Here is a 114,107-nt window from a genome sequence, read left to right as displayed (position 1 = left end):
CTTCGTCGAGCGGGGCGACGGCCATCACCCCGCGCAGCCGCAGGGTCGACAGGCCCGCCACGTGGGCGGCCAGTTCTTCGACGGCGTCGGGGACGACTCCCCCGCGACCGGGGTCGTCGGTGAGGTTCACCTGCACGAGCACGTCGAGAAGATCGCCCTCGGCGCCGGCGGCGTGCAGCGCGTCCGCGATGCGGGTGCGGTCGACCGAGTGGACGGCATCCGCTCCGGCTCGCACCGCGCGCGCCTTGTTGGTTTGCGCCTGGCCGATGAAGTGCCAGGTCAGATCCGGGATGCCGTCGAGCTCCGCGCGTTTGGCCGTGAGCTCCTGCTGCCGGTTCTCTCCCACGTGCCGGACTCCCAGCGCGTGCAGTTCGGTGACGAGGGATGCCGGGTGGAACTTCGTGACCACGACGCGGGTGATCTCGCCGGGGTCGCGGTTCGCGGCGCGGGCGGCGTCTCGGATGCGCTCGTCGACGGCGGCGAGTCGCTCGGCAAGGGCGGTGTCCATGCTGCTCCTTCGACGACGAGAGCGGGCCCGGTGGACACCGGACCCGCTCGTCGTACCGTTGGTTCTTACTTCAGGAAGTCGGGCACGTCGAGGTCGTCGTCGGCGTAGCCGCCGTCGTACGAGGTCTCGGGCACGCGGGCCGTGACGGGTGCCGGCTCGGGCCGACGCTCGGGAGCGCGCTCGGTCGCCGCCTTCTGCTCCTCGGCCGCGTCGAGGTCGCGGGCGACGTCGTCGGCGGGGATGACGGGCACGACGGGCGCCGAGACCGGGCGCTGGGCGCCGACCGCGTCGATCCGCAACGAGGGCTCTCCCCCGTCGAAACCGGCGGCGATGACGGTGACCCGCACCTCGTCGCCGAGCGTGTCGTCGATGACCGTTCCGAAGATGATGTTGGCCTCGGGGTGCGCGGCCTCTTTCACCAGCTGAGCGGCGTCGTTGATCTCGAAGATGCCGAGGTTCGAGCCGCCCTGGATCGACAGCAGCACGCCGTGCGCGCCCTCGATCGAGGCCTCGAGGAGCGGGGACTCGACGGCGAGCTCGGCGGCCTTGATCGCACGGTCGGCGCCGCGGGACGAGCCGATGCCCATGAGCGCGGAACCGGCCCCCTGCATGACCGACTTGACGTCGGCGAAGTCGAGGTTGATGAGACCGGGGGTCGTGATGAGGTCGGTGATGCCCTGGACACCGGCGAGCAGCACCTGGTCGGCCGTGGCGAACGCCTCGATCATCGAGATGCCGCGGTCGCTGATCTCGAGCAGGCGGTCGTTCGGGACGACGATGAGGGTGTCGACCTCTTCTTTCAGTCGCCCCACACCCGCCTCGGCCTGGCTCTGGCGGCGACGCCCCTCGAACGAGAACGGCTTGGTGACGACACCGATGGTCAGGGCGCCGATCGACTTGGCGATCTTGGCGACGACGGGGGCACCGCCGGTGCCGGTTCCGCCGCCCTCACCCGCGGTGACGAAGACCATGTCGGCGCCGCGGAGCGCCTCTTCGATCTCTTCGGCGTGGTCCTCGGCGGCGCGTCGGCCGACCTCGGGGTCGGCGCCGGCGCCGAGGCCGCGGGTGAGCTCACGACCGACGTCGAGCTTGACGTCGGCGTCGCTCATCAGCAGCGCCTGCGCGTCGGTGTTGATCGCGATGAACTCCACGCCGCGAAGGCCGAGCTCGATCATGCGGTTGACGGCGTTGACGCCGCCCCCGCCCACACCGACGACCTTGATCACGGCGAGGTAGTTCTGGTTGTGGCTCATGCCGGCCTCCGTTTGTCCCCGAACCCGAAACTTTAAACCTCATGTTGAGGGTTAAAGAATTGCCCGGTATGCAATTCCTTAGCTCGAAGGTAGGCGGCGGATCCGACCCCGCCCGCCCGACACGCGGCGTGTTGGAACATCGCCTCGAAGATCAGCGGACGACGCCCGCCTCGGGCGACGTCACGTCGTACTCCTTGGCCTTGTCCGGCGGGCTCTTCTGCATCAGGCGATCGAGCACCACGGCCTTCTCGGCCGAGCGGTCGGCGCTCCCCCACACGACCTTCGACCCCGACGCACCGAGCGTCAGCGTCACATCGTCGGGCGTCGAGGCCGACACGGCCGTGACCTGCGCCCGCACGGCATCCGGCAGGGAACGCACCACGCGCCCGGCCGCGCGGAAGGCCGCCGAATCCGTCCCGCCGACGATGTCGAGCACGGGCTGACCGGCCGGGGCATCGGGCGTCGTCGACAGCGCCACCCCCGCCGCGTCCACCACCGTGAAACCCGCCGCGGACTGCATGGCGCCGATGGGGGTCCGCTCGACGATGCGCACCACGAGGTCATGGGGCGGGCGCGCCTCGAGGGTGTACGACTCCACGAGCGGGAAGCGCACGAGCGCCGCCTTCACGGCGCTGTCGTCGACCATCGCGAGCGGGACGCCGACTTGATCGCCCAGGGCGGCGGACACCGCCGCCGGGTCGAGCTGCGAGGTGCCGACCACGTCGATCTTCTCGACGGCGAAAAGCGGGCTGTACGCCACGCCCGCCGTACCGAGGCCCATGACGAGGAAAGCCGAGATCACACCGATCCAGATGTTCCGACGACGCCGCTGGCGCACCGTGAAGCGGCGCACCTCCGCGGAGAGCGCCCGCCGCCGGGCCCGCGAGGCCCGCCACACATCGCGCAGCCCCGCTCCCCCGGCATCCGGATCCTCCGCGGCGAAGCCGCCGTCGAGCGGACGCTCGCGGGTGTCGACCACGGAGTTCTCGTCGACGGATGCCGTCTGCCGGGGCGTCGAAGCCCGAGCGGCCTTCGCGCGGCGAGCGGACTCCGGCGAGGACGGCAGGGGCGACGGCCGCTCCACGGTCAGACCGCCGCGGCCTCGGTGCGGGACAGCGCCTCGAGCACCTGGGGGATGATCTGGTAGACGTTGCCGCACCCGAGGGTGATGACGTAGTCACCCGGTCGGGCGATCCGAGCCGTGTAATCGGCCGCCGCCTGCCAGTCGGGGACGTAGTGCACGTGGGACGGATCGGCGAACGCGCCGCTGACGAGCTCTCCCGTGACCCCGGGCACCGGGTCTTCACGGGCCCCGTACACGTCGAGCATGACGGTGTGGTCGGCGTGCGACTCGAGCACCTCGGCGAACTCGCGGTACATCTCCTGCGTGCGCGAGTACGTGTGGGGCTGCTGGATCGCGATGATGCGGCCCTCACCCACGACCGTTCGCGCCGCGGACAGCGCCGCGGCGACCTCGGTCGGGTGGTGCGCGTAGTCGTCGTAGACGCTGACGCCCTGCTGCACGCCGTGCAGCTCGAAACGGCGGACCGTGCCGCCGAAGCCCTCGACCGCGCGTGCCGCATCGGACAGCGAGTGCCCGAGCACGCGCAGCACGGCGACCGCGCCGGCGGCGTTGACCGCGTTGTGGGCGCCCGGCACCCGCAGTTGCACGTCGACGCTCTCGCCGTCGGCGGAGAGGGTGAAGGCGACGGGTCCGTCGGTGCGGATGCCGCTGAGGCGGAGATCGGCCGCGTTGTCCTCGCCGAACGTGACGACGTTCGCGTGGGTGATGCGCTCGCGCACGGAACGCGCGCCGGGGTCGTCGGCCGAGATCACGACGGCCTCGCGGGCGGCGTTCGCGAAGCGGGCGAAGGCCGCGTCGAAGGCGTCGCGCGAGCCGTAATGGTCGAGGTGGTCGGGGTCGACGTTGGTGATGAGCGCGACCGAGGTGTCGTAGAGCTCGAACGTGCCGTCGGACTCGTCGGCCTCGATCACGACGAGGTCGTCGGAGCCGGTGCCGCTGGACGCACCGAGGTCGGCGATGACGCCGCCGTTGACGAACGTCGGGTCGACCTCGAGGGCGCGCAGGGCGGTCACGATCATGCCCGTCGAAGTGGTCTTGCCGTGGGCACCCGCGACCGAGACGAGGCGACGACCGCCGATGAGCCAGTGCAGCGCCTGCGAGCGGTGGATCACGTGCAGTCCGCGCTCTTTGGCGGTGACGAACTCGGGGTTCTCGGGCCAGATCGCGCCCGTGTGGACGACGGTGTCGGCGTCGCCGAGGTGGGCGGCGTCGTGCCCGACGTGCACGGTCGCGCCGCGGGCGGCGAGGTCGCGCAGGGCGGCACTGTCGGAACGGTCGGAGCCGGAGACCCGGATACCGCGGTCGAGGAACATGCGGGCGAGTCCGGACATGCCCGATCCCCCCACGCCGATGAAGTGCGCGGAGGTGATGGTCTCGGGGATGGGGAGGCTCAGGTCGGGTCTGATCATGGCGTCTGCGAGTTTACGTCGCCGATCCTGCGCGTCGGCCCCGGCGCGCTGAGCGCGGGGCCCACGGGACCTCGGCGGGCGGACGCGCCGCGGCGGCCCGGCTGTCACCAGAACAGGCCATGTCACGGGAACAGGAGGACATCCTGTCGGACGCCCTGTTCTGGTGGCTTCGCCCCGTTCTCGCGACGACCGGGCCGCGCGTCGGCGGGGCCGGGCCCGGCTCAGCGGGCGAGAGCCTGGTCGACGAGGGCGATCACGTTCTCGGTCCCGGTCCGGATGCCGGTGCGCGCCGCCGCATCGCGCATCGCGGTCCGCCGGCCCTCGTCGGCGAGCAGCGGAACGATCTCGGCGCGGACCCGGTCGGGCGTGAGATCGGCGTCGGCGATGAGCAGCGCGGCCCCCGCGCGGACGGCCGCGGCGGCGTTGAGGCTCTGCTCGCCGTTGCCGACCGCGTAAGGCACGTACACGGCGGGGATGCCGAGGGCGTTGATCTCGCTGACGGTCGCGGCACCCGAGCGCGACACCACGAAGTCGGCGAGGGCGAAGGCGAGATCCATGCGGTCCACGTACCGGACGACGGCATAGCCCTCGACGCCCGGATCGGGCAGGTCGGAGTTCTGTCCCGTCACGTGCAGCAGCTGCCAACCGGCGTCGAGGACGTCGCGCCAGGCCCCGCCGAACGCGGTGTTCAACCGCAGCGCACCGAGCGAGCCCCCGAACACCAGCAGCGTCGGCTTCTGCGCGTCGAGCCCGAAGTGCGCGGCGGCCTCCGCACGCAGAGCGGGAGCGTCGAGCTCGACGATCTCGCGGCGAAGCGGCATCCCGACCTCTCTCGCACCGCGCAGCGGGGTGCCCTCGAAGGCGACGCCGACGCCCGCGGCGCCCCGCGCCCCGAGCACGTTCGCGAGCCCCGGCTTGGCATTGGCCTCGTGCACCACGAAGGGGACGCGCTCGCGGCGGGCGGCGACGTAGGCGGGCGCCGCCGCGTACCCCCCGAAACCGACGACGACGTCGACCCCGCGCGAGCGGATGAGTCGGCGCACGTGCGCGACGGCGCGCAGGAAGCGCACCGGGAACGCCGCGGCGGCCCCGTTGGGGCGGCGTGGGAAGGGAACCTTCGCGACGGTGAGCAGTTCGTACCCGCGCAACGGGACGAGACGCGACTCGAGGCCCTCTCTCGTCCCGAGCACGAGCACGTCGGCTGAGGCGTCGCGGGTGCGCAAACCGTCGGCGACCGCGAGCAGGGGGTTCACATGCCCGGCGGTGCCGCCGCCGGCGAGGAGGTAAGTCGTCACCGTACGACCCTAACCAGGTCGCGCGGGCGATCCCGCCCGGGGCGCGTCAGCCGCGCGGTCGACGGGCGGAGGCCGCAGCCCGCCGCGCCGCCCGCGGAGGCGTCTCGCCCGCCGCGCGACGGTCGGGAAGCGTCCGCGCGCACGACAGCAGCACACCGCACCCGATCAGCACCGACAGCAGCGAGGTTCCGCCTTGCGACATGAACGGCAGCGGCACACCGAGAACCGGGAACACGCGGAGGACGACCGCGACGTTGATCATGGCCTGACCGACGATCCAGATGGTCACGCCGCCCGCGACGATCCGGACGAAGGGGTCGTCGGTGCGGCGGATGATGTGGAAGGCGCCGACCGCGAACAGACCGAAGAGGGCGAGGACGACGATGCAGCCGATCAGCCCCATCTCCTCCCCCACGATCGCGAAGATGTAGTCGTTCGCCGCGGCGGGAAGCCAGTCGTACTTCTCGGCCGAGTTGCCCAGGCCCACACCGAAGATCCCGCCCGCGGCGAGCCCCCAGATGCCGTGCAGCGGCTGGTAGCAGTCGCCGAGGTAGTTGGCGATGCAGTCCTGGTCGAGGAAGCTCATGATGCGGCGCATGCGGTCGGCGCTCGTGATGGCGAACAACGCGATCGCGCCGAGGGCCGCGAGGGCCGGCAGCACGAAGATGCGCAGCTTCACCCCCGAGAAGAACAGCGCCCCGAGCAGGACGAGCACGAGGATCATCGTCGTACCCAGGTCTTTTCCGCCCATGACGGTGGCGACCACGAGGGCGAAGACCGGAACGATCGGGATGAACACGTGTCGCCAATCGCCCAGCAGCGTCTGCTTGCGATAGAGGACGTAGCCCAGCCACAACGCGAGAGCGAGCTTGAGGAACTCGGCCGGCTGCGCCTGGATGCCCGCGATGCTGATCCAGTTGCGGTTACCGTTCGCCGAGATGCCCAGCGGAGTGAACACCAGCAACTGGAACAGCGTCGCCAGGATCAGCGCCGGCCACGCCATGCGCTTCCAGAAGCGCAGCGGAGCACGGCTGAGCACGAACATCAGCGGGATGCCGATGACGGCGAAGACGGCCTGCTTGAGGACGTGGTCGAAGGGGCTCTGCGCTCCGTCGAGCGCCGAGGTGGCCGACAGCACCATGACCAGGCCGAACCCGGTGAGAAGGAGCGCCGCCGAGGTGATGAGCAGGAACTCGCTGGGCACGGGCCGGAAGGCCCTGCCGAGAGAGACGCGGGCCGCGAGGCCGGCGCGCGCGGGCTCGTCGGGGCTCTGCCGCGGACGAGGTGCCGTCGTGGTCACGCGAGTCCCCTCAGTCGTGCGGTCGAGTTTCTCCGTCTCGGCCCGCGATCCACGCCCGCACCGCCTCGGCGAAGCGGTCGCCGCGGTCGGAGTAGGACGAGAACTGATCGAAGGACGCCGCCGCGGGAGCGAGGAGAACGGTGTCTCCCTCCCGGGCCACACCCGCCGCCAGTTCGACGACCTGGGCCATGACGTCTTCAGTCTCAGCGTGGTCGACCTCGAACAGCGGCACCGCCGGGGCGTGTCGCCCGAACGCCGCCACGATCTCGTCACGCTCGGTGCCGATCACGATCGCGGCCCGCACAGACGCGCCCCGAGCGCGCACGAGGTCGCTCAGGTCGACGCCCTTGAGCAGACCGCCGACCACCCACACCGCGCCGGGGTACGCCGCGAGCGACGAGGCCGCCGCGTGCGGGTTCGTCGCCTTCGAGTCGTCGACCCAGGTGACCCCGAGGTGCGCCCCGACGACCTGGATGCGGTGCGGGTCGAGCCGGAAGCGCTCGAGCGTGTCGTGGATGTGCGCGGGCGTGGCCCCGAGCGAGCGCGCGAGGGCGGAGGCCGCGAGGATGTTGGCGACCATGTGGGGAGCCGCGAGGCCGCGCTGGGCGAGGTCCGCCACCGTCGTCAGTTCGAGGGCCGAGGTGGCGCGCTCTTCGAGGAAGGCCCGATCGACGAGGATGCCGTCGACCACACCAAGGTCGCTCGGACCGGGCACCCCCAGATCGAAGCCGATGGCGCGCGCGCCCTCGACGACCTCGGCGTCTTCGACCATCTCGCGGGTCGCGACGTCGGCCTTGTTGTACACGCAGGCCACGCGCGTGCGGGCGTAGACGCCGGCCTTCGCCGCGCGGTACGCGTCCGCGCCGCCGTGCCACTCGAGGTGGTCGTCGGCGAGGTTGAGGCAGACGGCCGCGTGCGGCGAGAGGGCGTCGGGTCCGGACTGCTGATTCAGGTACCAGAGCTGGTGGCTCGAGAGCTCGACGACGAACACGTCGAACCCGCCCGGGTCGCGCACGGCGTCGAGGACGGGGGTGCCGATGTTGCCGACGGGAACGGCCCGCTGACCCGCCGTCATGAGCATCTCGGCGGTCAGACGCGTGGTGGTCGTCTTCCCGTTCGTGCCGGTGATGAGCACCCAGTCGGCGGGGAGCCCGTCCGGACGCACCACCTTGTCGCGCACGCGCCAGGCGAGCTCGACGTCGCCCCACAGCGCGATGCCACGCTCCTGCGTCCACGCGATCACGGGGTGGTGCGGGGGGAAGCCGGGGGATGCCACGACCACCTCGGGCGCGAAGTCCGCCATCTCGGCGGGCACGGTGTCGAGCGGACCCTCGTGCAGGCGCACGCCCAGAACCGGGAGCAGGCGCGAGTACTCGGCATCCGCTCTCTCTGTTACCACGAGCACCTCGGCGCCGAGCTCGGCGAGGGTGTCGGCGACCGAGAAGCCGGTGACCGACAGGCCGAGGACGACGACGCGCAGGCCCTTCCAGTCGGCGTGCCAGCTGGTCAGGGTGGAGAGGTCGGTCATACGCGGGACAGCCATTCGACGTAGAAGAATCCGATGCCCGAGACGGCGAGGAGACCGGCGATGATCCACATGCGCACGACGATGGTGACCTCGGGCCACCCGCGCATCTCGAGGTGGTGGTGCAGGGGGCTCATGAGGAACAGGCGCTTGCCGCGGGTCACCTTGAAGTAGGCCCGCTGAAGGATGACCGATCCCGAGGCGATCACGTAGACGCCGGCGATGAGGATGAGGAGGAGCTCGGTGCGGGTGAAGATCGCGAGGGCGGCGATCACCCCACCGATCGCCATCGACCCGCAGTCGCCCATGAAGACCTTCGCCTTGGGGGCGTTCCACCAGAGGAATCCGACGAGGGCGCCGACGAACGACGCTCCCACGATCGCCAGGTCGAACGGGTCGCGCACGGCGTAGCAGCCGGCTTGCACGGTCGGGTCGAGGACGTCGGCGCAGACCTGCTTGTTCTGCCAGAACGCCATCAGGCTGTAGGCGCCGACGACGAAGATGCCCGAGCCCGCGGCGAGGCCGTCGAGGCCGTCGGCCACGTTGACGGAGTTCGAGGTGGCCGTTCCGATCAGCGAGATCCACGCCAGGTACAGCAGCCACCCGAGGATCGGGCCGAGCGCGAAGAACGACAGCAGCTGGATGTCACGGAACACCGAGACGTACCCCGAGGCGGCGGTCTGCCCGACGGTGTTGGGGAAGTTCAGGGCGACGATGGCGAACGGCACCGCGACGATCACCTGACCGGCGATCTTGCGCCATCCCGACAGCCCCAGGCTGCGCTGCTGGCGGATCTTCATGTAGTCGTCGATGAAGCCGACGACACCGAAACCGAGCATGAGCCAGAGGACGAGGAGGCCCGACACGGTCGGGGGGTTGTTCCCGGCATACGAGCCGATGAAGTACCCGACCATCGTGCCGAGGATGAAGATCGTTCCGCCCATGGTGGGCGTGCCGCGCTTCGCACCGTGCGAGGGGTTGTGCACGTTCTCGGGGGTGCGGATGACCTGCCCCCAGCCCCACTTCCGGAACCAGCGGAGGAAGACCGGGGTGAGGAAAAGGGTGAAGGCGAGCGAGATCGCAGCCGATGTCAGAAGTGATCTCACGCGAACAAGTCTCCCAGACGGTCGCCGAGGTGCCGGAGCCCCGCCGAGTTGGACGACTTCACCAGCACGCGATCACCGTCGCGCAGTTCGGTCGAAAGGTAGTCGTAGGCTGCGTCGGCGTCGGCGAAGAAGACCGCCTCGCCGTCCCACGAGCCCTGGGCGATCGCCTCGAGATACATACGGCGCGCCTCGGGGCCGATCACGACGATGCGCTGGATGCGCAGGCGCACGGCCAGGAGACCGACCCGGTCGTGCTCCTCGTCGGCGTACTCCCCCAGCTCGCTCATCGCACCCAGCACGGCGACGGTGCGCTCGTCGGGGCCGGTGATCTGCGCGAGGGTGCGGAGAGCTGCGGCCATCGAGTCGGGGCTGGCGTTGTACGCGTCGTTGATGATGCGCACGCGATCGGAGCCGAGGGGCTGCATGCGCCAGCGCTCGGCGATCTCGACGGTCTCGAGGCGCGCGATCGCGTCGGCCGCGGGCACGCCGAGGGCGGTGGCGGCGGCCAGGGCCGCGAGGGCGTTCATCACGTGGTGCTCGCCGAGCACCCGCAGGGTGAGGGTGAAGGGTTCTCCGTCGACCAGCAGATCGGCGCGGGTGCCGGATGCCGACACCTCGACGTCGACGGCCCGGACCTCGGCCCGCTCGCCCCGACCGAACCACCGCACGTCCTGCCCGCGCTCGCGCGCGATCGGCTCCATCGCGGCGACGCGGGGGTCGTCGGCGTTGAGCACCGCGAGGCCGCCCTCGCGGGTCGCCTTCACCAGCTCGCTCTTGGCGTGGAACGTCGACTCGATGCCGCCGAAGCCGCCGGCGTGGGCCATGCCCACCATGAGGACGACGCCGATGTCGGGGGTGACGAGCCCGGCGAGGTGGGCGATGGCCCCGGGGGCGCTCGCCCCGAACTCGCTCACCAGGAAGCGGGTGCCCTCGGTGACGCGCAGCATCGTGAGAGGGGCGCCCACCTCGTTGTTGAACGAGGCGCGCGGCGCCACCGTCTCGCCCTCGTCCTCGAGGATGCGGGCGAGGAGGTTCTTGGTGGTCGTCTTGCCGTTGGATCCGGTGATGCCGACGATCTTGAGCTCGCCGGCCTCGCGAACCCGAGCCACCACGTCGCGGGCCAGGTCGCTGAGGGCGGCCACGGCATCCGGAACGACGATCTGGCTCACGGCGTCGTCGAGCTCGCGTTCGACGATCGCGAGGGCGGCTCCCCGCTCGACGGCGGTGTTGACAAAGAGATGACCGTCGGTGGTCTCACCGGGCTTGGCGACGAAGATCCCGCCGGGTTCGATCAGGCGCGAGTCGGTGTCGACGAGGCCCGAGACCCGGGTGTCGGGGGTGTCGTCGCCGCGGACGACGAGGCGCCCGCCGAGCACGTCGGCGAGGTGGGAGAGGCTGAGGGAGATCATTGCTGTGGGACGCCCTTTCCGGTCGCATTCGTTACCGAGACGAGACCGAGACGGGCTCTTTCTCAGCCGAACTTGGGCAGTTCGGGGGTCGTGGTTCCGGAGGGGATCACCCGGTAGGACTTGAGAACCTGGGTGAGGGCCTTCTGGAACGCGGGGGCGGTGGCCGCCGACGATTTTACCGTCCGCGGCTCGTCCAGGTTGACCGCGACCACGTACTGCGGGTCGTCGGCGGGGGCGAAACCGATCATCGTCGTGAAGTACGCGTCGGGCTTGTAGGCGCCCGTGTTCTCGTCGACCTTCTCACCGGTACCGGTCTTGATCGCGATGCGGTAACCCGGGATCGCGATCTTCGAGGCCAGCTCACCCTGCGTGGCGACGTTCTCGAGCATGAGCGAGACCTCCTTCGCCGTGTCGGGCGAGACGACCTGTGTGCCGTCGGTGGGCGGGACGTCGGTGACCGTGCCGTCGGCCGCGGTGCAGCCCTCGACGATCGACAGCGGCTTCTTGAGTCCCCCGTTGGCGATGGTCTGGTACGCGCCCACGAGCTGCGGCACGGTAACCGACAGGCCCTGGCCGAAGGCGGTGTTGTAGAAGGTCTGCTTGTCCCAGTCCTGCACCGGGTGCAGGATGCCGCCGGACTCGCCGGGGAACCCGATCGAGCTGACCGAGCCCATGCCGAACTTCTGCAGGTAGTCGAAGCGCGTCTGGGCGGGGATCATCTCGGCGAACTTCGAGATGCCCACGTTCGAGGAGTCGATGAGCACGCCGGTGGGCGTGTACACGTTCGGGCCGTGCGAGAACGCGTCCGAGACCCGTGCGTCACCGCCGAGGACCTCTCGCCCCGAGGCGGTCACGGTGGTCTGCGGCGTGTACGAGCCGCTGTCGAGGCCGATCGCCGTCGTGAGCGCCTTGAACGTCGACCCGGGCTCGAAGGGGCTCGAGAACGCGCGGCTGCCGCGGTCGTCGGGCGAGGTGGCGGTCGGGTCGTTGGGGTCGACCGTGGGGTACTCGGCGAGGGCGCGGATTTTGCCCGTCTTCGCCTCGACGACCGTGATCGTGCCGCGGAGCGAACCGGTGTTCTGCACCTGCTCCGCGATGAGCTGCTGGAGGTACCACTGCAGGTCGCGGTCGATCGTGAGCTTGAGGGTGCCGCCGTCGACCGCCGGCTGCGTCACGACCTCGGTGCCGGGGAGCACCACGCCGTCGCGGCTCTGCTGGAAGACGACCTTGCCGTTGGTCGAGGCGAGGCAGTCGTTGTCGGCCGACTCGAGGCCCGCGAGGGCCTGCCCGTCGCTGCCGACGAAACCGAGCAGGTTTCCCGCCACCGCGCCGTCGGGATACATCCGGCCGGCTTGCGGCGGGAAGCTGAGGAACGGCAGCCCCAGGGCCACGAGGGCCCGGTACTGCTCGGTCGAGACGCTCTTCGCGATCATGGCGTAGCGCGAGTCGGGGTTGTCGGCCACGGCATCCTGGACGATCTTCTGCACGTCCGCGGCGCTCTGGCCGGTGACGGCGGCGATCCGGGCGGCGAGCTCGGGCCACGCGGTCGTGGTCTCGTTGCCGTCGTCGTCGCGTGTGGTCACGCCCTTGGCCGCGAGCATCGGGTCGATCTGCACGTCGTAGCGGTTGACGCTCGTGGCGAGGGGGACGCCGTTGTCGTCGACGATGGAGCCGCGGGAGGCGTACTCGACGCGGGAGTTCTGCAGGCCCATCGAGAGCGAGTCGTCCACGTGATCGCGGGCGTTGACGACCTGGATGTCGACCAGTCGGACGACGAAGGCGAGGATCACGATCAGAACGACCGCGAGGGCGACGACGGTGCGACGCCGCGGGGACCGGGAGGTTGTCGTCGTCATGGCTCTCATCGTGTCGCGGGAGTCGGCAGACCGTCGCTGATCGGCGGGGGTGTCGCCGATTGGGTGGTGGGGGCGGCGGCCTCGGTCGGTGCGGCCGCTCCGGGCGCCGCGGGTGCGGGGGTCGCCGCGCCGTTCTCGGTGGTGGATGCCGCCGGGTCGGTGACCAGCGGCACGCCCGAGATCAGCGCGTTGCCGACCGAGCCGCGGCCCTTCGCATCGACGGACGAGGCCGCGTCGGCGGGCTTGTCGGAGCCGATGACGGCACCGTCGCTGAGGCGGAGGTAGGTGGGCGACTCGTCGATCACCATGCCCAGGGCTGCGGCGTTCGCCGCGAGGTACTGGGGCGAGCTGAGTCCCGCGCTCTCGTCGGAGAGGATCTGCTTCTGGTAGGTCAGGTCGCGCTGCTGCTGGGTCAGCGACGAGATCTCGAACGAGCTCTGCGTCGTGAGGATGCCGAGGCTCATCTGGACCACGACGATGGTCAGCGCCCCGAGCACGGCGACGACGCCGAAGAGGCGTCGCGGTGCCCGACGACGCGCGGTCGCGGGGACGACGGTGAGTCGACGCTCGCGGACCGGCGTGGGGAAGTCGGGAAGGAAGGCTGCATCGATGGCCTGGGGCGCGCTCATGCGTCCTCCCGGATTCTCTCGGCCGCGCGCAGTCGCACGGGGGTGGCGCGGGGGTTGATCTCGCGCTCTTCGTCGCTCGCGAGCTCGGCCCCTCGGACGAGCAGCGTGAACGTCGGCGCGTGCTCGGGCAGTTCGACGGGCAGGCCGCGGGGTGCGGTCGAGGTCGAAGCGTCGGCGAACACGCGCTTGACCAGTCGGTCCTCCAGCGACTGGTAGGACAGCACGACGATGCGGCCGCCGACTCCCAGCACCTCGAGGGCGGCGGGGATCGTGCGCTCGAGCACCGACAGCTCGGCGTTGACCTCGATGCGCAGGGCCTGGAAGACGCGCTTGGCGGGGTGCCGCTCGCGCAGCACCGCGGCCGGGGTCGCGGCCTGCAGCACGTCGACGAGCTGGCCCGAGCGCTCGAGCGGAGCCTGGGCGCGGGCGGCGATGATGGCGCGGGCGTAGCGGCCCGCGAGCTTCTCCTCGCCGTAGCGCTCGAAGATGCGTCGCAGGTCGCCCTCGCCGTAGGTGGCGAGCACCTCGGCGGCGGTGACGCCGGTGGTCTGGTCCATGCGCATGTCGAGCGGGGCGTCCTGCGCGTAGGCGAAGCCGCGGGCGGCCTCGTCGAGCTGGAGAGACGAGACACCCAGGTCGAACAGGATGCCGTCGACCTTGTCGACACCGGCGGATGCCACGGCCTCGGCGATGCCGTCGTAGACGGTGTGCACGAGGGTCACGCGGTCGCCGAAGCGTTTCAGCCGCTCCCCCGCGATGCGCAGAGCGTCGGTGTCGCGATCGAGGCCGATGAGCCGGGCCTGCGGGAACCGCTCGAGGAACGCCTCGGAGTGCCCGCCCATGCCGAGCGTGCCGTCGACGAAGACGGAGCCCGGCTTCTGCAGGGCGGGTCCGAGCAGCTCGACGCAGCGCTCGAGCAGGACCGGAGTGTGGATGTCGCGGATATCCATGATGTGTCGGGCCGAACCTTCGAACTCTGATCCCCATCCGCTTCGACCTGGCGCCGGGGAAGTGCGTCAGGGCGAGCGGCTGGGCATCACAGCCGAAGGGTCAGAAGAGTCCCGGGATCACCTCCTGCTCCATCTCGGCGTACGTCTCTTCGTTGCTCTCCGCGTAGGAGTTCCAGGCCTCGGCGTCCCAGATCTCGGCGTGCGCGCCGACGCCGGTGACGACGAGTTCGCGCCCGAGTCCGGCGTAGGTGCGCAGGGCGGGCGGGACGGTGATGCGGTTCTGACTGTCGGGCTTCTCGGCGCTCGCCCCCGAGAGGAACATGCGCAGGAAGTCGCGGGCCTGCTTGTTGCTGAGCGGGGCCTCGCGGATCCGCTCGTGAACGCGTTCGAACTCCTCGGTGCTGAACACGTAGAGGCAGCGGTCCTGCCCGCGCGTGATCACCACTCCGGCGCCGAGATCGTCACGGAACTTCGCCGGCAGGATGACCCGACCCTTGTCGTCGAGCTTGGGTGTGTGCGTTCCGAGCAGCATTCGGGCGTCCACCCCCTTCGTCCGGCCTGCGAAGTTTCCCCCACTTTACTCCACCACCCTCCACTTCGCTATCTAAAGCAGGACTCTTCTGCGGAGAACCGCGGCCGTGTACAGTGGTCGACCACCCCGGCGCAGCACCGCACTTTCCGCGTCTTTCCGCGGCGCGACGGCACCTCGCACTCCCCGCGGACGCCCCGGTGGAGCAAAAGGGAGGGATTCGAGCCCGGATGCCGACTCCTCACCCCCTCCACTTCGTCACTCACCCGTCGACAAGGGCGCCGGGCGCACGAAAAAGCACCGGCTCCGAAGAGCCGGTGCTGAGGTGGTACGAGGGCGAAGCTTAGGAACCGTCGTGGCGGCGGTCCCAGCGCTCGTTCATGCGGTCCATGAACGAGGAGCCGGAGGCGCGAGCCGGTCGCGGCTTGGCGGCGGCGGGCGCGGTCGGAGCGGCACCCCGCGTCGGGGTGACGGCGAAGATCACGCCGCCGACCATGAGGAGGAAGCCGAGCACGCCGACCGCGATGCCGACGAAACCGGTGTTGAAGCCGATCGACACGCCCGCGACGAGGGCGCCGAGACCGGCGAGCACCAGGATCGAGCCGAGGACGATGTTGCGGTAGCTGAGGGCACGACTGGGGGCGGACACCACATCCGTGTCGTTGCTCATGAGATGGCGCTCCATCTCATCCAGTAGACGCTGCTCCTGCTCTGACAGTGGCATGCATCCCCCTCTGTTGTTCGTTGCGGACGATTCTACGCGCGGCGTGGATCACTAGGCTAGGCCCGTGCCGACCTCCCCGGAACCGATCGAAGCTGTTTCCCAGCGACTCGACAAGTTCCTCTCCGAACAGCTATCGTACGCCTCCGCGCTCGGCCCCGAGGCCGAGTCCCTCACCCGCGCGGGGGCCTCCGCCCTCCGCGGTGGCAAGCGCCTGCGGGCGCGCTTCTGCCTCGCGGGGTGGCGGGCCGTGGACGCCCTCGACGCGCCGCCCGCCGCGGCGTTCGACGAGGCCGCCCTGGCCGTGGCCACCTCGCTCGAGATCTTCCACGCGGCGGCCCTCGTCCACGACGACCTCGTCGACAACAGCGACACGCGCCGGGGCCAGCCCGCCGCGCACCGCGCTCTGCAGAAGGCCCATCAGGATGCCGAGTGGGCGGGTGACTCCGACGCGTTCGGTCGCTCGGGCGCGATCCTGCTCGGCGACCTCCTGGTGGCGTGGAGCGACGACCTCCTCGAAGAAGGCCTCGAGGGCCACCCCTCCGCCGCCGCCACGCGCCGGGCCTACTCCCGCATGCGCCGCGACGTGACGATCGGTCAGTTCCTCGACGTCGCGGAGGAGTCCGCGTACACCGTCTACTCGGATGACACCCACGCCGAGCGGGCGCTGCGGATCGCCTCGTACAAGTCGGCGCGCTACAGCATCCAGCAGCCCCTGCAGATCGGTGCGGCGCTGGCCGGTGCCGACGACGAGCAGCTCGACGCCCTCGGGCGGTTCGGTCACGACGTCGGCATGGCCTTCCAACTGCGCGACGACGTGCTGGGCGTCTTCGGCGACAGCGCCGTCACGGGAAAACCCGTCGGCGACGACCTGCGCGAGGGCAAGCGCACCGTCCTGGTGGCCTACGCCCGCGAGATGCTCGAGTCCGCGGAGCGCGACCGCTTCGATGCCCTCCTGGGCGACCCCGCTCTCGACGCGGAACAGATCGCGGCCCTGCAGCAGACGATCGTCGACACCCGCGCCCTCGAGCGCACCGAGACCCTGATCGCCGAGTACGCCGAGCGCGCCGATGCGGCCCTCGCCGACGCGCACGTCGACACCGGAGCGCTCACCGATCTGCGCACTCTCGCACGCGCTGCCACGGAGCGCACGGCCTGAGGCCGGGCGGCCTCAGGCGAGGGTCGCGGCGACCCGTCGGACCTCGCTCTTGCGCCCGGCGAGGAGCGCCTCGATGGGCGCGAGACCGATGGTCTCCTCGGGCGTGAGCAGCCAGTCGATGGTCTCGTCGGGGTCGAACCCCGCGTCGTGCAGGACGATGATCGTGCCGCGCAGCGACGGCAGCGGGCGCCCGTCGACGAGGAAGACCGCCGGCACCTTGAACACGCCGTCGCGGCGCGAGCCGACGAGGTAGTGCTCGTCGAAGAGGCGGCGCACGCGCCCGAGCGACTCGTCGAGCATCTCGACCAGGTCGGGAATGGTCAGCCACGCGGTCTCGTAACGGGAAGTCTCACTCACCCCTTCATCCTCTCACTGCCGTCGCCTCGGCCCGTCCCCGATCGTCGTCTTCACTCGAGTCACACCTGTCACAGGGGTCACTTTCGTTGACATCCGCCCCGAGGCATGCCACCGTGTCGGGCAGTCGGAAGAACGGAATCCCCCCACCATGAGACGACTCACGCTGTCCCCCCTGCCCTCGCGCCGTCGCACCGCAGTCATCTGGCCCGCCGCCGTGGCGGGCACGATCGCCCTGACCCTCACCGCCGAGCACGCCGCGCACGCCGCACCCCCGGAACCCGCGCTCACCTCTCTCCCGCCCGCTCCCCGCAGTCTCGGAATGCCGGTGCTCGCCGCCGTCACCGTGCCCACCACGTACACGGTCAAGGCGGGAGACACGGTGTGGGGCATCGCCCGCGCGCACGGTCTCGACACCGCCGCGGTCCTCGCGGCCAACGGCTTGGCATCCGATGCCGTCATCCGCCCCGGACAAGTCCTCGCCCTCACGTCCGCGGCCGCGCCCGCTCCCCCGGCTCCCGCGGCCCCCGAGGCCGCGCCCCGCACGCACGAGGTGCGTCCCGGCGACACCGTCTCGGCGATCGCCCGCGCCAACGGCGTCTCGCTCGACGCCGTGCTGAGCGCGAACGGGCTCACGCGCGCCTCGATCATCTACCCCGGCGACGTCCTGCGCATCCCGGCGGACTCCCCCGCCCCCGCCGCCGTCGCCCCGGCGACCGCCCCGGGCCTCGACGCCGAGCAGTCCGACAACGCGCGCATGATCATCCGCGTCGGACGCGAACTGGGCGTCTCGGATCGCGGCATCCTGATCGCCCTCGGCACCGCGATGCAGGAGTCGTGGCTGCGCAACCTCGACGGGGGTGACCGCGATTCGCTGGGCCTCTTCCAGCAGCGGCCCAGTACCGGGTGGGGCACTCCGGAGCAGATCCTCGACCGCGAACGCTCGACGCGCGTGTTCTACGGCGGCGCGGCCGACCCCAACGGCACCGCCACCCGCGGACTTCTCGACATCCCCGGCTGGGACCAGCTCCCCTACGCCGATGCCGCCCAGGCCGTGCAGATCTCGGCCTACCCCGACCGATACGCCCAGTGGGAGCAGCCGGCCACCACGTGGCTCGCCGTTCTGGGGTGAGGTGAGGGTGAGCCGCTCCCCGGGCTCACAGGGGGCGCTCCGTAGACTCGACCTGTGAGCACGAGTCAGCAGGCAGACCCGCTGATCGGCCGTCTCGTCGACGGCCGATACCGGGTTCGCGCGCGCATCGCGCGTGGCGGCATGGCGACCGTGTACGTGGCGACCGACCTCCGCCTCGAACGCCGGGTGGCGCTGAAGGTCATGCACGGCCACCTCAGCGACGACACCGTGTTCCAGAGTCGGTTCATCCAAGAGGCCCGTTCGGCTGCGCGTCTGAGCGATCCGCACGTGGTGAACGTGTTCGACCAGGGCCAGGACGGCGAGATGGCCTACCTGGTCATGGAGTACCTCCCGGGCATCACGCTGCGCGAGCTGCTGCGCGAGCACCGGCGCCTCACGGTCGATCAGACCCTCACGATCATGGATGCCATCCTCTCGGGGCTCGCCGCCGCGCACCGGGCCGGCATCGTCCACCGCGACGTGAAGCCCGAGAACGTCCTGCTCGCCGAGGACGGCCGCATCAAGATCGGCGACTTCGGCCTCGCCCGTGCGACGACGGCGAATACCGCGAGCGGGGCGCAGCTCATGGGCACGATCGCCTACCTCGCCCCCGAGCTGGTCACGCGCGGCACCGCCGACGCGCGCAGCGACATCTATTCGCTCGGCATCATGCTCTACGAGATGCTCGTCGGCGAGCAGCCCTACAAGGGCGAGCAGCCGATGCAGATCGCCTATCAGCACGCCACCGACTCCGTGCCCCGCCCGAGCGCGAAGAACCCCGGTGTCCCCGAGCAGCTCGACGAGCTCGTGCTCTGGTCGACCGAACGGGAGCCGGGCGACCGCCCGCTCGACGCGGCCGCGATGCTCGAGCGCCTCCGCGAGATCGAGAAAGAACTCGGTCTCGCCCCCCAGGTCGCGCGCGCCGTGGCCGTGGGCACCACGAGTCCCGCGACGGCCGCCGAGTCGCGCGAGCTGACGAAGGTGCTGCCGCAGACGGCATCCCTCCCCTCCGCCACCATCGATGAGCCCGACAATGCGGCGCGACTGCGCACCCGCACGCGGCGACGGACGACCAGGGGCGCGTGGCTCCTCGTGCTCGTGCTGCTGCTCGCCGGCGGAGCCGGGTTCACCGGCTGGTACTTCGGCTCCGGCCCGGGTTCGCTCGTCGCGGTCCCCGACGTGTCGGGCCGCAGCTTCGCCGACGCCGAGGCACTGCTCACGCAGCAGCAGCTGCAGGCTCAGGCGCAAGAGGTCAACGACCGTGAGATCCCCTCCGGCACGACCGTGGGCTCCGACCCCGCGCCCGGCGAGCGTCTTGACAAAGAGACGGTGGTGACCGTCTTCGTCTCGATCGGGCCGGCCACCCATCAGATCCCCGCTCTCGCGGGCAAGAGCGCCGACGAGGTGCGCGCGATCCTCGAGCAGGTCTTCGTCGGGGTCGCGGGCGACCCCGAGCGGCAATTCGCGGACCCGACCAACGGCACGGTACTGGGCGCCTCGGTGATCCCCCGCTCCGGCGGCAACGCCATCGACTGCACCCAGGGCTGCACGGTGTACGAGGGCGACGCCGCGTCGCTCGTCGTCTCGCTCGGACCCATCCCCGACGTCACCGGCGACTCGCGTTCGCAGGCCGAACGCGCCCTCGACGGGGTCGGACTCAAGACCGCCGTGACCGAGGAGTACAGCAACTCCGTGGCATCCGGCAACGTGATCGCCATGGGCCAGCGCGACGGGGGCGGCAACTGGCGCCCCGGCGATACCGTGCCCCTGCGCGTGTCGATCGGCCCGAAGCCCGTCGAGATCCCCGGCAACGTCGTGGGGATGTCGATTCGGGATGCCGTGAAGACCCTCGAAGCGCTCGGCTTCGAGGTGAACGCGGGTATCGACGACGGCACCCTACCCCTCGGGTTCAAGTACTGGGACATCTACAAGGTGCGCGCCACGAACCCCAAGGCCGGCACGACGGCCCCGCAGGGCTCGACCATCACGCTGACGCCGACGCTGTAGCGCGAGATCGCGGAGCAGAGAGGGCTTCCCCGACCGCGCCGACGGCATCCTGAAACGACGACGCCCCCGACCGCAGCGGTCGGGGGCGTCGATCTGTCGAGAGGGGTCAGCGGTTCTCGAGCTCCTCGGCCACGAGGAACGCCAGCTCGAGGCTCTGACGGTGGTTCAGACGCGGGTCGCACAGGCTCTCGTAGCGGGTCGCGAGGGTGGCCTCGTCGATCATCTCGGAGCCGCCCAGGCACTCGGTGACGTCGTCGCCGGTGAGTTCGACGTGGATACCGCCGGGGTGCGTTCCCACCGATCGGTGCGCCTCGAAGAAGCCGCGCACCTCGTCGACCACGTCGTCGAAGCGACGGGTCTTGTAGCCGGTGGGCGTGGTGATGCCGTTGCCGTGCATCGGGTCGGTAACCCAGAGCGGCGTGGCACCCGAGTCACGGACGGCCTCGAGCAGCGGGGGCAGAGCGTCGCGGATCTTGCCCGCACCCATGCGCGTGATGAAGGTCAGTCGACCCGGCTCGCGCTCGGGGTCGAGCTTGTCGATGAGGGCGAGGGCCGTCTCGGCCGTCGTGGTGGGGCCGAGCTTCACGCCGATGGGGTTGCGGATCTTCGAGAAATAGTCGACGTGCGCGCCGTCGAGCTCGCGCGTGCGCTCACCGATCCACTGGAAGTGCGAGGACGTGTTGTACGGCTGTCCCGTGCGCGAGTCGATCCGCGTCATGGGGCGCTCGTAGTCCATGAGCAGACCCTCGTGGCCCGTGTAGAACTCGACGCGCGTCAGCTCGTCGAAGTCGGCGCCGGCGGCCTCCATGAACTTGATGGCGCGGTCGATCTCGGTCGCCATCGACTCGTACGCCTGGTTCGCGGGCGTGCTCGCGAAGCCCTTGTTCCAGCTGTGCACCTCGCGCAGGTCGGCGAAACCCCCCTGCGTGAAGGCGCGGATGAGGTTCAGGGTCGACGCGGCCGTGTGGTAGCCCTTGAGCAGACGCGCGGGGTCGGCCTTGCGCGACTCCTCGGTGAAGTCGTAGCCGTTGACGATGTCGCCGCGGTACGCCGGGAGCGTCACGTCGCCGCGCGTCTCGACGTCGCTCGAGCGGGGCTTGGCGAACTGGCCCGCCATGCGGCCCATCTTGACCACCGGCATCGAGGCGCCGTAGGTGAGGACGACGGCCATCTGCAGGACCGTCTTGATGCGGTTGCGGATCTGCTCGGCGGTCGCGCCGGCGAACGTCTCGGCGCAGTCACCGCCCTGCAGGAGGAACGCCTGGCCGGCGGCGGCACGCGCGAGGCGGTCGCGGAGGATGTCGACCTCACCGGCGAACACCAGCGGAGGAAGGGTCGCCAATTCTGCGGATGCCGCCGCCACAGCGGCCTCGTCATACCACTGGGGCTGCTGCTTGATGGGCAGGGTTCGCCAGTGGTCGAGGTCGTGGAGCTGCTGATTCACCCCTGAAGTCTAGTGGCGGGACACCGGCGCCTTCGCCGCCTGTGACGTGGCGAGGCGGTCCTTCACGGTCGAGGCGTAGACGTCTTCGTAGCGCTGCTCACCGAGACGCTGGAGTGCCACCATGATCTCGTCGGTCACCGAGCGGAGCACGTAGCGGTCGCCCTCCATGCCCTCGAACCGCGAGAAGTCGAGGGGCTCGCCGATGACGATGCCCACGCGCCCCACTCGGGGCAGACGCTGGCCGATCGGCATGACGGCGCCCGTGTCGACCATGACCACCGGCACGACCGGAACGCGCGCCTCGAGCGCCATGCGCGCGATACCCGTGCGGCCCCGGTAGAGGGTGCCGTCGGGGCTGCGGGTCCCCTCGGGGTAGATGCCGAGCAGTTCTCCGCGACCGAGCACACCGAGGCCGGTGTTCAGCGAAGCCTCGGAGGCCTTGCCGCCCGACCGGTCGATGGGCAGCTGACCCGTCGCCGTGAAGAACATGCGGGTGGCCCAGCCTTTGAGGCCCTTGCCGGTGAAGTAATCGCTCTTGGCGAGGAACGCCATGCGGCGGTCGATCATGAGCGGGAGGAAGATCGAGTCCGAGAACGACAGGTGGTTGCTCGCCAGGATCGCCGCCCCCTCGACGGGGATGTTGCGACGGCCCACCATCCACGGACGGAACACGGCCTTGATGACCGGTCCGATGACCACGTATTTCATGAGCCAGTAGAACAACGTCAGCGCTCCTTCCCGGCGAGGTCAGCAACCCCGATGAGACCGGCGTCGTTGCCCAGACGTGCGATCGCGAATTCGGCGACCGGACGTTCACCGTACCCCGGGAGCGAGGTCTCGTACGCGAGCTTCACCGGCTCCAGCAGGTCGGCGCCGAGCTGCGCCACTCCCCCGCCGATCACGAAGACCTCGGGGTCGAGCACGGCCTGGAAGCCGCCGCACGCCTCGCCGAGGGCCGTGGCCACGCGACGCAGGGCCTCGACGGCGCCCGGGTCGCCCGCGAGCACGAGGCGCGACACGGCCGGTCCGGGGATCGCACCGCGCTCCTCGCGCACCGCGGCCAGGGCCGCACCGATGCCGCCCTCGTCGGCGATGGCGTTCGCCTCGCGCTGCAGGGCACGACCCGAGGCGTACTGCTCGAGGCATCCGTTCTGTCCGCACCCGCACGGGTGCCCGCCGCGCACGAAGCGCATATGTCCCAGTTCGGCGCCGATCCCGTGACCCCCGCGGAAGAGCTCGCCGTCGGTGACGACCGCGCCGCCGACGCCCGTGCCCATCGTCAGCATGACCATGTCGCGCACGCCCTGGCCCGCACCGAAGCGGTACTCGCCCCACCCGGCGGCGTTCGCGTCGTTCTCGATCGTGACCGGGGCGTTCAAGCGCTGCTCGAGGCGGGCGCGCAGGGGCTCGTCGCGCCAGTCGATGTTGGGGGCGTAGATGACGGTGCTGCGGTCGCGGCTGATGAAGCCGGCCGCGGCCACCCCGATCGCGTGGATCTCGTGCGCACGGCGCAGGTGATCGGCCATGTCGACCACGGCGTCCACCAGGGCTGCGGGGTCGATGGGGGTGTCGACGCGGAGCTTCTCGATGATGGTGCCGTCGTCGTCGACGACGCCCCCCGCGATCTTCGTGCCCCCGATGTCGATGCCGACGTTGCGCACCGCGCTCCCTTCCGGGCCGACCGTGCGGCTCGGCCCGGAGAAGTCTAGCCATGCCGCGCGACCGGCGCCGGAGAGCGGTGATCCCCGGGGGCCCGGCATCCATGCTTATAGACTCGACGGACCCGCTCGACGTTCTTCCGGTGCCAAAGGAGTTGCCGTGATCCAGTTCGATCAACCCGCCCTCGTCCCCGCAGACCCCGACGCGAATGCGTCGGACCTGCTCGCCGACCGCGTCCGCGCCACCCCCGACCGTCCGCTGTTCGCGGTGCCCGACCGCGACGGATGGCGCGACATCACCGCCGCCGCGTTCGAGAAGCAGGTCATCGCCCTCGCGAAGGGCTTCGTCGCGGCCGGCATCCAGCCCGGCGAGAAGGTCGGGTTCATCGCCCGCACCACCTACGACTGGACCCTGGTGGACTTCGCCCTCTTCTATGTCGGCGCGGTCATGGTCCCGGTGTACGAGACGAGCTCGGCCTCGCAGATCTCGTGGATCCTCTCGGACTCCGGCGCGATCGCCGTGGTCGTGGAATCGCCGGAGCACGGCGAGCGTCTCGACGAGGTCCGCAGCGACCTCCCCCTCGTCCGCGAGGTCTGGGCGATGCACTCCGGCGCCCTCGACACCCTCGTCGCCAACGGCACGCACATCACCGACGAAGAGATCGAGCGCCGTCGTCACCTCGCCAAGGCCTCGGACATCGCGACGCTCATCTACACCTCGGGCTCGACGGGTCGCCCGAAGGGTTGCGTCCTCGTCCACAGCAACTTCGTCGAGCTGGCCCGCAACTCCGCCAAGTCGCTGCACGAGGTCGTCGAGACCCCGGGCGCCTCCACCCTTCTCTTCATCACCACGGCGCACGTGTTCGCCCGCTTCATCTCGCTGCTCAACGTCCACGCGGGCGTGAAGACGGGCCACCAGCCCGACACGAAGCAGCTCCTTCCCGCGCTCGGGAGCTTCCGCCCCACCTTCCTCCTCGCGGTCCCCCGCGTCTTCGAGAAGGTCTACAACTCGGCCGAGCAGAAGGCCGAGGCCGGCGGTAAAGGCAAGATCTTCCGCGCCGCCGCCGACGCCGCAATCGAGCACTCGCAGCGCCTGCAGGACGGCAAATCGATCCCCCTGCTGCTGAAGATCAAGTTCGCCCTCTTCGACAAGTTGGTGTACTCCAAGCTCCGGGATGCCATGGGCGGGAACATCGTCTACGCGGTGTCGGGATCGGCCCCTCTCGGCCCCCGCCTGGGTCACTTCTTCCGCAGCCTCGGCGTCGTGATCCTCGAGGGCTACGGCCTCACCGAGACCACAGCCCCGGCCACGGTCAACCTCGCCACGAAGTCGAAGATCGGCACCGTCGGTCCGGTTCTGCCGGGTGTCGGCATCCGTCTCGCGGATGACGGCGAGATCCAGGTGCGCGGCATCAACGTGTTCCGCGAGTACTGGCAGAACCCCGAGGCCACCGCCGAGGCGTTCGACGGCGAGTGGTTCAAGACCGGCGACATCGGCGCCTTCGACGGCGACGGCTTCCTCGCGATCACCGGCCGCAAGAAGGAGATCATCGTGACCGCGGGCGGCAAGAACGTCGCCCCCGCGGCCCTCGAGGACCCGATCCGCGCCAACCCGATCGTCGGTCAGGTCGTCGTGGTGGGTGACCACAAGCCGTTCATCGCGGCCCTCGTCACCCTCGACTCCGAGATGCTGCCGACCTGGCTGGCCAACAACGGCCTGCCCGCCGACATGCCGCTCGCCGAGGCGGCCGAGAACGAGAAGGTGCGGGCCGAGGTGCAGGGCGCGATCGACCGCGCGAACACGCGGGTCTCTCGCGCGGAGTCCATCCGCAAGTTCACGATCCTGCCGACCGAGTGGACCGAGGCCAGCGGCCACCTCACCCCGAAGATGAGCATCAAGCGCAACGTGATCGTGGCGGACTTCGCCGACGCGATCGAGGACATCTACGCGGTGCCCGTCAACACGACCAACGTGTCGCTTCCCTGAGGCGGGCGACGATGACGGCCCGGTCCCCTCACGGGGCCGGGCCGTTTCGCGTCGGGAACAGGAGATGTCACGGAGACAGGACGATCCGCCTCGAATCGACCTGTCCTCGTCGGCCCGGCCTGTTCTCGTGACCAGCGCGGGCAGACGAAAGGCCCGGATGCCGGCATCCGGGCCCTCCTGCAGGGATCAGGTCAGAACCAGTCGCTCTCGCGGACCTGGCGCATGGCCTCGCGACGCGTTTCGGCGGGCAGCCGCGAGAGGTACAGCATGCCGTCGAGGTGATCGGTCTCGTGCTGGAGCGCCTGGGCGAGCAGCCCCTCGCCCTCGAGCACGACCTCTTCACCGTCGAGGTCGATGCCGACGACCTTCGCCCACGGGTAGCGAATCGCGTCGTGCCAGAGACCGGGCACCGAGAGGCAGCCCTCGCCCACGGGCTCCGGCTCGCCGCGCGTCTCGACCAGCACGGGGTTCAGCACGTAACCGATGTCGCCGTCGATGTTGTAGCTGAAGGCACGCAGGCCCACGCCGATCTGGGGAGCGGCGACCCCGGCGCGACCGGGCAGCTCGACCGTGTCGATCAGATCCTGCACGAGGGCACGAATGCCGTCGTCGATCTGCTCGATGGGGGCGCTCGTCGCGCGCAGGACGGGGTCTCCGAACAAACGGATCGGGCGGACGGTCATGCGGCGGCCGCCGGGGTGCGCAGGCCTTCGACGACCGCGGCGGCGAGTTCGCGAGCCGCCTGCCGGGTCGAAGGCTGAAGCTCACGGAAGGTGATTGCGCTGCCCGCGGCGATACGCGCGTCGTAGGGCATGCGGATCACGGTGCGCACCCGCGAGCGGAAGTGCGCCTCGAGCTCGCTCTCGCGCACGAGAGGCGTGCCCGGCCGCGAGTTGTTCAGCACCACGACCGCGTCGCGCACACGGGCGGAGTAGCCGTTCGTCTCGAGCCACGTCAGCGTCTCGGACGCGAGGCGCGCCTCGTCGACCGACAGTCCCGCGACGATGACCAGGGTGTCGGCGAGCTCGAGTGTCGCCCCCATGACCGAGTGCACGATGCCCGTGCCCGTGTCGGTGAGGACGATGGAGTAGTAGTGCGCCGCGACGTCGGCGACCTGACGGTAGTCGTCGTCGCTGAAGGCCTCGGACACCCGCGGGTCGGAATCGGATGCCAGGACGTCGAGGCGAGTGGCATCCCGGGCCACGATCGACGAGACGTCGTTGTACCCGGACATCTCGTCGTGGGAGCGGACGAGGTCGCGGACGGTGCGCCCGTTGGGACGACCCACGCGATCGGCGAGCGTTCCGCGGTCGGGGTTGGCGTCGACGGCGATGACGCGGTCGTCACGGGCGTCGGCCAGAGCCATGCCCAGCAACGAGGTGACCGTCGTCTTTCCCACCCCACCCTTGCGGGACAGCACCGGCACGAAGCGGGCCCCACCCGAGAGGGGGGCGGAGATGCGCCGGTCGAGGTCCTTGCGCTGTCGCGCGCGCCGACCGTCGCCGAGGTTGATGCGGTGGCGCGAGACAGAGTAGACCAGCTGCTGCCAGAGGCCCTCGGGCTCGGGGCGGGCGATCTGGCGGGGGTCGAGCAGACGGTCGGCCGTGAGCAGGTCGGAGCTCTCGCGCGCGTCGTCGATCTGGCCGATGCGCTTCGAGGTGAGCGTGACCTCGGGGGCGGGGGTGCGCACGCGCTCGAGCGCGTGCGCGCGGTCGACGCGCGCGGCTTCGTCGGCGGCTCGGGCGGCTTCGTCGGCCTGGTGGGCGCTGCGGCGCGTGAGCGGGATCGTCCCGATGACGCCCGTCGCGGCGCGCTCGGCGCGCGTGGTCGGCACCGAAGCGGTTTCGGCGCTGACGGGCGACGCCGCCGCAGGGGCGTCGACCTCGGCCTCGGGGGCAGTCGCTGCGGTCGGCCGCGACGCGGCGGACTCCGGTGCGCCGGGGGCGTCGACCGGCGGTCGGGGGGACTCGGGCGCCTCTGCCATGGCCTCGACCTCTTCACGCTGTTCGTCGTCCGTGTTCGACGCCGGGGCGTCGGCGTCGTCGGAGCCCGCGATGTCGGTGTCTTCTCGATCAGCGGAAGCGGAAACGGCATCGTCGGGCGAGGCGTCGTCCGCCTCGACGTCGTCCGCTGCCTGTGCCGCCTCGTCGCCGTGCTCGGACTCTTCACCGGCGGCGGGAACCCACGGCGCGTGCGTCAGCGGTGCGGACGCGGCATCGACGGCATGGTCATCCACCAGCGGCTCATCGTCATCGAGTGACGAATCGGTGAGGTCGGCGTCGGTGGGCTCGGCGGCATCGGCCTCGAACAGCTCGACATCGTCGACGACCTCGGCGTCGGCGAGATCGTCGGCCCGCTGAGCGGCCTGCGTCGCGTCGGCTTCACGGTGATCGGCGTCAGCCTCGGCAACCGCCGCGGAATCGGTCTCGACCGGGTCGGTCCCAGCCGGGTCGACATCTGCGAGCAGGTCATCGTCGGCGACGTCGTCGACGACCTCGGCATCGGCTCCGTCGGTCTCCTCGGCATCGTGCTCGACGGGACGATCGCCCTCCGCGGAGGCGGCACCGTCGGCCGGGATCTCCTTGGCCTCCTCCCCCGCCTTCGAGCCCTCGCCGTCGACCGGGTCGTCGTCGCCGAAGCCGTCATCGCCGAAGCCTTCTCTGGCGGTCGGGTGCCCGGCATCCGGATTCCCCTGCTCGTCGAGATCGTGCGACGGCTCGACGACGATCTCGGCGTCGTGCACCTCGTCGTCCGCGGACGAGTCCGTCTCGTCGGCCGCGTCGTGCGGCTCGAGGATGATGTCGCCGGTCTCGAGCTGCTCGACGTGCGGGTCGTGGACGATCTCGTCGCGGCGGTCGTCGGCGGACGCGGCGGAGGGGACGCGCGGGGCATCGAGAGCGGCGAGGTCGGCCTCGTCGAGGGGGATCTCGTCTTCGATCACGTCGTCGTCGAGGTCGTCGTCGTCGGTGGCCACGGGAAGGTCGACGTTGACCTGCGCGATGTGTCCACCGAGGATCGTGATGCTGGCCGTGTCGAGATTCCCGATCTCGTCGAGCACGCCGTGCTCGGCGTTCTCGTCGGGGTTCGCGTCGGTGCGGTCGGGGGTCACTGCAGTCTCCAAACGGGAAGAGGGCGCGAAAGCGCCCCCTCCCAGGTTACTGCGCTTGGCGGATTACCAGCAAAAGATCTCCTGCTTCGACCTGTTGTGTGGTACCGATCGCGACACGCTCGACCACTCCGTCGACGGGTGCGGTGATCGCCGCCTCCATCTTCATCGCCTCGATCGAGGCGACCGCCTGACCGGCGGAGACGCGGTCGCCCGGCGACGCCTTCATCGTCACGACGCCCGAGAACGGCGCCGCCATCTGGCCTGGCTTCGAGGTGTCGGCCTTCTCGGCCTGACGCGCCTCGACGTCGATGGAGCGGTCGCGGACGAACACCGGGCGCAACTGTCCGTTCAAGGTCGTCATGACCGTGCGCATGCCCTTGTCGTCGGCCTCGCCGACCGCCTCGAGGCCGACGAACAGCTGCACGCCGCGCTCGATCTCGACGGTGTGTTCGCCGCCGGACTGCAGCCCGTAGAGGTAGTCGGCCGTGGAGAGCACGCTCAGGTCGCCGTACGTCTCGCGGGTCTGTTCGAAAGTGCGCGTCGGCCCCGGGAACAGCAGACGGTTCAAGCGGGAGCGCCGCTCGGCGGACTCCCCCGCCAGTGCCGCCGTGTCGTCGTCGGTGAGCGGGGTCGTGCCCGTCTTGGCATCCCGGCCGGCGAGGACCTTGGAGCGGAAGGGCTCCGGCCAACCGCCCGGAAGGTCCCCCAGCTCCCCCGCCATGAACGACACCACCGAGTCGGGCACGTCGTACTTCTCGGGGTTCTGCTCGAAGTCGGCCGGATCGGCCTTCACCGCGGCGAGGTGCAGGGCGAGGTCGCCCACCACCTTCGATGAGGGCGTGACCTTGGGGACCCGGCCGAGGATGCGGTCGGCGGCGGCGTACATGTCCTCGATGAGCTCGAAGTCGTCGGCCAGGCCCAGGGCGATCGCCTGCTGGCGCAGGTTCGACAGCTGTCCGCCGGGGATCTCGTGACGGTAGACGCGCCCGGTGGGTCCGGCGAGACCCGACTCGAACGGCCGGTACAGGTGACGCACGGCCTCCCAGTAGGGCTCCAGGTCGCTGACGGCCCCGAGGTCGAGGCCCGTGTCGCGTTCGGTGTGCGCGAGCGCTGCGACCAGCGCCGACAGCGACGGCTGGCTCGTGGTTCCCGCCATGGGCGCCGAGGCCGCGTCCACGGCATCCGCCCCCGCTGCCGAGGCGGCCAGCAGCGTCGCGAGCTGCCCGCCCGCGGTGTCGTGAGTGTGGACGTGCACCGGCAGGTCGAACCGCTCGCGCAGCGCCGTCACGAGCTTCGCCGCGGCGGCCGGGCGCAGCAGGCCCGCCATGTCCTTGATCGCGAGGACGTGGGCTCCCGCGTCGACGATCTGCTCGGCCAGACCCAGGTAGTAGTCGAGCGTGTACAGGTCTTCGGCGGGATCCAGCAGGTCCCCCGTGTAGCAGAGGGCGACTTCGGCCACTGCGGTGCCGGTCCCCAGGACCGCGTCGATCGCCGGCCGCATCTGCGAGACGTCGTTGAGGGCGTCGAAGATGCGGAAAATGTCGACACCGGATGCCGCCGCCTCGGTCACGAAGGCATCGGTGACCTCCGTGGGGTACGGGGTGTAGCCGACGGTGTTGCGGCCGCGCAGCAGCATCTGGATCGCGACGTTCGGCAGCGCCTCACGGAGGGCGTCCAGACGCTCCCACGGGTCCTCGCCGAGGAAGCGCAGCGCGACGTCGTAGGTCGCCCCGCCCCAGGCTTCGACCGACAGCAACCCGGGCGTCAGCCGGGACACGTAGGGGGCCACGCGCGCGAGGTCGCGGGTGCGCACGCGTGTGGCGAGCAGCGACTGGTGCGCGTCGCGGAACGTGGTCTCGGTGACGGCGAGGGCGGTCTGCTCGCGCAGGGCCTTCGCGAAGCCGGCGGGACCGAGCTGCTGCAGACGCTGGCGCGAGCCCGCGGGGGCCGGGGCCGCCAGGTCGAGGGTCGGGAGCTTGGCCGACGGGTCGATCGACAGCGGGTTCTCGCCGTTCGGGCGGTTGACCGTGGTGTCCACGAGCCACGAGAGGATCTTCGTGCCGCGGTCCTTGGACTCGCGGCCCTTCAGCAGCTCGGGGCGCTCGTCGATGAACGAGGTGCTGAGGTCGCCCGCGACGAAGGCGGGGTCGTCGAGCACGGCCTGCAGGAACGGGATGTTCGTCGAGACCCCGCGGATACGGAACTCGGCGAGGGCTCGGCGGGCGCGGGACACGGCGGCTTCGAAGTCACGGCCACGGCACGACAGCTTCGACAGCATCGAGTCGAAGTGCGGGCTCACCTGCGATCCCGCGGCGGTCGTGCCGCCGTCGAGGCGGATGCCGGCGCCACCGGGCGAGCGGTACGTCGTGATCTTGCCGGTGTCGGGGCGGAAGCCCTGCGTGGGGTCCTCGGTCGTGATGCGGCACTGCAACGCCGCGCCCCGCAGGTGGATGTCGTCCTGCTGCAGGTGCAGCTCGGCGAGGGTCGCGCCCGCCGCGATGCGCATCTGCGACTGCACGAGGTCGACGTCGGTGACCTCCTCGGTCACGGTGTGCTCGACCTGGATGCGCGGGTTCATCTCGATGAAGACGACCTCGCCCGCTCGTGGCCCCGCGGTCTCGAGCAGGAACTCGACGGTTCCGGCGTTCTGGTAGCCGATCGAGCGGGCGAACGCGACGGCGTAGCGGTGCAGGTCCTGCCGCACGGCATCGTCGAGGTTCGGCGCCGGCGCGATCTCGATGACCTTCTGGTGGCGGCGCTGCACCGAGCAATCGCGCTCGAACAGGTGCACCGTCTCGCCCGCGGCATCCGCGAGGATCTGCACCTCGACGTGACGGGGGCGCTGCACCGCCTGCTCGAGGAACATGCGGGGGTCCCCGAAAGCGCTCTGCGCCTCGCGCATGGCCTCGGCCAGGGCGGGGGCGAGCTCGCCCTTCGACTCCACGCGTCGCATCCCGCGCCCTCCACCGCCGGCGACGGCCTTCGCGAAGATCGGGAAGCCGATCTCGTCGGCCTGCTCCAGCAGCTCGTCGATGTCGCCGGACGCGGGCGTCGAGCGCAGCACCGGCACGCCGGCCGCGATCGCGTGGTCCTTCGCCGTCACCTTGTTGCCCGCCATGGCGAGCACGTCAGCGGGAGGCCCGATGAAGGTGATCCCGTGGGCGGCGGCCTTCTCGGCGAGCTCCGGGTTCTCGGAGAGGAAGCCGTAGCCCGGGTAGATGGCATCCGCCCCGCACTCACGGGCGACGCGGATGATCTCGTCGACGTCGAGGTAGGCGCGCACGGGGTGGCCGCGCTCGCCGATCTGGTACGCCTCATCGGCCTTCAGACGGTGGAGGGAGGCGCGATCTTCGTACGGATACACCGCGACGGTGCGGGCTCCGACCTCGTAAGCGGCGCGGAACGCGCGGATCGCGATCTCGCCGCGATTGGCGACCAGGATTTTCGAGAACATGCGCACCTCACGTCAAGCTGGCGGAGCTGAATGTGCTCACAGCCTAGGGGACGGTAACGTGGACTCTCGTGCACGTACTCTCCGTCAGCTCTCTCAAAGGCGGGGTCGGCAAGACGACCGTGACACTCGGGCTGGCTTCCGCAGCCTTCGCACGTGGCGTTCGCACTCTCGTCGTCGACCTCGACCCTCAGTCCGACGTGTCGACCGGGATGGACATCCAGGTCGCCGGTCGGCTCAACATCGCCGATGTCCTGGCCAACCCCAAAGAGAAGGTCGTCCGACAAGCGATCACCTCGAGCGGGTGGGCCAAGGTCCACCCCGGCACCATCGACGTGCTCATCGGCAGCCCGTCCGCCATCAACTTCGACGGACCGCACCCGAGCGTCCGCGACGTCTGGAAGCTCGAAGAGGCGCTGGCGACGATCGAGGCCGACTACGACCTCGTGCTCATCGACTGCGCCCCCTCGCTCAACGCCCTCACGCGCACCGCGTGGGCCGCGAGCGACCGCGTCGTGGTCGTCACCGAGCCCGGCCTGTTCTCGGTCGCCGCGGCCGACCGCGCCCTGCGCGCGATCGAAGAGATCCGCCGCGGTCTCTCGCCGCGACTGCAGCCCCTCGGCGTCGTGGTCAACCGCGTGCGCCCGCAGTCGATCGAGCACCAGTTCCGCATCAAAGAGCTGCGCGACATGTTCGGTCCGCTCGTGCTCAACCCGCAGCTGCCCGAGCGCACCTCGCTCCAGCAGGCGCAGGGTGCCGCCAAGCCGCTGCACGTGTGGCCCGGCGACTCCGCTCAGGAACTCGCGGCCGACTTCGACGCGCTGCTCGACCGGATCGTGCGCACCGGCCGGATCCCCGTCGAGTCCGAGGCCCCGCAGGCCTGACCCACGGTTCTGTCGGACGCCGTCCCGCTGCGACGCAGCCGGGCGGCGTCTCTCGTTCCACCGCCGCGCGCTCCTTCGCGCAAAACGCCGAGATGTGTCGCTTCGAGAGGGCGCGAAGCGACAGACCTTGGCGACTCGCGCGAGGGGAAAGCAGAATCCCGGATGCCGTGGCATCCGGGATCCGAAGAAGGTGAGGCGCGCTCAGGCGGTGCGGGCGGCGCGGCGCGCGGCGAGCTCGTCGACGGCGTCGGGGGTGGCCTTCTCGAAGTCGACGAGCGTGGACTCGACCTCGCGGAGGACTTTGCCCACCGCGATACCGAAGACGCCCTGGCCACGGCTGACGAGGTCGATGACCTCGTCGTTCGAGGTGCACAGGTACACGGAGGCCCCGTCGCTCATGAGGGTGGTGCCCGCGAGGTCGCGGATGCCCGCGGCGCGGAGCTGATCGACGGCCGTGCGGATCTGCTGCAGCGAGATACCGGTGTCGAGAAGACGCTTCACGAGCTTCAGGACGAGGATGTCGCGGAAGCCGTAGAGACGCTGCGAGCCCGAACCGCTCGCCCCGCGGACCGTCGGGACGACGAGCTCGGTACGAGCCCAGTAGTCGAGCTGGCGGTACGTGATGCCGGCAGCGCGTGCCGCGACAGCCCCGCGATAACCGGTGTCGTCGTCCATCTCGGGCAGACCGTCGGTGAAGAGGAGATCAGCGGCGAACCGAGGTTCACCGAGCGCGTCGCCAGCGTTCATGCTCGCGTCCTCCTCATCGGTTCGTTTCCTCCACGCTAGATGAGCGGAGGTCCCCCGGCAATGACATCCGCTCCGAGGGTCGCGGCGTGTCGCGATCAGGACAGGATTCGCTCGAGCGCATCGCGCACGAACATCGCCCGCACCTCGTCGAGGCGGGCCGCGAGCTCGGGAGCGAGCTCGCTCGCCCGGGCCCGCGAGGGCGCATCGGGGCGCCGCAGCAGGGCCGACAGCGCCGACTCCACGAGCGAGACCTCGCGCTCGGCGCTCTGCCGCAGCGAGCGGATGTGGCGCGGCTCGATGCCGTGCCGGTCCAGCGCGACGAGGGCGCGGAGCAGAGTGACCGTCTGCTCGGAATAACTGTCGGCGGCGCTGATCACCCCGGTGCTGACCGCGTCGTTCAACAACTGGGGGCGCGCGCCCGCGGCCGTCAAGAGCTCTTCGCGTCGGTAGCGGCGCGGCGCGCTCGTCATCGACGGGATCGCGGTCGGCGGAGCCGGGTTGCGGCCCGCGTCGAGGTCGGCGAGGTAGTCGCGGATGACGACGAGCGGAAGGTAGTGGTCGCGCTGCAGCGTGAGCGCGAGACGCAGTCGCTCGAGGTCGGCCGGCGAGAACTTGCGGTAGCCGGAGTCGGTGCGCGTCGGCGAGACGATCCCCTGCACCTCGAGGAAGCGCAGCTTGCTCGAGGTGAGTGCCGGGAAATCGGGGGTCAGGCGCGCGAGCACCTGCCCGATGCTGAGCAGCCCCGCAGCCGTCTGTCGACTACGGGAGGGGGCTGCCGCCATCAGTGCTCAGCCGCGGGCAGGTCGGCCGGCGAACCGAAGAAGTTGAGACGGAACTTGCCGATGCGCACCTCGGAGCCGTTGACGAGGGCCGAGCGGTCGACCCGCTCGCCGTTGACGTAGCTGCCGTTGAGCGAGCGCTGGTCGACGATCTCGAACGAGCTGCCCGAGCGGAGGATCTCGGCGTGACGACGCGAGACGGTGACGTCGTCGAAGAAGAGGTCGGCCTCGGGGTGACGGCCGACGGTGGTCACGTCGGTGTCGAGGAGGTAGCGGGCCCCGGTCGTCGGTCCGGAGCGGACGATCAGCAGAGCCGCTCCCGAGGGGAGGGCGTCGATCGCCTCGAGCTCCGCCTCGTTGAGGTCGGCTCCGAAGGGGACGAACGACAGGTCGGCGTCGTGGGTCTGGGTCGTGTCGTGCGACGCCCCGGCTGCGGCGGCGTCGGCCGCGCGCCGGATCTCGTCTCGCTCGAATCGGCTGGTCTCGTCCACGGCTTCTCCTTCATATTCACCATAACCGATCGGTCGCCAACGGCGGGGTCGACCGACTTCGAGCAGGTCACGGTGATGCGTGATGTGTCTGTATTCGCCGAAACCGGGACGCCGCGGTTTGGGGGATGCGGAGGCGGCCGACGAGACACTCGAACCTATCGACCCGAACGGGGCCCTGTCGAGTCCGCTTCGCCCTCTGTCGGCGCGCCGTCGCGTTCCTCACCCTCGTCGAGGCGCGCTCGACCCCTGTGCACGCTCCCAGTCCGACCGCTCGGGCCGTCGTTAGGGTCGAAGGGTGACTTCCTCCGTGACGCCCCGCCGACGCCTTCTTCCCGCCGTCCTCGCCGCCGGCCTGCTGGCCGCCGCCGCCCTCTTCGTGCCGGCCTCCCCGCCGCCGCCCACGACGAGCTCGTCTCGACCGATCCCGCGGCCGGGGCGACGCTCGAGGCCCTCCCGGCGCAGATCACGTTCTCGTACAGCGCCGACATCCTCACCGACGCCGGCGCGACCGTGATCGAGGTCACCGATTCGTCGGGCGCCTCGCTGGCGGAGGGCGCCCCGACCGTCTCGGGCGCCGAGGTGGCGCAGGCGCTGCGGGGATCGGCATCCGGAACCGTCACCGTGAAGTGGCGCGTCGTGTCGAGCGACGGCCACCCCATCGACGGCGACTTCGCCTTCTCGGTGCCCGCCGCAGCCGACACCCCCTCCGCGACCGCGACCCCCACGGCGTCGGCCGGTCCCGCGCCCGCCGAGAGCGCGACCCCGGCGCAGACCCCGAACGCCACTCCCCTGCCGACCGAGAACACCTCGGCGCCCTCTCCCCTGCCCTGGATCCTGCTCGCCGTCCTCCTCGTGATCGTGGCCGGGGTCCTGGTCTACGTCTTCGCCTCGCGCAGCGGTCGCAAGACCGCCGGTGGCGGCACCGCCGGGCGATAGGCTGGAACCATGCCTCATTACGATCTGGTCATTCTTGGTGCGGGTCCCGGCGGGTACGTCGCCGCCGTCCGCGGCGCACAGCTCGGACTGTCGGTCGCGATCGTCGAAGAGAAGTACTGGGGCGGTGTGTGCCTCAACGTGGGCTGCATCCCCTCCAAGGCCCTCCTGCGCAACGCCGACCTCGCGCACACGTTCCACGCGAAGGCCGACCTGTTCGGCATCTCGGGGGATGTCACCTTCGACTTCGGCAAGGCGTTTGACCGCTCGCGCAGCGTCGCCGCCGGCCACGTCAAGGGCATCCACTACCTGATGAAGAAGAACAAGGTCACCGAGTACGAGGGCCGCGGCTCTTTCGCCGACGACCACACGCTGAACGTGACGCTGACCGACGGCTCCAAGGAGCAGGTCACCTTCGACAACGTCATCATCGCCACGGGCTCGACCGTGCGCTTGCTCCCCGGCGTCACCCTGTCCGAGAACGTCGTCACCTATGAGGAGCAGATCCTCACCCGCGAGCTCCCCGAGTCGATCGTCATCGTCGGCGCCGGCGCCATCGGCATGGAGTTCGCCTACGTCATGACGAACTACGGCGTGAAGGTCACGATCATCGAGTTCCTCGACCGTGCGCTGCCCAACGAGGACGCCGAGGTCTCGAAAGAGATCCAGAAGCAGTACAAGGGCTATGGCGTCGACATCCTCACCTCGACCAAGGTCGAGTCGGTCACCGACCACGGCGACAAGGTCACCGTCGCGTACACGGCGAAGGACGGCTCGCAGAGCTCGATCGACGCCGACCGCGTGCTCATGTCGATCGGCTTCGCCCCCAAGGTCGACGGCTTCGGTCTCGAGAACACCGGCGTGAAGCTCACCGAGCGCGGCGCCATCGAGATCGACGACCACATGCGCACCAACGTGCCGCACATCTACTCGATCGGCGACGTCACCGCGAAGCTGCAGCTGGCCCACGTGGCCGAGGCGCAGGGCGTCGTGGCCGCCGAGACCATCGCCGGAGCCGAGACGCAGACCCTCGGCGACTACCGCAACATGCCCCGCGCCACCTTCTGCAACCCGCAGGTCGCCTCGTTCGGCCTCACCGAGCAGCAGGCGCGCGACGCCGGTCACGACATCAAGGTCGCGAAGTTCCCCTTCTCGGCCAACGGCAAGGCGAACGGCCTCGGCGAGCCCGTCGGCTTCGTCAAGCTCGTCGCCGACGCCGAGACGCTCGAGCTCATCGGTGGCCATCTCATCGGCCCCGACGTGTCGGAGCTGCTGCCCGAGCTGACCCTCGCGCAGAAGTGGGACCTCACCGCTCTCGAGGCCGCGCGCAACGTGCACACCCACCCGACGCTGTCGGAGGGCCTGCAGGAGGCCTTCCACGGCCTCACGGGGCACATGATCAACCTCTGATCGACTGATCGACGAAGGCCCGCCCGGTTCCCCGGGCGGGCCTTCTCGTTCGTGGGGGCTCAGTGCCCCAGAGCGCGAGCGAGCTTGGAACCGGATGCCGCGCGGCGGCCTCCCGCGGCGAACACGGCCGCGTCGACCGCGGCGAAGAACTCCGCGCGCCCGGCGTCGTCGGACGGACCGGCGGGGCCGAGCTCGACCTCCCACTCCCGCCACGCCGACTCGACGCCGCGTCGTTCGTCGCGCGCCCGGACGCGGTCGTCGACGAACTCGGCGACCTCGTTCCCGTCGGCATCGAGCAGCGCGTAGGCCGTGCGGTGGTTGCGCAGCCGAGAGAGAGGGGTGAACGGGGGCGCGGCGATCGAGGCGACGGCATCCTGAACCGCCGGAGGGACCACCGGTTCGGTGTCGGAATCGCCGTCGGCCTCGAGCGGCCACTGGGTCTCGCGTCGGCCTCCGGCCTCGAGGGGCCCCTTCACGTGCCACCCCTCGTCGGGGCCGCCCGTGCGGCGGCGCACCGCGACACCCGCCCGAGCCAGGTCGGCCGCAGCGGTGTCGAGGTAGCGCGCGTCGAGGTCGCGGGGTTCGGGGTCCCCGACCCGCGTCACCCCGGGCAGGGCCGACCAGTCGGGCAGAGGCGTCTCATCGCCGACGTCGTACTTCGACTCGACCTCGACGTTCGACGACCCCTTCGGGTCTCCGCTCAATCGTCGCGTCCGTCGGCGTCGGGGTTGATGTCTTCGGTCTCTTCGGAGAAGACGAAGACGGCCTGGGTGGGGCCGTCGGAATCGCCCGTGTTCTCGAGGCCGCCGTCACGGCGGTAGACGAGCTGGCCCTCGCTGTAGGGCATGATCAGCGTGTCGTCGGACTCGTTCTCGAGGGGGAGAACCTGCCCGTCGAGCGGGCCTCCGGTCAGTCGTGCAATAGCCATGACGTCAGCGTAGACCGCGGCGCCGGCACCGCCCGGTGCCTTGACACGGCTCACCTACAATCGCTGGAGTGACCTCGACCGACCTCCCCGGTGACCGCCCCTTCGTGCTGCTGGCCACGCGCGCCGAAGACCTCCCGGCCGACGAGGAATACGCGCTCTTCCTGCGATTCACGGGGCTACCCCCCGAGCGACTGCGCCGCGTCCGACTCGAGCGCGAGCCGATGCCCGAGATCGACCTCGACGAGGTCTCGGGGATCCTGGTGGGCGGGAGCCCCTTCAACGCCTCCGACCCGGTCGAGCGCAAGTCTCCCGTGCAACGACGTGTCGAGGACGAGATGGCGGCGCTCGTCGACGAGGTCGTGGCACGCGATCATCCGTTCCTCGGAGCCTGTTACGGCGTCGGAACCCTGGGCACGCACCTCGGTGCGCCCATCGACGGCACCTTCGCCGAGCCCATCAGCGTGGTCGACGTGTCTCTCACCGCCGCCGGACGCGACGACCCCCTCGCCGAGGCGCTGCCCGCGACCTTCGCCGCGTTCGTGGGACACAAAGAGGCGATCAGCGCGCTTCCGCCCGCCGCGACCCTGCTCGCGTCGTCACCGACGTGCCCGGTGCAGATGTTCCGGCTGAAGCGGAACGTCTACGCTACCCAGTTCCACCCCGAGCTCGATCTGGACGGGATCGTCACGCGCATCCACGCCTACGCGTCGTACGGATACTTCGCCGCCGACGAGCTCGACCTCACTCTGGACGCCGTGCGCCGCGCGCCCGTGACCGCCCCGTCGCGCCTGCTGCGCACCTTCGTCGAACGCTACGCGCGCTGAGCCGTCCGTTCACGCGCCATCGCGCGGGGTGACCCGCACGACGTCGACCGGAGCGGTGACCGCGGGATGCGCGAGCTTCAGGTAGGGCTCCAGCCCGAGATCGACCAGGTGCACGCGCCCGGCGAGCTCGGGGCCGCGACCCCGTACGAGGCCCGCCTTGAGCGCTCCGAACGTCACGGTCAGATCGGCGGCGAGCACCGCGGAATCCGCCGTGCCGTCGTCGGGGTCCAGACCGCTCGGCAGATCGACCGCGACCACCAGCGGTCGCTGCTCCTGGGCCCGCACGCACTCGACGAGGGCGCGTGCTCCCCCGCGCAGGCGGCGGTCCGCCAAACGTCCGATGCCCAGGATGCCGTCGAGCACGAGCACGTATCCACCCATCGCCTCGCAGACGTCCGAGGCGGATCGCACGCGCGCGCCCGCGGCCACGGCCGTGTCGAGGGCGGCCCGGTGGACGCGGTCGCGCACGAGCACGATGTCGACGCGATCGACGACGGCGCACAGGTCGGCCGCGGCGTAGAGGGCGTCTCCCCCGTTGTCGCCCGCCCCGGCGAGGACCAGGACCGCCCCCGGCCGATCGGCGAGACGGAGCGCGACGATGTCGGCCAGGGCCGCGGCGGCCCGCCGCATGAGCGGTCGCCCCTCGGCGAGGAGCGGCTTCTCGGCCGCGCGGACCGCGTCGGCGCTGTACGCCGAGATGCGCTCGCCCGCAGCCAGCACTCCGCCCGCGCTCTCACTCATCGCGGGAGCCCGCGCGCACCTCGGCGCGGTCCTCGCGGTCGGCGGCGGCGGGGTCGTTCTTCGCGAGCGTCTCGCGTTCCTTGGCCTCGGCGGCCCGGGCTGCCTCGAGCTCGCCGGTGGCGGCACGCACGGCCTTCTCGGCGCGACGGACGCGGAACTGGATCATCGTCGACGCGCCGTACTTCGCACGCACGCGGTCCTGGTCCTCCTCGGTCGCGACGGTGATGTACGCCCCCGCGATGAGGATCACCTGGCTCGAGAGGTTCAGCCACAGCAGCAGGGCGATGAGCGAGGCGAACGTCGCCAGCAGGGGGTTGTTGCCCGCTCCGCCGACGAACAGCCCCGACAGCTGCTGCAGGACGACCAGCCCGACACCGCCGAGCAGGGCACCGCGCAACAGGGTGCGGCGACGGGTCTTGACGCCCGACAGTGCCGCAAACGCCACGGCGACGGCCGCGGTATCGAGCACGAGGACGACGACGGTCGAGAGCAGCCAGGTCAGCACCGCCGTGACCCACGAGTCGGCGGAGATGCCCAGCAGCTCGCGCACGAACGTGAGCCCCGCCGTGGCGAGGAAGGTGACGACGGCCGCCCCGACGAGGGCGACGCCGATGCCGACGGCGACGGCGAGATTGCGCAGGATCACCAGGATCGGAAGCGTGTCGTCGGTGGCGACGCCGGCGATCTGTCGCAGAGCGGAGCGCAGCGACCCGATCGCGCCGATGGCGGCGCCGACCAGACCGAGGATTGCGATGATCCCCGCGACCGTGAACTCCGGCGGGGCCTTGATGTCGCTGACCTTCAGCAGCCCGTCGGGCCCGACCAGGCCCGGGACCACGCTGTTCACGGAACGCTCGAGGGCGGCGATCCCCTCCGGATTGCCCGCGAGCCAGACGGTCGCGAACGAGAAGCCCAGCAGCACCGCGGCGAACAGACTGAACAGCGTGCGGTAGGTCACGCTGTCGGCCAGCATGGGGCCGCGCGCCCCCGAATAGACGAGGAAGGCGCGCACGAGACGGAGCCGCAGGGCCCACGCCGTGACGCGACGGATGAGGTCGGCCATGGCGCCAGGCTAGCGGCGCGCGCGAATGCGTCGTGCGGGGTTGACCGCGCGGGTGCGCAGCGACAGCTCAGCCCGGCGGCATCCCTCTCGCCTCGCCGTACCCGACCGCCATCCGCAGCCACGTGCCCAGCAGCAGCCAGGGCCCGTACGCGATCTCTGCGCGCCGGTCGCCTGCGAGCAGCACTCCCCCCGCGGCGACACCGCCGAGCACGAGCGAGAGGAGCAGACCGGATGCCACGGCCTCGGGCCCAAACCATCCGAGCGGCGTCCCGACGAGGGCGGCGAGCTTGACGTCTCCCCCGCCGAACGCCGCGGGGCGGGCGAGATGCAGGGTCAGGGCGACGGCGAAGGCGGCCGCGGCGCCCCCGATCACGCCGAGCGCACGCCCCGGGTCGCCGATCCGCGCCGCCTCGGCCGTCAGCAGCGCTCCCACCAGCACCGCGGCCGGGAGGACGACGGCATCGGGAAGACGGTGAGAGCGCAGGTCTGTCACGACGAGGGTGAGGCTCGCGGCGGCGAACACTCCGGCGGCGAGACCGAGCAGCACCGGCACGTGCTCAGGCGTCGAGCACGAAGAGGTCGACGCGCACGATCGCCCCGGGATCGATCCCCTCGGCGTCGCGCACCGCGCGTTTGAGAGGCAGGACGTAGACGCCTCCCGTCTGCGGGAAGATCGAGGTGCGGAAGGTGGAGCCGCCGATCGTGGCGTCGACGCGGACGCCGCCGAATCCGCGTCGGAAGGTCTGCGTCTCGCGGATCTCGGCGCTGAGATCGGGGGGCAGGGCGACGAAGTACCAGTCGCTGTCGCTGCGTGCCTCCCACCGGTAGACGTCGCCCTCGAACCGCACTCTCATCGCCGATGCCCTCCCTCGCCCGAGCAGGTCACGATACCCCCGGCCGGCCACCGACTCAGGCGCTTCTCCCCTGGGGAGGAGCCCCGGTGCGTCGCGTCTCGCGACGGAGGGCGCGCCCCGTCGCGGCATCCGTCGCGCCGGCGACGACGGCCGCGCACGCGTAGACGACGAGGTCGCGCGCGTCGAATCCCGTGCCGAGCATGAGCGCGACGGGCCGGAACCGCTCCGCGAGGTCGGCGGGGACCCCGGTCGCCTGGAAGAGCTCGACGGCCACGCTCCATCCCCCGGCGACGAGGGCGACGACCAGCGGCCGCAGGCGGGGGAACACGACCACGAGCCCGGCGTAGACCGCGACCGTGTACAGCGCATCGCCCGCGATGTCCGCCGCGGCGCTGGACGGGAGCACGAGGTGCACGACGAGCCCCGCCGCCACGACCACCGCCAGGGCGAGGAGGGCGATCAAACGACGGCGGGTAAGCGGCATCTTGTCATCGTGGCATGCCTGCGCGCCGCGGCCGACCGCCCTCAGCGGATCACTCCCGCCGCGCGCGCCGGGTCCGCGTAGGCCCGAGCAAGCGAATCCACGGTGTCGTGCGCGTTGAGGCCACTGGGGTTGGGCAGCACCCAGGTGGGCACGTCGGCGATCGCCTCCTCCTGCCGTCCCGCGGTCGCGCGGGGCCGCTGGAACCCCTGGCGGTACGCTGTCAGGCCGACAACTGCGACGGCGCGGGGCCGCCACGCGGCGACCCGCTCGACGAGAGCCGCAGCCCCCGAGCGCAGCTCTTCGCGCGAGAGCTCGTCGGCGCGCGCCGTCGCCCGGGCGACGAGGTTCGACACCCCCACCCCGGCGTCGAAGATCATCCGGCGGTCCTCGTCGCCGAGGGGCTCGGAGTACGCGGGCAGTCGCGGGAGGATCCCGGCGGTCACCAGCGCGGGCCAGAAGCGATTCCCCGGCCGCGCGAACGGCGTCCCTGTCGCGGCGGTCCACAGGCCCGGATTGATGCCGACGAAGAGCAGGCGCACGCCCGGCTCGACGAGGTCGGGCCGCGTGGCATCCCGGAACGACTCGAGTTCGGCGCGCGTATATCCCATGAGACCACTATGACCACTACCTCGAGTCGACCCTGGGCGTCTGCCAGGATCGGAGGAATGGATGCCGTGCCCGCCCTCACCGAGGTTCCCCCCGCGCAATTCGTCATCGTCGGCGACAACGTGCGCCTGGCCACCTACTCGTGGGGCGACGTCGAGGCCGACCCCGTGCTGTGCGTGCACGGCTTCGGTTCGAGCACGCGCGACAACTGGGTCAACACCGGCTGGGTGCGCGACCTGCTGCGCGCCGGCTACCGCGTGATCGCCGTGGACCAGCGCGGTCACGGGGCGAGCGAGAAGCCCCACGACGCCGCGTCGTACACCATGCCCACCCTCGTGTCCGACCTCGTCGCCGTGCTCGACACGTACCTGCTCGACCAGGTCCGCTATCTCGGCTACTCGCTCGGCGGGCGGGTCGGCTGGCAGCTCGCCGTCGACGCCCCCGAACACGTCGAACGGGCCGTGCTCGGCGGCATTCCCGACGGTCGTCCGCTCGCGCGCCTGCAGGTCGATCAGGCCCGCGCCTTCCTGGACCACGGTGAGCCCGTTCAGGATGCCACGACCCAGCGCTACGTCTCGCTCGCCGAACGCGTGCCCGGCAACGACCTGCGCGCCCTCGTCGCGATCGCCGAGGGCATGCGCCTCGGCGAGACCGACCCCGACCCCTCGACGCCGCCGCAGCAACCCGTGCTGATCGCGACGGGCACGGACGACCCCATCCACGACCAGTCGCAGCACCTGGCAGGGCTCCTCCCCCGCGGCGAGTTCGCCGACATCCCGGGGCGGCACCACGTCAACGCCCCCGGTGCACGGGCGTTCCGCGAGGCGGGCATGGAGTTCCTCGGCCGCTGAGTCACGCGGACCGAATGCTCCGCCCGAGCGAACCGGTCAGCCGCAGTCGTAGACGGTCGTGGGGGCCGAGCTGTCGGTCGCGCAGTGCTGGGTGACCCAGGTGCGGATCTGCGACGAGGCGGTGGTCGTCGACGCGGCCCCCAGGGACGTGCCCCCTCCCCGTTGATCCCCGCCGATGACGTAGCGCACCTGGCCCGAGTCGACCAGCGCGGTGAAGGCGTCGAGCGTCGGCACGTCGTCGGTGCCGTTGAAGCCGCCGATGGGCAGGAATGAGCCACCGTCCGAGGCCAGGATCAGCTGCGCCGCCGACTGCGCCCCGAAGGTCGCCGCCAGGTAGGTCGACCGCGCGCTGCGGGCCTGCAGCCAGGAGACGAGGGCGCTGTCGTCCGTGCCGCCCGCGCCGAAGCCGCCTCCGCCGAAGCCGGTTGGCGCCCCGCCCGCCGCCCCGCGCGTGCGTCCCGACGACGATCCGCCCGGCGCGGCACCGGTACCGCGACCCGCGCCCTGCCCGGCGCTCTGCCCGGATCCGGGCGCCGCTCCCCCGCCGGGCGCCGCGCCGAACCCCTGGCTGCCGCGCCCCCCGGTCGGCATCCCGCCGGCGAAATCCGCTCCCCCGAAACCGCGACCGCCGAAGCCCGCGGACTCGGCGGCCCCGCCCGCGACCGGGTTGATCGAACTGGGGTGGGCGATGGTCACGGCCGACCACACGGCCGGGGTGAGGAGCAACCCGATCATCAGCGCGACCGTCGTCACCGCGCGCCCGCGGTGCCGCGTCGAGAGCAGCACGATCGCGACGACCGCCGCGACGCCCTGCGCGATCGAGACCGGCACGCTGTACCCGCCCGTCGCCAGGCCGATCCCCAGGGCGGTCGACCCCGCGACAGCGACGATCGCGATCTGCGGCCAGACCCTGCCCGCCCGATGCGCCGCGGCGAGCGCCGTCCCCACGACGAGTGCCAGCGGGACCGCGAGGGCCGCGGTGTAGAACTGGTGCATTCCGGCGACGGTCGAGAACATCGCGGCGAAGGTCGCGAGCCACACGGTCAGCAGCACCGTGAGCGGGCGCGAGAACCGCAGCACCCACAGGACGATGATCCCGACGATCGCCGCGGGGATGAGCCACGCCACCTGGCCCGCGAGCTGGGCGTTGAACAGGCGCAGCACGCCGGGCTCGCCCGAGAAGGGAGGGGTGAACGACTCGTAGGCCGCGCTGTCGGCCGTGGCCGAGAAGCGACCGAGGCCGTTGTACCCGAACACCATCTCCCACGGGTTGTTCGACAGGGTGCTGCCGATGTAGGGCCGACTCCCGGCGGGGATCATCGAGACGATCGCCACCCACCACAGGGATGCCACGAGGCTCACCGCTCCGGCCAGGGCGAGGTGACCGAGTCGTCGGGCCCAGGACTGCCGGGTGAAGAGGTACGCCAGCGCCAGGGCCGGCCACACCGCCCACGCCTCGAGCTCGTAGAACTGGAACGACAGGCCGATCAGCGCTCCCGCAGCGATCAGCCATCCCAGGCTCCGTGCCTGCACGGCGCGCACCGCCGCCCACGCGGTGAGGGAGAGGCCGAGGACGAAGAAGGTCTCGGGCTGGTTCGAGCGGGCCACCGCGACGAGGATCGGCGTGACGGCCGCGACGCTCCCGGCGATGAGTCCGGCACGCTCCCCCGCCAGGCGGCGGGCGGTGACGGCGGTGACGAGGGCGGCGGCGACGGCGGCGAGGGAGTTGGGCAGGATCACCGCCCAGGCGGAGTACCCGAAGCCCCGGACGAAGAGGGCCGGGATCCAGAACGAGCCCGGGATCTTGTCGAGGGTGACGGTGCCCGCAGGGTCCACGGCGCCGAAGAAGAAGTTCGACCACGAGCGGCTCATCGACAGCGCGATCGAGGCGTAGTACTCGCTCGGCGCCCCCGCCCACACCTGCCAGCCGGTGAGGACCAGCGCGCCGAGCCCGATGAGGACGAGACCGACGGTCCATCCGCGGGGTCGTCGGAGGCCCGCCGTCAGCGGAAGAGTCGGCGTGGGGGCGGGAGGAGAAGCAGCGGTCACCGCCGAATCGTAGGCAGCGCTTCCCTCACCGCAGCCTTACGGAACCTATGCGCCAGCGATGGATGCTCTCGCCGGGCGTGGATCAGGATGCCGACAGGGTGAGCTTCGCAGGCGACGGTGCCCGCGTGGCGACGGCCTGCAGCCCGACCCTCACCGTCTGCCCGGGAGCGAGGGTCGCCGCCCAGTCGGCTCCCGTGCACGTCACGCGCCCGACCGCGACCGAGCAGGTCATGCCCCACGCGTTCGACACCGCGGTGGTTCCGGCGGCGTCGAACGAGACCGACCACGTCGTGACGGGACCCGTCGCCGTGACGGTGAGCTCGGCGACGTACCCCTCGCCCCAGGTGCTCTGCGGGACCCAGGTCGCGGTGATGCCGGCCGAAGCTCCCGGGGCCGTCCCGGCGCCCGGCTTCGGGGTGGGTGCGGGGCTCGACGGCACCGATACCGAGGGTTTCGGGGACGGGGTGGGCGGCTTGGGGGTCGCCGTCGGTGTGGATGTCGGTTTCGGTGTCGGTGTCGGTGTGACGCTCGGCCGGGGCGTTGTCGTCGGGGCCGGGGTCGAGGGGACCGGGGCCGGCTGCGGAGCGGGCGCCGCGACCGGGGTCAGGATTGGTGCGAGCGCGGCCAGCTTGGCCTTCTGCGGAGTGCGCCAGTCGTCGGCGACCAGCCCGCCGGTGTCGCCGCTGTTCGGGTTGAACGACCAGTACGCGTAGCTGGTCTTCGTCTTGGCCAGGTACGCCACGAGCGCGTCGAGCCAGGCCCGGTCGCTCGCTGTCTCGAGCTTCGTGCCGAACTCGCCGAGGAGCACGGGCGCGATGTTCTTGCGCACGAGGTAACCCCAGTTGGCATCCCACACCGCCTCGAGATTGGCGGGATACCCGGATGCCGAGAACCAGGGCTGCGCGTAGACGCTGGCGGGGTAGTCGTGCGGCGAGTAGACCACGCGGTTCTTCACGGCGAGGGTCACGGGCGCGGCCCCGGCGTCTTTCAGACCGCCGCCCCACCAGGTGTTCGAGCCGTCGTTCTGTCGCTCCACGCCCTCGACGATGATCAGCAGGCGGGGGTTGACCCCGAGCACGGCATCGCCGGCGCGCGTTGCCGCCGCGCGCCAATCGCGGGCGGGGTCGCCGCAGTTCCAGCACGCGCCGCCGTGGGGTTCGTTGTGCAGGTCGACGCCGATCACCGCGGACTCGTTCTTGTAACGGGCGGCGAGCATCGTCCAGTCGTCGATCCAGCGTTGTTCGCTGTACTGACCCGTGTACCAGAGCTCGCTCTGCGCCGCCGAGTCCGGGCGGTGGCGATCGAGGATGACCGACAACCCGTGCGCCTTCGCTCGGGCGATGACCGTATCCATCAACTGCAGCGGTGTGAGCGACACCAGTCCGGGGTTGACCGCGCCGTTGATCGAGTTCGAGGCCTTCGCTGCGAGGCACTCGTTCGAGAAGGGCAACCGGATGGTGTTGAACCCCATGCCCGCGATCGCGGAGAGGCCGTCGTCGAGCGCGATCGACCACAGGCCGTGCGGGGCGCAGTTCGAGGTCTCCATCCCGAACCAGGCCGTGGCCTTGATGGTGAAGGGGGCCCCGGATGCCGTCACGATCGTCGACCCCTGGGTCGACAGCCACCCGGGCAGCGAGGTCGCAGCCGAGGCGGCCGGAGCGGCGATCGCGCCCGCGGCGGCCAGGGTCGCGCCCGCGACGAGCGCCGCCGCGCGGTGCAGCACGCGACGCGTGGACGACCAGTTCGTGCGTTTCGCGGACATCGGCACCCCCGCGGTCATCGTACTGGGGGCAGACGCCCCTCCCGCGACACCGGCGCAAGGACAACGGTTTCCGCTTCGTTACGGCGTCGTAAATGTCGAGATCATCATTGATCTGGGCGATATCGCGCTGATACCGTCGCCCATCATGACTCTCGCGACCGAACGCAGCCCCGCTCTCGACGCCGTCTCGAAGGCCATCGTCGAGCAGCTGCAGGAAGACGGACGCCGCCCCTACGCCGAGATCGGCAAGGCCGTCGGCCTGAGCGAGACCGCCACGCGCCAGCGGGTGCAGAAACTGCAGGACGCCGGCATCCTGCAGATCGTCGCCGTCACCGACCCCCTCCAGCTCGGCTTCGCTCGCCAGGCCATGATCGGCGTGCGGGTCTCGGGCGACACCCGCGTCGTGGCGGGGCAGATGACGACGCTGCCCGGGGTCACCTACGTGGTGTCTACCGCCGGCTCCTTCGACCTGCTCGTCGAGGTCGTCTGCGAGAGCGACGACGACCTCATCGACCTGCTGAACGACCGCATCCGGTCGCTGCCCGACGTCGTCTCGACCGAGACCTTCGTCTACCTCAAGCTCCACCGTCAGCTCTACAACTGGGGAACGCGATGACGCTTTTCGAAACCGACCTCAACACCGACCTCCAGGCGAAGGCCCGCGATCACCTCTGGATGCACTTCTCGCGCCAGTCCACGATGACCGAGGGACCCGGCGTCCCGATCATCGTCAAGGGCGAGGGCCATCACATCTGGGATGCCGCGGGTAAGAAGTACATCGACGGACTCGCGGGCCTGTTCGTGGTCAACGCGGGTCACGGACGTCGCCGCATCGCCCAGGCAGCCGCGAAGCAGGCCGAGCAGCTGGCGTTCTTCCCGCTGTGGTCCTACGCGCACCCGGCCGCGATCGAACTGGCCGAGCGCCTGGCCGACCTCGCCCCGGGCGACCTGAACCACGTCTTCTTCTCCACCGGCGGCGGAGAGGCGGTCGAGACGGCGTTCAAGCTCGCGAAGCAGTACTGGAAGATCCAGGGCAAGCCCTCGAAGCACAAGGTCATCTCGCGGGCGATCGCCTACCACGGCACCACGCAGGGGGCCCTGGCGATCACGGGCCTACCGGTCATGAAGCACATGTTCGAGCCGGTCACCCCGGGCGGCTTCCGTGTTCCCAACACCAACTACTACCGGGCCGCCGAGTCCGGCTTCGGCGGGGGCACCCCCGAGGAGTTCGGCGTGTGGGCCGCCGACCGCATCGAGCAGATGATCCAGTTCGAGGGACCCGAGACCGTCGCCGCGGTCTTCCTCGAGCCCGTGCAGAACGCCGGTGGGTGCTTCCCCGCCCCGGCCGGCTACTTCCAGCGAGTCCGCGAGATCTGCGACACGTACGACGTGCTGCTCGTCTCCGACGAGGTCATCTGCGCGTTCGGCCGGCTCGGCCACTACTTCGGCGCCTCGGCCTACGACTACCAGCCCGACATGATCACGTTCGCCAAGGCGGTGACGAGCGGATACTCCCCCCTCGGCGGCACCATCGTGAGCGACCGCCTCTACGAACCCTTCGCCCACGGCGACGCGTCGTTCCCCCACGGCTACACCTTCGGCGGTCACCCCGTCTCGGCGGCGGTGGCACTGGAGAACCTCGACGTCTTCGAAGAAGAGGGCCTGCTCGAGAACGTCCGCCGCAACTCCCCGGTCTTCCGCTCGACCCTCGAGCGCCTCCTCGACCTGCCGATCGTCGGTGACGTCCGCGGCGACGGCTACTTCTTCGGCATCGAGCTGGTGAAGGACAAGACCACGAAAGAGACCTTCGACGACGACGAGTCCGAGCGGCTGCTGCGGGGCTTCTTGTCCAAGGCCCTCTTCGACGCCGGCCTGTACTGCCGAGCGGACGACCGCGGCGACCCGGTCATCCAGCTCGCCCCTCCCCTCACCCTCGGACCGACCGAGTTCGACGAGATCGAGCAGATCCTGCGCTCGGTGCTGCAGGAGGCCTGGACCCGACTCTGACCTCACGGGATGCCGGCGCGACCGATGCCGGCATCCCTCCCCCGCCCGCGAGCCGCGCTCGCCGGGCGGTCTCCATCCCGCTCCCACCCCTGAGCGGTGCTCACGATGCTGTACCCGACACCATCCCGATCGCGCACCCGAGCGCGATCCGCACCCTCCAGGAGGAGCCACGAACGAGAACACCCGCGCCGCCGCCCCCACGGCGAACTCCGGCGCCACGCTCGCCCGCACCCTCGGCCTCTGGTCGATCGTCGGTCTGGGTCTGGGGTACATGACCCCGACCGTCGTCTTCGACACGTTCGGTCTCGTCGCCGACAAGACGAACAACGTTGTCCCGGCCGCGTACGCCGTGGCCCTCGTCGTCCTCGTCTTCACCGCCGTCAGCTACGGCAAGATGGTCCGCGTCATCCCGAGCGCCGGCTCCGCGTACACCTACGCGCGCGAGTCCATCCACCCCGGCGTCGGCTTCGTGGTGGGCTGGACGGCCCTCATCGACTACATGCTGCTGCCGATGGTGAACGCCCTCATCCTCCGCAGCTACATGGAGGCATTGTTCCCCGACGTCCCGGGCTGGATCTGGGTCGTCGTCTTCACCGCGGGTGTGACCGGGGTCATCTACCTGACCATGCGCGGCACCTCGAACGTGAACATGATCCTCCTCGTGTTCTCGATCCTCGTGATGACCGTGTTCGTCGTCATGGTCGTGGTGCAGCTGGTCGGCGGGGCGGGGGCCGGGACTCCGGTGTCGATCGCCCCCTTCGCCCACAGCGACGTGCAGTTCGGCGCGGTTCTGGCCGGAGCCACGGTCGTGTGCTTCTCGTTCATCGGGTTCGATGCGGTGTCGATGTACTCCGAAGAGGCGAAGACGCCCAAGATCATGCCGCGCGCGATCCTCCTCACCCTGGTGGTCGGCGGCCTGATCTTCCTGATCGCCTCGTACGTGACCCAGCTGCGCTTCCCCGACGCGACGGCCTTCCCGCAGGAGGCGATCGAAGACAGCACTCTGCCCGAGATCGGCGTGCAGGTCGGCGGACCGGTCCTGCAGGCGGTGCTGACCGCCGCCGGGTTCGCCGCGACCCTCGCGTCGTGGTTGGCGTCGCACGCCTCGGTGTCGCGCATGCTCATGGTGATGGGACGCAACAACGTGCTCCCGCGCAAAGTCTTCGGCTACATCAACCCCCGCACCCACACCCCGACGCTGTCGATCGTCATCGTCGGCCTCGTGAGTCTCTTCGCGATCTCGTTCACCCTCGAGCAGATCGCGGCGTACATCAACTACGGCGCCCTGGTGGCGTTCACCTTCGTCAACATCTCGGTGATCGCCTGGTTCGCCGTCCGCAAGGGGCTCCGAAAGACCCCGGCCGACATCGCGCGCTACATCGTCATGCCCGCGATCGGCATGCTGCTCACCGGTCTGCTGTGGGTCAACCTCGACATGCACGCCCTCGTGGGCGGTCTGATCTGGACGGGCATCGGGGTGGTGTACCTCGTCGTCCTGACGCGCGGGTTCCGCCGACCCATCGCCTCGTTCGACGAGAACCAGCCGGTCACGGGCGTGTCGAAGACCGTCGCCGGGCCGCGTTCCGAGGTCTGACCGGTCGCCGCTGTGGGTGCGTCATCCACCCACAGCGGCGACATAGGCGACTGATACCCGCTCCCGTTATCGCCGGGGGATTCTGAGCGTCGTGACCTCTCCCGTCCCTCTCGCGCGCTGGTGGCGCGAACCCTGGTGGGCCCGGATCTCGCTGACGCTGATCGTCGCGGGATTCGTCGTGCTCACCTGCTGGAATCTCGCGCGCGGCGGGGACTTCTCGTTCTACGAGGCGTCCGCGCGGTCGATGTCGCAGTCGTGGCACGCCCTGTTCTTCGGCGCCTTCGATCCGGATGCCACCGTCACCCTCGACAAGCTCAGCGGCTTCGCCGTGCCCCAGGCGCTGAGCATCCGCCTGTTCGGGATGTCGATCTCGGCGATCGCCCTGCCGCAGGTCGTCGAGGGCGCGGTGACCGTCGTCGCGTGCGCCGTGCTGGCGCTGCGGTGGGGCGGCCGGGGCGCGGGCCTCGTCGCGGCGGCCGCCGCCGCATCGACCCCCATCTTCGTATCGATGTTCGCCCATCCGATGGAGGACGGACTGCTCACGATGGCCCTCGCGGTCGCCCTGGTGTGGTGGCAGCGCGCGATCCTCACCTCGACCTGGTGGCCGCTGGTCCTGTGCGCTCTCTTCGTCGGCGTGGGTTTCCAGGCGAAGATGATGGCCGCGTGGTTCCTGCTGCCCGCCCTCGTCGCGGGCACGCTGGCGGCGACCGAGGGATGGCGTCGCGGCCTGGTGCGCGCCGGGGCTCTCACGGGCGCCGCCGTCGTAGCATCCGTCGCGTGGATCACGGTCGTCGCGCTGATTCCCGCCGGCGCCCGTCCCTACGTGGACGGCTCCACGAACGACGACGTCTTCGCGATGGTGTTCGGGTACAACGGCCTGGATCGCTTCGTGCCGGGGGCCGTTCCCGGCTCGGTCGGCGCCCCGACCTCGGTGGGCGGGTTCGGCGCGACCCTCGCCGCGATCGGCCACGCCCTGACCGCGCACGCCCCCACGAGCTCCGGCGGGTCGCCGACGCTCACGAAACTGCTCGAGTTGCCCCTGGTCACCCAGATCGGGTGGCTGTACCCCGCGGCGCTCGCGGGGATCGCCCTCGGCATCTGGCGTCACCGGCCCCGGCGGGGGCGTCCTCTCGCTCGGGTGTCCGCGACGCGCTTCCCCCTCGTGGTCGTCGCCGCGGTGTGGTTCGCGACGGCCGCGGCCGTGCTCACCTTCGCTCACGTTCCGCACACCGCCTACGTGGCGGCTCTCGGCGTTCCGATGGTGCTGCTCGTCGTCATCGCGTGGGTCGAAGGAGTGCGGCTGCTCCGTTCCGCGCGGACGAGCGTGCGGGTCGTCCTTCCGGCCGTCGTCGTCATCCAGTCGATCTGGTGGGCCGTCCTCATCGCCGAGGCCCGTCTCCCCGAGGTGTTGCTCATCCCCGCCGTGGCAGTGGGGGCGGTCGGACTCGGGATCGGCGCTGTCGCCGCCCTGTCGCCGCCGTCCACGCTCCCCCGCGTGGGCCGCGTCGCCCCCGCCGCTCTCGCCGTCGCTCTGCTGTGCCTCCCCGTGGCGGCGAGTCTGCAGGTGCTCGACGATGCGCGCGACGGCAGCGGAGGCGACGCGTACGTGGGCGTCACCGCGCGCGGCGGCCACCCCGACGAGACCTTCACCGCGTCGTCACCGTCGCCGTGGGGCGGAACCCCGCAGATGAGCCCCGCCGTCGCGCAGATCGTGCAGTCAGCGCGTGAGCACGGCGGCGGCGCGAACGGGCGGCCCCTCTTCGTGACCGACTCGTGGGCGCTGTCGTCGCAGGTCATCGACGCCACCGGCGCGAGCGTCCTCACCGACGGCGGCTACAGCGGACACGTCCCGGTCTTCACGACGGAGGAGCTCGACCAGATGGTCCGCAGCGGCCGCGCGCGGCTCTTCGTCGTGGCATCCGGGGCTCCCGAGGGCGATCCGGTGCGACGGGTGGCGACGGGGCCCGGATGCCACGAGGTCGATGACTGGGACTTCAGCCAAGCGAAGGAAGGCGGCGAGGTCAACAAGGTGACCGGAGCGACCCTCTACGAGTGCACGTCCCGGTGACGACCGCCACGGCGCCCGCCACGCCGCCGGTAGACTTCAGCCAGTGAGCAGCACCCGAACCGAAGCCGCGTACCTGCGCTCGGTGACGGCGTTCAAGAACCCGACGCTCGATCTGCTGCACGGGCGCTTCGCCCCGTTCGTCGTCGCGGTGCTGTCGGTCGTGTTCACCCCCGACCGCCCCGCCGTCGCCGTCGCCGACGCGCACGTCGAGGTCGCCGAGGCGATCGACGACCTGCGCGCCGCCGGCATCGACACCGACGACGACCGCCGCATCCCCGCCGGTACCGCGCGCGAGATCTGCCGCGGGTGGGTGCGCGTGGGCTGGCTCGGCCTGCAGATCGAAGACGACGTCGAGGTCTACCGCCTGTCGGCGCACGCCGTCGGCGCCCTCGAGATCGCCGGTCGCGCCGGCGGCGGCCGGGCCCGGGTCTCGCGCTCGCGCGTGCGGACGCTGCTCGACGCCGTCGACCGCCTCGCACGCGACGCCGAGAGCGATCCCGCGCGGCGCCGAGAGGCCCTGCTCGAGGAACGGGCGGCTCTGGATGCCGAGATCGCGGCGCTCGACGACGGCGTCGTCGAACCGCTCGACGACGACCACCTGCTCGAAGAGGCCGAGAACGTCATCCACCTCGCGCGCGAACTGCCCGCCGATTTCTCGCGCGTGGCCGAGTCCATCGCCGCGATGCAGCGCGACGTCGTGGCCGAACTCCGTCGTGACGTGCGCCCCACCGGCGAGGTGCTGCGCGAGTACCTCGAGCGCGGCCGTCAGGTGATGCAGGCGACCCCCGAGGGCCGGGCGTTCCAGGGAGCGCTGCGCCTGATCGGCGACCCCGAGAACATCGACGACCTCACCGACCAGCTGCACGCCGTGCTCACCCAGCCGTTCTCGCGTCTGATGACCCCCGAGCAGCGCGGAGAGCTCGACGCGATCGCCAGGCGCGTCGAGGCCGGCGTGCAGGAGGTGCTGACCGCCCAGCGACGCGCCTCGCACGTCATCACCGCGCAGGTGCGCACGCACGACCCGATCCGCGACCGACAGGTCGACGACCTGCTGCGCTCGGTCATGGCGGGCCTGCACCGGTGGAGCCAGACCCGCTCCCCCGGCCGCGTCGAACCGGTGCGCACCCTGCCCCTCGCCGACATCGGGCACCTGCGCCGCTCGCTCAGCGACGTGCGTCCTCCCGGGGCGCCGGAGCCGTTGGCATCCGGAGACCCCGACGTCGAGTTCGTCGACGCCGACACGCGCGCGTGGGGCGGCCCGCACTACGCCGAGCTCGAGGCGTACCTGGCCACGCTTCCCGGGGGCTTCGACCTCGCGACGGCCTTCGCCGGAGCGGATGCCGAGACCCGGCGCCCGGTCGACCTCGTCGGCCTGCTCGAGATCGTCCACCGCGAGGGCCTGGTCGAGACCGACGACGTCTCGATCGTCGAGGCCGTCCGCCCCGACGGCACCACCCGGCGCTTCGCCTTCGGCGGGGTCTCCGCCGCGCCCTCCCGCGTCTCGGACGCGGAACCCCCGACTGCCACAGAAACGGATGCCGATGACGGACATCGACCCGTCCGCCCCTGACACGGACACCCCCGCCTTCATCGCCCCGGTGGCGATGGAGAACGACCCCGACGCGCTGTTCGCGGGCGACCGCGGCACGCTCGACGCCGACGTGCGGCGCGTGCTGGTGCGGATCCTTCAGCGGCGCTTCCTCGTGGCCGACAACTCGCCCGCCGAGTGGAAGCTGCTGCTCGAGCACCAGCAGATGATCGAATCGCGCCTGAACGACCTGTTCGTGCGCCTCGTCGTCGACCACGCCCGCGGCGTCGCCTACAAGGAGCAGGTGCGCAGCGACGACGTCGACGTGCCGATCCTGTTGAAGGACGAGGCGTACTCGCGCGCCGAGACGCTGGTGCTCGTCTACCTACGCACGGTCTTCCAGCGCGAGACGACCGCGGGCACGGCATCCGCCCGCGTCGACGTCGAAGAAGTCGAGCAGACCGTGCTCACCTACTTCAGCGAGACCGACGGCACCCGCGCGAGCCAGCAGCGGGCCGTCCGCACCGCAATCGCGCGCCTCGACCGCGAGGGCATCATCGAAGAGGAGTCCGAGGGGCGCTACCGCATCGGGCCGCTCATCGAGATCGTGCTCAGCGCCGAGGTGCTCCGCGATCTGCAGCGGTGGTTGGAGGAGCAGACACGGGATGCCGACACCCCGGCGTCCCTGATCGATGACGCCGAGACCGTGGCATCCGGAATCCTCGAGGAGGAGCGCGCATGACCATGCTCGAGACGCTGTTCGGGCTGATCCCGGCGGCCTCCCGCGGGCAGCAGTGGGTCGCCGAAGACCTGCAGCTGATCAACTGGGGCGGATACGACGGCACGCACCGCGTGCGCTTCGCGCCGACCGCGACGCTGCTGTGCGGCGGATCGGGATCGGGCAAGTCCACGCTCATGGACGCGTACGTCGCGCTGATGATGCCGCACACGACCCCCTTCAACGGCGCCTCGAACGGCGCGGTCGTGGGTCGCCCGCGCGGCCAGGAGCAGCGCAACATCCTCTCGTACGGCCGCGGCAAGCTCGACGAGTCGCGCACCGACGAGGGCACCAAAGTGCGGGTGCTGCGCGGCGACGGGGTCGACACGTGGACCGCGATCGGCATGACCTGGGCCGACCACGACGGCGCGCGCTTCACGGCGGTGCGGGCCTGGTACTTCCCCGCCGCCGCCCGCACGCTCGACGACGCCGTCAAGGTGCGCGCGACCGTGCACGGGGCGTTCGACCTGCGCCAGCTCGAGCGCGCGGCGCAGAGCCACCTCTCCGACTCGGCCGTGCGGGCGGCGGGCCTCGACACCCTCGCGACCGACCGCGAGTTCTCAGCGCGGCTGCATGCCGTGCTCGGCATCGGCGCGGCGGGAGCGGGCTCGAAGGCGATGAGCCTGCTCGCGCGCATCCAGGCCGGTCAGCAGATCACCACCGTCGACGACCTCTACAAGCGCATGGTGCTCGAAGAGCCCGAAACGCTCGCCGTGGCCGACGCGGTCGTCACGCACTTCGACGGGCTCGAGTCGACGCGCACGCGCATGCTCGAGGCCCGCCAGCAGGTGCGAGCCCTGCAACCGATCCGCGGCATGAAGACGCGCATCGACGACGCCGCCGAGCGCCTGCGCCTGATCGACGCGCTCGGGCGCTTCGGCGACCCCGAATCGCGCGCCTCGCTCTGGCGCGCGCAGCGACGGGTCGACCTGCTCGAAGCGGTCGAGGCCGAGCTGCGCGACCGCACGCACGCCACCGACGCGCTCGTGCGCGAACGCCAGGCCCTCGCCGACGCGGCAGAGGCCGAACGCGAGGCACTGGGCGACGTGCTGCGCGCGGCGGGCGGCGACCGGCTCGACGCGGCGCAGCGCGAGCTGCGGACCCTCGAGCGGCGCCTCGCGGGCATGCAGCGCGACCGCGAACGGTTCGAGGCGGCCCTCGCCGTGCTCTCGGTCGAGGTCACCACCGAGAAGCAGTTCGCAGCCCTCGTCACCGAAGCGCGGCGCACCCTCGCCGACACGGATGCCAAGAGCGCGGTGCGCGACGCCTTCGTCGCCGCCAGCAGCCGGCACACCGATCTGCGCCAGCAGCTCGCCGCCCTCGAGGCCGAGCACCGGCGGACGCAGACCCGCGACGACAACATTCCCCCGCGTCTGCACGAGGCGCGCGAGGCGCTGGCCGAGGCCGCGGGGCTCACCGCCGCCGAGCTGCCCTTCGTGGCCGAGCTCGTCGACGTGCGCACCGAGTTCGAGCCGTGGCGCGGGGCGTTCACCCTCGCCCTGGGCGGATTCGCGACGACGCTGCTCGTCGACGCCGCGCACCTCTCTGCGTTCCGCGCCGCGATCGACGGCGTGCGACTCTCGGAGCGCCTCCGGTTCGAGGGTGTTCCTACCGACCTCCCCGAGCGCGGGGCGCTGGACCCGGCGACCCTGCCCGGACGCATGGAGTTCCGCTCCTCGCCCTTCACCGGCTGGCTGCAAGACCGCCTCGAGCAGCAGTTCGCGTTCGTCTGCGTGGATGCCGCGTCGGAGCTCTCACAGCACCGCATGGCGCTCACGATCTCGGGCCAGACGAGCCAGGGCGCCCGCGGCGCCCACGGCGGCTCGGCGCGGCAGAGCATCCTCGGTTTCTCGTCCCGCGTGCGCCTCACCGAGCTCGGCGAGCAGATCGTCACCGTCCGGCGCGACCTCACCGCCGCCAAGGCCGCGGTCGACGAGGCCGCCGCCGCCCTCGATGCCTTCGACGACCGGCGCGGCGCCCTCGAGAAGATCGCGGACCTGTCCTGGGACCAGGTCGACGTGGCATCCGTCGAACGCGACCTCGACCGCTGGAACGAGACCGTCGTCGAGGTCACCGCGGGAAACCCCCGTATCGCCGAGCTGCAGGAGCAGATCTCGGGCGCGAAGGCCCGCGTCGCGCGCCTGCGCGAGGAGATCGGCGGAGCCAAGACCGAGCAGCAGACCCTCGCCGCGCGCTGGGCCGAGATCACCGACGACGTGGATGCCGCGCAGATCCTGCTCGAACGGGCCGAGGACCGCGAGATGACGCTCACCCCCGACGAGGTCGCGTACCTCGACGGGCTGTTCGTGGCGCCCTCCGGTGATGACGTCTCGCCCTCGCAGCGGCTCGCGCGGTTCGACGCCGCCCTCGAGTCGGCGTCGAAGCGTCTGCTCGAGGAACAGCGCGCGGCCCAGGAGACGTGGAGCGACCAGCGGGAGAGCCTCCGCCGCACGATGACCGCGTTCACCGACCGGTGGCCGAGCCCCAACCTGCTCGCCGACCCCGATGAGGCGCTCGGCGACTTCGAGCGGATCCTCAGCGAGCTCGAGGCCAGCGGCCTGCACGAGCTCGAAGCCGAATGGCGCGACTCGCTGCTGCGCCTGTCGGGCAACGACCTCACGAGCCTCGACTCCGCGCTCACGCGCGCCCTGCGCGAGATCCGCGAGCGCATCGCCCCGATCAACGACATCATGCAGGACCTGCCGTTCTACGACGACGAGCACCGCCTGCAGATCGTGCCGCGCGAGAGCCAGTCGGAGGTGCGCAAGCGCTTCCGCCGCGAGCTGCGCGACGTTCGCGCGGCGATCGACACGGCCTCGACCGACGAGGAGCGCGAGGGCGTGTACGGGCGCATGGCGCGGTTGATCAACCGCATCCGCCCCACCGCCCCCGACTTCGCCGACCTCGTCGACGTGCGCAACCACGTGCGGGTCAGCGCCGAGCGCTTCCGCGCCGACACGGGCGAGCACGTGGCGCTCTACGACCACATCGGCGAGAAGTCGGGCGGCGAATCGCAGGAGCTCATCGCCTTCATCGTGGGTGCGGCCCTGCGCTACCAGCTCGGGGACGCCGGATCGGAGCGCCCGCGCTACGCCCCCGTCTTCCTCGACGAGGCGCTCATCAAGGCCGACGCGCACTTCACCAAGCGCGCGATCGGCGCCTGGCGCGGCCTCGGCTTCCAGCTCGTCATCGGTGCACCGAACGACAAGTACAGCGCGATCGAGCCGCACGTCGACGTCGAGTACGACATCCTCAAGGACACCCGCGGGCGCTCGTGGGCGAAGGCGAAGGTGGCGCTGCCGGGGTGAGAGCGGGCTGACCCGTGGCGCAAGCTCAGCGGATTGCAGATCCTCGGTCGAGCTCGCGGCTTCGCGGCTGAGGGTGCGCGGATCGCGGAGCGCACGAATCGCTCCGGCGGAAATGCCGCCCTCGGGAATGTCCGAGCCTGTCTCTACGCTGTGTCGAGGGGCACGGCGAAGGGCGGCAGGCATGCAAGGACTCGAAATCACGGTTCTGCTCGGATTGGCGATGCTCGTGGGCACCGTCCTGGCTCCCCGACTGCGCGTCGCGACGCCGCTCGTACTTCTCGTCATCGGCCTCGCGCTGGGCTTCATCCCCGAGCTGCGTCAGATCGAGCTGCCGCCCGAGACGGTGCTTCTGCTGTTCCTCCCCGTCATGCTTTTCCGCGAGGCGTGGACCACGTCGCTGCGGTCGGTGCGGCGCTCGCTGCGCTACATCATCCCGATGAGCACGCTACTCGTCGTGGCATCCGCCTTCGCCGTCGCCGGGGTCGCGACGTTGATGGGCGTGCCGTGGGAGGCCGCCCTCGTGCTCGGCGCCGCGGTCGCCCCGCCCGATGCCACCGCGGTCGCCGCGCTCGGCCGCCTGCTGCCCGCCAAGACCTTCATGAAGCTGAAGGCCGAGAGCCTGACGAACGACGGCACCGCTCTCGTCCTCTACGCGATCGCCGTGGCTCTGCTGCTCGGCGACCAGATCACGCCGCTGCAGATCACCGGCATGGTGCTGCTGTCGTACCTCGGTGGAGCCGCCGCGGGCATCGCCGTGGCGGCCGCCGCGTTCTTCGCCCTGCGGCGCATGCAGTCGACCCTGACGATCAACCTCACGATGGTGCTGGTGCCGTTCGTGTCGTTCCTGATCGCCGAGCTCATCGACGCCTCGGGCGTGCTCGCCGTCGTCTTCGCGGGCCTCATCATGGCGTGGGTGTCGCCGCGCATCACGACGGCGATGTCGAGAAGGGCGGCGGATGCCACGTGGCCCTTCGGCGTCTATCTCCTCAACGGCGCCCTCTTCGTACTGATCGGGCTCGAGGTGCAGCTCGTACTGCACGAGATCTCCGGGTCGGAGATCGGCATCCTGCTGCTCGTCACCGTGGCCGCGTGGATCGCCCTTTTCGTCGTGCGGTACCTGTTCCAGTGGATGTTCTCGCCGTTCTCGCGGCCCGCCGCCGGATCGTCGCGGTCGCTGCGGCATCGATCGCGCATCGTCAGCACCGTCGCCGGGTTCCGCGGAGCCGTGTCGCTCGCCATCGCCCTGTCGGTGCCGGTCACCACGGCCGCCGGCGACCCGGTAGCCGGACGCGACGCCATCGTCTTCGTCACGGCGGGTGTCATCGTCCTGACGCTACTCGTGCAGGGGCCGCTGCTGCCGGCGGTCATCACCTGGGCGAAGCTCCCCACCGACGACGCCGCGATCGAAGAGTACGAGTTGGCCGAGCGCGCGATCTCGGGTGCCGCCCTCGCCGCCCTCGACGATCTCGCGGCCGAGCACGGCATCAGCGACCGGGTGCGCGACCGCGCGCGCCGCGAGGGCTACGAACGGCTCGAACTCGCCAACGCCCGGGCGGTGGCACGGCAGCGCGCGATCGAGGAGCGCGACCTCGCCGAGCTCGACGCCTCGTTCGACGACGCCTCGTCGACCGGTCCCGTCCCTCCGGACGGACCCGACCTCGATCAGCGCCGCACCGAACGCGCGCCACAGGGCACGGACGACGACGGCACCGCCTTCACCGGCCCCCTCCAGATGATCGCGGTCAGTGACGACATCGACGTCACGCAGCGTTCGCCGCTGCTGCGACACAAAGAGGCGCAGCGACTGCGTCTCGCCGTCCTCGAACGCAAACGCGAGGTCTTGCTCCGCCTGCGCCGCGAGGGCACGATCGACGACCTCATCGCGCGGAAGATCCTCGCGGGCCTCGACCTCGAAGAAATCCGCGCGCGCGGTATCGAGAAGGCGAGCGACTAGCCGCGGCGGGGCGGTCCGAGCCCCACTCCCGCCACCCGGCGGCCTCCTCCCGGCTTTCTCCCGCCGCCCGGCGGGGACGCGAACCGGGAGCCGCGCCGCATGATCGAAGCGGACGCGACGCGGCGTCCCCGACGAAGGAGTCACCGTGACCGTTTCCGGGATCCTGCACCGCCCGCCCTTCGACCCCGAGCTCGGCCCCATGCTCGAGGTGATCGGCCAGATGGTTCCGCCCACCCTGACCGCCGAGATGCTCCCCGCGCTGCGCGGCGGAACGTTGCCCGGCCTGCCCACACCCGCCGAGATCCTCGAGTCCGCGCAGCTGCAGTCCCGCGACGTCACGATCGCGGGCTACGAGGGCGCCGAAATCGTCGTCTCGGTCATCGAGGCGAAGGGGCGCACCGGCACCGGACCCGGCATCTTCCACACCCACGGCGGCGGAATGATCATGGGCGACAGGTTCACGGCCGTCGAAGCGTTCGCGGAGTGGATCCACCGGTACAACGCCGTGGTCGTCACCGTCGAGTACCGCCTCGCTCCCGAGTTCCCCGACCCGTACCCCGTCGAGGACTGCTACGCGGGGCTCGTGTGGACGGCCGAGAACGCCGAACAGCTCGGGATCGAGCACGAGCGTCTCCTCATCGCCGGCGGCAGCGCCGGCGGCGGTCTCGCCGCGGGTGTCGCCCTGCTCGCCCGCGACCGGCGGGGACCCCGCCTCCTCGGGCAGATGCTGATGTACCCGATGCTCGACGACCGCGATGCGACCGTGTCGACGCACCAGATCGACGGCGTCGGCGTGTGGGACCGCGGCAGCAACCTGCTGGGCTGGAACGCGCTCCTCGGTGAACGCCGCGGCACCGACGACGTCTCGATCTACGCCGCGCCCGCGCGGGCCACCGACCTGTCGAACCTGCCCCCGGCGTTCATCGACTGCGGGAGCGCGGAGGTGTTCCGCGACGAGGACGTCGCGTACGCCTCGGCCATCTGGGCGGCCGGTGGACAGGCCGAGCTGCACGTCTGGCCCGGAGCGTTCCACGCCTTCGAGGGATTCGCCCCGCAGGCCGCCCTCTCGCACGACGCCGTCGAGGCGCGCGACCGGTGGATCCGACGAATCCTCGGGTGACGGGCGGTTCTAGGCTGGGCGCGACGAGGGAGTGACCCATGCAAGAGCTCGCGGGACGACTGAAGGTGCTCGACCCCGCCGCGAGCGAGTCGGTGAAGATCATCGGATACTTCGACTCGCTCGTGGCCGGGGGCGCGGGAGTCGAGTCGGTCGTGCGAGCCGCGGCGATCCTGAGCGGGGTTCCCGCCGGCGCGCGGGTGCGCGGGCGGCTCATCGGCGTCGACGCCGACGGTGCGCGCACGGCACCTCGGGAGCCCGAGGAGCGGACGCCGCCGACGCGCCGCGCGTGTGGCTCGAACGCCCCGACGGCGCAGGCCTGAACGACGCCATGATCGTCGACCGCGCGCAGGTCGCCCTCTCGATCATCGTCGCGCGCGCCGACCCGACGATGAGCGCGGTCGAACGCGTGATCGACGCGACGACCTCACGGGTGGATCGCGAGGCCGCCGCCCATCGCCTGCGCCTGAGCGGAGCGGTGCGCGTGGTGGCGGCCCCGCCCACCTCCCCCCACGCACTCACGGCATCCACCGTCCTGGCGACGAACGAGGGAGCGGTGTGGATCGGCCTCGGCGACGTCGTGCCCGCGGACGGACCCGTCGGAACGAGCGTCGCGAGCGACCTCGACGATCTCCCCCGCGCCTGCGCCGACGCCCGTCTCGCGCTGCGCCTCGCCGACGACCGACACCGGGTGATGGATGCCGCCGACCTCGGCGTGCTGATCCTGCTGGCGCGATTGTTCGAGGCGTCGGCCCCGCGGCATCCCGATGTCGAGGCTCTCGACGCTCTCGACGCCCGTGCTGTCGAAGCCCTCGACGTGGTCATCCACAGCGAGAGCATCCGAGCGGCGGCGACACGTCTGTCGATGCACCACAGCAGCCTGCAGTCGCGCCAAGAGACGTGGACGCGTCAGCTCGGGTACGACCCGCTGAGCCCCCGTGGGCGTGCCCGGTTCCTCGCCGCGCGGATGCTGCAGCGGCTGAGCTGAGGCTTCGCCGGATCCGCGCGAGACGGGCGGGCCGACGGCGACGACTCTCGATCGCAGTGCGCAAGGCGGACCGGGCACGCGGGGTCCGCGGCTGTCGTTCGGGGCGCCGCGCGTCCCGGCTCTGCGCGAAACCCCGCAATCGCCAGCGGAAGCATTCCGCTGAATCGATCGGCGACGGATAATGAGGGTTCCCGGACGCAAGGACGCTCCCCCGTGATCAAAGAGCCCCGCAGCGAGTTCGTGGGCCGCCGCCGCGAGCTCGACGATCTCTCCGGCGCGCTCTCGCGCAATCGCCTCGTGACCCTGACCGGAGTCGGCGGGGTCGGCAAGACGCGACTGGCGGCGCGCGCCGTCAACACGCACGCCTCTCGAATGTCGATGAGCGTGGTGTTCGTCGCCCTCGACCGGGTGAGCGACCCGCGGCGCGTGGCCGACGCGATCGCTCAGGCGCTGCCCTACGGAGAGCTGTCGACGCGCGAGCCGGTGGAGTTCATCGTCGATGTGCTCGCCGACGATCGCACTCTTCTGCTGCTCGACAACTGCGAGCACCTCATCGACGCCGTCGCCTCGCTCGTGGATGAGCTGCTCGACGCCCTTCCGCAGGTGACGATCGTGGCGACCAGTCGGCGGCGCCTCGATGTCGACGGCGAGCAGGTGTTCCCCGTGCCGCCCTTGGCCACCGACGACACGGACGGCGAACCCGCCGAGGCGGTCGCCCTGCTCCTTGCTCGCGCGCGTGCCGCGGACGCCGGATTCTCGCCCTCGAGCGAGGACCGGGCCGTGGCCGCGCACCTGTGCCGCGCGCTCGACGGTCTTCCGCTCGCGATCGAACTGGCCGCGGGGCGTCTGCGCACCCTCTCGATCGCCGAGTTGGCCCGGCGGCTCTCGCAGCGCTTCACGCTGCTGCGCACCGGCGGCCGCGCCCCTGTGTCGCGCCAACGGACGCTGCGCGCGATGGTCGACTGGAGCCACGAGCTGTGCACACCCGCCGAGCGAGCGCTGTGGGCCGCCCTGAGCGTCTTCTCGGGTTCCTTCGACCTGCCGGCCGCGGTCGCGGTCGCGGGCGGAGACGAGGCGACGACCGTGGACACCCTCGACGCGCTCATCGACCAGTCCCTCGTCGAAGTGGACCGCGAATCGGGCCGCTACCGGCTGCTCGAGACGATTCGCGGGTACGGGCGCGATCGAGCCGAAGAATCGGGTGAGCAGGTGCTCCACGTCCGTCGACACCTCGACCACTACCGCGGCCTCGCGCGGCTGGCGCGCACGCACTGGTACGGCCCGGCGCAGCGGCTGATCCTCGCGGGGCAGCGCGCCGACCGGGCGGAGATGGATGCCGCTCTACGCACGGCCGTGACCCTCGACGCCGATACGGCGCTCGGGCTCTTCACCGACCTCCGTTACCACTGGGGCGTCGGCGGTTTCCTCCCCGAGGGACGACGGTGGGCCCGGCGCGTGCTGGCCCTGCCCGACGCCTCCCCCGCCGCTCGGGCGCCGGCGCTGCTCGTGGCCGCGTGGTTGAGCGTGTTGCAGGGCGCCCTGGCCGAAACGCAGGCGTCGCTCGACGACGCCTGGGCGTTGCGCGACGAGCTCCCGGCCGCCGAGAGGGGTCTGCACGAGGTGGAGTGGCGGCGGTGCAGCGGAAGCCGCGCGCTGTTCGCCGGCGAAGGCGAGCGGGCGGTCGCCGGATTCACGCACTCGATCCGACTCGCGCACGATCTGGGGCATCCCGAAGAGGCGCTCCTCGCGCAGTTCCAACTCACGGTGGCCCTTCTGCAGCTGCAGAGACCGGATGCCGAGACCCCGGCGCGCGAGGGACTGCGGCACGCCGAGGCCATCGGCGAGAGATGGCTGAGATCTCTGTCGGGGTGGGCGATCGCCCTGGCGCTCTACGCCGCCGGGGATCTCGACGACGCCGAGGCGCACGCCCGTGCGGCGCTCGAGATGGAGCAGGGCATCGACGATCCCGTGGGCGACTGCCTCGTGCTCGAACTGTTGAGCTGGATCGACGCCGCGCGCGCACCGAGCGAGCGCACGGCCGTGCTGCTGGGAGCCGCACGAAGCTGGTGGCGCCGGATCGACTCCGGGATCGACGTGCACGGTCCGCACATGCTCGCCGAGCACGATCGCTGCGTGGCGACCGTCCGTCAGCGGCTCGGCGACGAGGCGTTCCGGCGCCTGTCGGCCGTGGGTGAACGCCTCACACCGACCGAGGCGGCGATGTTCGCGGGCGCACCCGGGCGCCCCGCGGCGGGGCTCAGCGCTCGAGAGAGCGAGGTGGCCGCCGGCATCCACGAGGGGCTCAGCAACCGCGAGATCGCCGAGCGCCTCGTGCTGTCGGTGCGCACGATCGACACGCACGTGCAGCGGATCCTCGCCAAGCTCGGGTTCACCTCGCGCGCGCAGATCGCGGCCTGGTTCCAGTCGACGCTCGCGAGCGTTCGGTAGTCCTACGGATACCGCTGCTCCGTCCGGCGTTCGACACTGATCGCGGCGACACCGAGGTCGCCCCCGTCCGAGGAGAGTCCGCATGACCCCTTCCCCTCCCCGTCTGCTTCTCGTCCACGGCGCCTGGGCCGGCCCGTGGGTGTTCGACCGGCTGGGCGCCGAGCTGCGCGCGCGGGGCTTCTCTGTCGACACCGTGGCCCTGCCGACGATCGGCAGCACGGTCGACATGTACGCCGATGCCGCGGCGATCACCGAGAAGCTCGACGCCGCAGACGGCCCCGTGACGTTGATCGCCCACTCCTACGGCGGGATCCCAGCGACCCAGGCCGGTGACCACCCGGCGGTCGAGCGTCTCGTGTACATCGCCGCGTTCGCTCTCGACGAGGGCGAGACGCTCCAGCAGGCGGTGGGCGGCGGCATCCCGGAGTTCTGGGGGATCGCCGACGGCAAGGTCTCGATGGGGCGCTCCCGCGAGGAGCGCATCGCGATGATCACCGCCGACCTGCCGGCCGGGGTGCCCCCTGAGCTCGCGGAAGAGATCGCCGACACGTTCCACCCGCAGTCGCTCGGCGCGTTCACCTCGCCCGTGACCCGCGTCGCGTGGAAGGCGAAGCCGACGACCTATGTGCTCACTCAGCGCGACGAGCTGGTGCCTCCCGCGTTCCAGGAGCACCTCGTCTCGCGTTCCGGTGCCGACGTGGTGCGCGTCGACACCGGGCACACCCCGTTCGAGGACGACCCGGCGTGGTTCGCCGGGGTCCTCGCCGACGCCCTCGCCCCGACGGAGGTGGCGAAGTGAGCGTCACGACGCTGACCGTCGGTCGACTGTTCATCGGCGGGGAGTGGACGGATGCCGCGGACGGCGGCCGTATGGACGTCATCGCCCCGTCCACCGGCGAGAAGATCGCCGACGTGGCTCGCGCGGGTGTCGCCGACGTCGACGCCGCGGTGGCCGCGGCCCGCCGGGCGTTCGATGAGGGCCCGTGGCCGCGTTTGTCGAGCCGCGAGCGTGCCCGCGTGCTGCAACGCGCCTACGCGCTGATGCGCGAGCGCGCCGAAGAACTCGCGCAGCTCGAGAGCCTCGACGTCGGCAAGCCCATCACCTTCGCGCGGGTGGTGGATGTGAACAACGCCGCTGAGCTCTACGAGTACTACGCCGCCCTCGGCCACCGCCTCGACGGCGAGGTCCGCGAGATCACGGCCGCGGCCCACGCGTACATCCGCCCCGAGCCGCTAGGGGTGGTCGCGGCGATCACGCCGTTCAACTTCCCCCTCATCCTGTCGAGCACGAAGATCGCCCCGGCCCTCGCGGCGGGCAACACCGTGGTGCACAAGCCCGCGAGCGACACCCCGCTGAGCGCTCTGCTGATGGCCGAGATCCTGCGCGACGCCGGAGTGCCCGAGGGCGTCTTCAACGTCGTCACGGGCCCGGGGTCGACCCTCGGCGATCATCTCGTGGGACACCCCGACGTCGACAAGGTCGCCTTCACCGGGTCGACCGAGGTCGGAGCCCACGCGGCGGGACTCGCCGGCCGCAGCCTCACCCCCTTCACCGCGGAGCTCGGTGGCAACGCGGCCAACATCCTCTTCGCGGATGCCGACCTGGATCGCGCCGTCCACACAATCATCTCCGCGTTCGTCTTCAACGCGGGCCAGTTCTGCATGGCCGGTCCGCGACTGCTCGTCGAGCGCTCGCTGTACGGGGTGGTGCTCGGCATCCTCAAAGACGCTGTTCCCCAGGTGCCGTTCGGCGACATCGCGGATCCCGCGACGGTGATCGGCCCGCTCGCGAGCCGGACGCAGCTCGACAAGGTCTCGGCGCTGGTCGAGCGGGCACGGGCCGCCGGGGCCCGGGTCGTGACCGGAGGCCACGCGGTCGAGCACGACGGGGGCTTCTTCTACGCTCCCACCGTGATCGCCGACGTGGCCCCCGACGCCGAGGTCGTCGTCGACGAGGTCTTCGGGCCCGTGCTCACCGTGCAGCCGTTCGACACCGAAGACGAGGCCGTCGCCCTGGCCAACGGCACGCCCTTCGGCCTGGCCAGCGGCATCCAGACCGCCGATCTCGCGCGGGCGCACCGCGTGGCCGCGCGACTGCGGGCGGGCATCACGTGGATCAACGGGTGGGCGGTGCTCGATCCCTCGGTGCCGTTCGGCGGGGTCAAGGCATCGGGCTGGGGACGAGAGGGCGGGCCCGAGGCGCTGCAGTCCTACCAGAAGGCCCACTCGATCGTCTTCGACCTGGGCGGTACCGCATGACCGCGGGGCGCGCGGCTGTCGTTGAAGCCGACGGCCGGATCGCCGTCTCCGACGTCGAGTACGCCGATCCGGGCCCGGGCGAGGTGCTCGTGCGACTGACCGCGACCGGTCTGTGCCACACCGATCTCGGGGTGCTGGCCGGCGGCGTCCCGTTCCCCACTCCGGGGATCATCGGTCACGAGGGTGCCGGGCGAGTCGAAAAGGTCGGCGCGAACGTCCGCGGGATCAGCCCCGGGGATGCCGTGCTCCTGAGCTTCACCTCGTGCGGCGCGTGCGCGGCCTGTGCATCCGTGCATCCCGCATACTGCGAGACCTGGTTGCCCCGAAATCTGCTGGGTGGGCTGAGGGCCGACGGCTCGGGCGGGATCAGCCGCGACGGGGAGCCGGTGGCCGGGCACTTCTTCGGGCAGTCGTCGTTCGGCACGCACGCGATCGCCGACGAGCGCTCCGTCGTGCGCGTGGCCGGCGACGCCGATCTCACCGTGCTCGCTCCTCTCGGGTGCGGAGTGCTGACAGGCTTCGGTTCGATGTGGAACGTGCTCGATCCGGGGCCGACCGACATCGTCGCGGTCTACGGCGCCGGGGCGGTGGGACTGTCGGCCGTGATCGCGGCCTCGCTGCGTGAACCGGTCCAGCTGATCGCCGTGGACCGCGTCGCGAGTCGTCTCGATCTGGCGCTCGAACTCGGAGCGACGGCCGTCGTCGACGCCTCGAGCGAAGACGTGCGTGCGCGCCTCGCCGAGCTGACCGGGGGCCGCGGCGTGTCGCTGGGTTTCGACACGACCGGACACCCGGGCGTCGCCCGGACGGCGCTCGATGCCGCGGCCGTGCGCGGCACAGTCCTCGTGTGCGGGGCGCCACCGCCCGGAACCGAGATCGGGGTCGACATCCAGGGCATCTTGACCGGCAAGATCCTCCGCGGCGTCACGATGGGCGACGCCGACCCGCACGACCTCCTTCCGCAGCTCGTCGCTCTGCACGCTCAAGGGCGCCTGCCGCTCGAGAAGCTCGAGAAGCGTTACGCGTTGGACGACATCGAAAGCGCGGTCGCCGACATGCACGCCGGCACGACGGTGAAGCCGGTGATCGTGTCCTGAGCGCGGGTCACACCGCGGGCGACCTCGCAGAACGGGCTGAGAACTCCCCGGGGTCGGTCACGCGACAGGCTCGTTCAGCGCCTCTTCCACGCGTCGAAGCGCCGCCTCGCCTCCCTGCGTCAGAAGATTCCGCTCCTCGGGGTGGTCTCGGAAGAAGCGCAGCACCACGGCGGCATCGTTCGGGTCCGCTCCGAGGTACAGAATCGAGGCGAGGATCGGAGGCGAGCCGTTCGCGTCCGTGATCGACAGCTTCGCGGAAGGCGCGGCGACGACAGCGATGTCTGCGATGTCCTCCCACATCAGGTGCGCGTCTCCCGCACCGCGGATGCCGTGGATGCCCAGTTCCGTCAGTTCGAGCCCCGCGGGCAGCCGAGCCGACCAGAGCATGCGTCCGAGCGTCACCAGGCCGACCACCGCGATCACGCTCGTACCGACGACGATCGACCGTGACGCGCTTCCGGCCAGACCGTTGATGAGCCCGTAGACCATCGCCGCGGCCGGAGCGAGGGTGGACGCGGCAGCCGCCACCATCCAGCCGCCGCGCGAAGCGCGCGTTTTGAACCAGAGCGACGGCGAGGAGGCGTCGATCAGGAGACGACGTTCCTTGAGGTATCTCAGTTGCATGGCGACCCCGGTCACGGCAACGACGATCATCAGGCTGATCGCGGCTATGACGAGCTGCACACCCGGTATCCCCAGCACCGCCGCGAAGAAAGCGCAGACAGCGGCAGCGATGTATGCGCCCGAGAATGCAGAACTCGCCTTTCCCTGTCGCACGTTCAGAGATACGCGCGTTCGCACGTCAGCAGGAAGTTTCAACGTGGTGGCAGTGAGCGGCATGGGTGTGGCAATCCTCGTCTGGATATGAAGAGCCCGCGTCGGGCTCACCCCTTCGCGTCCTGCCGCGCGCGCAGGACATCGTTGGCGCGGCGGACGGCCTCCGCGCCGCCCTCGGCGAGAAGAGGTCGTTCGGTCGGATTGTCCTTGAAGAACCGCAGGAGGGCGGCCGCGCGCTGTGGGTCCGACCCGAGCATGAGAAAAGGTACGGCGAAAACGGGAGATCCCTCGGCGTGCGCCAGACCCAGGCGGGCGACGCGCCCCGGTTCGACGGTGATCTCGCCGACCTCGTCCCATCGCCAGTGCACGCGACCCACGCCACGGATGCCGTGGATACCAGACGGGGTCATCTCGATCCCCGGTGCACGCCGCAGGCGCCACAGCATCACGACGAGACCGCCTGCGGCCAGCGCGGCGAGGAGGTAAGGGCCACGCCGCACCAAGACGGACGGCATTGTCTCGAGCCCCAGGATGTCGGTGGCGCCCTGGGCCACAGCGGGAAGAAAGAGGATGAGAAGAAGAACCACGACCGCGACGGAAGGCGATGCAGGCGGCCGCAGCCACAACGAGTGAGATGAGTCGTGAAACCGCACCACGCCCGTCGTCATCGTTCGGGAACGCACGATAGCGACGACCGCAGCTGCGCAGACCGCGATCACGAGCGACGCCATCACGAGGCGCAGTCCGAGCCGGGCGTCGGCAGCGGCGATCACCGCCGGAGGGACCGCGAACAGGAGTATGAACGGCGCGAACCGCCCAGGAGGACGCCCGTCTCGTAAGAGCGAAACGGGCTCAACTCCCGGATCTTCAAGACGTGGGTGCGTTGTGACGAGGCCCACTCTGGGGTTCCCCTAAGCCGTGTACGCCGGCAGGCCGCGCCGCCCGATCCGCTTCACGCCATCTTCGAACTTAACCATCCGAACGCCCCCATTCGTGTGTGGCGATCACCGTATCAGGACCCACGGACACGGAAGACCGGTCTCCGCGCCCTGCGGGCCAATCAGCTCCCGACGGGGCGGAGGAGGTCTGCCGCGTGGGTGAGCGCCGCCTCCCCCCCCTGTCTCGAGCACGCCGCGCTCCTCGGGGTGATCGCGGAAGAATCGAACGATCGCGGCGACCTGGTTGGGGTCGCCACCGAGGTACCTCATCGTGGAGGTGACCGGAACGTATCCGTCGACCATCGTCAGCGACAGCGTGGCGGGCGGCCCGGTGACGGTGACCTCGCCGACCAGATCCCACGGCCAATCGACTTCGCCGCGCGCGCGGATGCCCTGGACACCGTCGACGGTGAGGCGGAGCCCGGGAGTGACCCGCAGCCGCCAGAGGATCACCCCGAGGCTCAGCACCGACAGGACCATCAGCAGCAGGGGGGAACGGTGGGGAGAGACAAAGCCCTCGCCGTCGACGCCTGCCGCGATGGCCGCCCCGATCCCCATCAGCCCGCAGAGCACGATGAGCACCACGGTCAACGCGGTGGGCCAGACGGGCGGGCGGAAGTGCAGGCCCGGTCCACGGGAGGCGATGTAGACGACGCCGTCGCGCGGCAGACGTTTCACGAGGGTGACATACCCGAGCACCGCGACGAGCAGGATGGCGAACGCGCCCATCACCAGCCGGATACCGAGCTCGTCGGCGACGACGACGATGAAGATCGGCACGAGGGTCGCCAGCGCGACGAGGGTCAGAACCGCGTTCGCGCGGCGCATGTCCGCCGTCGTCGAGACGTGGGGCGTGTCGCCGGAGAGACGTCGGACGAGGATCTTCTGCAGGGCCACGGGTCGATCCTGTCAAAACTCCCGATCGGTGCGCGGGCCCGTGCGGAGAAACCGCCCGACAGTGCGAGCCAGAGGCAGCTAGTAAGGTAATCCTTGCCTAACCCAGAGCCACGGCATCCCCTTTCGAAAGGACATCTCGCCATGCCCTCGCGCCCCTCCTCCCGCCTCGCCCTCGCCGCCTTCGCCGGACTCGCCCTCGTGCTCTCCGGGTGCGCCAGTGGCGCGGCATCCACCTCCGATTCCCCCGACACCGCGACGCACGAGGTCACGCACGCACGCGGCACCACCGCGGTGACCGATGCTCCCCAGCGCGTGGTCACGCTCGAGCCGCTCGAGCTCGACACCGCGGTCGCGGTCGGCATCACCCCGGTCGGCGCCGCCGTCGCCAACATGGTCAAGGGCATGCCGAGCTACCTCGGCGTCGAGGGTGTCACGCCGGTCGGCACCGTCAGCGAGCCCGACCTCGAGGCGATCGCATCGCTCAAGCCCGACCTGATCCTCGGAACCGAATCCCGCCACTCGGCCCTCTACGACCAGCTCAGCGCGATCGCCCCGACCGTGTTCATCGCCACGCAGGCCGATCCCTGGCGCGACAACGCGGCCCTCATCGGTGAGGCTCTCGGCCGCGAGGACGAGGTGAAGAAGGCGGTGGATGCCGTCGACACCCGCTGCGGTGAGATCAAGGCCGCGCATCAACTCGCAGGCAAGACCGCCGAGATGATCCGCCCGCGCGATGAGACGACGCTGAGCCTCTACGGCCCGGTCTCGTTCGCCGGGAGCCTGCTCGAGTGCGTCGGCTACACGATCCCCGACCACGCGTGGGAGGACGGACTGCAGGCCGACATCTCGCCCGAGAACATCGCCAGCGCCACTGCCGACGCCGTCTTCGTCACCACCGCCGACGTGGCCGACCGCTCGACGATCCCGGCCGCGATCGCGCAGAACACCGCGGCGTTCCCCGTCGTGACGCTCGTCGACACGAGCACGTGGGTCGCGGGAGTCGGCCCCAAGGGCGCGCAGTCGGTGCTCGACGACATCGAGACCTTCCTCGCCTCCGCGAGATGACGGCCGCGCACGTGCAGGCGACGCCCGCCGCCCGGCCCGCGCGCATCGGCAGGACCGCCGCCGGAACCCTCGTCCTGGCGGCGGTCCTCGCCCTCGCGATCGCGCTGTCGCTCATGATGGGCGCGAACCCCCTCCCCTGGCCGGTGGTCTGGGCCTCGCTCACGGGAGCCGGCACCCCCGACACCGACTTCGTCGTGCAGGGACTCCGCGTCCCCCGCACGATCGCCGGGCTCGTCGCCGGCGCCGCGCTCGGGGTGGCGGGCGCGCTCATGCAGTCGTTCTCGCGCAATCCGCTCGCCGACCCGGGCATCCTGGGCGTCAACGCGGGGGCCGCGTTCGCCGTCGCTCTCACGGTCGGGGTCTTCGGCATCCAGAACTCTTTCCTTCTGGTGTGGCCCGCGTTCCTGGGAGCGCTCGTCGTGACCGTCGCGGTGGCGGCCGTCGGCTCGGCGGGGCGGGGACGCGCCGACCCCATCCGCCTCGTGCTCGCGGGAGTCGCCGTGGGAGCCGTGCTCTCGGGTGTCACCTCGGGCATGATGCTCAGCGATCCCGACGCGTTCGACACCATGCGCGGGTGGAACGCCGGGTCGCTGCTCGGCCGCGGGCTCGAGGTCATCGTGCCGGTGGTGCCGTTCGTCGTGGTCGGACTCCTCGTGGCGTGCGCCCTCGGCCGTCCCCTCAACGCGCTGGCGCTGGGCGATGATCTCGCCCAGGCACAGGGCACGCGCGTCGGGGCCGTGCGGGTGGCATCCATCGCCTCGGTGACCGTGCTCGCGGGGGCCGCCACCGCCCTCGTCGGTCCCCTCTCGTTCGTCGGGCTGATGGTGCCGCACGTCGTGCGATGGATCGTCGGGCCCGATCAGCGCCTCATCCTGCCGCTCAGCACCCTCGCCGCACCGATCGTCGTCCTGCTGGCCGACGTGCTCGGCCGCGTGATCATCGCACCGGCCGAGGTGCCGGCCGGGATCGTGACCGCGTTCGTCGGCGCTCCCGTCCTCATCGCGCTCGCGCGCCGACGAAGGGCCCGCGCACTGTGACCGCCGTCCTGAGCCCGCCGCGTCTCGCAAGTGTCCGTCTGCGTCGCCGAAGCGTCGTCGTGGGAGCCGCCACCGTCGCCGCCATCCTGACCCTCGCGGTGCTCTCGCTCGGGTGGGGCACCTACCCGGTGGCCCCGGATGCCGTGATCCGCGCGCTCCTCGGAAGCGGCACGGCCCTCGACACCACCGTCGTCGTCGGGTGGCGGCTGCCCCGCGTGCTCGCCGCCGTAGCCCTCGGGGCGCTCCTCGCGATCGCGGGGGCACTGTTCCAGACGGTCACCCGCAATCCCCTCGCGAGCCCCGACATCCTGGGGCTGTCGAACGGCGCCTTCACGGGCATGCTCGTCACGCTCGTGCTCGTGTCGTCGTCGTGGCCCGCGCGGGCGGCGGGGGCGTTGGTCGGGTGCCTCGCGGCATCCCTCCTCATCTGGCTGCTCGCGTATCGCGGGGGCATCCAGGGCTTCCGGCTCATCGTGGTCGGCATCGGCGTCTCGGCCATGCTCGCCTCACTCAACACGTGGATGCTGCTGCAGGTCGAGCTCGAGACCGCGATGTTCGCCTCGGCGTGGGGGCACGGTTCACTCAACGGCGTGACCGGCGACGCGCTCGGCGGGGTGCTGCTGTGCGCGATGCCCGTCGCTCTCGCGGCGTTCGCCCTCGTCCCGTCGCTGCGTCAGCTCGAGCTCGGCGACGACCTCGCGACCGCCACCGGTGTGCGCCCGCACCTCGTGCGCAGCGTCGCCCTGCTGATCGGGGTGGTGCTCGTCGCCGCGGCCACCGCGATCGCCGGGCCCATCGCCTTCGTGGCGCTCGCGGCTCCGCAGATCGCGCGGCGCCTCGCACGCTCGCCATCGTTGTCGCTCACCCTCTCGGGGCTGGTCGGGGCGCTGGTGCTGCTGGCATCCGATGCCATCGCCCAGCACGTCCTGCCGGTCGCCCTTCCCGTGGGCGTCGTCACCGTCTCGGTGGGCGGCGCGTACCTCATCGTCATGATCGTCTCGGAGATCCGCCGCCGTGCCTGACATCACCGCCCCCCTCACTCGCCCGTGGGAGTACAGCGCCTTCGCCGTCGAGGTCAGCGCGCGCGAGATGCTGTCGCCGAACTTCCTGCGCCTCACGTTCGCGGGCGACGCGCTGCATCACTTCGCCCCGTGGGGCGTGGATCAGCGCATCAAGCTCGTGCTGCCCCTGCCGGGCGGAGGCCTCGCGGACATCGGCCTGCTGGACGAGCCGACGCCGCACCCGTCCGAGTGGTACACGCGCTGGAAGGCGCTGCCGGTCGCGGAGCGCAACGTCCTGCGCACCTACACCCCCGCGGCGATCCGTCCGGACGCCGGTGAGATAGACGTGGACTTCTACCTGCACTCCCCCGAAGGACCTGCCTCGCGGTGGGCGCGCGCCGCGCGCGTCGGCGAATCGGTCGTGATCACCGGGCCCGACGTGCGGAACGGGTGGACGGGATACGGCATCCACTGGCAACCGCCCGCCCTCGGCACGTTCCTGCTCGTCGCCGACGAGACCGCGATCCCCGCGGGCCGCAACATCGCGGCCGCCCTCCCGCCCCAGGCCCGTGGCATTGCGATCGTCGAGATCGGCGACGCCGCAGACGACGTCACCGTCGCCCGACTCGGCGATGCCGTCGACGTGCGCGTGGTCGCGCGTGGCGAGACGGAAGCGGCCGTCCGCGCCTGGGGTTCCGCCGAAGCCGATTACGCCTGGCTCGCCGGGGAGTCCGGCGTCGTGGCCGCGTCGCGCCGCGTGCTCGTTCGAGAGCTCGGGATGCCACGCGAGCGCGTGTCGTTCCTGGGGTACTGGCGCGCGGGAGGGGCGCTCGTCGACTGAGCCGGCCCCGGAGCGGGGATGAGACGATTCTCATCCTGTTCAGCCGTATTCCGACTTACCCTCGTCTGTGGATAAGTGACGATTGCCGCGCGCTGTGGAGGAACGTCTACTGCGCGAGGCCCGGGTGGGGGCACAGCGTGTACGGATCACCGGAAGAAACGCTCGCGCGGATCGAAGAAGACACGCGTCGCGCGCAGGAACGCGGCGAGAAGCTGCCGGTCCTGCAAGCCGCGATCGGAGAGGTCCGAGCGAGGGCGGTGGCGCGTACCCGCGACATCTCCGTCGAGGTGGACGCGGCGGGGGTCATCCGCGACCTCGACATCGCCGACGCCGCGCTCGAGCGCGGAGGCCGCCGCGTCAGCGCCGAGGTGATGGACCTGATCGCGAAGGCCACGAAGGACGCCCGCATCCGTACCCTCGAAGTGACCACCCAGATCATGGGCGAATCGGACCCCATCGTCGGCGTCGTGGCCGCGGAGCTCATTCCCGAACAGGAAGACGACGGAGTGACGCGCCGAGGAGGCCTGCGATGACCCCGCAGATCCGGATGGATGCCGACGTCATGCTGCAGCACGCGTCGCGCGTGCAGCAGCTCGCTTCGGACGCCGCCGAAGCGGCAGCCGCCCTGAAGAGCGTGAATCTGGGCGGCGGGGCGTTCGGTGTGATGTGCGCCTGGATCGTCCCACCCGTCGGTCTCGTCTCGAGCGCGGTCTCGCAACACATCAACGGCGCCGAGGGCGTCCTCGAGCGCACCGGCCAGGAGTTGCGGGGCGTCGTCGCCGACTTCGACGCCTACGAAGAGGCCGTGGTCCAGGCGACGAAGAGTCTCGAGGGAGGTCTCGGATGAGCACCTCTCTCGTCGCGGCGCCCGTCGACACGACCTCGGCGTTCTCGGGCGCCTTCATCGTCACCGATGGACAGGCCCTGGCAGACGCCATCCGAAGCGGAAACTGGGTCGAAGGCGGGATCGCCGGTTTCTCGGCCGCGATGGACACCGTCGCCGCCGTGATGGACCCCATCGGCACGCTGATCGCCAACGGTCTCGGCTGGCTGCTCGACCACATCGAACCGCTCAAGGGCTGGCTGAACGACCTCACCGGCAACGCGGCTGAAGTGCAGGCCTTCGCCGCCACGTGGAACAACGTCGGCGCACGCATGAACGAACTGGGCGTCACCGCCCAGAACCGCCTCGCCGACCTCGACGGACTGTCGGGAGAGACCATCACCGCGTACACCGCGCACGTGCAGGGGCTGTCGCAACACCTGACGACGTCGGGCCAGTGGGCGGGGGCGATCTCGACCGGGTTGTCGATGGCGTCGTCGCTCGTGCAGATGACCCACGACCTGGTACGAGACGCGATCAGTCAGATCGTCGGTATGGCGATCTCGGCCGCCATTACCGCGGTCGCGACGGTCGGCCTCGCGACGCCGGTGATCGCCGCGCAGGTCGGTTCGCGGGTCTCTGCGCTCGTGCCGCGCATCAGCAAAACCATCACCACCGTCGTCAACGCCTTCACCAAGCTGCGCGGCCTCGTCGAGGAGCTCAGCAGCATGGCGGGCAAGGCGCTGCAGTTGTTGACGAAGTGGGCCGGGGGCGGCAAAGGCTCCAGCGCTGTGCATGCCACGGAAACCGCAGCCGAGAGCCTGGTGCGCCATCCGACTCAGTTGGACGTCGACTTCACGTACAACCCGAAGCACAGTCGCCCGGAGTGGGATCGGCAGATCACCAACGCGCAGGAGGTCTTGGATAACACGACGTTCGAGACGTGGCTGCAGCGCAGGGATGAGTTCACGGGGGATCGTTCGAGCGCGGTGAAGGCCGAACAGGCCGCGGTTCGACAAGCCGCGCTGATCGACAAAATCGACGAGCTTCAGGACCAAGGTCGAACAGCCGCTCAGGCGAGGCAAGAAGCGGCCGAATGGCTGGAAACGCAGCACGCAATCCACCGCCTCGACTCGGTCGCCGGAGGGGACCCCCTCGATTTCGACGGGGTGGGGGACGCCGCAGTCAACTCCTCCGTGGGGTCGCAGTGGCGAACGCGTGTGCCCGTCCTAGAATCGGAGATCCGTGAACTGGCGAACGGGATGTCCCCCGAACAACTGCGCAACACGCTACTCAACGTGAGAATCAGAGGATAAAAAGATATGACTGTATCCCCATTTGAAGGATTCAAGCATTTCTCCGCAATGCCCGCTAGTTCTCTGGAGAAGTTCTCACCGCTCGTCGAGCCCGCGGTCGTAGAACTGTGGCATGCGCACGGCATCGGCTGCACGGCCGATGGCTTCCTGAAATTGATCGACCCCGCCTATTACCTGACCATGATCGGAGAATACCTCCCGCGGCCCGACATGATCCCTGTTCTCGCAACGGGGATGGGGGACATAGTCGTCGCCTACTCAGGAAAATACCGCGTCCTTGAATTTCGGTACGCCAGAGCAACCGGCGGAGTCGGATCGAGTCTCGCTCGTATCGGACGTCGAGCAGCGGATCGCGAATACCTCGAAGAGTTCCTCGACGCGAAGCCCTACTTCGAAGCGATGAACACTTACGGCCCGCTCGACTCCCCCGATGACATCGACTACATCTTTGGGTACGAACTCCCCCTCCCCGCCGGCGGACCGGAGGGCGTCGAGAACCTCACTCGCTCTCGAATCTTCGAACACATCGCACTGACAGTTCAGCTGTCGGGCCCGATTCCTTTTGCAGGCTGACGGAAGCTAGCGCCGCCTATTGCGAGTTCTCAACATGACACACCAAGTGTCCCCACCGCCTTACCGAGACAATTCTTTCCGCGGTGCCGTTGTCCCACGAATGGAGAAATATGTCAGCGAACGTTACTGAGTTCGTCCGCGACTCCGGAGCGTCCATAGCGTCCCGGCGCGTCCTCGACGGCAGCGCGCCCCTCAAGTGGGCCGTTCGCGAGGCTCCGTCGAACCCGTCCGACAACGGGTGGCGGTTCTTCTCCGAGATGGACGACGAGTCATATCTCGATGACCCGTCGAACCTCGAGGTGGCGTCCTTCAACACGATCGCGGCTATCGAGCCGGCCGTGATCCCACTGCTCAACATGCCGGTGGGCACAGACCTGGCCATTACCCGAGACCAAGGGGCGATCCGCTTCTTCGACAACGAGACGGGACGCGAAGTATCTGCGTCCGACCTCGGCTGAGAGCGAGAGCATCATGCGCGCGCACGAACGAGCCGAGGACGACATCTGACGTGCCCGTCGAGCTCTTCCGCGATTTCGTCCGCGTCGCCGCCGTTCCATCCGTCACCGTCGCTCGATACCGCAACCTGGTTGAGCCTGCTCTCGTCGAGCTCTGGGAGGCTCACGGATTCGGACTCGCGGCCGACGGCTTCCTGCGGGTGATAGACCCCGAGCGATACTCCTCTCTGATCGGCGAGTTCCTCCCCCGCCCGGACATGGTCCCTGTCCTCGCGACGGCGCTAGGCGACGTCGTCGTCTTCTTCGACGACAGGTACCGCGTGCTGCAGTTCAGATACGCCCGCGCGACCGGTGGCGTCGGATCGAGTCTGGGCATGATCGGACTGTTCGCGGCTCAGGAAAGCTGGCTCAACAGATTCATGGGCTACGCCCCGTACGCCGAAGCCGCTCAGAGGTACGGCGCCCTGAACTCCCCCGCTGATTTCGACGAGATCTACGCCCCACCGCTGCCCCTCCCGGCGGGAGGCCCCGAGGGGGTCGAGCACCTGGCACGTTTCCGCATCTTCGAGCACATCGCGCTCGCCGCACAGCTTGCCGGCCCGATTCCGTTCGCGGGATAGCTTTCCCGGGCGGGCGCCGACGCCGAAACGGTGTGCGAAGACCTTTTAGACAGTCACAGGGATGGATGACCATGGCATTCCGGCCATTCGAAGATTTCACACCGGTCGCCCCGACCTCGGCCGCGACGATGCAGAAGTACTCGGGAATCCTCGAAGAAGCCGTGCTCGAAATGTGGCAGATCCACGGATTCGGATTAGCGGCCAACGGATTCCTGAAGGTCATCGACCCCGACTACTACGGGGAGATGATCGGAGAGTATCTGCCTCACCGGGATATGGTTCCCCTCTTCGCAACCGGTCTCGGGGACATCGTGGTCGCCTCGGGAGGCGGTTACCGGGTGCTGCAGTACCGGTACTCCCGCATCTCGGGAATGAGCTCGAGCATCCGTCATCTCGGACTCAAGATCACCAGTGCCGAGTGGCGCGAAAAGATCTACGACTCCGCTCCTTACGACGAGGCGGCTGCGGCGTACGGACCGCTGACGGCGCCCGCAGACTTCGACGACATCTACGCGAGCGCTCTTCCCCTTCCCGCGGGCGGCTCCGAAGGCGTCGAGTTCCTCACTCGCTCGCGGATCTTCGAGCACATCGCGCTCACGACTCAGCTCGCCGGCCCGATCCCCTTCACGGGCTGAACCCGCCACGAAGACTGCCTGATCAGGTGCGCGCGAGAGGATGACGACATGCCCCTGGACGTGTCACTCATCCGCGTGAAAGCCATGCTCCTCGTCCCTCACCCCGATTCACCGGCTCACCTCGTGAGCGCCCACGGACCGACCCATGAGAACCCGCGGGGCTTTCACCGCCTGATCGGCGGCAGTGTCGAGTTCGGCGAAACGCATCGCGAAGCGATCGTCCGTGAGGTGGAGGAAGAACTCGGCGCGCGCATCACTGACCTCACCTACCTCGACACGATCGAGAGCCTCTTCCGCTACAACGGCGAGGCGGGTCATGAGATCATCGCGCTCTACTCCGGCGGACTCGACCCCCTGCCCCCAGAGCACGGCGGCACCCTCACCGAGTCCGACGGTTCCGTCGTACCCGTCGTCTGGCGACCGCTCGACGCTGGGAAAGAGTCCGCGCCCCTCTACCCCGTGGCCGCGGCGCCGTGGGTCCGATCCGTCGTCACCCGGACGACGGGGCGGTAACAGGAGCCGGATCACCCCTCCCCCGTCAGTCGAGCACCAGCTCGATGTTCCGGTGATCCCGGAACACCCTCACCACCAGCTCGAAGTACGTCTCCCCCACGCCCGACTCGAGCGCGTCCAGAGCGCGCTGGGCGGTGGCCGCAAAGAACACCTCGGGCCGGGCGAGCTTCGCGCGGTAGTACTCGCGCGTCGCGTCGATCCCCAGCGCTTCCCGCGCGATGTCAGCCCGTTTGCACACCACCCGCACCGGCTCCGCCCCGTCGAGCACCCCGAACCCGCCGTACAGCAGGTCGTCGAGGGCGTCGAGGCTCTCGCCCAGCGTCCACTCCTCGTCGGGCATGAACACGCGGTTCAATTCGGCGTAGAGCGACGGGATGCCATGTATCGCCGTCCCGTCGATCTCGATGGTGCGCGGGGTCATGGCATCCGTTCTTCTGGACGGTGGAAGTGAACGACGAAGGGCCGGACGCCTGTCGGCATCCGGCCCTCTCGTGCGAACCTCGCTCGGAGGTTCCGGACGACTAGTTGCCGCCGTTGATCACCGACAGGTACGACCCGAAGGGGCGCGCGGTGTCGAGATCGGCGAAGTCGTCGGCAAGGCCCTCGTGAGGCGTGTTCTCGTTCTGCATGAACCAAGTGTCCGCGAGCGGCCGTCGTCGCGGAGGGTGGTTGACAACCGCCTAATATCTCGCCTAGCTAACTACTCTTCCCTCTAGAGACTGGATGCGCTGTTCGAGAAAGGCGATGTAGTCGGCCATGTATGCGAGCTTCGCCTCGAGACGGTCGAGCCGCGGGCTGATGTGGCCCTGGTTGTAGTGCAACGGGGTGTTGAGGGGTACGTCCGCGTCGATCTTCGCGAGCACGGTGCGCAGCGGGTTCGAGCCATCGGCGGCATTCGTCATGACGCCAGCGTAGGCGCGCTCAGGCGCTCGGCGCCTGATCCGTCCCGGCCAGCACCGGTGCGAGCATGATGATCGCGGCGCCCACGAGCGCCACCGCGGAGCCGACGTAGTCCCACGCGGTCGGCCGGAAACCGTCGACGACGATCCCCCACGCCAACGAACCCGCGATGAAGACTCCGCCGTAGGCCGCGAGCACGCGCCCGAAGTTCGCCTCGGGCTGCAGCGCCGCGACGAACCCGTAGGCACCGAGGGCCAGGATGCCGAGCAACGCGAGCCACCACCCGCGGTTCTCGCGGACGGCCTGCCACACGAGCCACGCCCCGCCGATCTCGGCGATCGCGGCCACGGCGAACAGGATCACGATGCGCGCGGTGGTCATTCCGCCATTATCGACCGCGGAGAGCGAGCGGCCGCCACCGTGGCCGATCGGGTTACGCCGGAAAACCGGTAGATGACGGGTGCGAAACATTTGGGATGCGTGCGCTGTGCGGCCGCTACGGTTCCCTCAGGAGGTACCCATGACTCGACCCCGCACGGTGACCCACACCTACACGCTGGCGGGCGGCTGGCAGAAAGCGCACCACGGACCCCTGACGGCGGAAGTCGCCGAGAACCTGCGCCGCTCCGGCGTCACCATGGTTCGCGCGCGCCGAGGGCTCTTCGACAGCCGCGAGATCTCACTGCGCGACTACCCGCCGCGGCGGGCGGAGGCTCCGGTCCGCCCGCGCTGAGGGTCGTCAGCGGCCGGGCGGAGCAGACCGCTCTCGTACGCGGCGATCACGAGTTGCGCACGGTCGTGCGCGCCGAGCTTCACCATCGTGTTCTTGACGTGCGATTTCGCCGTGTGCGGTGAGATGAACAGCCCGCCGGCGATCTCGTCGTTCGAGCGTCCGCGGGCGACGAGCAGCAGCACCTCGCGCTCGCGATCGGTCAACGCCTCGAGCGACGGGGGCGCGCTCCCCTGCGCCGGCGCCGCGCGCACCCAGGTCTCGATCAACGCGCGCGTCGCCGCCGGTGACAGAAGCGCCCCACCCTCGTGGACCGCGCGCACGGCGCGGACGATGTCGTCGGGCTCGGCGCCCTTGCCGATGAACCCGCTGGCTCCGGCGCGCAGCGCCGAGACGACGTACTCGTCCTCCTCGAAGGTCGTCAGAATGAGCACCCGGGTGTCGGCGAGAGCCGGGTCGGCGCAGATCACCGCGGTGGCGTCGATGCCGTCCATCCGCGGCATCCGGATGTCGCACACCACCACATCGGGGCGGAGGCGCCGGGCGAGCTCGACCGCGGCCTCGCCGTCGGCGGCCTCGCCCACGACCGTGGTCCCCTCGGCCGCGTCCAGCAGGTCGCGGACGGCGGAGCGGATGAGCGACTGGTCGTCGACGACGATCACGGTGGTCACGGGGCTGTCTCCGATCGAACGGGGGCGAGGAGGGGAAGACGCGCCGCCAACCGGAAGCCGCCGGGGGCGAGGCCGGCGTCGAGCTCGCCGCGCACGGTGTCGACCCGCTCGCGCAGGCCGATGAGCCCGAATCCCGACGTCGGCGGCGCCTCGGCGGGCTCGGGCACGCGATCCAGGGGGTTCGTCACCACGACTTCGAGCACGTCTCCATCGCGACGCATCAGCACGTGCGCGCGGCGGGTGGTGCCGTGCTTCACCGCGTTCGTGAGTCCCTCCTGCACGACGCGGTAGGCCACGATGCCGATTCCGATCGGGATGCCGCTGCCCTCGGCATCCGTTCCGATCTCGTCGCGCACCACGACGTCCCACCCCGCCACCCGCACCGACTCGACCACCTCCGGAACACGCGCCAGGCCTGGCTGCTCCCGCGCCGCGGCCTCGTCGGGAGCGCGGAGCACGCTGAGCATCGCCCCGATTTCGCCGAGCACGTCGCGCGAGGTGGTGCGGATGGTGGCGAGCGCATCGCGTGCTTTCTCGGGCCGCGTCTCGAGTGCCGACGACGCCACCCCCGCGTTCAGGCTGATCACCGAGATCCGGTGGGCGACCGCGTCGTGCAGATCGCGCGCGATGCGCAGGCGCTCCTCGGTGACGCGCCGCCGGGCCTCGGCCTCGCGGGTCTCTTCGGCTCGTCGCGCCCGCTCCTCCACCGCCTCGACGTAGGCGCGCCGCGATCGCGCGGCGTCACCGATCGCCCCGGCGAGGGCCAGGGCGAGCCCGACCTGCAGGAACCGCGTGTCGACCCCGCTGACGAGCGAGACGGCGATGCTCGTGGCCGCCGTGGCGACGACCGCCGCGAGGATCGCGGGCACCGACCGTCGGCGTGCGGTGCGCTGCGCGACGGTGTACGCCGCGACGATCATCGCGAGGGTCGCTCCCGGCGACTGCGTACCCAGCAGGAGCGCTCCCAGGTACAGCGCGACGCACGCGGCGAGCGCGAACCGCGGTCTCGCTCGACGCATCGGCAGGACGAGGGCCGGCAGCAGAACCAGCACAAGGGTGAGCGGGTGAGAAGGGCGCAGCTCTGCGAGCGGGAGAGGGGCGAAAGCCGGGCCGACCACAAGGACGGCCAGACCGAGGTCGGCCAGCCAGGGGCGCGCGGCCCAGAACGACCGCGGCGCGGACGTCGTGGTCTCGGGAGCGCTCACCGGTCCAGTCTGTCGTCTCGCGTAGCCCCGGGCGATCGCCCCGGCGGGTCATTCGCGAATACCCCCGTGGGGGGAGTCGTCCTCCCCGGCGGTGGGACGCGGCATCCGGGGTCCGAGCGCGAGGGTGGGGTCATGGCATCCGATCCGGCTCCCCCACTCCTCTCGGTCACCGACCTGCACAAGTCGTATGGTCGCGGCTCCGCCCGCTTCGACGCCCTGCGCGGGGTGACCCTCGACATCCACCGCGGCGAGAGCATCGCCATCCTCGGCAAGAGCGGCTCGGGCAAATCGACGCTCATGCACCTGCTGGCTCTGATGGACGCGCCCACGCGCGGCACCGTGCTCCTCGACGGAGTGGATGCCACGACCCTGCGCGGACGCCGACTCAACCGCACGCGCAACAAGACGTTCGGCTTCGTGTTCCAGCAGTTCTTCCTGACGCCGAGCGCGTCGGTGTTCGACAACGTCGTGCTGCCGCTCAAGATCGCGGGGGTGGGCCGCGGCGAGCGCAAGCGCCGGGGTCTCGCCGCCCTGGCCGAGCTCGACATGGGCGACAAGGCCCGCAACAAGGCCACGGCCCTCTCGGGTGGGCAGAAGCAGCGCGCCGTCATCGCCCGTGCCCTGGTGAACGACCCGCAGGTGATCTTCGCCGACGAGCCGACCGGGAACCTGGATTCGGCGACCGGAGCGGTCGTCGAGGACATCCTCTTCCGCCTCAACCGCGAGCACGGCATCACCCTCATCATCGTCACGCACGACGAAGACCTCGCGGCCCGGTGCGACCGGCGCGTGCAGATCCGCGACGGACTCATCGTCGCCGAGGAACGGAGCGCGGCATGAAGACCCTCGATCTGGTGAGTACCGCCGTCGCCAACACGTTCCGCTCGAAGACGCGCACGATCCTCACGGTCCTGGCGATCTTCGTCGGCGCCTTCACCCTGACCATCACCAACGGGCTCGGCACCGGTATCAACGCCTTCATCGACAGCACCGTCAGCGCGATGGGCGCCTCCGATGCGCTGACCGTGACGAAGACGAGCACTGATGCCACGGCATCCACCGCTCCTCAGAAATACGATCCGGATGCCATCTCGTCGGGGCGTCAGGCGGGCCCTCCCGGAACGACGAGCGAGGTGACGGCGCTCACCGACCAGGACATCACCGCGCTCGCGGCGGTGCCGGGGATCGCGAAGGTCGCGCCGGTCAAGTCCGTGACGATCGACTACGTGCAGGCGCCGGGCGACGACCCGTACGTCGCCCGGGCCGGGAGCCTCGTGGCGGGACAGACGCCGCAGATGGGCGCGGGAGTGGCGCCCGACGACGGTTCGCAGGCGCTGCAGGTCGCCCTCCCCGACGCGTTGGTCGAGCCGATGGGCTTCGCCGACGCCGACGCCGCCGTGGGCGCCACCGTGACCATCGCGGTCACCGATCCGATCCGCACCCAACACACGGTCGAGGCGACCGTGACCGGGGTGACCGAGGAGGCCTTCGGCAGCACCACGACGCTGACGACGAACGCAGCCCTCGAAGACGCCCTGTCGGCCGCGCAGAACACCGGCGTCCCCGCCGACCAACTCGACCGGTACGCCTCGGCGAGCGCGACGATGGCCGCGGGCACGAACGTGACCGATGTGAAGGCCGCGCTCACCGACGCCGGCTACACGGGGACGACGGTCGCCGATCAGCTGGGCACGTTCGAAGCGGTGATCAACGGGATCGTGCTGGTCTTGAACGCCTTCGCGATCATCGCCCTGCTGGCGGCGAGCTTCGGCATCGTCAACACCCTGCTGATGTCGGTGCAGGAACGCACGCGCGAGATCGGCCTGATGAAGGCGATGGGCATGGGGAGCGGGCGCGTGTTCTCGCTGTTCAGCCTCGAGGCGATCTTCATCGGCCTGCTGGGCAGCGCGCTCGGCGCGGTCGTGGCGATCGGGGTGGGGACGGCGGTCAGCGCCCAACTCGCGACGAGCCTGTTCAGCGACCTGCCGGGGCTGCAGCTCATCGCCTTCGATCCGGTGTCGATCGTCCTGACGACGCTCGCGGTGATGGGCATCGCGTTCCTCGCCGGAACGCTGCCGGCGGCCCGCGCCGCCCGCGCCGATCCGGTCGAGTCGCTGCGGTACGAGTGAGACGGGGGCCGGTGCACGGGGACACCCCCGGTGCACCGGCCGTCGACGCGTCGACCGGCGTAGCGTGGGTTCCGCCACTCGACGCCGAGGGAGAACATGGACGCCGACGTCATCATCATCGGAGCGGGACTCGCGGGTCTCGTCGCGAGCGCCGAACTCGCCCGCGCGGGCAAGAGCGTGATCATCGTCGAGCAGGAGAACGCCGCCAACCTCGGTGGGCAGGCGTTCTGGTCGTTCGGGGGGATCTTCCTCGTCGACTCCCCCATGCAGCGGCGGCTCGGGGTGAAGGACTCCCTCGACCTCGCCTGGCAGGACTGGCAGGGCTCCGCCGGGTGGGACCGTCTCGACGGCCCGCACCCCGAGGACGAGTGGGCGCAGAAGTGGGGCCGCGCGTACGTCGAGTTCGCCGCCGGCGAGAAGCGCTCGTGGCTGCAGCAGCAGGGCGTGAAATTCACCCCCGTGGTCGGGTGGGCGGAGCGCGGGTCGCTCACCGCCGGCGGCCACGGCAACTCCGTCCCCCGCTTCCACGTGCCGTGGGGAACGGGCACGGGTATCTCGGAGCCGTTCACCGACAGGGCGAGAGCAGCGGATGCCGTGGACCTCCGCTTCCGTCACCGCGTCGACGGACTGCTCGTCAGCGACGGCACCGTCACCGGGGTGCGCGGCGCGATCCTCGCCCCCGACGACGCCCCCCGCGGGGTGTCGTCGTCACGCGAGGTCGTCGGCGCGTTCGAGCTGTCGGCGCAGGCCGTCGTCATCGCCTCGGGCGGGATCGGCGGCGACCACGAGCGCGTGCGCCGCTGGTGGCCCGAGCGGCTCGGCACTCCCCCGCGCACCATGGTGACCGGCGTTCCCGCCCACGTCGACGGACGCATGCTCGACATCGCCGCGGATCAGGGCGTGCGCCTGGTGAACCGCGATCGCATGTGGCATTACACCGAAGGGCTGCAGAACTGGAACCCCGTGTGGCCGGGTCACGGCATCCGGATCCTCCCCGGTCCTTCCTCGATGTGGCTCGATGCCCGCGGCCGTCGCTTGCCCGCGCCCGGGCTGCCCGGATACGACACCCTCGGCACCCTGAAGCTGCTGCGCACCACCCCCGACCTCGTCGACCACGACTACTCGTGGTTCGTGCTCGACCAGACGATCATCAAGAAGGAGTTCGCGCTCTCGGGCTCTGAGCAGAACCCCGACATCACCAACCGCGACCTGGCTCTGCTGCTGCGCACACGACTCGGACGCGCCGCCCCCGGCCCGGTCGAGGACTTCAAACGCGAAGGAGCCGACTTCGTCGTGGCCGACACCCTCACCGAGCTCGTTCGCGGCATGAACGCGCTCACCGGAGACGATCTGCTCGACGAGGACGCGATCCGCCGGCAGATCGAGGCCCGTGACCGCGAGGTCGCGAACCCCTACTCGAAAGACGCGCAGACCATCGGCATCCAGAACAGCCGCCGCTTCCGCGGAGACCGCCTGTTCCGCACGGTTCCCGCCCACGCGATCCTCGATCCCCGCCACGGACCGCTCATCGCCGTCCGGCTCTGGATCGTCACGCGAAAAACCCTCGGCGGAATCCAGACCGACCTCGACGGTCGCGCCCTGGATGAATCCGGGATGCCGATCCCCGGCCTCTACGCGGCGGGCGAGGCCGCGGGCTTCGGCGGCGGCGGGGCCCACGGGTACAACGCCCTCGAGGGGACCTTCCTCGGCGGGTGCCTGTTCACCGGGCGGACGGTGGGGAGGGCGCTGGCGGGAGCGGTGTGACGCTCAGCCGACGGGTGCCGTTCCCTGCCCACCGGCGAGGAAGCGGCGCGTGCCGTCGGCGATCTCGCGCGCGAGCGTGTGGTGCAGGTAGTGCTCGCCCGCCATCAGCACCACCTCGCCCCGGTCGACGGAGGCCGCCTGGGCGCGGTGCAGGTCGACCCATCCCTCGACGTCATCGTCGGCCTCGCGCACGAACAGCAGCACCGGCAGATCAGCGGCGAAACGCCGACCGCTCGCGTCGGCGAAGTTCGAGGACGCGTGGGTCATCTCGTCGAGCATGGTCGGCGCCGTGGAGTTCGCGTTCGTGAGCAGACGCATCTGCTCCCTCTCATTCGCGCCGTAGGGCAGCCCCTCGTACGGATCGGGGGCGAGCGCCCGCAGGGCGCGGGTGACACCGAGCGTGTTCAGGAGCGCGAGGGAGTCGGTCGCAATGGGCTCGTCACCGCCGGGTTGGTCCGGCACGCTGCTGTCGATGCCGACGAAGGCCGTGACCTCGTCGCGATACGCCTCGACGTAGGTTAGGGCATAGATGCCCGAGATCGAGTGCCCCATGAGCGCGTAGCGGTCGACGCCGAGGTACTGCAGCGACGTGTGCACCTCGCCCGCGATGTTCGCGGCCGTGCGCGGAAGGTCGGTCTGATCGCTCAGCCCGGTTCCGAACGGCTCCACGGCGATGACCCGGTACGTGTCGTCGAGCTGGTCGATGAGCGGCGCGAAATCGAGGCCGGGCGCCGCGGTGCCGAGACCGGGTAGCAGCACGATGGTCTCGGCGTGGTCGCCGCTGATGACGACGTTCATCGAACGGTCCCCCACGGGCACCCGCTCGCCGTACGGGGTGATTTCCGCGGCCTCGGCGCGGGTGGCAACGGCATTGACGGTGGCGGTGGTGGCCAGCGTCAGCGCGAGGACGCCGACGATCGCGACGGGTGGGAGCACGAGGGCGAGGCGGGTGGATGTCTTCACGGGAGGGTCCTTCGGGTCGAGGTTCCTCCAGTCGACCAGCGGGCGGCCGTGGGCGGGAGAGCCGTCGGTCACCGCTCGCGGTGACATTTGTCACCGAAAGCACGACAGAGGGCCCCGCGCGATGCGGAGCCCTCTGGGGTGGACGGTCGTGAGGGCGTCAGGCCCGGGCGGCCGCCGAGGTCATGGGGCACTCGAACGGGTCGCGGGCGGCGAGCCCCACCCGGTTCAGGTAGCGGATCACGATGCCGTACGACTCGAACAGCGTGGTCTCGACGTAGGGGACGTTGAGGGTCTGGCTGTGCTCCTTGACGATCGCACGGGCCTTGCTGAGGTGCGGGCGGGGCATGTTCGGGAACAGGTGGTGCTCGATCTGGTAGTTCAGACCGCCCATGAGCCAGGTGGCCCACCAGCCGCCGGTGATGTTGCGCGAGGTGCGCACCTGCTTGCTGAAGAAGTCGAGCTTCGCGTCGGGGGCGATGACGGCCATGCCCTTGTGGTTCGGGGCGAACGAGGCGCCCATGTAGAGACCGAACACGGCGAGCTGCACGCCGACGAAGGCGAAGGCCATGCCGAGCGGCAGGAAGACGAACACCGGAGCGACGAAGACCGCGAAGCGCAGGGCGATGATGCCGAGCTCCGTCCAGCGGCCCTTGACGGGCTCCCGCGAGAGCAGGTGGCGCAGACCGATGACGTGCAGGTTGGCGCCCTCGAGGGTCAGCAGGGGGAAGAACGCCCAGCCCTGGCGCTGGGTGATCCAGCGCTGGATGCCGCGGGCCTTGGCCGCATCGACGTCGAGGAACGAGATCGTGTCGATCTCGATGTCGGGGTCCTTGCCGACGCGGTTCGGGTTGGCGTGGTGTCGCGTGTGCTTGGAGGTCCACCACGACAGGCTCATGCCGACCACGCCGGCCGCGAGCCACAGGGCGAGGCGGTCGTTGGCCTTGCCCGAGGCGAAGATCTGCTTGTGCGCGGCCTCGTGGGCGAGGAACGCCACCTGGGTGAACAGGATGCCGAGGGCTGCGGCGATCAGCAACTGGAACCAGCTGTCGCCGAGCAGGACGAACCCGGTGACCGCGCCGGCGAAACCGAGCGCGAGGACGACACCGACCATCGCGTAGAACCGGCGGGCGCGAACGAGCAGGCCCGTTTCACGGACGACCTGCGACAACTCTGTGTAGGCCTTGGCCATGGGCGGGAACTCCGTCGTTCCCTTGTAGGTCTGACGGATCGGTCCCATCCGGGACTCGATGACGGGTGCAGCCAATGCGTGCTCCTCGGTGGGGGGTGACCGAAGTCTCGAAGCCGGGGGCAGATGCCGACGACTTGGTGGCCACGCTACGGGGGGCGTATGCGCGGAGGCGTATACGTAGACGTCGAGACCCCCGGAATCACGCATGTTTCGCGAGCATCGCGAAGGCGTTGCCCAGGCGATTGCCAGACTCGGCCCGTTTTCGCGGCTGACGCGCGGTAGGTGCTTCGTGGAGGGACCCGGGGGTCCCTAAACTGCGAGCCATGGGCGAAGAAGCGGACGAGTACGGCGGCATCTCGATCACCGAGGTCGACGGCCGGTTCGTGGTGTTCCCGGACCCCGCCGCGGTGTTCGTCGCCGACCAGCAGGACCTTGCCCGGCTGATGCACCCCCTCGTCTCGATCGACCTCGCAGCGGTGGATCCGACCTGGACGGGGCGCGTTCACCTCATCAGCCCCGTTGACCCCGAGTACGGTGCCGTGGAAGACGAGTCGGGCGCCTATGCCGGCGTCGAGAGCAACGGTGCCTGGCTGACGTTTCGCATGCAGGAAGACGGGCGCTGGCGCTTCGTCGGTGACCTACGCGTCCTCGCGGTGGCCGCCGACGCGGCGCGCGGCGATGACGAGGCGGTGGCACGTATCGCGGAAGTGAACGCGGACTTCGCCGCGAGCCGAGGGCGCTGGCAGCAGTACGGCATTCTCTCGTACGGGGATCCTGATGACCCGACGCGGCCCCGCGCCGGAGCCGTGTCCAGCCCACTGATCGACCAGTTCGGCGGGACTCCCCCCGACGGCAACTGGCTGGTGGGCGAACCCCCGGCGGGCCTCGAGCTCGACCAGAGCCACACCGACGTACCCGTCCTGCGCCTGGCCGACGGCCGCCCGTTCCACTTCATCGCGGCGACGTCGGGGTACCCCTGGCGCTGGCACGGCGCCGACGCGATCCTGCTGTTCTTCGAACCCGAGACGCGCACGGCGGTATTGACGTTCGACTTCTCGTGACCAGTCGGGCGGGGTGGCCAGACCAGCCGTGCCTCAGAGCTGGTCCGGATGCCCCTCGATCTGTTCCCGGCGGTACTTGCGCAGCGCGGAGAGAACCGCTCCGCGAATGACGAGCCACGACACCAGAGCCGAGATCCCACCGATGATCACGGTGGATGGGAGCGCGATCATGAATTCGTCGAAGTCGAACATGGGGCTCACCCTATGGGTGCCGCGGTGACGAGCTCTCGGACACCCCGAGAAACGACGAAGGGCCGGAAACTCTTTTGAGTTCCGACCCATTCCGTCGGGATGACAGGATTTGAACCTGCGACCCCTTGACCCCCAGTCAAGTGCGCTACCAAGCTGCGCCACATCCCGTTACCCGCGAGCGGGCAACTCCCCTATATTAGCCCCTCGCCGACGCCCCCGCGAACCAACGCCCACCCCGGGCGTGTGCGCACGCCCTTGTCCGATGTCGGAGGCCCTCGCTACGGTCTCGGGCATGACGATCGAGATCCTCCCCGCCACCGGTGACCGCTTCGACGACGCCGAGACGGCGCTCGACAGCGGCGACGGTCCCGGATGCCAATGCCAATGGTGGCTGCTCACGAACGCCGAGTTCCAGAAGACCTCGCGCGACGACCTCACCACGCGCTTTCACGCCGAGATGCACGGTGATCTCGCTCCCGGGCTCATCGCCTACGTCGACGGCGAGCCCGCGGGCTGGGTACGCGTCGGTCCCCGCATCGACCAGACGCGCCTCCTGCGCACCCGTGACGTCACGACCGCGACGGACGAGCCCCTCGACGCCGACGACGTCTGGTCGATCTCGTGCTTCGTCGTCCGCACGGCCCACCGCGGTCAGGGCCTGATGAAGAAACTCCTGGATGCCGCGGTCTCAACCGCCCGCGACGCCGGCGCCCGCGTCGTTGAGGCGTACCCCCTCGACCCCACCGTCACGAAGCGCTCCGCCAACCAGCTGTACCGCGGCACCGTGTCGATGTTCGAGAAGGCGGGCTTCGACATCGTCGATCGCCCCAAGCCCGACCGCGCCCTCGTCTCGCTGACCCTGCGCGAGTGAGAGCCCGTCTTACGATGGAGGTTCGCCGACGAAAGACCTGACATGACGTATGCCACGACCACCGCGCGCGTCGACGCGTGGCTCTGGGCGGTGCGCGTCTACAAGACCCGGTCCGCGGCGACAACTGCGTGCCGTGCGGGCCACGTTCGGGTCAACGGCGAACGCGCCAAGGCGGCGCAACCCGTGCGCCCGGGCGACGAGTTGCGGGTGCGGATCCAGGGTTTCGACCGGATCCTCGTCGTGAAGAAGACGATCGCGAAGCGTGTCGGGGCGGCCCTCGTCGCGGAGTCGGTGGACGACCGCACTCCCCCGCCGCCCTCGAAAGAAAGCATGCCGTTCGTTCCGGTGCGCGATCGCGGTGCCGGCCGCCCCACCAAGCGTGACCGCCGCGATATCGAGAAGCTCCGCGGCCGCGAACTCGACTGACCGCCGCGAGGGAACAGGAGGCGTCGACAGACTCAGCCAGCTCGCAACCCACGGTCCGTGAGCCTGTCAACGGGACCAGACCCGCGCGCAGGTCAGTCCAGCTGATCCAACAACCAGCGTGTGCCCTGCACGACAGCCCCGAGCTCCTCGACGCGCGCCGCCAGTTCGCGGTCGCTCGTCACGACGACCACGGGACGAAACGCCCCCGCCACCTCGCGCACGACGGCGACGATCTCATCGTCGCCCTCGCCCGGCGCGTGCCGCACCTCGATCGCGGGTGCCACGGGCTGGGCCGACCGCGCCTGACCCTCCAGCACCGCGGTGGCCGAGGGGAACCAGCGCGTCGCGGAAAGCCCGAGGGCCTCGGCATCCACTCCCCGCTCCGCCAGCCGCGAGACCTTCGTCACCAGGCGGGTCGCGGCGCCGGCGCGGTCTTTCCACCACCCGTCGGGAACCGAGCCCATGACGTTCGCCACGTCGACGACGATCGCCGGACGCACGGTCAGGGCCTCGCGCAGGGCCGGCCACGATGCGGCGAAGCCGGGATGCAGGGGCAGCGATTCGACCTCGTCGACGGCAACCCACTCCAGGGCGACGCTCTCGGGGTCGCTGATCACGGGCTCGAAGGGTGTCGTGACGTCGGCCACCAGGGTCGAATACGACCAGATGCCGAGGTCGAGCACGCTCTCGAAGCGCGCCCGCACGGCATCCGCCGGCACTCCCGCTTCTTCGCCCGACTCGCGCAGGGCGCCGTCGCGAGCGGACTCGCCCTCGTGCCGCGCGCCTCCCGGCAGAGCCCAGGTGTTGCCGAAGTGACTCCACGAGACCCGGTGCTGCAGAAGAACGCCGCGCTCGGGGTCGAGGGCCAGGAGCCCTGCCGCCCCGAAACGCCCCCAGTACTTCTCGCCCGAGGGCGCGACGACCCAAGCGTCGCCGGGGTCGCGAGGTCCGTGCGGACGCCGCGGCTCGCCGGGGGCAGGGGGCTCGATCGTCATCGTCTCCAGCCTGGCACACCCCTCGCGCGAGGGCGCCGCCGGGCGTCACATCGCGCCGCGAAACGCGGAACACTGGTCGGATGCAGTACGAATTCGACGACGATCCCGAGCGGATCGACCGCGACGCGGTCTGGCAGTGGCTGAGCACCGAGGCGTACTGGGGGCGCTGGCGCAGCCGTGCCGACGTCGAGGCCCAGCTCGACAGCGCGTGGCGTGTCGTCGCCGCGTACCACCGTGAGACGGGTGCGTTGGTGGGCTTCGCGCGGGCGATCTCCGACGGCGTCGGGTTCGCCTACCTGGCCGACGTGTTCGTCGTCGCCGCGCACCGCGGTCACGGCCTCGGCAAGGGCCTGGTCTCGCTGATGATCGACGAGGGCCCGGGTCCCCACTTCCGGTGGACGCTCTTCACGAGCGACGCGCACGGCCTCTACCGTCGGTTCGGGTTCGCCGAGCCCGACCGGACGGCTCTCGTCCGCCCCGCCGCACCCCTCTGAGGCACCGGATGCCGGCTCCCCACGCCGACGCCGCATCCCGCTGACACGTCGGTCACCGCCCGGCTCCGTCGGCCGGCAGCGACCGGTGCATGAGCGGAGCGACCGGGTCGTGGCATCCGGAAACGAGGAACGCCCCGACCACTCGGGCCGGGGCGTTCGCTCGGGTCTCAGGCGTCGAAGCGCGCGCCCGCCGGGTCGGCGGGGAGCAGCTCGAACACGAGAAGGACGAGCGGTCCGACGATGGGCACGAACGCGATGAAGATCCAGAAGCCGCTCTTGTTCGTGTCGTGCAGACGGCGCACGATCAGGGCCAGGTGCGGCACGAACGTCGCCAGCCCCCAGGCGATCAGCACGACGAGAAACACCAGGCCCAGCCCGCTCGGAGCAGCTGCGTTGCCTTCGGGGTCGAGTCCGCCCGCTCCGCCCGTGACGAGCGCGAGGATCTCGAGCACGGCCACGACGATGACGTTCGCGAGAATCCACCACCAGAATTCACTCCGGCTGGCCCGACCGGTAAAGGTGGCGTACTTCTTGAAGAAGCGCTGGACGGCTGCTCCCAGCGGAGCGCCGTAGTACGGCTGGTCCAGCGCAACGGTGTTCTGCGAGTACGACATGAGTGTCCCCCTGACACATAGGCGAGTGAATGCGCCGGCACGCTCGTCGGCGCGAATGCACCCTATCGATTCCGCCACGCGGGGGGCGACATTGTTTCGCCCTTCATCCGTCGAAGCGCGCACCCTCGGGTCGCCGCGCCTGCAGCGTGAACACGAAGAGCACCAGGGCGCCGATCAGCGGCACCAGCCCGATGAACACCCAGAAACCACTGCGACCGGTGTCGTGCAGGCGCCGCACGAGCACGGCGAACGTCGGGACGATCGTCGCGACCGCCCACACCAGCCAGACCGTGCCGAGGATGATCCCCAGCGGGCCGGTGACCGTCATGGACCCATCCGCCTCGACGCGGATCCCGTCGGTCAGCGTCGGCAGCGCGTTCAGCACCGTGCCCACGACGGCGGCGGTCAACACCCACCACCAGTATTCGCTGCGGCTCGCGCGCCCGCGGAAGGTGGCGTACTTCGCGAAGATGCGACGGACCGCGACGCCCAGCGGCGCGCCGTAGTACGGCTGGTCGAGCGGCGGGGCGGCGGTGGTCATGTGGTCTCCCGGCGTCAGTGGGGGCGGATGCCACGGCGTCGCCGTCGCGAGAGCACTGTATCGACCGCCCGCTCGGGCTCGGCCCCACTTGCGCCGGTGCGGCGCCACTCCACCCCACCGCGCGCGAGCGGGTATCTCGCTGACGAACCGGCGTCAGCCTGCAACGGACGTGTCAGCGAGGTGCAGTCTCGCGAGAAACACGAGCCCGCGGACCCGCCGCACCCGCGCGGGCCCACGCCGGGAAGCCCCGCGCACGCGAAAGCGCCCCGCCCCACGACGGGGACGGGGCGCTTTCGACGCGGGTCAGCGCTGGCGCTTCTCGCGAATGCGCATGTTGAGCACGATCGGGGTGCCCTCGAAGCCGTAGATCTCGCGCAGGCGTCGCTGGATGAAACGGCGGTAGCCCGGGTCGAGGAACCCGGTCGTGAACAGCACGAATGTCGGCGGACGCGTGGCCGCCTGCGTGCCGAACAGGATGCGCGGCTGCTTGCCGCCGCGCAGCGGGTGGGGGTGCTCGGCGACGAGCTCCGACAGGAAGGCGTTGAACTTTCCGGTCGGAATGCGGGTGTCCCACGACTCGAGCGCCTGCTCGAGGGCCGGCACGAGCTTGTCGAGGTGTCGACCGGTGCGGGCCGAGATGTTCACGCGCGGGGCCCACGCGACGTGCGCGAGGTCCTGCTCGATCTCGCGCTCGAGGTAGCGGCGACGGTCCTGGTTCTCCATGTCGTCGTCGTTGAGGCGGTCCCACTTGTTGAACGCCAGCACGAGCGCGCGACCCGACTCGAGCACGAGGTCGATGATGTTGAGGTCCTGCACGCTGATGGGCTGCGAGACGTCGATCACGACGACCGCGACCTCGGACTTCTCCAGAGCGGTCGAGGTGCGCAGCGACGCGTAGAAGTCGGCGCCTTGAGAGAGGTGCACGCGGCGACGGATGCCGGCGGTGTCGACGAGCGTCCACAGCTTGCCACCGAGCTCCACGACCTCGTCCACCGGGTCGCGGGTGGTGCCGGCGAGTTCGTTGACGACGACGCGCTCTTCGCCGGCGGCCTTGTTGAGCAGCGACGACTTGCCGACGTTCGGGCGACCGAGGATCGCCACGCGGCGGGGTCCGCCGATCTCGTACTTGGCGACCGCCGACACGTCGGGCAGCACCTTCATGATCTCGTCGAGCAGGTCGGCCACACCGCGGCCGTGGATCGCCGAGACGGGGTGCGGCTCGCCGAGTCCGAGGTTCCACAGCGCGGCGGCCTCGGGCTCGTGGCGGGCGTCGTCGACCTTGTTGGCGATGAGGAAGACCGGCTTGCCGCTCTTGCGCAGCAGCTTCACGACGTGCTCGTCGGTCGAGGTCGCACCCACCGTGGCATCCACCACGAAGAGGACGATGTCGGCCAGGTCGATGGCGACCTCGGCTTGCGCGGCGACCGAGCGGTCGATGCCCTTCGCGTCGGGCTCCCAGCCACCGGTGTCGACCAGCGAGAAGCGCCGGTCGAGCCACTCGGCCTTGTAGGTCACGCGGTCGCGGGTGACACCGGGGGTGTCTTCGACCACGGCCTCGCGGCGACCGAGGATGCGGTTCACCAGCGCCGACTTGCCGACGTTCGGGCGACCGACGATCGCGACCACCGGCAGCGCCGGCAGGAACTCGATCGCTCCCTCACCCGAGGCGAGACCCGCGAGGAGGGCGGCGTCTTCCTCGTCGAGGTCGAAGTCCTCGAGGCCCGCGCGCAGCGCTTCGGCCCGCTGTTCGGCGAGCACCTCGTCGAGCTGCTCCATCTTCTCGGCGAGCTGGTCGGGCCCGCCTTCGTACTCGTCTTCAACGCCCATCGCGGGCTCCCATCGTGGAGTCGACGACGCTCAGCACGGCGTCGACGGTCTGTTCGAAATCAAGGTGGGTCGAATCGACGACCTCGACGCCGGGGGCGGCGGTGAGGAAGTCGACGACCGTGGAATCAGCGGCGTCGCGCTGGTGGAGGGCTGCGGCGACCTTCGCGGCATCCTGATCCGTCATCTCGGCGCTGCGGCGCGCCGCACGCACCTCGGGAGCGGCGGTCAACAGGATGCGCACGGGCGCGTCGGGGAACACCACCGTCGTGATGTCCCGCCCCTCGACGACGACACCGGGAAGACCGGCGGATGCCACGAGTCGACGGAACAACTGGTTCACGGCCTGACGCACGGGGGCGACGCGGGCGACGCCGCTGACGGCATCGGTCACGCGCGGTTCGCGGATCGCGGTGGTCACGTCGACGCCCCCGACACGCACCCAGCGGTCGGTCGTGTCGAGCGAGATCGCGTAGTCGAAGTCGCCGAACACCTCGAGCACCGCGGTGGCGTCGGAGGTGTCGGCTCCGTGGCCGAGGGCGTGCCACGCGAGGGCGCGGTAGGCGGCACCCGTGTCGAGGAAGCCGTACCCGAGACGGGCGGCGGAGGCCTTCGACACGCTCGACTTGCCGCTGCCGGCGGGGCCGTCGATCGCCACGATGACGGGCGCGGACGACCCCTCGGCGGGGGCCGCGAAGCCGGGCACGGCGAGGCCGGGCCGGAACAGGGCGGGGGTGGGATCAGTCATGGGTGGTGCTCGCAATCCGCCAACCGCGCTGCTGGAGGCCGTCGACGGCGCGGCGGACCGCGTCGGGGACGACGCTGATCTCGGCCAGGCCGAACGGGGCTCCGGGCGAGTGCTCGAGGCGTAGGTCTTCGACGTTGACGTCGAGGTCGCCGAGCTCGCCGAACAGGCGCCCCAGCTGGCCGGAGGTGTCGTCGACCATGACGACGAAGGTATCGAAGCGGCGGTTCTGGCCGTGCTTGCCGGGCAGGCGTTCCACGCCCTCGTTGCCGCGGCGGATGGTGTCGGCCACCGCGCGGCGGGCACCGGGCACCTCGGGATCGCGCAGAGCCTCGGCGACATCCGTGAGGTCGGCCGCGAGCTGGTCGAGGACCGCGACGACGGGCGCTGCGTTCGCGCCCAGGATCTGCACCCAGAGTTCGGGAGCGGATGCCGCGATGCGGGTCGTGTCGCGCACGCCCTGGCCCGCGAGACGCAGGGACCCGTCCGGCGCCTCGACGAAGCGGCCGGCGAGGAGGCTCGCCACCAGCTGCGGCACGTGCGACATGAGCGCGACGGACTCGTCGTGCTCTTCGGGTGTCATCTCGATGAGCGTGGCGCCCAGGTCGAGGGCGAGACCCTCGACGAGGGACAGGTCGTAGGCGGAGGTCTCGCCGTCACGGCACACGACCCACGGACGGCCGACGAAGATGTCGGCGCGGGCCGAGATCGCTCCCCCGCGCTCGCGCCCGGCCATGGGGTGCGAGCCGATGTAGTGCGTGAGATCGACCCCTCGTTCGCGAAGGGTGCGCAGCGGTTCGAGCTTCACGCTCGCGACGTCGGTGACGACGGCATCCGGGAACGTCTCGAGCTCGCGCTGCACGACGTCGGCCGTCACGTCGGGCGGCACGGCCACCACGATCAGTGAGGGACGGTCGTCCGGGCGCTCGGCGCGACCGGCGCCGTAGTCGATGGCCAGGCGCAACTGCGAGGGAGACGCGTCGACGAGTACGACGTCGACGCCGCGGGCGGTCAGCGCGTGACCGATGCTGGCGCCGAGCAGACCCGAGCCGACGACGCGGACGGTGCCGCTCGTGCGGGTCGCCAAAGGCCCGGCCGCGCGCGCGGACGTTCCGTTCGGTTCGCTCATCGGGTCTCCTGCCCTGGGCGGCGCCGCTCGCACCGCGAAGCGCCCGAGGGGCTCACTCCGCCGGATCGGCCGGAGCGCTGTCGTCCTGACGGGACAGCGTGAGCAGGGCACCGCGTTCTACTGTAGTCAACTCGCGAGCCTTCCCCACCGGGAGAGTTCCCAGGTGAAGCGGCCCGAACTGCCGACGGACCAGCTCGACGACCGGATGACCGACCTCGGCCATCATCCGTCGGACGATCCGGTTCTTGCCCGAGTGCAGGGTCAGCTCGACCAGGCTCTCGCCCCGCGAGGAGTCGAGCAGCCGCGCCTTGTCGGCGACGATGCGCCCGTCCTCGAGGTCGACGCCCTTGATGAGGCGCTGGATCGTCTGCGGCAGCACCTGCCCCTCGACCTTGGCGATGTACACCTTCGTCACCCCGAACGAGGGGTGCGCGAGCACGTGGGCGAGGTCGCCGTCGTTGGTCAGCACGAGCAGGCCGCTCGTGTCGGCATCCAGTCGTCCGACGTTGTAGAGCCGCTCGTCCCAGTCCTTCGTGTACTGACGGAGGTCGGGGCGACCGCGGTCGTCGCTCATCGAGCTCACGACCCCGGTGGGCTTGTTGAGGATGACGTAGCGCTTGGACTCGTCGAGCTGGATGGCCGTGCCGTCGACGTCGACCAGGTCGGTCTCGGGGTGGATGCGGCGACCGAGCTCGGTGACGACGAGACCGTTCACGCGCACGCGTCCTTCGACGATCATCTGCTCGGCGACGCGGCGCGAGGCCACTCCCCTGTTCGCCAGCACCTTCTGCAGGCGGATGCCGTCCTCGCTCGCCGAGCCCGCGCCCTCTGTCGCTGCGTCTGAAGCGTCGCTCATTTCAGTACCTCTCCGTCGAATCCGTCCGAGCCGTCGTCGAGCAACGGCGAGATGTGCGGCAGCTCGTCGAGCGAGTTGATGCCGAGGTTGACCAGGAGCTGGTCGGTCGTTCCGTAGTGGATCGCGCCCGTGTCGGAGTCGGTGAAGACCTCCGTGATGAGACCGCGCGACAGCAGCGTGCGCACCACCGAGTCGACGTTCACCGCGCGAATGGATGCCACCTGCCCCCGCGTGACGGGTTGCTTGTAGGCGATGACGGCCAGGGTCTCGAGCGCCGCCTGCGACAGGCGCGAGGGCGCCTGCGTGTTGACGAACTCGCCGACGACGTCGTCGTACTCCTCGCGCACGTACAGGCGCCAGCCGCCGCCGACCTCGCGCAGCTCGAAGCCGCGAACTGGTCCCCCGGTCCGACCGTCGTAGTCGGCCACGAGCGCCTCGACGGCCTGTCGAACCGCCGGCACGGGCGCGCCGACGGCGGCGGCGAGGCTCACGAGGCTCTGCGGCTCGTCGAGGACCAGCAGGATCGCCTCGAGGCGACGGGCGACGGATGCCGCATCACTCGGGCGCTGCGCGGGGATCGGGGCCTGCGCGGACGCGGTGTCGATCACGGAGTCATCGGTCATAGTCGGCTCCCAGGGCGGCGAGGTTCTCTTCCGACCAGCGCTCGGCGGTCCAGCGCAGGGTGAGCTCGCCGAGCGGCTCGAGCTGCTCGAACGACAGCGCGGCGTGGCGGTACAGCTCGAGGATCGACAGGAATCGCGCGACGACGACCCCCGTCTCGGTGACCCCGGCGACGAGGTCGCGGAAGTTCAGGGTCCCCGCGGAACGCAGCAGGGTCACCACGATCGCGGCCTGCTCGCGGATGCTGACCAGGGGCGCGTGCAGATGGTCGAGTCCCACGGTGGGGATCTGCTTCGGCGCGAAGGCCACCACCGCGAGCGCGGCGAAATCGTCGGCGCTGAGCGTCCACTTCAGCTCCGGCACGGCGCTGCGGTACTTCTCGTCGAGCCGCACGTTGCGCGTGTGCCGCTTGTCCTCGCGCTGCAGGCAGCGGGCGAACCACGCCGAGACCTCCTTGAACGCGCGGTACTGCAGCAGACGGGCGAACAGCAGGTCGCGGGCCTCGAGGAGGTCCACTGATTCGGCATCCACCAGCTCGCCCTGCGGGAGGAGCCCGGCGATCTTCATGTCGAGCAGGGTCGCGGCCACCACGAGGAACTCCGACGCCTCGTCCAGATCACTCTCGGGCCCCATCGCCCGGAGATAGGCGATGAACTCGTCGGTGACACGACTCAGCGCGACCTCGGTGATGTCGAGCTCGGCGCGCGAGATCAGGGTCAACAGCAGGTCGAACGGGCCGTCGAAGACGGGGAGGGTGACGCGGAAGCCGGGTGCGTCGGATCCGGCCGTCACGGCAGGCTCGGGGATCGACGTCGACTCGGGGACCGAAGCGGGCTCAGCGTCCGGCGTCGCGATCTCGGCGTCCGACGCGGGCTCGGGGGCCGTCGCGAGGGCGACGGCGTCGGGGGTGTCGTCAGGCGACGGCGCCACGGGCGACCAGCTCCCGCGCCAACCGCAGGTAGGCCTGGGCGGCGGCGTGCTCGGGCGCGAACTCCGTGATCGGCATACCCGAGACCGAGGCATCCGGGAACTTCACCGTGCGACCGATGACCGTCTCGAGTACGTCGTCGCCGAACGCCTCGACCACCCGCTCGAGCACCTCGCGCGAGTGCAGGGTGCGGGGGTCGTACATCGTGGCGAGCACGCCGTCGAGCTCGATCGCCGGGTTGAGGCGGTCGCGCACCTTATCGATGGTTTCGACGAGCAACGCGACACCGCGGAGGGCGAAGAACTCGCACTCGAGCGGGATCAGCACGCCGTGAGCCGCCGTCAGGGCGTTGACGGTCAGCAGACCCAGCGAGGGCTGGCAGTCGATGAGGATCACGTCGTAGTCGGCCGCGACCTTGCGCAGGACCCGGGCGAGGATCGTCTCGCGGGCGACCTCGTTGACGAGGTGCACCTCGGCCGCCGACAGATCGATGTTCGCGGGCAGGATGTCGAGACCCTCGACCCGCGTCGACACGATGACCTCGCGCGGGTCGCGCTTGGTGTCGAGCAGCAGGTCGTAGATGGTCGGCACGTCGTGCGTCTGGATGCCGAGACCCGCCGACAGCGCACCCTGCGGGTCGAAGTCGATCGCGAGCACGCGTCGCCCGTACCCGGCGAGAGAGGCCGCCAGGTTGATGGTGGTCGTCGTCTTTCCGACGCCGCCCTTCTGGTTGCAGAGCGCGATGATGCGGGCGGGACCGTGGCTGTCGAGCGGCTTCGGGGTGGGGAACCCCTGATAGGGGCGACCGGTGGGTCCGAGGATGACCTCGTCTGCGCCCGTCTTCTGGCCCTTTGTGCTCGCCGACACCGAGTCTCCTGCCTTCGTCATAACGTCCCCGAGTCTAGCCGCCGCCCGTCCCCGCGCCCGTGTGACCCGCGGGCGAGCGCCGCGTGGGGCCACGGCATCCGTCCGCCCCGCACGACCTCAGCGATCCGCACAACCTCCGCGCGAAGAGGCCGCATCCCGCTGAATCTGCGCGAATCACCGACCCTGCGCGGGCACCCGGCCCGCCCGAGCCGACCGGCGTGTCAGCGCGACGCCGCCGCGCGCACCGCGACCCGCGCGCGCCGCGCCTGCACGAACAGCGCCAGAGCGAACGTCAGCGCTGCCCACGCCGCGGCGACCTTCGTCAGCACGCCGTAGATGAGGTGCGTGGTCGTGTACTCCTCGTCGAACCCGCCGTTCACCGCGAGCGCGATGACGGATGCCACGACCAACGCGACCGGGAGCGAGAGCCACCACGCCCAGCGGGCGGCATCCGGAATCTGCCTCCGCACGGGCTCGGGCGCGTGCCGCGACAGCCACACCAGCGCGAAGACGGCCAGCACGGCCAGCCCGAACGCGCTCGAGGCGTGCTGCAACCACTTGGCGCCCGTGAACGGCCCCCACTGACCCGCGAGAGCGGGCAGCAGTTGCTCGCCCGCCCGACCCTCGTGCGTGAACACGTCCCAGGCGATGTGCGAGGCGACGCCGAGCGCGAGCGAGAGGACGAGCCACAGGATGCCGATGGCTCCCCCGCCGACGCTCTCGCGCAGCGCCGTGCGGGCGCCGGCATCCCACTGCGCCGGCACCCGCTCCGCCACCGGTCGCGGCAGCAGCTCGCGGGTGGCAGGACGCAGCACGCACCGCCAGACCAGCAGCAGCACGAAAGCGACGACGACGGTGACCGGCAGCCAAGCGACATCGTGCGTCAGGCCGTAGCCGGGCCACATCCCGCGCACGAACAGCGGCAGGTCGGGGGTCATCGCCCCGATCGCGATCGCCGCCGGAACCAGCCGCGTGCGCAGGAAAGGCAGCGCGACGACGGCGTGGCTCGGTGTGAACGGCATGTCAGCTCAGGAAGAGCCCCGCGAGGGTCTTCTTTCCGCGGCGCAGCACCGAGACGCCGCCGGGGAGCCTCCCCTCGACGACCGCTTCGTCGCTCGTGACCTTTTCGCCGTCGAGCGAGACACCGCCCTGCGAGATCGCGCGACGCGCCTCACTCAGGCTCGCGCACAGGCCCGTGGCCGTGAGCGCCTCGACCACGGTGGAGCCGGCGGCGACGGTCGCGTGCGGCAGCTCTTCGAGTGCGCTGCGGAGCACCGCGGCGTCGAGGACCGTCACATCGCCCTGCCCGAACAACGCCTCGGTGGCCGCGATGACGGCCTCGGTGGCCTCCACCCCGTGCACGGTCGTGAGCACCTCGCGGGCGAGACGCTTCTGCGCGGCGCGACGGAAGGGCTCCTCCTCGACCAGGGCCTCGTACTCGGCGATCTCGGCGCGCGTGAGGAAGGTGAACACCTTCAGGCGCTCGACCACGTCGCGGTCGTCGGTGTTCAACCAGAACTGGTACATGACCCAGGGGCTGCACATCTCGGCATCCAGCCAGATCGCGTTGCCCTCGCTCTTGCCGAACTTCGTGCCGTCGCTGTTCGTGATCAGCGGGGTGCCGATCGCGTGCACCGACACGCCCTCGGCGCGGCGCACCAGGTCGGTGCCGCTGGTGAGATTGCCCCACTGGTCGCTGCCGCCGGTCTGCAGCACGCAGCCGTACTGGCGGTACAGCTCGAGGTAGTCGAGGCCCTGCAGGATCTGGTAGCTGAACTCGGTGTAGCTGATGCCCGCTTCGGAGTTGAGGCGCGCGCTGACCGCGTCCTTCTTCAGCATCGTGCCGACGCGGAAGTACTTGCCGATGTCGCGGAGGAAGTCGATCGCGCTGAGAGGTGCGGTCCAGTCGAGGTTGTTGACGATCCGCGCGGCGTTGTCGCCCTCGAAGCTCAGGAAACGCTCGACCTGACCGCGCAGCAGACCCACCCACTCCTCGACGGTCTCGCGCGCGTTGAGCGTGCGCTCGGCCGTGGGACGCGGGTCGCCGACGAGACCGGTCGACCCGCCGACCAGTCCGAGCGGGTGGTGACCGGCCAGCTGCAGGCGCCGCATCGTGAGCAGCTGCACGAGGTTTCCGAGGTGCAGACTCGGCGCGGTCGGGTCGAAGCCGCAGTAGAACGTGATCGGGTCTCCGCCGAGCAGTTCGCGCAGCTCGCCCTCGTCGGTCGAGACGTGCACCAGACCGCGCCAGACGAGCTCGTCCCAGACGTTGTCGAAGGTCGGATCGATGGCGGGGGCGAGGGCGCTCACGGGCGCCGCGTCGGTGGAGGCAGACACCGGTTCAGGGTATCAGCGGGGGTGTCCGACTCCGGATGCCACGACCCGGGCACTCACCGGGGTCGCTGGGGCGGGTGACCGGCGGCGGTCGCGGGCGGATCGGTCGGGAGGAGCAGAAGGCGGGTCTGCGAGCGCGCGACCACCCAGATGACCGCGATGGCGACCCCGAACAGGACCGCGCACACCGTCACGAGCACGCCGATGGCCAACTGCACGGGCCCGGCCGCGATCGAGATGAGGACGATGCCGACGACGATCGCGATCCCCGTCAACGCCGCGATCACCGTCATCGCGATGCGGAGCGTCCGCATCGATTGCTCGGCGTGGAAGGTGGGACGCACCCCGAAGGTCGACGAGAGGTAGGCCCCCCACCGCTGACCCGTCCACCATCGATGAGCGACGCGGCTGATCGGGTACCACCCCGCGCCGGGTCCGTCGACCTCTCCGGGCAGCGGACGCACCTGCTCAGGAGCGACGGGGTCTCCGACCGGTGTCGGGATCCGTCGTACACGCGTGCTCTGCGCGGCCATCGCCAGCCACAACGCCGACAACGCGACGAAGAACACGGGCAGGATCGTGAGGGTCCGCGTGAGAACGCCGGACAGCACGAAGCACAGACCCGCGAACAGGAACATCCCTCCCGCGACCCATCCGAAGACCGGCCGCTCCAGCGTCGCCCAGTCGATCCCCGCTCTGCCGTCGCGCACGCGGGAGCCCGTCCAGATGGTGCCGTCCCACCAGCGCAGCTCGCCCGCTGTCGTGGGGTACCAGCCCGGCTCAGGCCCCGACCGCGAGGGCGCCGCGACCGGCTGAGGCGGCGCTGCGACGGGGGCCGCGGCGGCGACCGGCGCCTCGTGCACCGTCCACTGCGTTCCGTCCCACCAGCGGACGCGCCCCGGCGTCCCGGCGTCGTACCAGCCCGGTGCAGCGTTCATGCGTCCATCTCCCCCTGTGATGTGCTTCGACCGTAGCTGCTCCGCGCGGGTCGTGAGGCGTCAGCCCGCGTGCACGCCCCACCACACGAGGAACGCCGCGGCGAGCGAGGTGACCCAGCTGACCAGACTGCCGATGAGGAAGTACTCCGCGCGGTCGCCGTCGTCACGGTCTCTCGAGATCTCGGGGAAGCGCACGATCCCCTTCGCCGCCAGAACCGCGGCGAGAAGCGTGTACGCACCGGTCAGCGTCAGCACGAAGACGAGGATGCGCTCGAGCGGCCCGATCAGCCGACCGCCTTTGAGGGTCGGCACGGTGGCGCCCTCGGGGTCGGCCGCGCGCCCGCCCATCTCGGAACGCAGCGCGATGCGCACCACCGCGTTTCCCGACTCCAGCAGGAAGACCAGACAGCCGACGACGAGGACGGCCACGTCGATCGACACCGACGCTCCCGGGCGATACGCCGCCCACGCCTCGCCGAGCAGACCCGGCCGCTCCCGCCCCGGGGCGATGACCACGCACGCCGCCGCGGCGAGCGCGAGCAGGGCGACAGGCCACAGGCCCGCGCGGGCGGGACCGTCCTCGGGCACGACCCACGTCCAGATGGCGGCGACAGCGACGGCGAGGAGCCCGGCGATCACGGCGTCGAGTCCGGCCGAGAACAGCACGAGGAGCACGGATGCCACCGCGAAGGCGAGCCACCGACGCGTGCGGATCATCTGGCGCAGCAGATCGACCGCGCCGACCGCGAGGAGCAGAAGCCCGGCCGCGATCACGATCGAGCCCCCGCGGTCAGCGCCGCGAACCCCTCGACGAGCGACGCCGCCCCCGCTGTGGCGAGTGCTTGCGACACGGCGGATTGGCTGATGCCCTCGGCATCGGCGAGTTCGCGCTGGGAGCGGCCGACGCAGCGACCGTACGTGAGCCTGCGCGACCTCTCGCTCATGGCCGACACGAGCTGGTCGCGGCTCAGGGCGTAGGCGCGGGCGAGCGCGATGGTCTCGGTCATGATGGCATCCTCCCCCTCGCCGAGGACGATCCACGTGCGGGCGAGCGGCGCGGCGCGCTGCTGCAGGCGCTCGATGTGGTCGATGGCCTCTCGAGCAGCCCACCAGGCCGGCCCCTCGGGGACGGTGCGGTCGGCCAGTTCGATGGGGCGCACGTCGCCGACACCGACGCCGAATCGGCAGTCGACGTCATCGGGCAGCGCCAGGCGCAGCAGGAGCAGGGACGCGAGAGCGCTCGAGAGGTCGTCGTATTCGCCCTGCAGCTCGTCGCCGACCACGGCCGTGAGGGGGGCGGTGGCGAGGGGCAGATCGTTCTGGACGGTGGCGACGGCGTCTTCGATGGCGCGTTGCGCCCCGGCACGGTCATCGAGTCGCCGCGAGGCGACGATGTCGGCGATTACGGCGACGGTCATGAGATAAGTTTAACGCTTATTTTCTTCAAATGATAAGCGAATAACTGATACTCAGGTGATGAGTGTCCGGGATGCCGATTGCGCCCGGGCCACGAGCTCTTCGCGCTGCTCCCCCACCCGCGCCGGCGCCGTGCCTCCAACGCCCGTTCGACTCGACACCGAGCCCTCGATCGTCAGCACCTCGCGCACCTGAGGGGTGAGAGCGGTCGACACCGAAGCCAGCAGGGCGTCGTCGGCGTCTTCGAGACCGATCTCGCGCTCCTCGCACGCCCGCACGAGCGCGCCCGAGATCTCGTGGGCGTCGCGGAAGGCCACACCCTGGCGCACCAGCCACTCGGCGACATCGGTCGCGAGCGAGAAGCCCTGCGGAGCGAGTTCGGCCATGCGGTCGGTGTGGAAGCGGAGCGTCGCGATCATGCCCGAGAACGCCGGAAGTACGAGCTCGAGGGTGCGCACCGAGTCGAAGACGGGTTCTTTGTCTTCTTGCAGATCGCGGTTGTAGGCGAGCGGAAGCCCCTTCAGCGTCGCGAGCAGCCCCGACAGGTTGCCGATGAGGCGACCGGCCTTGCCGCGAGCGAGCTCGGCGATGTCGGGGTTCTTCTTCTGCGGCATGATGCTCGAGCCGGTGGAGTACGAGTCGTCGAGAGTGACGAAGCCGAACTCGCGGGTGTTCCAGAGGATGACGTCTTCGGCGAGGCGCGAGAGGTCGACGCCGATCATCGCGGTGATGAACGCGAACTCGGCGACCACGTCGCGCGAGGCCGTGCCGTCGAGGGAGTTCTCGGCGGGGCGGGCGAGCCCCAGGCGGTCGGCGACGAGCTGCGGATCGAGGCCGAGGGTCGCTCCGGCGAGGGCGCCGCCGCCGTAGGGCGACACCGAGGCGCGCACCGACCAGTCGCGCAGGCGCTCGAGGCCGCGGACGAAGGCCCACCCGTAGGCCTGGAGGTGGTGGGCGAGCAGCACCGGCTGCGCGTGCTGCAGGTGGGTGCGACCGGGCATGATCGCGCCCTCGTGCGCTTCGGCCTGGGCGACCAGGGCGTCGATCAGACGCAGCAGTTCGCGGGTGAGGGTGCGCGAGTGATCCAGCAGATACAGCCGGACGAGGGTGGCGATCTGGTCGTTGCGGCTGCGACCGGCGCGGAGCTTGCCGCCGAGGGCCGGACCCACCGTCTCGATGAGCACGCGCTCGAGCGCTCCGTGCACGTCTTCGTCACCGGGGGCCGCGACGAGCGAGCCGTCCTGCACGCGGGCCGCGAGGTCGTCGAGGCCGTCGTGCATGGCCTGCGCCTCATCGGCCGTGAGGTAGCCCGCGGCCTCGAGGGCGGCGGCGTGGGCGTGCGAGCCCTGGATGTCGTACAGAGCGAGATCCCAGTCGAAGTGGGTCGAGCGGCTCAGGGCCGCCAGCTCGGGAGACGGTCCGCCCGAGAAACGGGCCCCCCACAGGGCGCCCTCGTTCGTCGACTGACCGGTCTCGCTGCTCATGTCGTCCAGCCTACCGAGGGCCGCCGACACCGCCGGAGCCGATGACGGGCGCCGGACCCCGCGTCGGCGCCCCCGGCGCGGCATCCCGCCCCACGATCCGGCGCACGACGGCGTCGATGAACATCTCGAGAGGGCCGCGGCCGATCGTGAGCGCCCAGACCGTGCAGCCCACGAGGAGCCCCAGGGTCAGGGGCACGAACAATCCCGCCTCGCGGATGCCCCCGAGGTCGGAGGTGTCGCCCAACAGCACCAGCGCCACGACGGCCCAGACCACCAGCTGCAGCACGTACGCGGTGAGCGGCATCGAGCCGACCGCGCGCAGCGGCACCGCCACCCAGCGCAGCGGGGTACGGCACAGCAGCAGGCACACGCCGATCGTCAGCAGGGCGAAGCCGCCCGAGCCGATGACCTCCCACAGCCCCGAGGAGTGATCCTCGGCGGTCAGCACGGCGGCGAGGTAAGTGTCGCTCGCCGCGACCGGGCGCGTGGCGATCGCGAAGCCGTACCCGGCGAGCGCGAGCGAGAGCCCCGCCATCGCGAGGAGCCCCTGATCCGCGAGGCTCCGCAGATCGAGTCGCCCCACCCCCATCCCCGCGAGGAGGAACGCGATCCACACCGTGAACGGGTAGGCCCACCCGACCGCCGCTTCGAGCTCCGCGCCCCCGAGACCGGCCCAGACGGGTGCGGCGTCGAGGATCGGCTGGATCCACGGCATGACCAGCGCGAGCACGCCCGCGGCGACGAAGAGGCTGCGCGCGCGCATCCCGAGGAACGGCAGCGCGAGCACGAACAGCAGCGCGTAGGCGGGAAGGATGACGTAGACCGGCACCCCCGTCATCACCAGCAGCAGGCCGATTACCCAGAGCAGGGCTCCGCGCAGCGCCAGCCGCGCCGCCGCACGCGGTCGCCGCTGCGGCTCGAGCGGGCGGGGACCGCCGGTGACGAGGGCGATCGAGACCCCTGCGAGCACGGCGAAGAGGATCGACGAGCGACCGTTCACGAGGGTGATCCACGTGCTCGGATCGGGGGTGAGGGTGCGCTCGGTGTCGAGCAGGTGTGCGGCGAGCATGCCCAGCACCGCCAGACCCCGCGCGAGGTCCACGCCGACCAGCCGGCCCGCCCCGTCGAAACGGGACCAAGCACGGCCGATCGGCGAGGAGGTCATTGCTGGCGCAGAAGCCACACCAGAAGGGCCTTCTGGGCGTGCAGCCGGTTCTCGGCCTCGTCCCACACCACGCTCTGCGGGCCGTCGATGACCTCGGCGTCGACCTCGTAGCCGCGGTCGGCCGGAAGGCAGTGGATGAAGATCGCGTCGTCGGCGGCGCGGGTCATGAGCTCGGTCGTGACCTTGAACCCGCCCAGGTCGCGGATGCGCGCGATCTTCTCCTCTTCTTTACCCATCGACACCCACGTGTCGGTGACGACGACGTCGGCTCCGGATGCCGCGACCTCGGGGTCGCTGACCAGCGAGATCGACCCACCGGTCTCGGCGGCGATGCGCTCGGCATCGGCGATCACGTCGGCGCGGGGCGCGTAGTCGTCGGGCGCGGCAACGCGCACGTGCATGCCCGCGGTGACGCCGGCGAGGACGTAGGAGTGCGCCATGTTGCTGCGGCCGTCGCCGAAGAACGACAGGGTCAGTCCCTTCAGATCGCCCTTATGCTCGCGGATCGTGAGCAGGTCGGCCAGCAGCTGGCACGGGTGGAAGTCGTCGCTGAGGGCGTTGATGACCGGCACGCGCGTCCCGCGCGCCATCTCTTCGAGACCCGCCTGGGCGTAGGTGCGCCACACGATCGCGGCGACCTGACGCTCGAGCACGCGCGCGGTGTCGGAGGGGGTCTCCTTGCCGCCGAGCTGGCTGTTGGCGGTCGAGATGATCAGCGGCGAGCCGCCGAGGTCGGCGATGCCGACGGCGAACGAGACACGGGTGCGCGTCGACGACTTGTCGAAGATGACGGCGACCGTCTGGGGGCCTTCGAGCGGCTTCTGCGCCCAGCGGTCCTTCTTCAGCTCGATCGCGAGGTCGAGGATCTCGGCCTGCTCGGCCGGGGTCAGGTCGTCGTCACGCAGCAGGTGGCGGGTCACGCGGGGGCTCCTTCGAGGATGAGGGCGTCAGAGACGGTGGCGAGCGCGGCGCCGAAGAGCGAGAAGAACTCGTTCACCTCGGCATCGCCGATCGTCAGCGGCGGCGCGATGCGGATGGTCTCGTCGTTGGCGGCGTTGACGATCAGGCCGTGCTGCTGGGCGGCGGCCACAACCGCCTTGGCGACCGGGCTCGACAGCGCGATGCCGAGGAGCAGGCCCTTGCCACGGACACCCGCGATCAGCGGCGAGCCGAGGGCGGCGATCCCCTCGCGCAACTGCGTCTCACGAGCAGCGGCGTTCTCGACGAGACCCGCCGACTCGATCTCCTGCAGCACCGCCCCACCGACGGCGGTGCCTAGGGCGTTTCCGCCGAAAGTCGAGCCGTGAGTCCCGGGGAAGAACAGCTCGCTGGCCGCGCCGAACGTGATGAGCGCGCCGATCGGGAAGCCACCGCCGATGCCCTTGGCCACCGTGATGGCATCCGGAACGATCCCGGCGTGCTGGAAGCCGAACCACGCGCCGGTCCGACCCGCGCCGGTCTGGATCTCGTCGATGATCAGCAGCGCACCGTGGCGCGCCGTGATCTCGCGCGCCGCCTGCAGGTAGCCCTCGGGCAGCTCGACCACTCCGGCCTCGCCCTGGATGGGCTCCACGAGGAAGGCGGCGACGCGCTCGTCCATCGCGGCCTCGAGGGCCTCGATCGTGGCGTCGATGTGCTCGACACCCGGGACCATCGGCAGGAAGTCGGCCTGCAGCGCGGGCTTGCCGGTGAGAGCCAGGGCACCCATCGTGCGGCCGTGGAACCCGCCCTTGAGGGTCAGGATCCGTGTGCGGTCGGTGCCGCGACCGTGCAGGCGAGCGAGCTTGAGCGCAGCCTCGTTGGCCTCGGCGCCGGAGTTGCCGAAGTACACGCGACCCGACTCGCCCGTCCCGGCGAGGCGCTTCAGCCGCGCCGCCATCGCCAGCTGCGGGGGCGTGGCGAAGTAGTTCGACACGTGAGCGAGCGTCGCCGCCTGCTCCGAGACGGCCTTCACGAACACGGGGTGCGCGTGGCCGAGGGCGTTCACGGCGATGCCCGCGAGGAAGTCGAGGTACTTCGTGCCCTCGCTGTCCCAGACGTACGCCCCCTCGCCGCGGACGAACATCGCCATGCGGTCGCCGAAGCTGCGCACGAGGTCGCGTCCCGCGTCATCCTGCCAGGCGGCGCGCTGCGCCCCGGTTTCCTGAGTCGTGTCCGCGGTCATGCGACCACCTCCGTTCCGATTCCCTTGCTGGTGAACAGTTCGACGAGCACCGAGTGGGGCACGCGTCCATCGATGATGGCCGCGGTCGGCACTCCCCCGTCGACGGCGTCGAGACACGCCTGCATCTTCGGGACCATCCCCGACTCCAGCGTCGGCAGCATCGCGCGCAGCTCGGTCGAGGTCAGGTGTGACACGAGCGAGTCGCGGTTCGGCCAGTCGGCGTACAGGCCCGGCACGTCGGTCAGCACGACGAGCTTCTTGGCGTTGAGCGCCGTAGCGAGCGCCGCCGCCGCGGCATCCGCGTTGACGTTCAACGACGTTCCGGGGTTGTCGAGGTCGGGCGCGATGCTCGACACGATCGGCACACGGCCCGCGGCGAGGTGATCGAGAACCGGCTGCGGGTCGACCGTGACGACATCGCCGACGCGGCCCAGGTCGTGCTCGACACCGTCGACGACGACGCCGCGACGCCGTCCGCCGAACAGGCCCGCGTCTTCGCCGCTGAGCCCGGTCGCCAGCGGACCGTGCGCGTTGACCTTGGCCACCAACTGCGGGTTGATCTGTCCGGTGAGCACCATGCGCACGACGCCGATCGCCTCGGTCGAGGTCACCCGGTACCCCCCGCGGAACTCACTGGGGATGTCGAGGCGGTTCAGCATCGACGAGATCTGGGGTCCCCCGCCGTGCACGACCACGGGCTTCACGCCCACGTACCGCAAGTAGGCGATGTCGGCGGCGAAGGCATCCTGCAGTTCGTCGCTGACCATGGCGTTCCCGCCGTACTTCACCACGACGACCTGGTCGCGGTACTTGCGCACCCAGGGCAGCGACTCGACGAGCGTGACCGCCCGTTCACTGGCTTCAGCGGGATCGGTGTCTTGCAGATCGACGTGGGTCATGAGGAGTAAGCGCTGTTCTCGTGGACGTAATCGTGCGTCAGGTCGTTGGTGCGGATCGTGGCCGCGGCCTCGCCGACCTTGAGGTCGATGACGAGGTCGGTGGCGCGGGGGGTGAGGTCGACGTCCTCGCGAGGGCGATCGGGACCACCGGCCGTGCACACGCGCACGCCGTTCATCCACACGTCCACGTCGTAGGGGTCGAAGGCCGCGTCGGTGGTGCCGATGGCGGCGAGCACCCGCCCCCAGTTGGGGTCGTTGCCGAAGATCGCGGCCTTGAAGAGGTTGTTGCGGGCGACCGAGCGACCGACCTCGACGGCGTCGTCCTCGCTCGCGGCGTGCACGACCCGAATCGTGATGTCATGGCTCGACCCCTCGGCGTCGCCCTGCAGCTGCGCGGCGAGGTCGTCGCACACCCCGGCGAGGGCCGCGGCGAACTCCTCGGCATCCACTCGGATGCCGCTGGCACCGCTGGCCATGAGCGTGACCTGGTCGTTGGTCGACATGCAGCCGTCGGAGTCGAGCCGGTCGAAGCTCACACGCGTCGCCGAGCGGAGCGCCGCGTCGGCCTCCGCGGCGTCGAGCACGACGTCGGTGGTCAGCACGACGAGCATCGTGGCCAAGCCGGGGGCCAGCATCCCGGCCCCCTTCGCCATCCCGCCGATCGACCACCCGTCACCGGTGTGGATCGACCGCTTGGGCTTCGAGTCGGTGGTCATGATCGCCAGAGAGGCGTCTTCTCCGCCCTCGGACGAGAGAGCGGCGACGCCCTCGTCGACACCCTGCAGGACTTTCGCGCGGAACACCTCGTCTCCGGTGCCGATGAGACCGGTGGAACACACCACCACATCGCCCGCGCCGACGCCGAGGAGCTCGGCCGCACGCTCGGCGGTCTGATGGGTCGTCTGGAAGCCGAACGATCCGGTGAAGCAGTTCGCCCCGCCCGAGTTGAGCACCACGGCCTCGATCGTGCCGTCCGTGACGACCTGCTCCGACCACAGGATCGGGTTCGCCTTCGCGCGGTTCGACGTGAACACCGCGGCGCCCACCTTGAGCGGCCCCCGGTTCACCACCACGGCGACGTCGCGCGCGCCGGTCGACTTGAGCCCGACGGCGACTCCGGCCGCCTCGAAACCTGCGGGGGCGGTCACGCTCACGGGGCGACTCCGTTCAGGGGAAGGGCGGTGGTCTCGGCGAGACCCAGCGCCAGGTTCATGGATTGGATGGCCGCACCGGCGGTGCCCTTGACGAGATTGTCGACGGCGGCCACCACCGTCACGCGGTTCGCCGCGCGGTCGATCGCGAGCCCCATCGAGGCGACGTTCGCGCCGAGCACGTCGGCCGTGCGCGGGAACACCCCCGCGGGCAGCAGCTCGACGAACGGCTCGTCACCGTACGCGTTCTCCCACGCGCCGCGGATCTCGGCATCCGTCGCCCCCTCGCGGATCGGAGCCGACGACGTGGCGAGGATGCCCCGCGCCATCGGCACGAGCACGGGAGTGAAAGACAGACGGATGCCGTCGCTCGACGCCCCCGCGGCGACAAGGGCCTGCCGGATCTCGGGGATGTGACGGTGGGTGCCGCCCACGGCATAGGGGTTCGCCGAGCCGAGGATCTCGCTGGCGAGGAGGTTCGTCTTGGCCGACTTGCCGGCCCCGCTCGGTCCGACCGCGAGCACCGAGACGATGTCCGCGGGGTCGATGACCCCGGCGGTGACACCGGGGGCGAGAGAGAGGGCCACGGTCGAGGCGTTGCAGCCCGGGGCGGCGACGCGCGTGGCACCGCGGAGCTTCTCGCGCTGCTTCCCGCCCGCGACCGGGAGCTCGGGTACTCCGTAGGCCCAGGGGTCGGGGTGCGGCCCCCCGTAGAACTGCGCCCAGTCCTCCGCGGAGACCAGGCGGTGATCGGCTCCAGCGTCGATGACGAGGGGCGTATCGGCCAGCGCGTCGGTGTACTGCGCCGACTGGCCGTGCGGCAGGGCGAGGAACACCACGTCATGACCCGCGAGCACCTCGGGCGTCGTGGGCTGGAGTTCGAGGTGCGCGAGGGAGCGCAGGTGCGGCTGGTGGGCGACGAG

At 70.6% G+C, this 114,107-nt stretch carries 110 protein-coding genes, 1 tRNA gene and 1 pseudogene (2 of these 112 only partly in view); 44 read left to right on the top strand and 68 right to left on the bottom strand.

Annotation, left to right across the window (positions count from 1 at the left end):
• The 14 genes from OVA26_RS08325 to OVA26_RS08260 form a co-directional block, all read right to left on the bottom strand.
• Positions 1-508, bottom strand: partial view of a YggS family pyridoxal phosphate-dependent enzyme gene (locus tag OVA26_RS08325; RefSeq protein WP_268103777.1) — the 5' portion only. 179 nt of this gene lie to the left of the window's left edge; the window shows 508 of its 687 coding nt (coding positions 1-508); the start codon lies at positions 506-508; its stop codon lies beyond the left edge, outside the window.
• Positions 509-573: 65 nt separating this feature from the next.
• A complete protein-coding gene (ftsZ, locus tag OVA26_RS08320) occupies positions 574-1,761 on the bottom strand; it encodes a cell division protein FtsZ (protein WP_268103776.1) in 1,188 nt (395 codons plus the stop codon).
• A 151-nt stretch (positions 1,762-1,912) separates the two neighbouring features.
• Positions 1,913-2,740, bottom strand: coding sequence for an FtsQ-type POTRA domain-containing protein (locus OVA26_RS08315; protein WP_268103775.1), 828 nt, complete (start codon positions 2,738-2,740; stop codon positions 1,913-1,915).
• A gap of 107 nt (positions 2,741-2,847) precedes the next feature.
• Positions 2,848-4,254 carry a UDP-N-acetylmuramate--L-alanine ligase gene (gene murC, locus OVA26_RS08310; RefSeq protein ID WP_268103774.1) on the bottom strand — a complete coding sequence of 469 codons (1,407 nt, stop codon included), beginning with the start codon at positions 4,252-4,254 and terminating at the stop codon, positions 2,848-2,850.
• Positions 4,255-4,475: 221 nt separating this feature from the next.
• Positions 4,476-5,549 (bottom strand): UDP-N-acetylglucosamine--N-acetylmuramyl-(pentapeptide) pyrophosphoryl-undecaprenol N-acetylglucosamine transferase, encoded by a 1,074-nt coding sequence (locus tag OVA26_RS08305; RefSeq protein ID WP_268103773.1) that lies wholly within the window; start codon positions 5,547-5,549, stop codon positions 4,476-4,478.
• Positions 5,550-5,595: 46 nt separating this feature from the next.
• Positions 5,596-6,849, bottom strand: a complete 1,254-nt coding sequence (ftsW, locus tag OVA26_RS08300; protein WP_056227735.1) for a putative lipid II flippase FtsW — start codon at positions 6,847-6,849, stop codon at positions 5,596-5,598.
• A 10-nt stretch (positions 6,850-6,859) separates the two neighbouring features.
• Positions 6,860-8,377, bottom strand: coding sequence for a UDP-N-acetylmuramoyl-L-alanine--D-glutamate ligase (murD, locus tag OVA26_RS08295; protein ID WP_268103772.1), 1,518 nt, complete (start codon positions 8,375-8,377; stop codon positions 6,860-6,862).
• Positions 8,374-9,480 (bottom strand): phospho-N-acetylmuramoyl-pentapeptide-transferase, encoded by a 1,107-nt coding sequence (mraY, locus tag OVA26_RS08290; protein ID WP_056227729.1) that lies wholly within the window; start codon positions 9,478-9,480, stop codon positions 8,374-8,376. Before mraY ends, murD begins: the two co-directional genes overlap by 4 nt.
• Positions 9,477-10,889 carry a UDP-N-acetylmuramoyl-tripeptide--D-alanyl-D-alanine ligase gene (locus tag OVA26_RS08285; protein WP_268103771.1) on the bottom strand — a complete coding sequence of 471 codons (1,413 nt, stop codon included), beginning with the start codon at positions 10,887-10,889 and terminating at the stop codon, positions 9,477-9,479. The genes mraY and OVA26_RS08285 overlap by 4 nt, the downstream gene beginning before the upstream one ends.
• 62 nt (positions 10,890-10,951) lie before the next feature.
• Positions 10,952-12,745, bottom strand: coding sequence for a peptidoglycan D,D-transpeptidase FtsI family protein (locus OVA26_RS08280; protein ID WP_268103770.1), 1,794 nt, complete (start codon positions 12,743-12,745; stop codon positions 10,952-10,954).
• Between the two features lie 5 nt (positions 12,746-12,750).
• Positions 12,751-13,374 (bottom strand): hypothetical protein, encoded by a 624-nt coding sequence (locus OVA26_RS08275; RefSeq protein WP_268103769.1) that lies wholly within the window; start codon positions 13,372-13,374, stop codon positions 12,751-12,753.
• On the bottom strand, positions 13,371-14,324 hold the full coding sequence (rsmH, locus tag OVA26_RS08270; RefSeq protein WP_268103768.1) for a 16S rRNA (cytosine(1402)-N(4))-methyltransferase RsmH: 954 nt from the start codon (positions 14,322-14,324) through the stop codon (positions 13,371-13,373). Before rsmH ends, OVA26_RS08275 begins: the two co-directional genes overlap by 4 nt.
• A gap of 100 nt (positions 14,325-14,424) precedes the next feature.
• On the bottom strand, positions 14,425-14,856 hold the full coding sequence (gene mraZ, locus OVA26_RS08265; RefSeq protein WP_056227713.1) for a division/cell wall cluster transcriptional repressor MraZ: 432 nt from the start codon (positions 14,854-14,856) through the stop codon (positions 14,425-14,427).
• A 340-nt stretch (positions 14,857-15,196) separates the two neighbouring features.
• On the bottom strand, positions 15,197-15,577 hold the full coding sequence (locus tag OVA26_RS08260; protein WP_268103767.1) for a DUF3040 domain-containing protein: 381 nt from the start codon (positions 15,575-15,577) through the stop codon (positions 15,197-15,199).
• Between the two features lie 64 nt (positions 15,578-15,641).
• On the opposite strand from OVA26_RS08260, the gene OVA26_RS08255 reads away from it, so the two are divergent.
• A complete protein-coding gene (locus OVA26_RS08255; protein ID WP_268103766.1) occupies positions 15,642-16,733 on the top strand; it encodes a polyprenyl synthetase family protein in 1,092 nt (363 codons plus the stop codon).
• A gap of 12 nt (positions 16,734-16,745) precedes the next feature.
• On the opposite strand, the gene OVA26_RS08250 is transcribed toward OVA26_RS08255, so the two are convergent.
• On the bottom strand, positions 16,746-17,090 hold the full coding sequence (locus OVA26_RS08250; RefSeq protein ID WP_326493361.1) for an Rv2175c family DNA-binding protein: 345 nt from the start codon (positions 17,088-17,090) through the stop codon (positions 16,746-16,748).
• A gap of 148 nt (positions 17,091-17,238) precedes the next feature.
• Between OVA26_RS08250 and OVA26_RS08245 the strand changes: the two genes are divergently transcribed.
• Both OVA26_RS08245 and pknB read left to right on the top strand, forming a co-directional pair.
• Positions 17,239-18,219 (top strand): LysM peptidoglycan-binding domain-containing protein, encoded by a 981-nt coding sequence (locus OVA26_RS08245; protein ID WP_268103765.1) that lies wholly within the window; start codon positions 17,239-17,241, stop codon positions 18,217-18,219.
• Positions 18,220-18,273: 54 nt separating this feature from the next.
• Positions 18,274-20,226 carry a Stk1 family PASTA domain-containing Ser/Thr kinase gene (pknB, locus tag OVA26_RS08240; RefSeq protein WP_268103764.1) on the top strand — a complete coding sequence of 651 codons (1,953 nt, stop codon included), beginning with the start codon at positions 18,274-18,276 and terminating at the stop codon, positions 20,224-20,226.
• Positions 20,227-20,332: 106 nt separating this feature from the next.
• Here pknB and OVA26_RS08235 read toward each other — a convergent pair whose 3' ends face one another.
• From OVA26_RS08235 to OVA26_RS08225, 3 genes are read right to left on the bottom strand one after another with little or no spacing between them, the layout of a single operon-like run.
• Positions 20,333-21,670: a class II 3-deoxy-7-phosphoheptulonate synthase gene (locus tag OVA26_RS08235; protein ID WP_056227695.1), complete on the bottom strand. Its 1,338-nt coding sequence runs from the start codon at positions 21,668-21,670 to the stop codon at positions 20,333-20,335.
• Between the two features lie 9 nt (positions 21,671-21,679).
• A complete protein-coding gene (locus OVA26_RS08230; protein WP_056227692.1) occupies positions 21,680-22,393 on the bottom strand; it encodes a lysophospholipid acyltransferase family protein in 714 nt (237 codons plus the stop codon).
• 2 nt (positions 22,394-22,395) lie between these two features.
• Positions 22,396-23,331, bottom strand: coding sequence for an ROK family glucokinase (locus tag OVA26_RS08225; protein ID WP_074694318.1), 936 nt, complete (start codon positions 23,329-23,331; stop codon positions 22,396-22,398).
• A 157-nt stretch (positions 23,332-23,488) separates the two neighbouring features.
• On the opposite strand from OVA26_RS08225, the gene OVA26_RS08220 reads away from it, so the two are divergent.
• Positions 23,489-25,315 carry an AMP-dependent synthetase/ligase gene (locus OVA26_RS08220; protein WP_268103763.1) on the top strand — a complete coding sequence of 609 codons (1,827 nt, stop codon included), beginning with the start codon at positions 23,489-23,491 and terminating at the stop codon, positions 25,313-25,315.
• A 191-nt stretch (positions 25,316-25,506) separates the two neighbouring features.
• Here OVA26_RS08220 and def read toward each other — a convergent pair whose 3' ends face one another.
• From def to OVA26_RS08205, 3 genes are read right to left on the bottom strand one after another with little or no spacing between them, the layout of a single operon-like run.
• Positions 25,507-25,998 (bottom strand): peptide deformylase, encoded by a 492-nt coding sequence (gene def, locus OVA26_RS08215; RefSeq protein WP_268103762.1) that lies wholly within the window; start codon positions 25,996-25,998, stop codon positions 25,507-25,509.
• Positions 25,995-28,424: a nucleotide-binding protein gene (locus OVA26_RS08210; protein ID WP_268103761.1), complete on the bottom strand. Its 2,430-nt coding sequence runs from the start codon at positions 28,422-28,424 to the stop codon at positions 25,995-25,997. Before OVA26_RS08210 ends, def begins: the two co-directional genes overlap by 4 nt.
• Positions 28,425-28,470: 46 nt before the next feature.
• On the bottom strand, positions 28,471-31,878 hold the full coding sequence (locus OVA26_RS08205) for a pyruvate carboxylase (protein ID WP_268103760.1): 3,408 nt from the start codon (positions 31,876-31,878) through the stop codon (positions 28,471-28,473).
• 68 nt (positions 31,879-31,946) lie between these two features.
• Between OVA26_RS08205 and OVA26_RS08200 the strand changes: the two genes are divergently transcribed.
• Positions 31,947-32,759: a ParA family protein gene (locus tag OVA26_RS08200; RefSeq protein WP_056227677.1), complete on the top strand. Its 813-nt coding sequence runs from the start codon at positions 31,947-31,949 to the stop codon at positions 32,757-32,759.
• Positions 32,760-32,960: 201 nt separating this feature from the next.
• On the opposite strand, the gene OVA26_RS08195 is transcribed toward OVA26_RS08200, so the two are convergent.
• The 3 genes from OVA26_RS08195 to OVA26_RS08185 all read right to left on the bottom strand — a co-directional run bounded on the left by OVA26_RS08195 (position 32,961) and on the right by OVA26_RS08185 (position 34,776).
• Positions 32,961-33,506 (bottom strand): MerR family transcriptional regulator, encoded by a 546-nt coding sequence (locus OVA26_RS08195; RefSeq protein WP_056227674.1) that lies wholly within the window; start codon positions 33,504-33,506, stop codon positions 32,961-32,963.
• 95 nt (positions 33,507-33,601) lie between these two features.
• Entirely contained in the window at positions 33,602-34,288 is a 687-nt protein-coding gene (gene ftsR, locus OVA26_RS08190) for a transcriptional regulator FtsR (protein WP_056227671.1), read from the bottom strand.
• The gene (locus OVA26_RS08185) at positions 34,288-34,776 is read right to left on the bottom strand and encodes an FHA domain-containing protein (protein WP_056227667.1); all 489 of its coding nucleotides are present in this window, start codon (positions 34,774-34,776) and stop codon (positions 34,288-34,290) included. Before OVA26_RS08185 ends, ftsR begins: the two co-directional genes overlap by 1 nt.
• A gap of 75 nt (positions 34,777-34,851) precedes the next feature.
• Between OVA26_RS08185 and OVA26_RS08180 the strand changes: the two genes are divergently transcribed.
• Together OVA26_RS08180 and lpdA are read left to right on the top strand one after the other, a co-directional pair.
• Complete coding sequence (locus tag OVA26_RS08180; RefSeq protein WP_268104905.1) at positions 34,852-35,712, top strand: copper resistance CopC family protein; 861 nt, start codon at positions 34,852-34,854, stop codon at positions 35,710-35,712.
• 9 nt (positions 35,713-35,721) lie between these two features.
• Positions 35,722-37,119, top strand: coding sequence for a dihydrolipoyl dehydrogenase (gene lpdA, locus OVA26_RS08175; RefSeq protein WP_268103758.1), 1,398 nt, complete (start codon positions 35,722-35,724; stop codon positions 37,117-37,119).
• Positions 37,120-37,178: 59 nt separating this feature from the next.
• On the opposite strand, the gene OVA26_RS08170 is transcribed toward lpdA, so the two are convergent.
• Entirely contained in the window at positions 37,179-37,823 is a 645-nt protein-coding gene (locus OVA26_RS08170; RefSeq protein ID WP_268103757.1) for a CYTH domain-containing protein, read from the bottom strand.
• A complete protein-coding gene (locus tag OVA26_RS08165; protein WP_056228525.1) occupies positions 37,820-38,047 on the bottom strand; it encodes a hypothetical protein in 228 nt (75 codons plus the stop codon). The genes OVA26_RS08170 and OVA26_RS08165 overlap by 4 nt, the downstream gene beginning before the upstream one ends.
• Before the next feature lie 68 nt (positions 38,048-38,115).
• Here OVA26_RS08165 and OVA26_RS08160 point away from each other — a divergent pair, with 68 nt between their 5' ends.
• Positions 38,116-38,871, top strand: a complete 756-nt coding sequence (locus OVA26_RS08160; protein WP_268103756.1) for a glutamine amidotransferase — start codon at positions 38,116-38,118, stop codon at positions 38,869-38,871.
• Positions 38,872-38,880: 9 nt separating this feature from the next.
• Here the strand turns inward: OVA26_RS08160 and OVA26_RS08155 are convergent, their stop codons facing one another.
• The 6 genes from OVA26_RS08155 to OVA26_RS08130 all read right to left on the bottom strand — a co-directional run bounded on the left by OVA26_RS08155 (position 38,881) and on the right by OVA26_RS08130 (position 42,621).
• On the bottom strand, positions 38,881-39,612 hold the full coding sequence (locus tag OVA26_RS08155) for an NAD(P)H-hydrate epimerase (RefSeq protein WP_268103755.1): 732 nt from the start codon (positions 39,610-39,612) through the stop codon (positions 38,881-38,883).
• Complete coding sequence (locus OVA26_RS08150; RefSeq protein WP_056227652.1) at positions 39,605-40,675, bottom strand: YhjD/YihY/BrkB family envelope integrity protein; 1,071 nt, start codon at positions 40,673-40,675, stop codon at positions 39,605-39,607. Before OVA26_RS08150 ends, OVA26_RS08155 begins: the two co-directional genes overlap by 8 nt.
• Before the next feature lie 67 nt (positions 40,676-40,742).
• The gene (locus OVA26_RS08145; protein WP_268103754.1) at positions 40,743-41,228 is read right to left on the bottom strand and encodes a prepilin peptidase; all 486 of its coding nucleotides are present in this window, start codon (positions 41,226-41,228) and stop codon (positions 40,743-40,745) included.
• A gap of 4 nt (positions 41,229-41,232) precedes the next feature.
• On the bottom strand, positions 41,233-41,529 hold the full coding sequence (locus tag OVA26_RS08140; protein ID WP_056227644.1) for a DUF1905 domain-containing protein: 297 nt from the start codon (positions 41,527-41,529) through the stop codon (positions 41,233-41,235).
• A 55-nt stretch (positions 41,530-41,584) separates the two neighbouring features.
• On the bottom strand, positions 41,585-42,013 hold the full coding sequence (locus OVA26_RS08135) for a ribosomal maturation YjgA family protein (RefSeq protein WP_268103753.1): 429 nt from the start codon (positions 42,011-42,013) through the stop codon (positions 41,585-41,587).
• Between the two features lie 41 nt (positions 42,014-42,054).
• Positions 42,055-42,621, bottom strand: coding sequence for a mismatch-specific DNA-glycosylase (locus OVA26_RS08130; protein ID WP_268103752.1), 567 nt, complete (start codon positions 42,619-42,621; stop codon positions 42,055-42,057).
• A gap of 57 nt (positions 42,622-42,678) precedes the next feature.
• On the opposite strand from OVA26_RS08130, the gene OVA26_RS08125 reads away from it, so the two are divergent.
• On the top strand, positions 42,679-43,470 hold the full coding sequence (locus OVA26_RS08125; RefSeq protein WP_144781980.1) for an alpha/beta fold hydrolase: 792 nt from the start codon (positions 42,679-42,681) through the stop codon (positions 43,468-43,470).
• 36 nt (positions 43,471-43,506) lie between these two features.
• Here OVA26_RS08125 and OVA26_RS08120 read toward each other — a convergent pair whose 3' ends face one another.
• Complete coding sequence (locus tag OVA26_RS08120) at positions 43,507-45,519, bottom strand: ArnT family glycosyltransferase (protein ID WP_268103751.1); 2,013 nt, start codon at positions 45,517-45,519, stop codon at positions 43,507-43,509.
• A gap of 82 nt (positions 45,520-45,601) precedes the next feature.
• Positions 45,602-47,281: a cellulase family glycosylhydrolase gene (locus OVA26_RS08115; RefSeq protein ID WP_268103750.1), complete on the bottom strand. Its 1,680-nt coding sequence runs from the start codon at positions 47,279-47,281 to the stop codon at positions 45,602-45,604.
• 145 nt (positions 47,282-47,426) lie between these two features.
• On the opposite strand from OVA26_RS08115, the gene OVA26_RS08110 reads away from it, so the two are divergent.
• From OVA26_RS08110 to OVA26_RS08040, 15 genes and pseudogenes are all read left to right on the top strand, one after another.
• Positions 47,427-47,897 (top strand): Lrp/AsnC family transcriptional regulator, encoded by a 471-nt coding sequence (locus OVA26_RS08110; protein WP_268103749.1) that lies wholly within the window; start codon positions 47,427-47,429, stop codon positions 47,895-47,897.
• Entirely contained in the window at positions 47,894-49,288 is a 1,395-nt protein-coding gene (locus OVA26_RS08105; RefSeq protein ID WP_268103748.1) for an aspartate aminotransferase family protein, read from the top strand. The genes OVA26_RS08110 and OVA26_RS08105 overlap by 4 nt, the downstream gene beginning before the upstream one ends.
• 238 nt (positions 49,289-49,526) lie before the next feature.
• Positions 49,527-50,882 (top strand): annotated as a pseudogene (locus tag OVA26_RS08100) (APC family permease); the annotation flags it as partial.
• 91 nt (positions 50,883-50,973) lie between these two features.
• Positions 50,974-52,950 carry a glycosyltransferase family 39 protein gene (locus OVA26_RS08095; RefSeq protein ID WP_268103747.1) on the top strand — a complete coding sequence of 659 codons (1,977 nt, stop codon included), beginning with the start codon at positions 50,974-50,976 and terminating at the stop codon, positions 52,948-52,950.
• 43 nt (positions 52,951-52,993) lie between these two features.
• The gene (locus OVA26_RS08090) at positions 52,994-54,520 is read left to right on the top strand and encodes a DUF3375 domain-containing protein (protein ID WP_268103746.1); all 1,527 of its coding nucleotides are present in this window, start codon (positions 52,994-52,996) and stop codon (positions 54,518-54,520) included.
• Positions 54,492-55,220: a DUF4194 domain-containing protein gene (locus OVA26_RS08085; RefSeq protein WP_268103744.1), complete on the top strand. Its 729-nt coding sequence runs from the start codon at positions 54,492-54,494 to the stop codon at positions 55,218-55,220. Before OVA26_RS08090 ends, OVA26_RS08085 begins: the two co-directional genes overlap by 29 nt.
• Entirely contained in the window at positions 55,217-58,564 is a 3,348-nt protein-coding gene (locus OVA26_RS08080) for an ATP-binding protein (protein ID WP_268103743.1), read from the top strand. The genes OVA26_RS08085 and OVA26_RS08080 overlap by 4 nt, the downstream gene beginning before the upstream one ends.
• 181 nt (positions 58,565-58,745) lie before the next feature.
• Complete coding sequence (locus OVA26_RS08075; protein ID WP_268103742.1) at positions 58,746-60,518, top strand: Na+/H+ antiporter; 1,773 nt, start codon at positions 58,746-58,748, stop codon at positions 60,516-60,518.
• A gap of 145 nt (positions 60,519-60,663) precedes the next feature.
• Entirely contained in the window at positions 60,664-61,638 is a 975-nt protein-coding gene (locus OVA26_RS08070) for an alpha/beta hydrolase (protein ID WP_268103741.1), read from the top strand.
• 38 nt (positions 61,639-61,676) lie between these two features.
• Positions 61,677-61,958: a hypothetical protein gene (locus tag OVA26_RS08065; protein WP_268103740.1), complete on the top strand. Its 282-nt coding sequence runs from the start codon at positions 61,677-61,679 to the stop codon at positions 61,956-61,958.
• Complete coding sequence (locus OVA26_RS08060; protein WP_268103739.1) at positions 61,925-62,623, top strand: hypothetical protein; 699 nt, start codon at positions 61,925-61,927, stop codon at positions 62,621-62,623. The genes OVA26_RS08065 and OVA26_RS08060 overlap by 34 nt, the downstream gene beginning before the upstream one ends.
• 213 nt (positions 62,624-62,836) lie before the next feature.
• Positions 62,837-65,071 carry an ATP-binding protein gene (locus tag OVA26_RS08055; RefSeq protein WP_268103738.1) on the top strand — a complete coding sequence of 745 codons (2,235 nt, stop codon included), beginning with the start codon at positions 62,837-62,839 and terminating at the stop codon, positions 65,069-65,071.
• A gap of 82 nt (positions 65,072-65,153) precedes the next feature.
• Complete coding sequence (locus OVA26_RS08050) at positions 65,154-65,870, top strand: alpha/beta fold hydrolase (RefSeq protein ID WP_074694295.1); 717 nt, start codon at positions 65,154-65,156, stop codon at positions 65,868-65,870.
• Complete coding sequence (locus tag OVA26_RS08045; RefSeq protein WP_268103736.1) at positions 65,867-67,330, top strand: aldehyde dehydrogenase family protein; 1,464 nt, start codon at positions 65,867-65,869, stop codon at positions 67,328-67,330. Before OVA26_RS08050 ends, OVA26_RS08045 begins: the two co-directional genes overlap by 4 nt.
• Positions 67,327-68,427: an NAD(P)-dependent alcohol dehydrogenase gene (locus tag OVA26_RS08040; RefSeq protein ID WP_268103735.1), complete on the top strand. Its 1,101-nt coding sequence runs from the start codon at positions 67,327-67,329 to the stop codon at positions 68,425-68,427. Before OVA26_RS08045 ends, OVA26_RS08040 begins: the two co-directional genes overlap by 4 nt.
• A gap of 57 nt (positions 68,428-68,484) precedes the next feature.
• On the opposite strand, the gene OVA26_RS08035 is transcribed toward OVA26_RS08040, so the two are convergent.
• The 3 genes from OVA26_RS08035 to OVA26_RS08025 form a co-directional block, all read right to left on the bottom strand.
• Entirely contained in the window at positions 68,485-69,111 is a 627-nt protein-coding gene (locus OVA26_RS08035; RefSeq protein ID WP_268103734.1) for a hypothetical protein, read from the bottom strand.
• Positions 69,112-69,311: 200 nt separating this feature from the next.
• Positions 69,312-69,977: a hypothetical protein gene (locus OVA26_RS08030; protein WP_268103733.1), complete on the bottom strand. Its 666-nt coding sequence runs from the start codon at positions 69,975-69,977 to the stop codon at positions 69,312-69,314.
• Positions 69,978-70,208: 231 nt separating this feature from the next.
• The gene (locus OVA26_RS08025; protein WP_268103732.1) at positions 70,209-71,039 is read right to left on the bottom strand and encodes a hypothetical protein; all 831 of its coding nucleotides are present in this window, start codon (positions 71,037-71,039) and stop codon (positions 70,209-70,211) included.
• 141 nt (positions 71,040-71,180) lie between these two features.
• Here OVA26_RS08025 and OVA26_RS08020 point away from each other — a divergent pair, with 141 nt between their 5' ends.
• The 12 genes from OVA26_RS08020 (at position 71,181) to OVA26_RS07965 (ending at position 79,918) form a co-directional block, all read left to right on the top strand.
• Positions 71,181-72,104, top strand: coding sequence for an ABC transporter substrate-binding protein (locus OVA26_RS08020; protein WP_268103731.1), 924 nt, complete (start codon positions 71,181-71,183; stop codon positions 72,102-72,104).
• Positions 72,101-73,141, top strand: a complete 1,041-nt coding sequence (locus OVA26_RS08015) for a FecCD family ABC transporter permease (RefSeq protein ID WP_268103730.1) — start codon at positions 72,101-72,103, stop codon at positions 73,139-73,141. Before OVA26_RS08020 ends, OVA26_RS08015 begins: the two co-directional genes overlap by 4 nt.
• Before the next feature lie 59 nt (positions 73,142-73,200).
• Positions 73,201-74,163, top strand: a complete 963-nt coding sequence (locus tag OVA26_RS08010; protein ID WP_268103729.1) for a FecCD family ABC transporter permease — start codon at positions 73,201-73,203, stop codon at positions 74,161-74,163.
• On the top strand, positions 74,156-74,983 hold the full coding sequence (locus tag OVA26_RS08005) for a siderophore-interacting protein (RefSeq protein WP_268103728.1): 828 nt from the start codon (positions 74,156-74,158) through the stop codon (positions 74,981-74,983). Before OVA26_RS08010 ends, OVA26_RS08005 begins: the two co-directional genes overlap by 8 nt.
• 137 nt (positions 74,984-75,120) lie before the next feature.
• Positions 75,121-75,516, top strand: a complete 396-nt coding sequence (locus OVA26_RS08000) for a YbaB/EbfC family nucleoid-associated protein (RefSeq protein WP_268103727.1) — start codon at positions 75,121-75,123, stop codon at positions 75,514-75,516.
• Complete coding sequence (locus OVA26_RS07995; protein WP_268103726.1) at positions 75,513-75,830, top strand: hypothetical protein; 318 nt, start codon at positions 75,513-75,515, stop codon at positions 75,828-75,830. Before OVA26_RS08000 ends, OVA26_RS07995 begins: the two co-directional genes overlap by 4 nt.
• Complete coding sequence (locus OVA26_RS07990; protein WP_268103725.1) at positions 75,827-77,122, top strand: polymorphic toxin type 15 domain-containing protein; 1,296 nt, start codon at positions 75,827-75,829, stop codon at positions 77,120-77,122. Before OVA26_RS07995 ends, OVA26_RS07990 begins: the two co-directional genes overlap by 4 nt.
• A 6-nt stretch (positions 77,123-77,128) precedes the next feature.
• Complete coding sequence (locus OVA26_RS07985; RefSeq protein WP_268103724.1) at positions 77,129-77,695, top strand: hypothetical protein; 567 nt, start codon at positions 77,129-77,131, stop codon at positions 77,693-77,695.
• 110 nt (positions 77,696-77,805) lie between these two features.
• Complete coding sequence (locus OVA26_RS07980; RefSeq protein WP_268103723.1) at positions 77,806-78,153, top strand: DUF2185 domain-containing protein; 348 nt, start codon at positions 77,806-77,808, stop codon at positions 78,151-78,153.
• A gap of 50 nt (positions 78,154-78,203) precedes the next feature.
• Positions 78,204-78,770, top strand: a complete 567-nt coding sequence (locus OVA26_RS07975) for a GAD-like domain-containing protein (protein WP_268103722.1) — start codon at positions 78,204-78,206, stop codon at positions 78,768-78,770.
• 71 nt (positions 78,771-78,841) lie between these two features.
• On the top strand, positions 78,842-79,405 hold the full coding sequence (locus tag OVA26_RS07970) for a GAD-like domain-containing protein (protein ID WP_268103721.1): 564 nt from the start codon (positions 78,842-78,844) through the stop codon (positions 79,403-79,405).
• Between the two features lie 48 nt (positions 79,406-79,453).
• Positions 79,454-79,918 (top strand): NUDIX domain-containing protein, encoded by a 465-nt coding sequence (locus OVA26_RS07965; RefSeq protein WP_326493360.1) that lies wholly within the window; start codon positions 79,454-79,456, stop codon positions 79,916-79,918.
• A 25-nt stretch (positions 79,919-79,943) separates the two neighbouring features.
• On the opposite strand, the gene OVA26_RS07960 is transcribed toward OVA26_RS07965, so the two are convergent.
• From OVA26_RS07960 to OVA26_RS07950, 3 genes are all read right to left on the bottom strand, one after another.
• Positions 79,944-80,339: a ribonuclease inhibitor gene (locus OVA26_RS07960; RefSeq protein WP_268103720.1), complete on the bottom strand. Its 396-nt coding sequence runs from the start codon at positions 80,337-80,339 to the stop codon at positions 79,944-79,946.
• 271 nt (positions 80,340-80,610) lie between these two features.
• Positions 80,611-80,820, bottom strand: a complete 210-nt coding sequence (locus OVA26_RS07955; protein WP_074694283.1) for a hypothetical protein — start codon at positions 80,818-80,820, stop codon at positions 80,611-80,613.
• Between the two features lie 19 nt (positions 80,821-80,839).
• The gene (locus OVA26_RS07950) at positions 80,840-81,199 is read right to left on the bottom strand and encodes a YnfA family protein (protein WP_268103719.1); all 360 of its coding nucleotides are present in this window, start codon (positions 81,197-81,199) and stop codon (positions 80,840-80,842) included.
• A gap of 139 nt (positions 81,200-81,338) precedes the next feature.
• Here OVA26_RS07950 and OVA26_RS07945 point away from each other — a divergent pair, with 139 nt between their 5' ends.
• Positions 81,339-81,551 (top strand): alternative tryptophan synthase beta-subunit, encoded by a 213-nt coding sequence (locus tag OVA26_RS07945; protein WP_268103718.1) that lies wholly within the window; start codon positions 81,339-81,341, stop codon positions 81,549-81,551.
• Here the strand turns inward: OVA26_RS07945 and OVA26_RS07940 are convergent.
• Positions 81,509-82,219: a response regulator transcription factor gene (locus tag OVA26_RS07940; protein WP_268103717.1), complete on the bottom strand. Its 711-nt coding sequence runs from the start codon at positions 82,217-82,219 to the stop codon at positions 81,509-81,511. The genes OVA26_RS07945 and OVA26_RS07940 overlap by 43 nt on opposite strands.
• On the bottom strand, positions 82,216-83,424 hold the full coding sequence (locus tag OVA26_RS07935) for a sensor histidine kinase (protein ID WP_268103716.1): 1,209 nt from the start codon (positions 83,422-83,424) through the stop codon (positions 82,216-82,218). The genes OVA26_RS07940 and OVA26_RS07935 overlap by 4 nt, the downstream gene beginning before the upstream one ends.
• A gap of 132 nt (positions 83,425-83,556) precedes the next feature.
• Here OVA26_RS07935 and OVA26_RS07930 point away from each other — a divergent pair, with 132 nt between their 5' ends.
• The 3 genes from OVA26_RS07930 to OVA26_RS07920 all read left to right on the top strand — a co-directional run bounded on the left by OVA26_RS07930 (position 83,557) and on the right by OVA26_RS07920 (position 87,317).
• A complete protein-coding gene (locus OVA26_RS07930) occupies positions 83,557-84,264 on the top strand; it encodes an ABC transporter ATP-binding protein (RefSeq protein WP_144782019.1) in 708 nt (235 codons plus the stop codon).
• A complete protein-coding gene (locus OVA26_RS07925; protein ID WP_268103715.1) occupies positions 84,261-85,553 on the top strand; it encodes an ABC transporter permease in 1,293 nt (430 codons plus the stop codon). The genes OVA26_RS07930 and OVA26_RS07925 overlap by 4 nt, the downstream gene beginning before the upstream one ends.
• A 96-nt stretch (positions 85,554-85,649) precedes the next feature.
• Complete coding sequence (locus tag OVA26_RS07920) at positions 85,650-87,317, top strand: FAD-binding dehydrogenase (protein WP_268103714.1); 1,668 nt, start codon at positions 85,650-85,652, stop codon at positions 87,315-87,317.
• A 3-nt stretch (positions 87,318-87,320) separates the two neighbouring features.
• Here OVA26_RS07920 and OVA26_RS07915 read toward each other — a convergent pair whose 3' ends face one another.
• Positions 87,321-88,280, bottom strand: coding sequence for an alpha/beta fold hydrolase (locus tag OVA26_RS07915; protein WP_268103713.1), 960 nt, complete (start codon positions 88,278-88,280; stop codon positions 87,321-87,323).
• 157 nt (positions 88,281-88,437) lie between these two features.
• Entirely contained in the window at positions 88,438-89,517 is a 1,080-nt protein-coding gene (locus OVA26_RS07910) for a fatty acid desaturase family protein (RefSeq protein WP_268104903.1), read from the bottom strand.
• Between the two features lie 275 nt (positions 89,518-89,792).
• Here OVA26_RS07910 and OVA26_RS07905 point away from each other — a divergent pair, with 275 nt between their 5' ends.
• Positions 89,793-90,530: a hypothetical protein gene (locus OVA26_RS07905; RefSeq protein WP_268103712.1), complete on the top strand. Its 738-nt coding sequence runs from the start codon at positions 89,793-89,795 to the stop codon at positions 90,528-90,530.
• A 33-nt stretch (positions 90,531-90,563) separates the two neighbouring features.
• Here the strand turns inward: OVA26_RS07905 and OVA26_RS07900 are convergent, their stop codons facing one another.
• Both OVA26_RS07900 and OVA26_RS07895 read right to left on the bottom strand, forming a co-directional pair.
• Positions 90,564-90,722, bottom strand: a complete 159-nt coding sequence (locus OVA26_RS07900) for a hypothetical protein (RefSeq protein WP_268103711.1) — start codon at positions 90,720-90,722, stop codon at positions 90,564-90,566.
• A 94-nt stretch (positions 90,723-90,816) separates the two neighbouring features.
• A tRNA-Pro gene (locus tag OVA26_RS07895) sits at positions 90,817-90,890 on the bottom strand.
• A 124-nt stretch (positions 90,891-91,014) separates the two neighbouring features.
• Here OVA26_RS07895 and OVA26_RS07890 point away from each other — a divergent pair.
• Together OVA26_RS07890 and OVA26_RS07885 are read left to right on the top strand one after the other, a co-directional pair.
• Complete coding sequence (locus OVA26_RS07890; RefSeq protein WP_268103710.1) at positions 91,015-91,593, top strand: GNAT family N-acetyltransferase; 579 nt, start codon at positions 91,015-91,017, stop codon at positions 91,591-91,593.
• A gap of 42 nt (positions 91,594-91,635) precedes the next feature.
• Positions 91,636-92,019: an RNA-binding S4 domain-containing protein gene (locus OVA26_RS07885; protein WP_268103709.1), complete on the top strand. Its 384-nt coding sequence runs from the start codon at positions 91,636-91,638 to the stop codon at positions 92,017-92,019.
• A gap of 92 nt (positions 92,020-92,111) precedes the next feature.
• On the opposite strand, the gene OVA26_RS07880 is transcribed toward OVA26_RS07885, so the two are convergent.
• On the bottom strand, positions 92,112-93,014 hold the full coding sequence (locus OVA26_RS07880) for an NUDIX domain-containing protein (RefSeq protein ID WP_268103708.1): 903 nt from the start codon (positions 93,012-93,014) through the stop codon (positions 92,112-92,114).
• An 80-nt stretch (positions 93,015-93,094) separates the two neighbouring features.
• On the opposite strand from OVA26_RS07880, the gene OVA26_RS07875 reads away from it, so the two are divergent.
• Positions 93,095-93,508 carry a GNAT family N-acetyltransferase gene (locus OVA26_RS07875; protein WP_268103707.1) on the top strand — a complete coding sequence of 138 codons (414 nt, stop codon included), beginning with the start codon at positions 93,095-93,097 and terminating at the stop codon, positions 93,506-93,508.
• A gap of 167 nt (positions 93,509-93,675) precedes the next feature.
• On the opposite strand, the gene OVA26_RS07870 is transcribed toward OVA26_RS07875, so the two are convergent.
• The 21 genes from OVA26_RS07870 to argC form a co-directional block, all read right to left on the bottom strand.
• Positions 93,676-94,122: a DUF805 domain-containing protein gene (locus OVA26_RS07870; protein ID WP_074694262.1), complete on the bottom strand. Its 447-nt coding sequence runs from the start codon at positions 94,120-94,122 to the stop codon at positions 93,676-93,678.
• A 103-nt stretch (positions 94,123-94,225) separates the two neighbouring features.
• On the bottom strand, positions 94,226-94,663 hold the full coding sequence (locus tag OVA26_RS07865) for a DUF805 domain-containing protein (RefSeq protein WP_268103705.1): 438 nt from the start codon (positions 94,661-94,663) through the stop codon (positions 94,226-94,228).
• A gap of 303 nt (positions 94,664-94,966) precedes the next feature.
• Positions 94,967-96,490: a ribosome biogenesis GTPase Der gene (gene der / locus OVA26_RS07860; RefSeq protein WP_056227518.1), complete on the bottom strand. Its 1,524-nt coding sequence runs from the start codon at positions 96,488-96,490 to the stop codon at positions 94,967-94,969.
• A complete protein-coding gene (gene cmk, locus OVA26_RS07855; RefSeq protein ID WP_268103704.1) occupies positions 96,480-97,235 on the bottom strand; it encodes a (d)CMP kinase in 756 nt (251 codons plus the stop codon). The genes der and cmk overlap by 11 nt, the downstream gene beginning before the upstream one ends.
• Positions 97,228-98,361, bottom strand: coding sequence for a prephenate dehydrogenase (locus tag OVA26_RS07850; RefSeq protein WP_144782030.1), 1,134 nt, complete (start codon positions 98,359-98,361; stop codon positions 97,228-97,230). The genes cmk and OVA26_RS07850 overlap by 8 nt, the downstream gene beginning before the upstream one ends.
• Before the next feature lie 52 nt (positions 98,362-98,413).
• On the bottom strand, positions 98,414-99,217 hold the full coding sequence (locus OVA26_RS07845) for a pseudouridine synthase (RefSeq protein WP_056227512.1): 804 nt from the start codon (positions 99,215-99,217) through the stop codon (positions 98,414-98,416).
• Positions 99,214-99,840: an SMC-Scp complex subunit ScpB gene (scpB, locus tag OVA26_RS07840; protein ID WP_056227509.1), complete on the bottom strand. Its 627-nt coding sequence runs from the start codon at positions 99,838-99,840 to the stop codon at positions 99,214-99,216. Before scpB ends, OVA26_RS07845 begins: the two co-directional genes overlap by 4 nt.
• Positions 99,830-100,768: a segregation and condensation protein A gene (locus OVA26_RS07835; protein ID WP_268103703.1), complete on the bottom strand. Its 939-nt coding sequence runs from the start codon at positions 100,766-100,768 to the stop codon at positions 99,830-99,832. The genes scpB and OVA26_RS07835 overlap by 11 nt, the downstream gene beginning before the upstream one ends.
• Complete coding sequence (locus OVA26_RS07830; RefSeq protein ID WP_056227506.1) at positions 100,752-101,654, bottom strand: ParA family protein; 903 nt, start codon at positions 101,652-101,654, stop codon at positions 100,752-100,754. The genes OVA26_RS07835 and OVA26_RS07830 overlap by 17 nt, the downstream gene beginning before the upstream one ends.
• Before the next feature lie 200 nt (positions 101,655-101,854).
• Positions 101,855-102,655 (bottom strand): DUF4184 family protein, encoded by an 801-nt coding sequence (locus tag OVA26_RS07825; protein WP_268103702.1) that lies wholly within the window; start codon positions 102,653-102,655, stop codon positions 101,855-101,857.
• Between the two features lies 1 nt (position 102,656).
• On the bottom strand, positions 102,657-103,970 hold the full coding sequence (tyrS, locus tag OVA26_RS07820; protein ID WP_268103701.1) for a tyrosine--tRNA ligase: 1,314 nt from the start codon (positions 103,968-103,970) through the stop codon (positions 102,657-102,659).
• Positions 103,971-104,023: 53 nt separating this feature from the next.
• A complete protein-coding gene (locus OVA26_RS07815; protein ID WP_268103700.1) occupies positions 104,024-104,905 on the bottom strand; it encodes a DUF2510 domain-containing protein in 882 nt (293 codons plus the stop codon).
• Positions 104,906-104,965: 60 nt separating this feature from the next.
• Positions 104,966-105,679, bottom strand: a complete 714-nt coding sequence (locus tag OVA26_RS07810) for a hypothetical protein (RefSeq protein ID WP_268103699.1) — start codon at positions 105,677-105,679, stop codon at positions 104,966-104,968.
• A complete protein-coding gene (locus OVA26_RS07805) occupies positions 105,676-106,323 on the bottom strand; it encodes a SatD family protein (RefSeq protein WP_268103698.1) in 648 nt (215 codons plus the stop codon). Before OVA26_RS07805 ends, OVA26_RS07810 begins: the two co-directional genes overlap by 4 nt.
• Positions 106,324-106,374: 51 nt before the next feature.
• Positions 106,375-107,805 (bottom strand): argininosuccinate lyase, encoded by a 1,431-nt coding sequence (gene argH / locus OVA26_RS07800; RefSeq protein WP_268103697.1) that lies wholly within the window; start codon positions 107,803-107,805, stop codon positions 106,375-106,377.
• A gap of 10 nt (positions 107,806-107,815) precedes the next feature.
• Positions 107,816-108,970, bottom strand: coding sequence for a heparan-alpha-glucosaminide N-acetyltransferase domain-containing protein (locus OVA26_RS07795; RefSeq protein ID WP_268103696.1), 1,155 nt, complete (start codon positions 108,968-108,970; stop codon positions 107,816-107,818).
• Positions 108,967-109,890: an ornithine carbamoyltransferase gene (gene argF / locus OVA26_RS07790; protein WP_268103695.1), complete on the bottom strand. Its 924-nt coding sequence runs from the start codon at positions 109,888-109,890 to the stop codon at positions 108,967-108,969. The genes OVA26_RS07795 and argF overlap by 4 nt, the downstream gene beginning before the upstream one ends.
• Positions 109,887-111,134: an acetylornithine transaminase gene (locus tag OVA26_RS07785; RefSeq protein ID WP_268103694.1), complete on the bottom strand. Its 1,248-nt coding sequence runs from the start codon at positions 111,132-111,134 to the stop codon at positions 109,887-109,889. Before OVA26_RS07785 ends, argF begins: the two co-directional genes overlap by 4 nt.
• On the bottom strand, positions 111,131-112,033 hold the full coding sequence (argB, locus tag OVA26_RS07780) for an acetylglutamate kinase (protein WP_268103693.1): 903 nt from the start codon (positions 112,031-112,033) through the stop codon (positions 111,131-111,133). Before argB ends, OVA26_RS07785 begins: the two co-directional genes overlap by 4 nt.
• On the bottom strand, positions 112,030-113,187 hold the full coding sequence (gene argJ / locus OVA26_RS07775) for a bifunctional glutamate N-acetyltransferase/amino-acid acetyltransferase ArgJ (RefSeq protein WP_268103692.1): 1,158 nt from the start codon (positions 113,185-113,187) through the stop codon (positions 112,030-112,032). The genes argB and argJ overlap by 4 nt, the downstream gene beginning before the upstream one ends.
• Positions 113,184-114,107, bottom strand: the 3' portion of a protein-coding gene (argC, locus tag OVA26_RS07770; RefSeq protein WP_268103691.1) for an N-acetyl-gamma-glutamyl-phosphate reductase. It continues 126 nt past the right edge of the window; only the last 924 of its 1,050 coding nucleotides appear in the window; its start codon lies beyond the right edge, outside the window — the gene reads right to left on this strand; its stop codon occupies positions 113,184-113,186. Before argC ends, argJ begins: the two co-directional genes overlap by 4 nt.

The sequence above is a fragment of the Microbacterium sp. SL62 genome (assembly GCF_026672635.1).
GTDB lineage: Bacteria > Actinomycetota > Actinomycetes > Actinomycetales > Microbacteriaceae > Microbacterium > Microbacterium testaceum_A.
Note: the sequence above shows the minus strand (reverse complement) of the source record. Positions and strands in the feature narration are given on the sequence as shown.

Coding starts and splice junctions, on each gene's coding strand:
- ftsZ (WP_268103776.1), bottom strand. CDS start 1,761: ATGAGCCACAACCAGAACTACCTCGCCGTGATCAAGGTCGTCGGTGTG.
- murC (WP_268103774.1), bottom strand. CDS start 4,254: ATGATCAGACCCGACCTGAGCCTCCCCATCCCCGAGACCATCACCTCC.
- murD (WP_268103772.1), bottom strand. CDS start 8,377: ATGACCGACCTCTCCACCCTGACCAGCTGGCACGCCGACTGGAAGGGC.
- OVA26_RS08285 (WP_268103771.1), bottom strand. CDS start 10,889: ATGATCTCCCTCAGCCTCTCCCACCTCGCCGACGTGCTCGGCGGGCGC.
- OVA26_RS08280 (WP_268103770.1), bottom strand. CDS start 12,745: ATGACGACGACAACCTCCCGGTCCCCGCGGCGTCGCACCGTCGTCGCC.
- OVA26_RS08275 (WP_268103769.1), bottom strand. CDS start 13,374: ATGAGCGCGCCCCAGGCCATCGATGCAGCCTTCCTTCCCGACTTCCCC.
- rsmH (WP_268103768.1), bottom strand. CDS start 14,324: ATGGATATCCGCGACATCCACACTCCGGTCCTGCTCGAGCGCTGCGTC.
- mraZ (WP_056227713.1), bottom strand. CDS start 14,856: ATGCTGCTCGGAACGCACACACCCAAGCTCGACGACAAGGGTCGGGTC.
- OVA26_RS08260 (WP_268103767.1), bottom strand. CDS start 15,577: ATGCCACTGTCAGAGCAGGAGCAGCGTCTACTGGATGAGATGGAGCGC.
- OVA26_RS08245 (WP_268103765.1), top strand. CDS start 17,239: ATGAGACGACTCACGCTGTCCCCCCTGCCCTCGCGCCGTCGCACCGCA.
- def (WP_268103762.1), bottom strand. CDS start 25,998: ATGACCGTCCGCCCGATCCGTTTGTTCGGAGACCCCGTCCTGCGCGCG.
- OVA26_RS08205 (WP_268103760.1), bottom strand. CDS start 31,878: ATGTTCTCGAAAATCCTGGTCGCCAATCGCGGCGAGATCGCGATCCGC.
- OVA26_RS08195 (WP_056227674.1), bottom strand. CDS start 33,506: ATGAACGCTGGCGACGCGCTCGGTGAACCTCGGTTCGCCGCTGATCTC.
- ftsR (WP_056227671.1), bottom strand. CDS start 34,288: ATGGCGGCAGCCCCCTCCCGTAGTCGACAGACGGCTGCGGGGCTGCTC.
- OVA26_RS08180 (WP_268104905.1), top strand. CDS start 34,852: ATGCGTGATGTGTCTGTATTCGCCGAAACCGGGACGCCGCGGTTTGGG.
- lpdA (WP_268103758.1), top strand. CDS start 35,722: ATGCCTCATTACGATCTGGTCATTCTTGGTGCGGGTCCCGGCGGGTAC.
- OVA26_RS08165 (WP_056228525.1), bottom strand. CDS start 38,047: ATGGCTATTGCACGACTGACCGGAGGCCCGCTCGACGGGCAGGTTCTC.
- OVA26_RS08155 (WP_268103755.1), bottom strand. CDS start 39,612: ATGAGTGAGAGCGCGGGCGGAGTGCTGGCTGCGGGCGAGCGCATCTCG.
- OVA26_RS08150 (WP_056227652.1), bottom strand. CDS start 40,675: ATGGCCGACCTCATCCGTCGCGTCACGGCGTGGGCCCTGCGGCTCCGT.
- OVA26_RS08140 (WP_056227644.1), bottom strand. CDS start 41,529: ATGAGAGTGCGGTTCGAGGGCGACGTCTACCGGTGGGAGGCACGCAGC.
- OVA26_RS08135 (WP_268103753.1), bottom strand. CDS start 42,013: ATGCCGCTTACCCGCCGTCGTTTGATCGCCCTCCTCGCCCTGGCGGTG.
- OVA26_RS08130 (WP_268103752.1), bottom strand. CDS start 42,621: ATGGGATATACGCGCGCCGAACTCGAGTCGTTCCGGGATGCCACGCGG.
- OVA26_RS08125 (WP_144781980.1), top strand. CDS start 42,679: ATGGATGCCGTGCCCGCCCTCACCGAGGTTCCCCCCGCGCAATTCGTC.
- OVA26_RS08115 (WP_268103750.1), bottom strand. CDS start 47,281: ATGTCCGCGAAACGCACGAACTGGTCGTCCACGCGTCGCGTGCTGCAC.
- OVA26_RS08110 (WP_268103749.1), top strand. CDS start 47,427: ATGACTCTCGCGACCGAACGCAGCCCCGCTCTCGACGCCGTCTCGAAG.
- OVA26_RS08105 (WP_268103748.1), top strand. CDS start 47,894: ATGACGCTTTTCGAAACCGACCTCAACACCGACCTCCAGGCGAAGGCC.
- OVA26_RS08085 (WP_268103744.1), top strand. CDS start 54,492: ATGACGGACATCGACCCGTCCGCCCCTGACACGGACACCCCCGCCTTC.
- OVA26_RS08080 (WP_268103743.1), top strand. CDS start 55,217: ATGACCATGCTCGAGACGCTGTTCGGGCTGATCCCGGCGGCCTCCCGC.
- OVA26_RS08075 (WP_268103742.1), top strand. CDS start 58,746: ATGCAAGGACTCGAAATCACGGTTCTGCTCGGATTGGCGATGCTCGTG.
- OVA26_RS08065 (WP_268103740.1), top strand. CDS start 61,677: ATGCAAGAGCTCGCGGGACGACTGAAGGTGCTCGACCCCGCCGCGAGC.
- OVA26_RS08050 (WP_074694295.1), top strand. CDS start 65,154: ATGACCCCTTCCCCTCCCCGTCTGCTTCTCGTCCACGGCGCCTGGGCC.
- OVA26_RS08040 (WP_268103735.1), top strand. CDS start 67,327: ATGACCGCGGGGCGCGCGGCTGTCGTTGAAGCCGACGGCCGGATCGCC.
- OVA26_RS08020 (WP_268103731.1), top strand. CDS start 71,181: ATGCCCTCGCGCCCCTCCTCCCGCCTCGCCCTCGCCGCCTTCGCCGGA.
- OVA26_RS08015 (WP_268103730.1), top strand. CDS start 72,101: ATGACGGCCGCGCACGTGCAGGCGACGCCCGCCGCCCGGCCCGCGCGC.
- OVA26_RS07995 (WP_268103726.1), top strand. CDS start 75,513: ATGACCCCGCAGATCCGGATGGATGCCGACGTCATGCTGCAGCACGCG.
- OVA26_RS07990 (WP_268103725.1), top strand. CDS start 75,827: ATGAGCACCTCTCTCGTCGCGGCGCCCGTCGACACGACCTCGGCGTTC.
- OVA26_RS07985 (WP_268103724.1), top strand. CDS start 77,129: ATGACTGTATCCCCATTTGAAGGATTCAAGCATTTCTCCGCAATGCCC.
- OVA26_RS07980 (WP_268103723.1), top strand. CDS start 77,806: ATGTCAGCGAACGTTACTGAGTTCGTCCGCGACTCCGGAGCGTCCATA.
- OVA26_RS07970 (WP_268103721.1), top strand. CDS start 78,842: ATGGCATTCCGGCCATTCGAAGATTTCACACCGGTCGCCCCGACCTCG.
- OVA26_RS07965 (WP_326493360.1), top strand. CDS start 79,454: ATGCCCCTGGACGTGTCACTCATCCGCGTGAAAGCCATGCTCCTCGTC.
- OVA26_RS07960 (WP_268103720.1), bottom strand. CDS start 80,339: ATGACCCCGCGCACCATCGAGATCGACGGGACGGCGATACATGGCATC.
- OVA26_RS07955 (WP_074694283.1), bottom strand. CDS start 80,820: ATGACGAATGCCGCCGATGGCTCGAACCCGCTGCGCACCGTGCTCGCG.
- OVA26_RS07950 (WP_268103719.1), bottom strand. CDS start 81,199: ATGACCACCGCGCGCATCGTGATCCTGTTCGCCGTGGCCGCGATCGCC.
- OVA26_RS07945 (WP_268103718.1), top strand. CDS start 81,339: ATGACTCGACCCCGCACGGTGACCCACACCTACACGCTGGCGGGCGGC.
- OVA26_RS07930 (WP_144782019.1), top strand. CDS start 83,557: ATGGCATCCGATCCGGCTCCCCCACTCCTCTCGGTCACCGACCTGCAC.
- OVA26_RS07925 (WP_268103715.1), top strand. CDS start 84,261: ATGAAGACCCTCGATCTGGTGAGTACCGCCGTCGCCAACACGTTCCGC.
- OVA26_RS07920 (WP_268103714.1), top strand. CDS start 85,650: ATGGACGCCGACGTCATCATCATCGGAGCGGGACTCGCGGGTCTCGTC.
- OVA26_RS07910 (WP_268104903.1), bottom strand. CDS start 89,517: ATGGGACCGATCCGTCAGACCTACAAGGGAACGACGGAGTTCCCGCCC.
- OVA26_RS07905 (WP_268103712.1), top strand. CDS start 89,793: ATGGGCGAAGAAGCGGACGAGTACGGCGGCATCTCGATCACCGAGGTC.
- OVA26_RS07900 (WP_268103711.1), bottom strand. CDS start 90,722: ATGTTCGACTTCGACGAATTCATGATCGCGCTCCCATCCACCGTGATC.
- OVA26_RS07890 (WP_268103710.1), top strand. CDS start 91,015: ATGACGATCGAGATCCTCCCCGCCACCGGTGACCGCTTCGACGACGCC.
- OVA26_RS07885 (WP_268103709.1), top strand. CDS start 91,636: ATGACGTATGCCACGACCACCGCGCGCGTCGACGCGTGGCTCTGGGCG.
- OVA26_RS07880 (WP_268103708.1), bottom strand. CDS start 93,014: ATGACGATCGAGCCCCCTGCCCCCGGCGAGCCGCGGCGTCCGCACGGA.
- OVA26_RS07875 (WP_268103707.1), top strand. CDS start 93,095: ATGCAGTACGAATTCGACGACGATCCCGAGCGGATCGACCGCGACGCG.
- OVA26_RS07870 (WP_074694262.1), bottom strand. CDS start 94,122: ATGTCGTACTCGCAGAACACCGTTGCGCTGGACCAGCCGTACTACGGC.
- OVA26_RS07865 (WP_268103705.1), bottom strand. CDS start 94,663: ATGACCACCGCCGCCCCGCCGCTCGACCAGCCGTACTACGGCGCGCCG.
- der (WP_056227518.1), bottom strand. CDS start 96,490: ATGGGCGTTGAAGACGAGTACGAAGGCGGGCCCGACCAGCTCGCCGAG.
- cmk (WP_268103704.1), bottom strand. CDS start 97,235: ATGACTGATCCCACCCCCGCCCTGTTCCGGCCCGGCCTCGCCGTGCCC.
- OVA26_RS07850 (WP_144782030.1), bottom strand. CDS start 98,361: ATGAGCGAACCGAACGGAACGTCCGCGCGCGCGGCCGGGCCTTTGGCG.
- OVA26_RS07845 (WP_056227512.1), bottom strand. CDS start 99,217: ATGAGCGACGCTTCAGACGCAGCGACAGAGGGCGCGGGCTCGGCGAGC.
- scpB (WP_056227509.1), bottom strand. CDS start 99,840: ATGACCGATGACTCCGTGATCGACACCGCGTCCGCGCAGGCCCCGATC.
- OVA26_RS07830 (WP_056227506.1), bottom strand. CDS start 101,654: ATGACGAAGGCAGGAGACTCGGTGTCGGCGAGCACAAAGGGCCAGAAG.
- OVA26_RS07825 (WP_268103702.1), bottom strand. CDS start 102,655: ATGCCGTTCACACCGAGCCACGCCGTCGTCGCGCTGCCTTTCCTGCGC.
- OVA26_RS07815 (WP_268103700.1), bottom strand. CDS start 104,905: ATGAACGCTGCACCGGGCTGGTACGACGCCGGGACGCCGGGGCGCGTC.
- OVA26_RS07805 (WP_268103698.1), bottom strand. CDS start 106,323: ATGACCGTCGCCGTAATCGCCGACATCGTCGCCTCGCGGCGACTCGAT.
- argH (WP_268103697.1), bottom strand. CDS start 107,805: ATGAGCAGCGAGACCGGTCAGTCGACGAACGAGGGCGCCCTGTGGGGG.
- OVA26_RS07795 (WP_268103696.1), bottom strand. CDS start 108,970: ATGACCTCCTCGCCGATCGGCCGTGCTTGGTCCCGTTTCGACGGGGCG.
- OVA26_RS07785 (WP_268103694.1), bottom strand. CDS start 111,134: ATGACCGCGGACACGACTCAGGAAACCGGGGCGCAGCGCGCCGCCTGG.
- argB (WP_268103693.1), bottom strand. CDS start 112,033: ATGACCCACGTCGATCTGCAAGACACCGATCCCGCTGAAGCCAGTGAA.